Genomic DNA, 114115 nt, shown 5'->3' on the forward strand with positions numbered 1-114115 from the left:
GGCGGGCGGGGTCGGCGGCGCGGCGGGTGCCGCGGGCGCCGGCGGCGGCGCGGGCTGGGGTGGCGGCGGTGCGGGCGGCGCGGCGATTTCGGGGGTCGGCGCTTCCTCGGGCGCCTCGGCGCCACGCGGCGCCTGGTCGGCGCCTCCCTGGAACACGACGGCAAAGGAAGGCGGCGGAAGTTCTTGCTGCGGCTTGCTGCGCGGGTCGATCTCGAGAAGGACCGCCAAAAAGAAAGCCAAATGCAGCAGCGCCGAGACCAGCGCCGACCAGCGCATCGTCCGCCGCGCACGGCGCCGCGTCGCCAGGGGGCCTGGCGGCTCAGGCACCGAAAGCGCGGCGGGCGCTGGCGGCGGCTGGCGGTCTCGGGGGGACAGACGCATCGGGGGGTGAGGCAACCCTTGGCAGATTGGACGGCGGAGACGCCGAATCGAGAATTCGACCGGGTTGCCGCGCTCGGATGCTCTGCTACACCAAGCGTGCGCGCCGGGTTAGCACAGCGGTAGTGCAGCGGTTTTGTAAACCGAAGGTCGGGGGTTCGAATCCCTCACCCGGCATGGCTTTCGGCTCCTCACCGCATTTCATGCAGTTCTGCGGACCCCTAGCGGACCCTTCGGAAATTTTAGCTGCCGATCCAAGTCTGCTGACAAGGCCGCGCGGTGATCCGCCGCATCGGGCGCTTCTATGCATTCGGGCGATGCCATCTCCGGACTGTTGCGGGCCATCCGCCGGCTGATCGGTTGGGAGCTGATGCTGGTGCGCGCGCAGCCAGTGCGCCAGGTTCGCCCCTGTGGCGCACATTGTGGAGAGGTTACTCAACCGATTATCCTTCACGCAATCGCGAGAGGGAACCCCCATGCTGCGCTTCGTGGCCCCGCTTGTTCTTTTGCTTACCAGCGGCTGTGCTTGGACGGTCGACAGCGTCGATATCCGGCGCCCCTCGACACCTGTTGTGGCCGTGCCTGGCGCCGATCGGATCATGGTCACGGTGACCACTTCCGATGCCAGGCAGGAGCGCGAGATCAGCCACAAGAAGAACGGCTACGGCATGCGTGGCGCCGATATCATCGCGTCGAACGATGTCGTCGCGGAGGTCCGCGAAGGGATCGTTGAGATCCTGCGGGAGCAAGGGTTCAGAGATGGTCCTGGCGGGGCCACGATCCGAGTGGAGTTGTCGCGGTTCTACAGCACGTTCGACACGGGGTTTTGGTCAGCTACCGCCAATGCCCAGGTCACGGCCAGTGTGACCGTCGTCGCGGCAGACGGGCGCAATCTCTATGCGCGGGTGTTCAACGGCAATTACCAGCTACCAAACGTGCAGATCATGAACGGCAGCAACGCTGCGAACGCCCTTCGTCCCGCTTTGGGCGGGCTACTTCGCCAGATCGCGGATGATCCGCAATTGACCCGCGCACTGCTTCAGGCAGTGCCAGATGTTGAGCCCCCGTCGCGACGCAACCTTCGAAGCTAGGCGGATCCCCCTGTCCTTCTGGTGCGGCTGTGATCGGGACGCCCTCTGATCGCGTCGGCGCGGGACGGTGATCGCCCCTCCCGCGGCTCGCGGCAGTGGCCCGCCAGTTTCCCGCCTGTTCACGGTCGCTGCCCATGGTGCCGGCATGCGACAGACCCTTCTCCGACTCGCCGCCCGTGCTTTGATCGGCTGCGGGGAGACCGACCCGGCCCACGGTTCGGCGCGCCCGTAGGCTCGGGTGCTTACCCCGCCGCGGGCAGCGTCAGCAGGAAGGCGGTGCCGCGTTCGGCCGGCGCCAGGGACAGTCGCCCGCCCACCGCCTCGGCGAGGCTGCGCGCAATGGCGAGGCCAAGCCCCGTGCCACCCGCCCCCCGCGCCGTGGTGAAGAAGCGATCGAAGATGCGCGCTGCATTCGCCGCCGAGATGCCGTGCCCGTCGTCGCGCACCGCCACCCGCGCCACGCCGTCTGCCACCGACCAGGCCACCGTGCAGCGCGCACCCGGCCCTGCGTGCTGCCGCACATTCTCGAACAACATGCCGAGGATGCTGCGCAGTGCGTCCGGTGCGATCGCCGCCGTGACGCCCTGCGCCCCCGACAGCGAGACCAGGTCGCCATAAGTCGCGGCGGCCTCAACCGCCACCGTCGCCACATCGGCACGTTCCGGCGCATGGGCGCGCGGCGCCTCGGCACGGGCGAGTTCCAACAGCCGCCGCGTCAGTCGATCAAGCCGCGTCACATCCGCCATCGCCTGGTCCAGGAACGCGGCACGTTCCGCCGCGCTCATCGTCGCGCCATGGTCCTGCAGCAGTTCCAGTGCCCCGCGCAGCGCGGCGAGCGGCGTCTTGAACTCGTGGCTCACTGCCGTCGCGAACTCACCGATGTAGTCCGCGCGCCGTTCCAGCGTCTGAGCGATGCTGGCGATCGCGGCCGCAAGCTCATCCGCCTCGCGCACCGCGCTGCGGCGCAGGCGCCGAGGCTCCACGCGCGCCCCCGACGCCACCGCCCGCGCCTGATCCGCCACTGCCCGGATCGGCCGGCTGACCGTAAAGGCGGTGAATCCCGCCAGCGCCGCCGCCACCGCCAGCAGCCCCAACGCCAGCGCCGCCAGTTCCCACCGCTTGCCATACAGCGCCTGCCGGATGGAGGACGGCGTGCGCGACAGCAGAACCGCCCCGATCACGTGATCCCCCGCCCGCACCGGCAGCGCGACGAACACCCGGAACGCCGCCGCCCGGCTGATGGAACCCGAACTCGCGACGTCCGCGACCTCGCGCCGCGCCCGGACCCGCGCGGCGGCCTCGCCGCTCAGCGCCGCCGCAACCTCCTCCAGCGCCAGCAGGGACAGCCCGCCCTCGCCGCCTGTGCTCGCCACCACCACGCCCGCCTCATCCGTCACGCGCATGGCCGCGAGGGTCACGCGCTGCGCCTCCGCCAGGACGGGCGTCAGCGCCGCCCCGGCGGCACGGGCGACGGCACTCGCCGGATCGGGAGGCGTCGCGGCATCGGGCGGCGGCGGGAGCATGGGGTCGCGCGCCAGGTCGAGCGTCGCATAGCGCGGCGCCCAGCCCTCCGGCTGCGGCCGCACCGGCAGGCTGGCGAGCAGGGATGGCGCCTCCGCTCCCGCCTCCTCCAGCCAGGCGACGCGATAGGCGGCGCCGATCACCGCCGCCTGGGCAACGAGCTCGGTTTCCGTCTGGCGGACGAGCGCGCTCTCATACAGGCGCAGCATCCACAACCCACCCAGCGGCAAGGCGAGCAGGACCAGATTCACCAACAGCAGGACGGTGCGGATGCGCGGCTTGGTCATCGGTGGGCACTGGCGATTGGAGAGGGGCTCCGCCCCTCTCCAAACCTCTCCCCGCCAAAGGTCACAAGGCCTTTGGAAACCATCACTTGGCGCCGGGCGCGTCGGGGCGGCGCCATGGGAGAGCGAGCATTGGCGCGCGCCGCGCGGCGCGTCCGTCGCTGGCATGGTGCGGCCGCTCTCCCCAGTGCCGGATGGAGGTTCGCAGAAGCCCTTCTGATGACCCGGTTGCTTTCGCCGAGATACGAATCAGAGCGGCTCTGCCCCGCCGAACCACCGCGCCATCGGGGTCCCATGGACGGCGCTTCGCAACGCCGCAGGATGCCTGTGGATGCGGGACATCCTGGACCGCAATCACTTCGCACCGGATCTGACGGACAAGCCTCGCCCGCCAGGCGCGCTTCGTGCGCAAATGCGGACTTCGGCGCCATTCCGACAGGAGCGCACGGCGCCAGGTCGAGGTTTCCAAAGGCCTTTCGGCCTTTGGTGGGGTGAGGTTCGGAGAGGGGCAAAGCCCCTCTCCGTCGCCCGACGCGCACAGAACATCCACCTCGCGGAAGTGCCGCCAGCGGACCCCCGCTCATCGCCTCAGTCGCCACGTCGAAAGCGATAGCCCAGCCCGTGCACCGTCTCGATCGGCGTCGCCTCCACCGCGGCCAGCTTCGCCCGCAGGTGCCGCACATGGCTGTCGACCGTGCGGTCGCTGACGATACGCGCATCGGCATGTGCGGCGGCCATCAGCACGTCGCGCGTGAAGACGCGCCCGGGATGCGCGGCCATGGCGTGCAGCAGGCGGAACTCGGTGACGGTCAGCGGGATGGACTGGTCGCCCCAGCGCGCCTCGAAGCGTTCGAGGTCGAGGCTCAGAGCCCCGCGACGCAGCGGTGCGGCGGCCGGCGGCACAGCGCGGCCGTCGCGGCGACGCAGCACCGCTCGCACGCGGGCGACCAGCTCGCGTGGGCTGAAGGGCTTGGTCATGTAGTCGTCGCCGCCGAGCTCGAGCCCCAGCACGCGATCGAGTTCCTCGTCGCGCGAGGAGAGGAAGATGATCGGCACGTCGCTGTCGCGGCGCAGGCGGCGACACAGCTCCGTCCCGTCCATCTCCGGCATCATGACGTCGAGCACGAGCAGGTCCGGCTTTTCTCGTGCCACCAGGTCGAGCGCCGCGGCGCCGTCGGCGGCTTCCAGCACCGTCAGCCCATCACGCGCCAGGGCGAAGCGGATGACGTTGCGGATATGCGGATCGTCATCGGCGATCAGGATGGTCGGCATAGGGGTGCGGTCGCCGTGGTCTGCACCGTATTTGCACCAAACATCCTGCGCGGCTGCAAGGGCGCGACACAGCCGCTGCATGCGGCGGCGGCAGGGTGATCGGGCAACCCGGAGACAGGGAACCCGACCGCATGTCCGACACCATGGACCTGGCTGACACGCCGCAAGCCGCGCCCGACAAGCCCCTCATCGGCCCAGCGGGGCTGAAGATCGCGATGATCTGCGCCATCATGGCGGGGCTGCTGATCCCGCAATTCCTCGTCTCGAACCTGGTCGCCGAACGTGAACAGCGACAGGAGGACGCGCGGCAGGAGATCAGCCTGGCCTGGGGCCGCGCGCAGACGGTGCTGGGGCCGCTGCTCGCCGTCCCCTATCGCAGCCCCAGTCTGCGTAGCCCGGATGGCTGGGAACGCGGCACCCTCGCCATCCCGGCAAGCGACCTCGCCATGACTGCGACGCTCGCCCCCGAACGCCGCCGGCGCGGCCTGTTCGAGGCTGCCGTCTACACCGCGCGCATCGAGATCTCCGGCCGCTTCGGCGATATCGCGGAGGCCCTGCCGTCCGAGGCGGAACTCGACTGGCGCGGTGCCTTCCTCGTCACGGCGGCGAGCGATCAGCGGCCTTCGACGGAGGCGCCAAGCCTGCGCTGGGGCGACCGAACCCTGACCGCGCGCGGCGACGGCGCCGCACAGTGCCGCGGGATGGATGAGCTGCGCTGGCCGCTCGACCTGGACGGTCCGCCGGTCCCCGGCAGCAGCTTCAGCGGTACGATGGAACTGCGCGGCACCGGCTCCCTGGAATTCGTCCCCGTCGCACAGCGCGCGCGCTTCACCGCGCAGAGCGATTGGAACACGCCGAGCTATGTCGGTGCCGGCCTGCCGCTGCGCGCCACGTCGGACGAGACCGGCTTCCGCGCCGAATGGGCCGGCGGCCGGGCCGAACGTGCCATGCGCCTGCCCGCGACCTTCTGCGCCGGCACGATCGGCCTGCCCGCCGCCATGGGCGTCGCGCTGCTGGAACCCGTGCAGACCTACCGCATGATCCAGCGCAGCGCGAAATACGCGGCACTCTTCGTGCTGCTCGCCATGATGGTTTATTGGCTGTTCGAGCTGACGGCAGGGCTGCACATCCATCTGGTGCAGTATGGGCTGCTCGGCCTGTCGATGGTGCTGTTCCCGCTGCTGCTGCTTGCCATCGCCGAACCGGCGGGCTTCGGCTTGGCCTATGCGATCAGCACGGCAATGGTGATGGGCCAGGCGAGCCTCTACACAGCCGCGGTGACCGGCCGGGCGCGGCTGGCGGTGATCTTCGCCGGCGTGCTCGCGGCGCTGTTCGGCTTTCTCTATGTGGTGCTGCGGCTGGAAAGCCTTGCGCTCCTCGCCGGCGCGCTGGTGCTGTTTGCCATGCTGTCGGCGGTAATGGTCGGGACCCGGCGACTGGGGTGAGGGGCAGCAGCCTACGCCGGTACCGGCACGCGGGCTGCGATCGGGTCCAGCAATTGCTCGATCGCGACCGGTTCATCCCATTCCAGCCGCACCGTCACCACGGTCACGCGGTTGCGGAAGGCGGGCGGGATGCGCACGAAATCCTTGCGCGTCGTCACCGGGGTGGCGCGCAGGCTTTCCGCTTCGGCCAGCAGGTCGCGCAGGTCGCCTTCGTCGAAGGGATAGTGGTCGGCATAGGCCTGGCGACCGGCGAGGAAGGCCCCGGTCTCCTGCAGCGTCGCGAAGAACTTGCGCGGATTGGCGATGCCGCAGAACGCGAACACCGGCTGGCCGGCGAGCAGCTCGCCCTCCGGTCCCGGGACCAGCTTCGCCCGCAGCACCGGCAGGCCGGGCGGAAGCTGCGCCAGCGCATCGGTTTCATCCGTGCCGATCAGCACGGCGGCGCGGGCGCGGGCGGCGGCGGCGGCCACGGGTTCGCGCAGCGGTCCGGCCGGAATCACGCGGCCATTGCCGAAACCGTAGGACCCGTCGACGACCAGCAGCGACAGATCCTTCTCGAGCGTCGGGTTCTGCAGCCCATCATCCATGACGATGGCCTGCGCCCCGGCAGCGACCGCGGCACGCGCACCGGCGCCGCGATCCGCGGCGACCCAGGTCGGGCGTTCGGCGGCGAGCAGCAGAGCCTCGTCACCCACCGCGGTGCTGTCGTGCACCGCCGGATCGACCCGCGTGGGCGCCTTGATCCGCCCACCATAGCCGCGCATCAGGAAATGCGCGTTGATCCCGCGATTGCCGAGCCGCCGTCCGATATCGAGCGCGACCGTGGTCTTCCCGGCGCCACCGGCCGTGGCATTGCCGCAGCAGATGACCGGCACCGGCGCCTGCCAGCCGGTGCGGGTCATCCTCCGCGCCGTCGCGGCAGCATAGAGGGCAGAGAAGGGCGAGAGCAGGATCGGCGCGAGCCCCCCATTCCCGCCGCTCCAGAACTCGGGAGCGCGCATCTGGTCCTGTCGTCCTAAATCCCCGACTCCGGCGCACCGGATTGTTCCGGCAACGCCATCGCCCCACCTGCCGGCCCGGCGGCCGGCGCTTCCCGCAGGGACAGCAGCGGCAGCAGCGCCGCGGCGATCCGTTCGGGCAATCCGGCCTCCTCGGCCGCCATCCCGGCGGCGGCCTCGGCCTGAGACCGCCCCCGGTCCGGTACCGTTAGCATGGCGTTCACCGCTTCGGCCAGTGCGGCCGCGGGGTCTGTTCCGGCATCGATCCAGGTCACTCCCCCGACCCTGTCGAGCCGGTCATAGACCTCGACGAAATTCCCGATATGCGGCCCGACCAGGACAGGGCAGCCAAGCCGCGCCGGTTCCAGCGGATTCTGCCCGCCATGCGGCACCAGGGACCCGCCCACGAAGGCCGTCGCCGCGAGGCGATAGAACAGCCCGAGCTCCCCCAGCGTGTCGGCCACCAGGATGGCGGTTTCCGGCCCCGGGTCCTGGCCGGCAGCCCGTCGCGCCACGGGCAGGTCCGCGGCGAGCGCGGCAATCTCGGCGCCCCGTTCGGGGTGGCGCGGCACGATGATGGTGAGGAGGTCCGGCCATCGTTCGGCCAGGTGGCGATGGGCGGCGACGGCCATCGTCTCCTCGCCCGGATGGGTGCTGGCCGCGAGCCAGACCGGACGATCGCCCAGCAGGCCGCGCATCCGGGCAAGCTCCGCCCCATCCACCGGCAGCGGCGGCGCCGCGTATTTCAGGTTGCCCCAGCTTTGCGCCGAGGCGCCCAGGGCCCGGAACCGCGCGGCGTCGGCCTCGGTCTGCGCCAGCACCATCCGGAACGATTGCAGGACGCCGCGCGCGAAACCCGGCGCGCGGCCCCACCAGCGCGCCGAGATCTCGGACATCCGCCCGTTGACCAGCGCCAATGGCACGCCGCGCGCCTGCGCCGCCGCGATCAGGTTCGGCCACAGTTCGGATTCGACGAAAACCGCGGCGTTGGGCCGCCATCCGTCGAGGAAGCGCCCCACCCAGCGCGGCACATCGAGCGGCACGAAGCGATGGATCATGCGCGGCGCCAGCGCCGGCGGCACCCGGCGGCCCAGCAGCGTCGCCGAAGTCACCGTCCCGGTGGTGACGAGGAAGGAAAGCGTCGGCGCGGCCCCACCCAGGGCTTCCAGCAGAGGCAGCAGGGACAGCATTTCCCCAACGCTCGCGGCATGGAGCCAGAGCAATGGTCCCGGCGGCCGCGCGGCCTCGGCGCCGAAGCGTTCCGGGAGCCGATCGAGCAGCTCCTTGCCGCGCCGGACACGACGGCGGAGATAGGTTGGCACCAGGGGCGAGGCCGCGATGGCGAGCCAGTGCCAGGCGCAGGCGACTGGGCTCATCGGGCGCGCCCTTGGAGGGGCCCTACCCCTCCAAACCACCCCGCCAGAGGTCCACGGCCTTTGGAAGCCGTGACCTGGCGCCGGGCTCCGTGGGCAAGCCCGGCGACCGGACCCGCACTGCGGCACGGAACGCGTTGCGGGAACGCGAAATGTCCGCCCCGCGCGGCGCCCAAGAGGAATCTTCCAGGGCCCTTCTGACGGCCTCGATGCTGCTGCCGGAGGACATTGGAGGGGCTCGCCCCCCCCAAACCACCCCGCCACGGGCTTCCCATCGACGTTGCTTTGCAGCGCCAATGGGTGCCCCTGGTGCTTGGAGCCCTTGCAGCGCGGGAACCTGGCGCCGGGCAGAAAGCGCCGGCCGTTCGCCTCGAAGCGCGCTCTGCGCGCAAACGCGAGTCTCGGTGCTTCTCCCGCCAGGACCGCACAGCGCCAAGTATCGGTTTCCAAAGGCCCTGTGGCCTTTGGTGGGGTGAGGTCCGGAGAGGGGCAAAGCCCCTCACCGCTGCGCGCGCCCCATTCATGCCCCGGCCATCGCATCGACCTGGTCGCAGGCCTCGGTCAGCGCGGCCTCGATCGCCGCCAGCGCGGCCTCCGCGTTTTCACGCGTCACCTCGACCGGCTCCCCGACCATCGCGAAGCCCCGCGCAAAGGGCAGGGGAAACCGCATCCGGTCCCAGGACCGGGCGAGGCGCATGCGGGTCGAGGCCACGGCACAGGGCAGCACCGTCACGCCTGACAGCGCGGCGAGCTGCGCCACGCCCGGGGCCGCCACCCGCGCCGGCCCGCGCGGCCCGTCCGGTGTGATCACCGCGACGCCGCCGCCGGACAGGATACGCGCCAGCCCGCGCAGGCCGGAGGCGCCGCCCTTGGAGGAGGAGGCATGCACCACGTCGATGCCGAAGGGCTTCACCGCCGCTGCGATCAGCCGCCCGTCCCGGTGGCGGGAGATGAGCACCTGTGCCCGCCGTCCGCCCTGCTGCGGCACGCGCTGCGCCAGCAGCTTCCAGCCGAGTGCCGCGAGCGGCAGGCGTTCGTGCCAGAAGGCCAGGATCATCGGCCGGTCGGCGAAAGGGCGGGCGTGCTCCTCGCCAATCAGCGTCCAGCGCGTGGTGGCCCAGACCAGGCGCAGATACAGCGCCACCAGTTGCGCCAGCAGCCCCTGCATCAGGGGGTGGCGGATCAGGCGCTTGGCCATCGGGCGGGACGTGTCGACTCGGTCACGGCTGCGGCCGTAGCACGCCGCGGCGAGGGGACGAAATCCGGCGGGTGTTCCGCACCCCCCGCAGGCGTGCGAGTATGGAACGAACGCGCTGCCGTCACGGGGCGTGATCCGACGGATAGGATGGTCTGCATGACGGGTGTGGCTGTGGGGCGCATGCGCGGCAAGGGTGGGCTGCTGGCTGCCCTGGGCATCGTCGGGGCACTGGGCCTGCCGCTGGTGGCCTGCGAGAAGTCCGATGCTCCACCGCAGCAGGCTGCCGTACCGCCGGCCGTCTTCGTCATGCCGGTGGCGCGCCAGTCGATCTCCCCGACCGTAGAGTTCATCGGGCGGGTCGAGGCGATCGACAAGGTGGATGTGCGCGCGCGCGTCACCGCCTTTCTCGTCACCCGCCACTTCACTGAAGGCGACATGGTGAAGGCGGGCGAGGTGCTGTTCACGCTGGAACAGCCGCCCTTCGCCGCCGAGGTCGCCCTGCGCCAGGCACAGGTCGAACGCGCCGAGGCGGAATACCGCAACGCCACACTTCAGGTGCAGCGCGGGCGGGATCTGGTGCGGACGAACAATATTCCGCAATCGACACTGGATGAGCGGATCGCCGCCGAGGGCGAGGCGAAAGGTAATCTCGACGCCGCTCGCGCGCAGCTCGAACAGGCGCAGATCCAGTATGGCTATACCGAGATCCGCGTGCCCTTCGACGGGCGCGCGGGGCGGTCGCCGCTCAGCCCCGGCAATCTCGTCGGACCCGATTCGGGCGTGCTGGTGACCGTTGTGCGGGAGGATCCGATCCGCCTGACCTTCCCGGTGACGCAGCGGGAACTGCTGCAGGTCCGTCGCGACGGGCCGGAAGCGGTGCGCCGTGAAGTAAAGGTGCGCGCCCGCCTGCCGGATGGAACGCTGATGCCCGAGGCCGGGCGCATCGAGTTCATCGACGTCGCGGCGAACCGGTCCACCGATTCGGTGCTGGTCCAGGCGGTGGTGCCCAATCCGCAGAGGTTGTTGACGGACGGCCAGGCGATCGCCGTGGTGATCGAATCCTCGAACCCGACCGAGGCCATCGTCATCCCGCAATCGGCCCTCCAGATCGACCAGCAGGGTCCCTTCGTGCTGGTGGTCGGCGCCGACAACAGGGTCGAGGTGAAGCGCATCAAGACAGCGCAGGGCCCCGCCGGCCAGGTGGTGGTGACCGAGGGGCTTGAGGTCGGGCAACTCATCATCACCGAAGGGTCGCAGCGCGCCCGGCCAGGCCAGCCGGTCTCCCCGCGGCCGCAGGAAGCCCCGCCCAGCGGGGCGGTGCCGGCCAACGCCGCGCGCGGCGGCTGAACCGATGATCAGCAAGGTCTTCGTCGATCGGCCGCGCCTCGCGGTCGTCATCGCCATCGTCATGACCATCGCCGGCATCGTCGCGCTGCGCTCGATCCCGGTGGCGCAGTTCCCCGACATCGTCCCGCCGCAGGTGACGGTGACGGCGACCTATCCGGGCGCTTCGGCCGAGGTGGTCGAGGCGACGGTCGCCCAGCCGATCGAAAGCCAGGTCAACGGCGTGGACAACATGATCTACATGCGGTCCACCAGCGGCAATGACGGGTCCTACTCGCTGTCCGTCAGCTTCGCGGTCGGCACCGATCCGGACCAGAATACGACCAACGTGAACAACCGCGTGCAGCTCGCCCTGGCGCAGTTGCCGGAGGAAGTGCAGCGCCAGGGCATCTCGGTGCGGAAGAAGTCCTCGGCGCTGCTGCAGGTCATCACGCTGCGGTCCGCCAACGGGGCGCAGGACAACCTGTTCATCTCGAACTACGTGACGATCAACATCATGGACGTGCTGAAGCGCGTCCCTGGCGTGGGCGATGCGATCATGTTCGGGCAGCGCGACTACGCCATGCGCATCTGGTTCCAGACCGACCGGCTGACCGCGCTGAACCTGACGCCGGCGGACATCGTCAACGCCATCCGGGCGCAGAACCAGGTCGCGCCGCTCGGGCGCGTCGGCGCGCAGCCGGCGAGCACCGATACCTCCTACCAGCTCAACATCCGCACCACCGGACGGCTGGTGACCGCGGACGAGTTCGGCAACATCGTGGTCCGCGCCAACCCGGACGGGTCCGTGCTGCGGGTCCGTGACCTGGCCCGCATCGAGCTCGGCGCCTGGAACGAGGATGTCGGCGCGCGGCTGAACGGGCAGGATGCGATCGGCATCCAGATCTTCCTCGCCCCCGGCGCGAACGCGGTCGGCACGGCGGACGGCGTCGCGCGGGCGATGCAGGGGCTGGCGGCGCGCTTCCCCGCCGGGCTGGAATACGCGGTCAACTACGACACCACCACCTTCGTGAAGCTGACCATCGACGAGGTCATCAAGACCCTGATCGAGGCCTTCGTGCTGGTCGTGCTGGTGGTCTTCCTGTTCCTGGGGTCCATCCGCGCGACGATCATCCCGCTGATCGCGGTGCCGGTCAGCCTGATCGCGACCTTCGTCGTGCTGAACGCGATGGGGTATTCGGCGAACACGGTCTCGCTGCTCGCCATGGTGCTGGCCATCGGCATCGTGGTGGATGACGCCATCGTGGTGGTCGAGGCGGTCGAAGCGACCATGGAGGCGGACCACTCGCTGTCCGTGAAGGATGCGACGAAGAAGGCGATGGAGACCATCACCGCGCCGATCGTCGCCATCACGCTGGTGCTGCTGTCGGTCTTCGTGCCCCTCGCCTTCATCCCGGGCATCTCGGGCGAGCTGTTCCGGCAATTCGCCGTCACCGTCTCGGTCGGCATGTTCTTCTCCGCGGTCAATGCGCTGACGCTGTCGCCCGCCCTGTGCGGCGTGCTGCTCCAGGCACATCACGGGCCGAAGAAGGGGATCATGGGCCGCATCTCCCGCGGCATCGACTGGGTGCGGGACGGCTATGCCGGCATCGTCGCGCGGCTGGTGCGGGTCGCGATCGTGTCCATCGCCCTGCTCGCTTTGTTCATGGGCGGCATCATCGGGGTGGGCAGCCGTACGCCGACCGGCTTCCTGCCGCAGGAAGACCAGGGCGCCTTCTTCGTCGAGGTTCGCCTGCCCGAGGGCGCCTCGTTGAACCGCACGCTGGATGTGGCGAAGCAGGTCGAGACGATGGCGCGGGGCATGGACGGCGTGGCGGACGTCATCACCATCACCGGCTATTCCATGCTGAACGGGCTGGCGCAGTCGAACACGGCCTTCCTGATCCTGACGCTGAAGCCCTTCGAGGAACGCGGCACGCCCGCGCTCGGCGTGAACGGTCTGATCGCGACGCTCGCCCGCCAGACCTCGGTCGTGCCGGCGCAGGTCATTCCCTTCAACCTGCCGCCGATCATCGGCCTCGGCACCTCCGGCGGCTTCGAGTTCCAGCTCCAGAACCTCGAAGGCCGGCCGGTCAGCGAGATGGCGGCGGTGATGCGCGCCGTAGTGCTCGCCGCCAACCAGGACCCGGCGCTGACGCGCGTCTTCTCAACCTTCGCGGCGAATACGCCGTCGGTCTTCCTCGACATCGACCGCGACCGGGCGCAGGTGCTGGGGCTGTCCCTGTCGGACATCTTCTCCGCCCTGTCCTCGGCCATGGGCGGGGCCTATGTGAACGACTTCAACGTCTACGGTCGCACCTGGAAGGTCAGCCTGCAGGCCGAGATGTCGGACCGCGCCGGGGTGCCCGACATCTATCGCGTCCATGTGCGCAACCGGGACGGCGAGATGATCCCGCTGCGGGCGCTGGCCGAGGCGCGTATCGAATTCGGCCCGCAATCCGTCATCCGCTACAACAACGTCCGCAGCCTGACGATCAATGGCGAGCCGGCACCGGGGCGGTCCTCGGGTGATGGCCTGGCCGCCATGGAGCGGGTGGCGAATGCCACCCTGCCGCCGGGCTATTCCTTCGAATGGACGGGCACGGCCTTCCAGGAGAAGGCGGCGTCGGGCCAGACCGGGACGATCCTGGCGCTGGCGGTGCTCTTCGCCTTCCTGTTCCTGGTGGGGCTGTATGAATCCTGGACCATTCCGGTTCCGGTTCTGCTGTCCGTCTCGGTCGGCGTGCTGGGGGCGATGATCGCGATCGGGCCGGCGGGCCTGTCGCTGGACCTCTATGCCCAGGTCGGCATCGTGGTGCTCATCGCGCTCGCCGCGAAGAACGGCATCCTCATCATCGAATTCGCCAAGGAACAGCGAGAACACCACGGGTTGCCGATCACCGAAGCCGCCACGATGGGCGCGAAGCTGCGCTTCCGCGCGGTGATGATGACGTCCTTCGCCTTCATCCTCGGGCTCTACCCGCTGGTGGTGGCGCATGGCGCGTCCGAGATCAGCCGCCGCGCCGTCGGCACCCCGGTCTTCTGGGGCATGCTGGCGGCCTCCTCGGTCGGCATCTTCATGATCCCGATGCTCTACGTCGTGTTCCAGACGGTGCGGGAGCGAATCAAATCCCGCCTGTTCGGACGCAATGCCGAGAGCGCCGCACCGCATGCTTGACCATGTGACAGGGAGGCACGATCTCTGTCACAACTTGGGCGGCCTTCCGGCCGCCCTCCCCATGATGGAGACCCCCCCGATGGGTGACCTGACCAAGCCCGTCTCGGACGACACCTTCAAGCAGGATGTCCTCGAGGCGCCGGGCCCGGTGCTCGTGGACTTCTGGGCCGAGTGGTGCGGCCCGTGCCGGATGGTGGCGCCGATCCTCGACGAGATCGCGACCGAATACGCCGGCAAGCTGACCATCGCGAAGGTGAACATCGACGACAATCCGATGACGCCCAACGAATACGCGGTGCGCGGCATCCCGACGATGATCCTGTTCAAGGACGGCAAGCCACTCGACACCAAGGTCGGCGCCATGCCGAAGGGCGCGCTGAAGTCCTGGATCTCGGGCGCGATCGGCGATTGAAGTGCGTTGCCGGAGGGGCGTTGCCCTCTCCGGCAAAGCGCCCACCCTGTCCGGGCACCGGGCGGAGTCACAATCAACACAGTCCGTGGCGCCCCCGGCCCGAGGCGCCTCTCGAGGGCGCAGACGCTTCCGCCTCGCCGGAGATCGGTGGCGCCCAGTCCCTCCAGGCGCCTTTCATGCGCAAGGGCGGGTTCCCACGTGCTGCTGGCCGTGGAGCGCGGCGGCAACGGAGTGCGGTCCAGGGGAGGGGATCCAATCTCCCCTGGCGGGGTGGTTCGGCTCCGATCTTCGCCCGCGGAAGCAAGCGGGTCATCTCAGGAAGGCCTCTTGGCCCCGGGTTTGGAGGGGCAAGGCCCCCTCTAGGTTCCGCAGCGGACGCCATCAGGTCGCCCCGAGGCGCGCGGCGCCTATTACCGCTCGCAGCGGATGAACACGGTCGAGGGATGCACCTGCTCTCCCACCTCCGCGGCGCTGCGTTCCCCGCCGGGACTTTCGCGCATGGTCGGCGTCACGCCGCTGCGGCGCAGGAAGTCCAGCGCTTCGGACCCCTTCACCGCGAAGTTCACGTTCTGCGGGATATCGCCGGTCCGCTGCGCGACGCGCGCCGCGTTCAGCTTGGATACGATCACGCCGACGACATTGCCCTGCCGATCGAGCAGCGGCCCGCCAGAATTGCCCTGTTGAACCGGCGCGCTGATCTGGAACTGCGTCTGGTTGTCACCGAGCCCGGACAGTGCACTGACCTCCCCCGTTGTCAGGGTGGGCCCGGACGACAGCAATCCGGCGAGCGGGAAGCCGTAGGTCACCACACTCTCGCCGCGGCGAACCGGATTGGCGCGGAAGGACAGCACCGGCCCCGGATTGCCCGGCACGCGCAGCAGCGCGAGGTCGCGCCGCGGGTCGCTGACGGGCCGCTCAGGCACTGGCAGGACGCGGCCATCCGCGCTGCGGACGAAGATCCGGGAACAGGCCTCGATGACATGATGGTTCGTCATCACCCGGCCCTCCGCGACGACGAACCCCGTCCCCGAGGAGGCCCGAGCCTGCGCATTGGGCCGCGCGCCGGGCGGGGTCGCCGGGCCGGCCGGCCCAGGTGGGGTGTTGCCCTCGGCGGGCGGCTTGGTGTCGGGCAGGGCGCCCGGCACAACGCGGGGCGCGAGACCCAGCGGCAGGCTCATCGCGACCGTGCGCTCGGTGCAGATATTGGCGTCGCGGCGCACCACCTCCTGCCCATCGGCCAGCACCATGCGGATGTCGAACTGGCAGCCCGCGCCATCGGCCGGGCGCAGGGAGAATTGGGCGCCGGATCGCAACGGCCCTCGGTTCAACAGGTTCCCGCCCCAATCCCGCCGCCCGCTGCGCACGGCGTGCAGCGCAGTCGCGGGCACCGGCGTCTGGTTGACGATGCGGAATGGCTCGGACTGCGCCAGCGCCGGGGGGGTTGCCAGACCCAGCGCGGCGGCGGCGAGGAAGAGTGTGACGGGCGGCTTCATGCGGTGCCTAGATGAGGGTGGCGCAGCCCCCGCCGTCAATCACGCCCGGCAGGCGGCGCGACCGAGATGGATCGTTCAGCGCAGACATCGGCGTCGCGCCGGACCGCCTCCTGCCCGTCCTGCAGCACCAGGCGGAAATCGAAATGGCACCCCGCGGCTTCGGGTGGCCGCAGGGAGAACGCCCGGCCCGGCGGCAGTGGGCCACGGCCGAGGAGGTTCGGGCCCCAATCCGCCTGTCCGCTCCGCACCACATGCAACGCCGTGGCAGGCTGCGCAGAACCGTTCACGACCCGGAATGGCTCATTCTGCGCGAGGGCCGGCCGGAGGAGAAGAAGCAGGCCGACAAGGGCCGCGGACAGGGGGCGGATCATGCGATCCGCCATGTCGGCGAAGATGCGCGCGAATTCAATCCTCGCCCCTTGACCTTCCCATAATGGTAATCCTCATCTGTGGTGCCGAGAGGTTCCGATGCCCGAAGCACCCCTGACACAGACCCGCTCCTTCCTTCCGGTCGAGGGCATGACGTGTGCCGCTTGCGCCGGCCGGGTCCGGCGCGCCCTGCTGGCCCTGCCCGGCGTGACGGCGGCGGAGGTGAACCCCGCGACCGGCCAAGCCGAGGTGATGGGCGACGCCGCGCCGACCGATCTCGCGGCCGCCGTGGCGAAGGCGGGCTATCACGTGCCGGAGGTGGTGTTCGACCTTGGCATCGGCGGCATGACTTGTGCCTCCTGCGTCAAGCGGGTGGAACGCGCCCTGTCACGCGTGCCGGGCGTGCTGGAGGTCTCGGTGAACCTCGCGACGGAACGCGCCCATCTGCGCGCCGTGGCAGGGACCGAGGAAGTCGCGCTCGCCGCAGCCGTCGCGAAGGCCGGCTACAGGCTGCTGCACACCGAAGCGACCGAATCGGCCGATCCCGGCGCGGACCGGGAGAGGCGCGACCTGATCATCGCCGCGGTCCTCTGCGCGCCCTTCCTGGCCGGCATGCTCGGCCTGGTCTTCGGCCAGGACTGGATGCCGGGGGCCTGGTGGCAGCTGGCACTGGCCACCCCGGTCGCCTTCGGTCTCGGCGCGCGGTTCTGGTGGGCTGGCTGGTCGGCGGCGCGGGAAGGCGCGGGCAACATGGACCAGCTCGTCGCGCTGGGCACCGGCGCGGCCTGGGCGCTGTCCACCTACCTGCTGCTGCGCCACGGCGCAGGCCATGCACACGGCCTGTATTTCGAGGCTGCCGCCGTCGTCATCCTGTTCATCCTGCTCGGCAAATGGCTGGAGGCGCGGGCCAAGCGCGCGACCGGTGCGGCGATCCGCGCGCTGCTCGGCCTCGCCCCCCGCACGGCCCGGCGCATCGAGGACGGCGCCGAGGTCGAGGTGCCCACCGCCGCGCTGGCCGTGGGCGACCGCGTGGTCGTGCGCCCTGGGGAGCGCATCCCCGCCGATGGCACCGTCGAGGAAGGCCGCTCCGGCGTCGACGAAAGCGCCCTGACCGGCGAAAGCCGCGCGGTCGAGAAGGATCCCGGCGCGACCGTCGCCACCGGCACCGTCGCCCTGGATGGGCGGCTGGTGATCGCGGTGACGGCGGTGGGCGGGGAGACGGTACTGGCCCGCGTCGCGGCGCTGGTCGCGGCGGCCCAGGCTTCGCGCGCCCCGGTGCAAAAGCTGGTGGACCGCGTCAGCGCGATCTTCGTCCCGGTCGTGATGGGCATCGCGGTGGTGACCCTGATCGGCTGGCTGCTGGCCGGCGCGACGGTCGAGACGGCCGTGATCACCGCCGTCTCGGTGCTGGTCATCGCCTGCCCTTGCGCGTTGGGCCTCGCCACGCCGGCCGCGATCATGGCGGGGACGGGGGCGGCGGCGCGCGCCGGTATCCTGCTGCGCGACGTCGCGGCCATCGAGCGCGCGCGGGACGTGACGCTGGTCGCCTTCGACAAGACCGGCACGCTCACCGAAGGCAAGCCTCGCCTTGCCGCGACCCATGCCGCGACGGGTATCTCCGAGGCCGAGGCCCTCGCCCTGGCCGCCGCGTTGCAGGCCGGCAGCGAGCATCCTCTCGCCCGCGCCGTGCTGGCGGCGCATGGCCCCGCGACGCCCGCCACCGAGTTCCGCGCCCTGCCGGGCCGTGGCGTCGAGGGCATGGTGGGCGGACGACAGGTTGCCCAGGGCAGCCCCCGGCTGCTCGCCGAACGGGGCGCCGACCCCGGCGCGCTGGCCGAAGCCGCGACCGCCGAGGCGGCGCAGGGCCGCAGCCTCGCCTGGCTGATCGACGGCGACCGCGCCCTGGCGCTTCTCGCCTTCGAGGATGCCGAGAAGCCCGGTGCCATCGCCGCCATCGCGGGCCTGCGCGCCATGGGCCTGCGCAGCGCCATGCTCAGCGGTGACATCCCCGAGGCCGCGCAGGCCGTCGCCGCGCGGCTCGGCATCGACGAGGTCGCCGCCGGCATCCTGCCCGAAGGCAAGTCCGAGCGCGTCGCGCAATGGCAGCAGCAGGGCATCAGCGTCGCTATGGTCGGCGACGGCGTGAACGACGCGCCGGCGCTGGCCCAGGCCGATCTCGGCATCGCCATGGGCACCGGCACCGATGTTGCCATCGAGGCCGCCGGCATCACCCTGCTGCGCGGCGACCCGGCCCTCGTGCCCGCCGCGCTCGACATTGCGCGGCGCACGCGGGCTCGGATCCGCCACAACCTGATCTGGGCCTTCGGCTACAATGTGATCGGGCTTCCGCTGGCAGCCCTCGGCATGCTCTCTCCCGTGGTGGCGGGGGCGGCCATGGCGGCCTCCTCGGTCAGCGTGCTGACCGCGGCGCTGCTGCTGGCGCGCTGGCATCCGCGGCAGGAGGTGGCGTGAACATCGGCGAGGCATCGGCGCGGTCAGGCGTCACGGCGAAGATGATCCGGCACTATGAGGCGATCGGCCTGCTCGCCGCCGCCCGCAGCGCCAATGGCTATCGCGTCTATGACGATCGCGACGTCGCGGTGCTGCGCTTCATCCGCCATGCGCGCGACCTCGGCTTTCCGTTGGAAGACGTGCGCAAGCTGCTCGCCCTGTGGCGCGACCGCGGCCGCGCCAGCGCCGAGGTGAAGCGCCTGGCGCTGTCGCATGTCGATGCGCTGGAGACCAAGGCGGATTCGCTGCGCAGCATGGCCGCGAGCCTGCGCCACCTCGCCGCCCACTGCCACGGCGACGACCGCCCCGACTGCCCCATCCTCGAAGACCTGGCACGGAAGGAATAGGACCATGACGACGTCCCAGACGCCCACTATCACCCTCACGGTCGAAGGCATGAGCTGCGGCCATTGCGTGAAGGCCGTGACCGCGGCCATCCAGTCGAAGGACCCCAATGCGAAGGTCGTGGTGGACCTCGCGGACGGGACGGTGAAGACCGAAACCATCCTGCCGCGCCATGTCGTGACCATGGCGGTGGAGGAAGAAGGCTACGCCGTGAAGGCGTGACCTTGCCATTCGTTGCGCGCCGGAAAGGCCATTGATCTGAATCAACCCCTTACGGCGCGCCGGCTGCGATCATGACGGTATGCGGAAACCTCCGATATCCCGGCCATGCGTCCCGTCCCCGGCGACAAGCTGAACGGCCCGCTGCTGAGCGCAGCGAACCCCGAGACCCGCGCGGCGCTGCTGGCCCGTGCGGGGACACTCGTGCTGCCGCGCGGCGCGACGGTCGTCGCCCAGAACAGTGAGGCGGATCGCCTCTTCATCCTGCTGCAGGGCTCGGTCGGGCTCAGCACCGCCGAGGAGGGCGGCGCGGCCACGCTGGTCGAGATCCTCGGCCCTGGCGAGGCCTTCTCGATCCCCGCCGTGATGCTGCAGGTGCCGCATCCCATCTCCGTCATGGCCCTGGCGCCGTGCCGGTTGCTGACCCTGCCGGCCGAGGTGCTGCGCGAGGCTGTCGCCGTCGACGCGGGGCTGATGCGCGCCGTGATGGAACAGATGGCGCAGCAATGGCGGCTGCTGGTCGACCAGGTGGTGGACCTCAAGACCCGCGATGCGACGCAACGCGCGGCGCGCTTCCTGCTGCACCGCCTGCCCGCCCAGCGCGGCGCGGTGGACATGCCGGAACCGCGCGGGGCGATCGCGGCGCGGCTCGGCATGACGCCGGAAAGCCTGTCCCGCGCTTTGCATGGCCTGGAAGCCGCGGGGCTGCTGCGCTTGCAGGGACGGCGCGTGGACGTGCCTGACCGCGCGGCGCTGCAACGCATCTCGCTGCCGCGCGGCGGGGCTTCGCACGGCGCGCGGCGCGTGTAGCCTTCCGGTGGAAACTCCCGGAAGGAAGCAGCATGGCCCGCGTGCCGGATATGACCGTCGATCAGTTGGCGGAGGCGGATCGCGACCTCCTCAAGCGCAACATCGCGCTGCATCGCGCGCTGACCAACAGCCCGAATGCGGCACGGGCCTTCTCGGGCCTCGGGCAGTTCATCCGCTATGGGTCGCGCCTCGATCCGCGGTTGCGTGAGCTCGCGATCCTCCAGGTCGGATGGCTTGCACGCTCGGCCTATGAATGGTCGCACCATGTGAAGATCGGCTACGATTTCGGCGTCACCGACGACGACATCGGCGCGCTGATCGCCGAAAGCGCGGGGCAGGAAACCCTGCTCGATCCGCTCGCGAAATTGGTGTTGCGCGCGGCGCGGGAGGCCTATGCCGGGCCGGGCGTCAGCGCGGCGACCTATGACGCGCTGGCGGCGCATTTCGACCATGAGCGCATGGTCGACCTGGTCCTGGTGATCGCCTTCTACTGCGCGGTGGTGCGCGTCCTGGCGTCGCTCGATATCCGGGTGGAGCCGGAATACCAGGCCTATCTGGACCGGTATCCGCTACCGGCGTGAGGCGCAGGCGGTGCGCGAGGTCGTTCGAAACCTCCCGCACCCTCGGCCTGAACCTGACCCCCCGGCGATCTCGCGCTACACTGCCCGCCCACGGTGCCGAAGCAGAGCGGAGAATCCCACACTGGCGGTTTCGCGTGACATCAGCCGGGGCGTGACACGACGGGCGCTGCTGCCGGCCCTGGCGCTATCCGCCTGCGCCCCGGCGCGCATCCCCATGGGTCCTGCCGTCGCGGTGCCCATGCTCACCCCCGAGGCGCTGGTCATGTCCGACGGCGCGCGACTGCCGGTCTATGCCTGGCTGCCGCCCAGCCCGCCGCGGGCCATCGTGATCGGCCTGCACGGCATGAACGAGCATGCCCGCGCCTTTGCCGAGGACGCCGCGGGCTGGTTCACGCAGGGGGGTGTCGGCCTCTACGCCTATGACCAGCGCGGCTTCGGCGGTACGGCCCATCGCGGCATCTGGGCCGGGCACGAGACCATGGCCGCCGACGCCACCCAGGCCGCGCGGCTGATCCGCGCCCGCCACCCGGGCGTGCCGGTCATCATGATGGGCGAGAGCATGGGCGGCGCGGTGCTGCTGGTGGCCGGGGCCTCGGCGAATCCGCCGCCGGTGGATGGCTATGCGCTACTCGCGCCGGCGGTGGTGTCGCGGGCCAGCATCGGCTGGTTCGCCCGCGGGCTGCTCGACGTCATGGTCACGCTGGTGCCGATGATGGGCTTCCAGAATTCGGCGCCGGGCTTCCAGCCGACCGACAACATCGCCGCCTGGCAGCGCTGGTCGCGCGACCCGCTGCTGATCCGCCACACCCGCGTCGATGCCCTGGCGGGGCTGGTGGACCTGATGGACGCCGCCGTCGCCGCCGCACCGCATTTCCAGGCCCCGGCGCTGCTGCTCTATGGCGGTCGGGACCGGCTGGTACCACCGGAACCGACGCGGGCATTGCTTGCCGCCCTGCCCGATCCGGGGCGCCAGCGCGTCGGCTACTATCCGCAGGGCTATCACATGCTGCTGCGGGACATGCAGGGGGAGACCGTGGCGCTCGACATCACGAGCTGGGCGAAGGAACCGCGCGTCCCCCTGCCCTCCGGGGCCGAGGAGGCCGCGCGGCTCTGGCTGTCGGCGTGAGCGTGCGGGACGAGCCCATCATCGGCCGCGACGGCGCGATCACGCTGGCCGCATCCCTTGTGGCGGCGATGCTGACGGCCGGGATTGCGCCGGCGCTTGCGACCTTTGCCGTGGTGCGCCGGGCTTGGGGGACACCGCTGGAACCGCCCCGCCCGCCCGAGCGTATCCTGGTGCTGGGGCATCGGTTGGAGGCCGGCGCACCATCCGCCGATTTCGTGCAGCGCCTGTCGCGCGGACTGGCCCTGGCCCGCCGGCATCCGGCGTCCCGGCTGGTGCTGCTGGGCGGACGCGGCGCGACCGAGCGGATCTCCGAAGCCGAGGCTGGCCGCGACTGGCTCGTCGCGCACGGCCTGGACCCGGCCCGCATCACGCTGGAGACCGAATCACGCCATACCCTGGAGAACCTGCACAACCACCGCAGCCTGCACGGCATCAATGGCGTGGAGGCCCTGGTAACCAGCCGCTTCCACCTGCATCGCGCGGTGCTGATGGCTGAAGGGCTCGGCCTGTCGCCAATGCCGGTGGCGGCCGAGGACCGGCCGCGGATCGAACCGCTGCGGCTGCTCGGGGAGGGCTTCCGCGTGCATTGGTACGTGACCGGGCGCCTGCTGTCCCAGGCATTGCGCCGGCGGGCCTGGCTGGCGCGGATCTCGTAGGGCGCGGCCATCCGGTCGTGGCGGAACCGGCGAGGGGCTTTGCCCCCCTCCGGACCTCACCCCACCAAAGGCCGAAAGGCCTTTGGAAAGCTCGACTTGGTGTTGGGCAAGGCTGTCAGCGGCAAACGCCGAGCGCCCACCCTGTTCGAAGGCGGGGAAGCCATGCGGGCGTTGGGCACGAGAGCCGGCACTCCCGGTTCGGGACGACCGTGATACTCGGCGCCAGGTTCAGGTTTCCAAAGCCCCCTTCGACCTTTCGCGGGAGGGGCCTGGGAAGGGCAGAGCGCGCCCCAATCGCTGTGTGGGACAGGAGCGGATCTCACCCCTCACCGAGTTGCTGTTCCACGAGCCGCGCGAAGCAGCTCGCCCCGATTGGCAGCAGCGCGTCGTTGAAGTCGTAGCGGCCGTTGTGCACCGGCACGTTTCCATGCTCCGGCGCCACCTGGCCCAGCAGCATGAAAGCCCCGGGCGCTTTCTCCAGGTAGTAGGCGAAATCCTCCCCGGCGGTGCGGGAGGGCAGGTCGGTCCTGATCAGCTCCTCGCCGACCACATCGCGCGCCGCGGCCTCGAAGGCCGAGGCCTCCTCGGCGGTGTTGATGGTCGGCGGATAGGACCGCTTGTAGTCCAGCGACACCTCGACACCATGCGCCGCGGCGATGCCCTGCACGGTCTGGTGGAACAGCTCGTCCATCTGCTTGCGCACGGAGGGCAGCAGGGTGCGGATGGTGCCGCGCATCTCCACCGTCTCGGGCAGCACGATCTGCGAGGTCCCCGCATTGAACATGCCGATGGACAGCACGACGGTATCGTGCGGATTCATCCGCCGGCTCACTAGGTTCTGCAGCGCGATGTAGAGCTGCACCGCACAGGGCAAAGGGTCGATGCCGAGATGCGGCGACGCCGCATGGCTGCTGCGGCCCTTCAGGGTGATGGTGAAGTAGTCCACCGCCGCGAGCACGGTGCCGGGCCGGATCGCCGCCGTGCCCAGCGGCAGGTCGGGCGCGTTGTGGATGCCGAAGACCTTCTCGCAGGGGTATTTCTCGAACAGCCCGTCGCGCAGCATTTCGGCCGCGCCAGTCAGGCCTTCCTCCGCCGGCTGGAAGATCAGGTGGACGGTGCCGGAGAAGTTCCGCGTCTCGGCGAGATACTTCGCGGCGCCCAGCAGCATGGTGGTGTGCCCGTCATGCCCGCAGGCATGCATGCGGTTCTCATAGGTGCTGCGATGGGGGAAGTCGTTCAGCTCCGGCATCGGCAGCGCGTCCATGTCGGCGCGCAGACCGATGCTCCGGTTGCCGGGCCGCCCGCGGATGACGCCGACGACGCCGGTCTTGCCCAGGCCCTGTTCGACCTCGATGCCCCAGGACCGCAGCTTCTCGGCGACGATGCCGCTGGTGCGCACCTCCTCGAATCCGATCTCGGGATGGGCGTGGAAGTCGCGGCGCCATTCCGTCATCTCGTCATGGAATTCGGCGATGCGTTCGATCACGGCCATCAGGCTTGCTCTCCGATCAGGGCTTGAGGATCGCGGAGCATCCTGGGCGGATGGGGATGCGCCGGCAAGCCGGCCGTCAGAGGCTGTTTGGAACAGCGTCTCTCGGCGCGCTTCCAAGTCCCGCACCGGCCCGCATCCCAACCCGGCCACCCAACGACAGTGCGCAGAATTGGGTGGCCGGGTTGGGATGCGGGCCAGGGCGAGGCTGTCCGGACGGACGGCTCAGCCCATCGCGGCGCCTTCGCGCCTCTTCACCAGGCCCTCCGGCCGCAGCCGGTAGCCAAAGCGATGCGCCAGGGACAGCCACAGATACGCGGCCTTGAAGGCCAGCACTGGCAATTGCCGGTTGGCATTCGCATGAACGTCGCCCGCCAGCAGGCTGACCAGCCCTTCCCGCATGCGAAATCGATTGGACGGGTTCATGAACATGTCCCGCAGGACTGGCTTGTTGATGCGGTAGATCAGCCAGGACAGCGACCCGATGGCCCGCTTCACCTTGCGTTCAAAGGCACGGGCCATCGGCGTGGCCCGGGCCGGGTCGTCGAGCCAGGTATCCGCCACCTCGGCCCCCATCTCCGCACTCGCCATGGCGAGCAGCACACCCGAGGAGAAGACCGGGTCGATGAAGGCGTAGGAATCGCCTGCCATCAGCCAGCCATCCCCCTGCATGACCTTCGACGCGTAGGAGTAATTGCCCGTGGTGGTGACCTCCCCGATCAGCTCGGCACCACCGATGCGCCGCGCGACGGAGGGCACGGCGCGCAGTGTCTCGAGGAAGAAGTCCCGCGGGCTGCCCTGCCGGCGCTTGAAAAAGTCGGGGTTGGAGACGACGCCGATGCTCATCACCCCGTCCGGCAGCGGGATCATCCAGAACCATCCATGGTCGAACAGATGGATGGTGATATTGCCGTCCTCGGCCTCACCGAACGGCGCGACGCCGCGGAAATGGCCATAGAGCGCGGCCGTGGTGTTGTGCGGGTTGCGCGCCTTGCTGCCCATGGCGGTCGCGAGCACCGTGTCGCGCCCCGACGCGTCGATGACGAAGCGCGGCCGGAAGGCATGCATCGCCCCCTCCGCATCGCGCGCCGCCACGCGATGACCGCCGCGCGCATCGAGCGTCACGTCCAGCACGCGCATCCCTTCGCGCGCATCGGCGCCGGCCGCCTGTGCGCGGCGGAACAGCACCGTATCGAAGTCGCTGCGCCGGACCTGGTAGGCATAGGTGTAGTCCTGGTTCAGCCCCGCCGCGAAGGAGAAGGCGGTATGCGCCCCGTGCTCGTCCGAGACGAAGCGTGCCCCCGGCTTGTGAACCCCGATCGCCGCCATCTGCTCCGCCACGCCCAACCGCTCGAAGATGCGCAGGTTCAGCGGCAGCAGGCTCTCGCCGATGTGGAAGCGCGGATGGCTGTCCTTCTCGAGCATGACCACCTGCCGGCCCTTCTCGGCCAGCAGGGTCGCCGCGGTGGCCCCAGCCGGGCCGCCGCCGATGATCAGCACGTCGCAGGCGGTCTCCCCCTGCAGGGTAGTCGAGGTATCGAGCGGCATGGGCCTGGGTTCCGCGGCGTTTCGAAGGTAGATAGATAGCCCAATTCCAGCCGGTTTCCCGTGACGGACGCAACTGCTCCCCTGATTGCCGTGATTCCCGCCTATCAGGAGTCAGCGACGATCGCCGAGGTCGTCACGCGCCTGCAGGCCGCCATGCCCGGAACACCGATTCTGGTGGTGGATGACGGTTCGACGGACAGCACGGCGGAGCTGGCCCGGGCCGCCGGCGCCGAGGTGCTGGATGGTGCCGCCAACCAGGGCAAGGGTGCCGCGCTGCGCCGGGGCATGCGCGCGGCGCTGGCGCGCGGGGCTGGCTTTGTCGCGACGCTGGACGGCGATGGGCAGCACCGTCCGGAAGATCTGCCGCGCCTTGCCGCGCTGATGGCCCCGGATCTGATCGTCATCGGGTCCCGCCGTGGTGCCTCCGGCCAGCCGGCGGCGCGGCGGCGGGCGAACCGGGTGGCGGATTTCTGGGTCTCCTGGGCCGCGCGGCACCCGATCGCCGACAGCCAGTCCGGCTTCCGCATCTATCCCGCCGCGGCGCTGACGGATCTCGATCGCTATGAGGGCCGCGCGCGCCGCTTCTCCTTCGAAAGCGAGATCCTGATCGATGCCGCGCGGCGGGGCATCACCACCGTCGCGGCCGATATCCCCGCCCTCTATGGCGCTGCCTTGCGCCGACCGAGTCATTTCAGACCCGTTGCGGATATCGCGCGGATCGTCATCATGGTGGCCGGGAAGCTGCTCTCCCGCGGGATGGACCCGGTGGGGCTGATGCGCAGCCTCGCCCCGCCTCGGGGAAAGAAGGAGGGTCGGGATGCTTCTGCGTCGTAGCGTGCTGCCGGTGCTGATCGCGACGGGGGCCAGCGTCGGCCTCGGTGCCTGCCGGGAGGCACCGGTCTATGAGAGCACCGGCGGCCAGTTCCCCGGCCGCGGCGACATGGCGGATCGCGAAGCGCTGATCCGCCGCGCCGCCGCCGCCCAGGGCGGCTGGACCATCGTGCCCGTGCGCTACGGCCTGCTGCGCGGCACGAATGCCTGGCGCAGTCATCAGATGACCGTGGACATCGCCTTCGACGTGCGGACCTTCTCCATCCGCTACGTCAGCAGCGTGAACCTCGACTACAACGGGGCGCAGATCCACAGCGCCTACAATGACAAGGTGCGCGCGCTGGAAGCGGCGATCCTGCGGGGCGGCTGACGGTTCGGGTAAGGGCGCTGCCCTCCGCTCGGCCTGTCACGGCAGGTTCAGCGTCACCCGATGCGCCGCCCCGGGCGTCCCCTGCGGCAGGCGCGGCCGCAGCCGGGCCGAAAGCAGATGCACCCCCGGATGTCCCTTTGCTTCGGGCAACTCGGCCGTGGCTTCGGCCAATGGTCCGTCCTCTCCGCAGAACCCCTGGAGCCAGGCATTCAGCGCCCGCGCAGCCGGCACCGCGCCGTGGCCGCGATGCAGCTCCCGTGCGGCGCGCAGGGACAGGGCGTGCAGGTACCGGCCCATCCCCAGCACCCAGGGCAGGCGCGCGGCCAGCGCCGCGTCGTTCGTCGCCGTCGGCGCGTGGAAGCGTGGCGGCTTGTGCAGCGTCGGCGCGAGCACCATCGCCGCGCCATCCGCCCCGCGCGGGATCAGCAGCGTCAGGCCGAGCGTGGCGAGCGTCACCTCCTGCCCCGCGGCCGGATCGCATTCCGTCGCGCCGCCGCCGAGCACGTGCAGGCCGGTCTCGGTGCCGTCCTCGCGGCCCTCGATCGCGGCGGCCCAGCCGTCACGGCGGAAGGCGGCGGCGATGCGTGCGGCCATGACCCAGCCGCCGCCGACCCAGCGCGGTGCGCCCTCGCCGGTCGCGGCCAGCACGCGCGGCCCCGCCAAAGCGAGGAAGCGCGCCTCCTCGCTGTCTCGCAGGCCGCGCCAGGCGATGTGGCGCGGGCCCTCATGGACGCGGGCGAGGTCGCGCTTGCCCGGCAGCGCGGGCCAGTCCGGCAGGTCCAGCAGATCGGGCGCGGCATGCGCCACCACCGGGACGAAAGCACCCGCGCCGGCAGCGGCGAGGCCGCGCAGCGCCAGGATGTCGTCCGGCCCCGCGCCGAACGCCTGGTCCATCAGCAGCAGGCCGAAGGGCTCCTCGGCGCCGAGCCCTTCATCCCACAGCAGCGCGGCGATCTCGCTGTCCGCCGGGTCCTGCACGCTGCGCACATCGCGCACCAGTTCGCGCGGCGTCAGCGGCATCAGCTTCACGACCACCGGCGCTTCGGTTTGCGCCTCGACCAGGCGATGCAGCGCGCGCCAGGACGCCTCGAGCGCGACGAAGCGCGGGTGGTTGCGGATCGCCGCGGTCATCAGCGCGATCATCGCCTCGACCTTGGCGAAGGCGCGCTCATCGGACCCGCCGGCGAGCGTCATGCTCGGGCGCGCGGCCTCGGTCGCGGCCAGCACCAGGGCGAGCGGATCCTCGCTTCCATCGACCGTGTCGGGCATCGGGACCTCCGCTCGCGTTTCAGGGCAGGGTAGCGTGAGGCGCGTAGCCTGTCCCGCCATGGCTTGACGTGCGGCGGCGCACAACGCTGCATGCGGTGACGTGCGCGCTGACCTCACCCTCCTCCCCCTCCTCGCCCTCGCGGGCTTCGCCGCCGGCGGCGGCATGCGGCTGCTCGACCCGCTGCTGCCGCTGCTCGCCGCCGACCTCGGCGTCGGCGTCGCCGCGCTGGCGCCGGTGGTGGCCGGCTTCACCCTGGCCTATGGCGCGGGGCAGCTCGTCACCGGGCCGCTCGGCGACCGCTACGGCAAGGTGCACGTCGCCTCCTTCGCGCTGGTGCTCTACGGGCTCGGCCTCGCGGTATCGGCCTTTGCGTGGGACCTGTCCTCGATGGTCGTGCTGCGCACGGCGACGGGGCTCGTCGCCGGCGCGGTGATCCCGCTCGCCATCGCCTGGATCGGCGACGCCGTGCCTTACGAGGAACGACAGGCGACGATCGGGCGTTTCCTGACCGGCATGGTCATGGCGCAGCTCCTGATCGGGCCGATCTCGGGCATGGTCGCGGAGTTCGCTGGCTGGCGCGCCTCCTTCCTGATGCTCGCCGCGCTGGCGCTGGTGGTGGGCGCGCTGCTGCTGCGCCGGACGCTGCGCATGCCGCCGGAACGGAGCGAGGCGCGCGGCCTTGGCCTCGGCCAATATGCGCGGCTGCTAGGCGCGCCGGCGGGACGGCGGCTGATGGCCGCGGCGGCGGTGGATGGTCTGGCGCTGTTCGGCGGCGCCTTCCCCTTCACCGGCGCCTATCTGATCGAAATCTTCGGCCTCAACGCCGGCGAGGCCGGCCTCGTCGTCGCGGTCTTCGGCCTCGGCTCCTTCCTCTACACGCGGCTCGCCAGGCGCATGGTCGGGCTGCTGGGCGAGACGGGCCTGATCGCGGTTGGCGGTGCGACGCTGGCGATCGCACTGGCTGGCATCGCCGTGGCGCCGGGCTGGTGGCTGGTCGCGGTGCTCCAGCTTCCGATGGGCATGGCCTTCTACATGTTCCATGGCGTTCTACAGGCCCGCGCCACCGAGGCCCTGCCCGAGGCCCGCGCGACCGCAGTGTCGGCCTTCGCCATGGCACTGTTCCTCGGCCAGAGCGTGGGTGCGCTGGCCTTCGGCGCCGTGCTGCACGCGGCGGGATATGGCGCTGTCTTCGCCGGGGCTGCGGCGGTGGTCGCAGCACTGGCGGCCTGGGTGGCGATGACGCCGGCCCGATAGGACTGGTGCCGCACTTCAGAAATTGCCGTCCGGCGACTTCCGGGACCGGCCTTCAGTCGGCGGCGTCTTCGTCCTCGCCTTCAACCATCGCCGCCTTCAGCTGCTCGGTGCTGATCAGCAGGATCTTGCGCGCATCGAGGATCTGCGGCGCCTGATGCTGCAATTCCTCCCAGCGTTCCTCGACCGCATCGAGGGCGGCATCGAGATCGGCAAAGGTCTCGATCTCGGGCGCGGCGCCGGCGGCGCGCCAGCGCAGATGGACGGGGCCTTGGGTGGTCATGGCTCGGCTGCCTGCGGTGCTTGTGAAGGGGGGCCTGGATAGGGGCTTCCGCCGCCGACGTCCATCAGGCGATGCCTTCCAGCACCACCTTGCCGATCATCGTCCCGCTCTCGACCAGCGCGTGCGCCTGACGCAGGCGCGCCGCGGTCATGGGGCCGAGGTTGCGCGTCATGGTGCTGCGCAGCCGGCCATGGTCCACCAGATCGGCCACCGCATCCAGCAGGTGGTGCTGTTCGATCATGTCGGGCGTGCCGAACATCGGGCGGGTGAACATCAGCTCCCAATGCAGGGAGACCGATTTCGGCATGAGCTGCCGCGCGTCGATCGGCGCCTGGCTTTCGATCAGCACCACCGCGCCCTGCGGCGCCACCGAGGCAACGATCTGGTCCCAGTTCCGCGCCGTCGTGTTGGTGGAGAAGACATAGCGCGGCTTCACGCCGAGGGCCTTGAGCTGAGCGGGAATATCCTCCCGATGGTCGACGATGTGGTGCGCGCCCAGATCGCGGCACCAGGCCGCGGTTTCGGGGCGGGAGGCGGTGGCGATCACCGTCAGCGCGGTGCGCTGCCGCGCGATCTGGATGACCATGGACCCGACGCCGCCGGCACCACCCACCACGAGCAGCGCCTGGCCCTCCCCATCGCCTTCGCGCAGACCGAGCCGGTCATGCAGCCCCTCCCACGCGGTGATGGCAGTGAGCGGCATGGCCGCGGCCTCGGCGAAAGACAGGCTGTGCGGCTTGCGCCCGACAATGCGTTCGTCAACGAGCTGGAACTCGGCATTGCTGCCGGGGCGGGTCACGACGCCGGCGTAGAAGATCTCGTCGCCGGCCTGGAACAGGGTGCATAGCGGACCCACCGCACGCACCACCCCCGCCGCATCGAAGCCGAGGATGCGCGGGCCGTCTTTCGGCTCCTCGCTGCGCCGTCGCTTGGTATCGACGGGATTCACCGAGACGGCATGGATCTCGACGAGCATGTCGTGCCCCTCGGGGGCGAGCGGCGCGGGAATGTCGAGGTCGAGCAAGGCCTCTGCGTCGTCCACCGGAAGGCACTTCGTAAAACCGATGGCTTTCATGGCATCCTCCGCCGCTTGGTTGCGATGGGTATAGCCGGGGTTGGGCCGCGGTTGGAGGGGCTAGCCCCTCAACCGCCCCCCGAGCGGACCTCGCCATTCGGTACGTTGGACGACAACCACGCATTCGGCGCGGGGGCGGGCGGCGGCGCTGAATCCGCCAACGGTGCGGGGGGGACCCGCCCGCGATCACCCCACGCGCAGAAGCGCCGGGCCGTTGTCCCGCAGCCAGTCCTGTGCGGCTTCGCGGTTCGGCGTCAGGCTTTCCACATGCGCCCAGAAGCGTGGCGAGTGGTTCAGCTCGCGCAGATGCGCGACCTCATGCGCCACGACGTAGTCGAGCACCCAGTCCGGCGTCATCACCAGGCGCCAGGAAAAGGCGAGCGTCCCGTCCGGCGCGCAGGATCCCCAACGGCTGCGGGTGTCCTTCATCCGGAAGGCGCGGATCTTGACGCCGAGCGTCGCGGCATGGCCTTCGGCGAGCACGATGATGCGCCGCTTCGCCTCGGCGCGCATGAAGTCCTTCACGCGGCGGGCGAGGAATTCCGGCTGGCCGGAGACGACGATCGACGCGCCGTCCATGAAAGCGCCACCGCGCGCAGAGGTGTCGTGGCGGATGACATGCGGCGTACCGCCGAGCATCACCTCGGCGCCGGGAATGAACTCGACGGGCGGCGCGAGCGCGGCCAGGCGTTGCATCACCCAGGCGGCATGCGTCGTCAGCAGGGCCATGCCCGCGCGGCGCGGTTCGCGCATCGGCAGCGTCACCACCACCTCGCCGGCGCGCGGGTCGATGCGAATGCTGACGCGGCGCGCGCGGGTGGACCGGCACCAGCGCACCGGGCAATCCACCGGCGTACCGAGGATGCTCGGACGCAGCACGACGGTTTCCGAATCGGGGGAAATCATACTGCCGAACATGGCGCAGTGACGTGCCCGGGTTCAACTGCTTGACAGGCTTCTTCGCACATCGCCGAGTGCATGCATGACCGACGCCTTGCGCATGCTGCCGCCGCTTGTCCTGCTCGGCTCGTTGTGGGGTGTGACGCCGGTGTTCGTGAAGCACCTGGGCAGCATCGGCTGGCCACCGCTGATGATCGCGGTGTTCGGCGCCCTCGGTAGCTCCGTGATCCTGGTCGCGCTGTGCCGCCTGCGCGGGCTGCGCGTGCCGCTGGATGGACGGCATCTGCGCTACTATGCGGTGTCGGGGCTGTTCGGCATGGCGCTCGCGAACCTCGTCGGCTTCACAAGCCTGCAGCACATCCCAGCCGGCTTCTTCGCCATGCTGGTGCCGCTGTCGCCCATGATCACCGTGATGGTCGCCGCGCTGATCGGTGCCGAGCGCGCAACGCCACGACGCCTCCTGGGCACGGCGATCGGACTCGCGGGCGTGCTGCTGGCGATGAGCCCGGGCGCCGCATTGCCGGATCGGTCCGTGCTGGGCTGGGCGCTGCTCGCGGCGCTGACGCCGGTCTGCTACGCGATCGCGAACCTGTTCGCGGCGCGGCTGGCGCCACCGGGCACGCCGGCGCCGGCACTCGCCACCGGCACGCTGGCGACGGCAGGCTTGCAGGTCGCGATCTTCGCGATGCTGCTCGGGCAATTCCGGTTGCCGCCAGCGGAAGGGCTGCCCGTATCGCTGTTGCAGATCCTGGTCATGGCCGGCGCCTTCCTGCTGTGGTTCCGCTGCCTGTCCACACTGGGCGGCGTGGTCACGTCGCAGAGCGGCTACGTCATCACCCTGACCGGCATGGCCTGGGGCTGGCTGCTGTTCGGCGAGAGACCGGGCGCGCTGACCATCCCGGCGGCGATGATGGTGCTGGCGGGACTGGCGCTGGTGACGGTGCCGGGGCGCGCGCGGCTGTAGGGGCGGTAGGAACCGGAAAGGGCTTTGGGCCTCTCCCCACCAAAGGCCCGAGGCCTTTGGAAACCATCACCTGGCGCTGCGCGGAAAGACGCTCTGCAACGACGCAAGAATGCGCTGTGCCCGGCGCCCGGATCCCTGATCGGGCATGCGTGCCCGCATCATACCGGTGCGCCCGTCATGTCCCGCGCCAGGTGCCGGCGGTCCAGGCCGCACTGCGGCCTGGCGGGGTGAGGTTCGGAGAGGGGCGGCGCCCCTCTCCAATCGCCCTCACCCGATCAGATGCTTGATCTCGGTCTCGACAAAGGCGAAGGGCGTCTCGCCGTCATTGACCACGTTGTGCTCGATCCCGGCGAGGCGAGCATAGGCCACGCCGTCCTTGATTTCCGCCCGCATGGTCTTGCCTTCCGGCAGTTCAATCAGCATCGACCCGTCTGTGACCGGCACGACGACATAGGCCATGCCATGGCGATGCCACCCGGTCTCGGACCCGGGCGGGAAGTCCCACCGCGTCACGCGGACATTGTCGTCATCCACCTGCACGGTGGCGATGGCGGGGGCGCGGCAGCGAAGCGGTTCGTTCATCACTCGGCCGCCTTCGCCTGGGAGAGACCGGGCAGCGGAATAGCGCCCGCTGCGTCCCACGCCGCCCACACCTTGTCCGCCTGTTCCTGCGTCAGCGGCAGGTGCGGCGGACGGATCACGCGCCAGCCGGCATCGCCGGTGCTGCGCGCGATGATCTCGCGCAGGCCGGGGATCAGCGGAACGGAGGTCGCGGCCCGGCGCGTCGCGGTCAGCGTCGCCTGCGCGGCATCCGCCTCGGGGCCCGTGCGCTTCGCATAGACGATGCCACCCCAATGGGAGTTCGCATTCGACGCGGCGGTGATGCAGCCCGCGCCGCCCTCGGCGAGGATCTGCTGGAGGAATTCGTCGCTGCCCGAATAGACCTCGAAGCCATCCGCGGCGAAGGCCTTCACCATGGCGAGCATGTTCGCGTAGTCGCCGGAAGAATCCTTCACGCCCTTGATGGTTCCCGGGAAGGCCTTGATCAGCCGGCCCAGAAGATCCAGCGAGAAGGGCACCGCCGATTGCTGCGGAAAGTGGTATAGATAGATCTTCACCCCGCCGCCGACGCGCTGCACGACTTCGCTGAAATAGGCGAACAGCCCGTCATCGTTCGGCCCCTTGTAGTAGAAGGGCGGCAGCATCAGCACGCCAGGGCAGCCGGCGTCGCGCGCATGCTTCGTCAGTTCCACGGAGTCGGTCAGCGAGGCACAGCCGGTGCCGGGCATCATCTTCGCCGCCGGGATGCCGCGGGCGATCAGGCCCTCGAGGATCGACTTGCGCTCATGCAGGCCGAAGGAATTGGCCTCGCCGGTCGTGCCGAGCACGCCGAGCCCGTTGCAGCCATTCGCGAGCAGCCACTTCGCGTGCGCCGCCATGCGGTCGAGGTCGGGCGTCAGGTCCGGGCCCATCGCCGTCAGCACCGCGGCGTTCACGCCGCCATAGATCGCGTCCTTCATCCCGGTCTCCTCCGGCTCTTCGCCCCGGCAGGCCAACGGCCCGGCCAGGCGACGACATGGTCCTCGAAATCGCCTGCCTCGCGTTCCGGGACCGTGCGGCCCCGGACCGAGACGCCCGCTTCATGCACGGTTTCCGGGCTGCCGGAAACCAGGGGATGCCACCAGGGCAGGTCGCGGCCCTCGGCCAAGAGGCGATAGGCGCAGGTCGGCGGCAGCCAATCGATCGCGGCCACGCGCTTCGGTGTCAGCTTTACGCAGTCCGGCACGCGCTTCTTGCGGTTCTCATAGTCCTTGCACTGGCAGGACTGACCATCCAGCAGCCGGCAGCCGACGTTCGTGAAGGCGAGGCGGTCGGTATCCTCGTCGCGCAGTTTGTGCAGGCAGCAGCGGCCGCAGCCGTCGCACAGGCTCTCCCATTCCGCCCTCGACATGGCGTCGAGCGGCTTGGTGCGCCAGAAGGAAGGGGTATCGGTCACCGCGCCAGTCTAGAGCATCTTTCGACCGAACGGCACCGGCCCGGCGTGCCTGAAAATGCGCTCCGGACCGGCGCGGCGCTCCAGGGCGGCGTCAGCCGATCAGGAACCACTCGGCGGAAACCGTCGCGACATCGACGCCGATCAGCAATACGGCAATGTCGTTCGCCGACATCAGAGTCTGTGTCGCATCGCCCGTCGCGGAGACGATCAGCGCATCCCGGATCGCGGCCGAACTCACGACAAGGTCGTCGCCATCACCCGACACGTCGCCGCTGAAGTCGAGGATGATGTCGAAATGCCCGGCCTCGGGCGTGAGATAGAAGGCGTCGGGCCCCGCCCCGCCGAACAGGAGGTCGTCGCCCGGCCCGCCATCGATCGCGTCGCCGCCATCGCCGCCGATCAGCACATCGTTGCCGGCATTGCCCTGCAGGATGTCCGCCCCGGCCCCGCCGTCGATCGTGTCGTTATCCGTGCCGCCGAGGATGCTGTCGGTGCCGTCCTCACCCAGCAATAGGTCGTTGCCGGCCTGGCCCAGAAGGGTGTCGGCGTCGATCCCGCCCAACACCGTGTCGTCCCCCCAGCCGGCCTGGGCCAGGTCGCGCCCGTTGCCGAGCAGGACGAGGTTGGCTCCGGCGCTGCCATAGGCGAGATCGTCGCCGGCGCCCGCGTCGATCACGTCGGCCGCGGTGTCCGCGCCCGCGTTGAGCAGGTCGTTTCCCTCACCGCCGATGAGCAGGTCGGCCCCGGTGCCACCCCAGAGGGAGTCGGCACCGGCATCGCCCTGCAGGATGTCGTCGCCATCCGCGCCCAGGAGGGAATCATTGCCTGCCCCTCCCGTGAGCGTATCCGCGCCCGCGCCGCCATTCATGGAATCCCTGCCGGTGCCGCCGATACCGAAATCGTTGCCCGGCCCGCCCAGGATCAGGTCGCCAGAATTGCCCGCCACCAGCACGTCATTGCCATCGAGGCCATTGAGCGTGTCGGCATGGCCGGTGTCGTTAAACAGCGTGTCGTCGCCGGTGGTGCTGCCAGGGATTGCCACGGTCGTACCTCTGCCATCGCTGCGTCCGACAGCCGCACTGCAGGATCGCAAGCCCGGCATGGCATCAGAGGCGGCTGATAAAGGATGCGTCTTCCATCACAGATTGCATAGGAGCGTAACATTTTCCATCCGTTCCGGATGCTGCTTCGCCTGAAGGCTGGCCGTCCGACCGCGCCCGCCCTATAGCGCGGCATGGCCCGCGGCCCCTCGCTTCGCATCCTGCTGAACCTCGCCCTCGACAGCCTGCTGGCGCTGGCTGCGCTACCGGCGGCGATCTGGGCGGCCGCGCCCGGCGCCTGGCCGCCGGCGGGCTGGTGGGGCTGGGCGCTGCCCGGCGCGGCGCTGACCCTCGCGGCCGCCGGCGCGCCACTGCGCCTGGCGCAGCAATACTGGCGCTTCGCCGGCCCGCGCGACCTCATGGCCGTGGCCGGCGCGGCGTTGGGCGCGGCGCTGATCTTCTCGGTTGCGCTGCGGCTCGCCGGCGCCTGGTCGCCGCCCAACGAGGCATTTCCGCTGATCCATGCCGCCGCCCTGGGCCTGCTGCTGTCGGGCGCGCGGGTGGCGAGCCTGCTCCAGGCCTCCCGCCGGTCCGGCGAATCCTCGCCGGATGCCCAGAATGTGATGCTGGTCGGCTCCCCGGAGGGCACGGACCTGTTCTTGCGGGCCCTGTCGCGCGACCGGCATGCGCATTACCGCGTCACCGGCATCCTCTCGCTGCGTGCTCGGCAGGCCGGGCGGCGCGTCCAGGGCCATCCGATCCTCGGCACGGTCGAGGAGATCGAAGGCGTGCTCGACACCCTGCGTGCCGAGGGCCGGCTGCCGGGGGCGATCGTGCTGGCTTCCGGCCTGCCTGGCCCGGCGCTGGAGGCGCTGCTCGACGCCGCCGACCGTCAGGGCGTCCCGGTGCGCCGGGCTCCGGCGCCGACGACCCTCGCCCCGGCGGGGGATGCCGTCGGCCGACGGATGGAACTTCGCCCGGTCTCGATCGAGGATCTGCTCGACCGCCCGCAGGTGCCGCTCGACCGGGAGGGCATGGCCCGGCTGGTGCAGGGCCGCCGGGTGCTGGTCACCGGCGCGGGCGGGACGATCGGCGGGGAACTGGCGCGGCAGGTCGCGGCGCTGGGCCCGGCCACGCTCACGTTGCTCGATCACGGCGAGTATGTGCTCTACGAGATTGACCTCGAATTGCGGGAGAAGCACCCGGAGGTGTCGCGCCGCGCCGTGCTCGCCGATGTGCGCGACGAGCCGCGCATCCGCCGGCTCTTCGAGGAAATCCGCCCCGAGCTGGTCTTTCATGCCGCCGCGCTGAAGCACGTCCCGATGGTCGAGAACGACCCGCTCGAAGGCCTGCTCACCAATGCGCTCGGCACCCGCATCGTCGCCGATGCGGCACGGGCGGTGGGCACCACGGCGATGGTGTTCATCTCGACCGACAAGGCGGTGAACCCGACCTCGGTAATGGGGGCATCGAAGCGCCTCGCCGAGATGTACTGCCAGGCCTTCGACCGCGAAGCGCGCGTCGCGCATGCGGGCATGCGCTGCATCACCGTGCGCTTCGGCAATGTGCTGGGGTCAACCGGATCGGTCGTGCCGCTGTTCCGCCGCCAGCTCGAACGCGGCGGGCCGCTGACCGTGACCCATCCCGACATGCGCCGCTACTTCATGACGGTGCGGGAGGCGGTGGGGCTGGTGCTCCAGGCCAGCGTCGTCGGCACCACGGACCCCGAGAACATGCCGCCGGAACTCGCCGATGGCGGCATCTTCGTCCTCGACATGGGCGAGCCGGTGAAGATCGTCGATCTCGCCCGGCGCATGATCCGCCTGGCTGGCCTGCGCCCGGACGAGGATGTCGAGATCCGCTTCACCGGCCTGCGGCCCGGCGAGAAGCTGTTCGAGGAACTGTTCCACGGCAAGGAAGCGCCGCGCCCGACCGAGTATCCGGGCCTGCTGGTGGCGACGCCGCGCACCGCGGATGCGGCGCTGGTCGGCCGCGCCATCGACGAGATCGCCGGCGCCGCCCGCGGCGGCAATCCCCGCGCGGCCCTGGCGCAGCTCGGCCGGCTGGTGCCGGAATTCGAGCACGCGCCGGACGGGACCGTCGCGACGCGTTAGAGCGTGATGACCTTAGGTGCGCATGCACCGAAGGTCTGAATCACGCGATCAAACAAAAGGTTTGAGTGTGATTGGTGAACGGATGTGAACCGATCAGGCTCTAACGGCGCCTGCGTTCAGCGCGGCCCCATCGGCCGCCCGCCAGGCGGCAGCCATAAATTCACCGGCGGCGGGTTCGACGGCGTCTGCGTGATCGTGGGGTCGGGCGGGCACATCGGTCGCATCACCCCGCAATCCCAGGCGAAACGGTCGGGCCGGCCGGTCAACTGGCCACCGCGTTCGAACCGGCACTCGCACAGCTTGCCGGCCATGCAGGCGGTCTGGCCCTCGATCTCGGCCGTGCAGGACGGCGGTGCCTGGGCCAGGACGGGCAGGGGCAACAGAACGAGCAGGGCAAGGATCCGGCGCATGGCCGCAGCCTGCGCCCGGGAGCCTTGCGAAAGCCTTGCCGCCCGGTGGCGTGCTATTCCGGCCGTGTGCCGATAACGACGGGGCGGCTCGGGTCGCCGGCCTCGAACATTACCCAGACGGATTCGCCCACCGAGGGCGGCGCCGCGGCCGGCATGCCCAAGGCCCGACAGGGCTGCGCCCAGGCGCCCTCCCCGTCGGCCGACATCGCCGGCACCACCACCTGCAGGCGCCCCAGCGCCTGGGGGTCGAGGTTGTTGATGCAGATGCCGCGGAAGATGCCGAAATAGTGCATGGAAATGCCTCCAGCCTGCGCCCTGCCGCAGCATGGCACGGCTACCGCCGGCGCGCACCGCGACCCGGGACGCTTGACGCGCCGCGGCACAGACTGTCTATCTCGTCCTTGACTGGTATCAATGACCTGGCCTGCCGACACGGCGCCCGCCGGGTCCGTCAGCCGGGCCCTGGGGTGTCCTGCCCCCGCATCGCGGCATTCCCGCCTTGCCGGAGGACCCGGGCCACACCGACCAGACCTGACCCGCACGGCGGGGCACCGCGCCGACTCCGGCCGGCCGCCCCGCATGGCGGGCCATTCCGTAGCTATCCGCCCCGCGCGGTGCGCGCGCGTGCGGACCAACGCATGCGAGGCCTGCCCATGCCGCTCGGAGATTCCGTCCCGGATCCGGACAGTACCGACTTCGTGCGGCTGGTGGGCCATGCGGCCTGGTCCAGCCGCATCGACACGCTGAATCGCCGGGCCCAGTCCGGCCCCATGTCCGGCCGCGCCGCGCAGCAGCGCCACGCGCTGGAATTCGCCCTGGCCCGCGCCGCCGACCCCAATGCCGGCGGCAGGATCGGGCCGGCCGAGCGCCGGATCCTCGCCTTGGCCCAGGATGCGGTGCGCCTGGCCGACAGCCTGCCCCCCGGCCCGCGCGCCCGGCTGCGCGCGCGGCTCGAGGAAGGGTTGACCGGCGAGGCCACGCTCGTGCCGCTGTGGCACCTGCTGCGCTGCGCCGCGCTGTATCGCGCCCGCGGCTTTACCGTGGACTTCGCCGGCCTGGCCGAGGACGCCCCCTTCGACCTGCGCATCACCGCCCGTGACGGCACCGTGGCCGAGATCGTCTGCGAGACCGTCTCGGCCGAGGAAGGCCGCCCGGTGCATCGCGGCGACTGGTATGCCCTGGTCGACCGCGTGCATCCCGGGCTCCAGACCTGGCTTGCCGCGCATCCGGGGCGCTACCTGCTGAAGGTGACGCTGCCCGAGGGCCTGTCCGGCCCTGACCAGGCGGCCGGGCTGCAATCGCGCATCATGGCGCTGCTCGCCGCGCAGAAGCGGCAGGACAGCAGCGCCGACGCGGTGCTGAAGCTCGATCCGCTGGTGCTGGCAGGCGCCCAGGCCGGCGGCGCCCTGCCGCAGCATCTGCGCGCGCAATTCGGGCCCGAGGCGCACCTCGCCGTCACCGGGGCGCCGGATGGCGGGTCGGTCTTCGTCATGGCCGCCCGCGCGGGGCGGGAGAACGCCGTGGCCGACGCCGTCACCGCGCGGATGCGCCTGGCCGCCGAGGCGCGGCTCACCGGCAGGGCGCCCGGGATCGTCTCGGTCTTCCTGGACGATCTGGACCGCGGCGAATGGCGTTCCCTGCGCGAGACATTGAAGTTGGAAGGCGCGGTGCGGCGCTTCCTGACCGAGTCGGTCGCGCGGCGGATGGTCGCGGCGGCGTGCGCCTCGCGGATGGAACTCTACGGCATGGCCCCGCCCGACGCGGCGCCGGATGGGGAACTGCGGTATCGCAACCCGGGCCATCCGGCCGGGAAGCTGGCGGCGCTGGCGGCGGCAGTGACGTCGGCCGATTGACGGCGCGTCCCTCCGCGATCCCCGCCACGCGGCCAGGTCGCGGAGTCTGGACGATGCCAGGGGGCCCGATGGGCGGCCAGTGAGGCAGGAAGATTGGAGGGGCCCCGCCCCTCCAAGCCACCCCGCCAGGATGCTGGGCATCCTGGACCGCAGTCTACTGGTGCAGAGCGGAACGGACATGCCACGCGCGCCTGGTGCGCGGAGGCGCGTCCCGGCATTCTTCCTGCCTGGGATGCCCGACTCCACGTTGAGGTCTCGAAATGGCGCTGGGGCGTTGGGCGGCACGTGAACCACCGCTTCGCGCCGAAAGGGCAGGGCACCTCTCGATTACCCCCCGCAGCCGGCGGCAATATGCGGGCCCGGCGTCACCCGTCCTATGCGGCCTCGGCCTGCAGGATCGCGCTCTCGATGTTGCGGCGGGCCCGCTTCTCGCGTTCGAGAAAGAAGCGATCGGTGAGGTAGATACGGTCCTTCCAGAGCAGCATCCGCAGCGCCGCACAGCGCGCGCTGTGATAGCGATCCGCCGGCAGATGGACGAATTCCTCGCGAAGGGCCGCTTCATGCGCCGCGAAGCGCCGCGCATCGCTGCCCAGGACCGCGTGATCAAAATCGAGAAGCAAGGCCGTGTCGCCGCGCAGGGAAGCGTCGTCGGTCTCGGGAATCTCGCCGCACGCGACCGCCTGGATCAGCGCCTCGGCCCGATCCAATACGGCGGCAGGCATGTCTGCACGGACGAATTCACGCATCAGTGCGGCGCTGCGGGCCGGCGCATCGACGGTTCGCGGATCATGCACCGCCTTGTGGAAGAGGATGGCGAGAATGAAGGCCGATCGACCCGCGATGCCGTTCACGACCTCTTCAGCCATCTGGAGCAATTCGCCGACCCGCTCCCAGGTGTGGACCGTCCGATGCGGTTCCGCATATCGCCGCTCGAGGTCCGCGAGTGCAGCGGTCGTCAGCACGGGAGCCTCCCGGTCAGCGGCGCTCGGCCATCGTCCCGTCTCTCCTCGAACGGACGGATCTGTTGGGTCATGATCATCACGCAGGTGTAGTCCCTGCGGAACGGAATTGTCATCGACGCTGCGGCCTGCGCGGGCCGGCACATTTCGCCTGACGCAAGCCGGCGCTGTCGCCGACAACCGGTTCTCACCGGAGCCCCACCCCGGCACGGCCGCCTCCTCGTCACGCTGACGGCGCCCTGTCGGGGGGCCGCGCCTGCTCCTTGGCCGACGGGCGCGCGGCGACTTGATCGGACTTCAGTCGAGATGCACGTTCGCGCTGCGGATGATCTGTTCCCAGCGCGTGCTCTGGTCCGCCAGGAAACTGCCGAGTTCCGGCCCCGAGATCGGCATAGGCCGGGCCGAGACGGCTTCGAGCCGCGCCGCGAACGCCGGGTCGTTCACCGAGGCGACGCAGGCCTCCCGCAGGCGGTCGGCGATCGGCGCCGGGATCTTGCCCGCGGCGACCATGATGAACCAGGACGGCACGTCGAAATCGGTGATGCCGAAGCTGCGGAAGGTCGGCACGCCCGGCAGCAGCGGCGTCGGTTCCGGCAGGCCGACAGCAAGCGCGCGGAGTTGCCCGTCGCGCACCAGGGCCAGGCTGTTCGGCACCAGATCGACCATGAGCTGCACCTCCCCCTGCACGAGGGCGGTGACGGCCGGCGCGGCGCCGCGATAGGGCACATGCACCATGTCGCCGCCGGCGCGCTCGGCAAAGAGATGCGTCGCGAGATGCATCCCGCCCCCGGTGCCGGAGGAGCCGTAGTTGATCTTGCCCGGATTGGCGCGCGCATAAGCGATGAGCTCGTTCACGTCGCGCACCGGCAGCCGCGGCGTGACGACCAGCACATAGGCGACGGCCGCGACGGTGGTCAGCGGCGTGAAGTCGCGATCGGGGTCGTAGCCGGGATTGGCGTAGAGATACTTGTTGAAGATCTGCGTCGGCTGGGTGCCGAGCATCAGCGTGTAGCCGTCACCCGGCTGCTTCGCGACGTATTCCGCGGCGACCTTGCCGCCGGCGCCGCCGCGATTCTCCACCACGACAGGCTGGCCGAGCCGCGTGGTGAGCTGTTCGGCCATCAGGCGCCCGAGCAAGTCCGACGCACCGCCCGGGGGGAAAGGCACGACCAGGCGCAGCGGTCGGTCGGGCCAGGTTCCCTGCGCGGCGGCGAGGCCCGGCACGGCCAGCGGCGCCGCCAATGCGGTGCGGATCAGACTGCGTCGCGTTGCCACCATGCTCGGGGTCTCCTGGATCGGTGCGGGAAGGGGTCAGGCCGCGCGCGGCTGCTCGCCGCGGAGGGCGGCGAGGCGCGGCATCACATGCTGCGCGAAGCGGCGCATCTCGGGCTCGAAGGGCTGGAACTGGGTCAGCAGCGTGTCGATGCCGGCGGCGTGGAACTGCGCGATGCGCTCGGCCACCTGGTCATAGCTGCCCACCGTGCCGCCCGAGGTGCCGCCATTAGTCCCGACGCTCTCGTAACGCGCCTGGGTCTTGCGCATCTGCACCGACGGGTCGGTGTTGGCGCGCACATAGGCCTTGATGTCCGCATCCTCCTTCGCGAGCGCGAGCAGGCGGCGGTATTCCTCCTGCGCCTCGGCTTCCGTCTCGCGCGCGATGACGAAGGTGGACAGGCCGAAGCGCACCGGCGGGCCCTGGCGCGGGCGGGCGCGGACATCGGCGATCAGCGCCTGCACGTTTTCGAGCGGCTGGCCGTTGATGAACCAGACATCAGCGAGCGCCGCGGCCAGGTCGCGCGCCGGCGGGGATTCGCCACCCAGGTAGATGCGCGGCCGCGGCCGATGCAGCCCGGTGGGGCTCAGCACGTAGTCCTTCACGGTGAAGTAGCGGCCTTCGTGGTTCACCGTCTCGCCGTGCATCAGGCGTTCGACGATGGACAGCCATTCGGTGCCGTAGGCGTAGCGTTCGTCATGCTCGCGGAACACCATGCCCGCATCCTCGATTTCCTTGCGGTTCCAGGCGTTGACGAGGTTGATGGCGAAGCGGCCGTTGCTGATCTCCTCGATCTGCGTGGCCATCTTGGCTAGCACGACCGGGTGGTAAAGCATGGGCTTGATGGCGGCGATGATCTCGATCCGCCGGGTTTCGGCGGCCAGCGCGGCGGACGCCGTCCAGGCTTCGAGCTGCCCGAGATCCGGGCGGTGCGGGTTCATGGTGTGCTGCGCAACCAGCACGCAGTCATAGCCGAGGGATTCCGCCTCGACGATCAGGTTCCGGTTGCGCCGCCAGGACGCGTCATAGGGCTCCAGCGGATCGCGCAGCGCGGCGCGATTGCCATGCACCAGGGCCCAGATGCCGATGCGCAGGGGATGCGTCATTGGGGGTTCTCCGTTCTTGATCGTGTGGCTGACCGACGGCGTTGCGTGCCGAATCAGGGATCTTTGTCCCCGGCGGCCCGGAATTCGTCCTTATCCGAGCATGGGCGTGGGGAATTGCCAGCCCTATCCTGTCCACGGTCCGGACTTCTGCGTTGCCGTTTTGGCAACGCTGCGGCCCGCCATGGAGACAATGCATGCCGAGCACACCGCGCCGGCCCCTGTCCGAGACGCAGCGCTTCTCGCTCGCCAGCCGCGTCGCCGGGCTCGATCAGCGGCGATTGCTCTACCTGCATCAGGCGGTGGCCGCGGGCTCCGTGCGCGGCGGAGCGGAACGGCTCGGCGTCAGCGCCTCCGCGCTCAGCCGGCAGATCGCGCGCATGGAGGGGGAGCTCGGCATGGCGCTGCTCGAACGCCATGGGCGCGGCGTGCGGCCGACCGAGGCGGGCGCGCTGCTCGACGAGTATTTCGCCGAGCAGCGCGCGCGGCTCGACGGCGTCATCGCGCAGCTCCAGGAGATCACGGGCGCGCGGCGCGGCCAGGTCTCGGTCGGCCTGGGCGAGGGCTTCCTCTGGCATGTGATGGGCGAACCGCTGCGCAGCTTCGTGGATGCGCATCCGCAGCTCCATGTGAATCTCCAGGTGGGCAGCACGGATCAGCTCGTCGCGCAGCTTCTCGACGACACCATCCAGATGGCGCTGATGTTCAACCCGCCGCCGGATGCGCAACTGCAATCCCACGCCGCGCGGCGACATCCGATGCGTATCTTCGTACGGCCGGGCCATCCGCTGGCACAGCTCGGCCGGCGGGTGAACCTGGCGGATCTCAAGAAGCACCGGCTCGGGCTGCTGCCGGGCAGCTATGGGGTGCGCCAGGTGCTGCTCTCGGCCGAGCATGGCGATCGCGTGCGACTGGTGCCGCAGCTCCTGACCAATTCGGCGCGCGCGCTGCTGCATTTCGTCGAGCACTGGAACGGCGTGATCATCACCGCCGCCTTCGCCGCCGCGCGGGAGGTCGAGGAAGGCAAGGTCCTGGCGCTGGAGGCCGAGCCGCCGCTGCTCGAGGGCGGCGAGGCGCACCTCGTCACCCGGCGGGGCCGCCGCCTGTCGCCTGCCGCGCAGCAATTGCTGCGGCACCTGCGCAGCAAGGTCGCGATCGTGCGGCGGGCGTGACGCTCAGAGGTCGGGCATCGCGTCCGCGGCCTTCGCCAGATTCAGCACGCCGTAGCCGGTCCGTTCCTGCCAGCCCGCGGGGCCCTCGGGCTGCCCGGCCGTGTGCCAAAGCGTCTCCTTCAGCATCGTGGGATCGACCACCGCGCTCGGCCAACGGGTCCGCAACTGGGCCACGGCGCCGGCGGCCAGCCCGCAGGCCGCCGAGGTTCCAGTGTTCGGCGTGAAGCCTTCGCCATCCTCGAACTGGCTCGGCGCGGACAGGTCGGGCTTGTCATGCGCCAGCCCTGCTATCCCCGGCCCTGGCCCCGAATAGCCGAGCCAGATCCCGTCCGTGCGCACGGCGCCCACCGTCAGGACTTCGGGAGAGGCGTTCGCGCCGTTGATGCTCCGACCCGGTCCCGTATAGGCGGGGTTGCAGCGGGAATTCGGACAGAACGGCCCGCAATTCCCGGCCGCGAAGACGATATCGGCGCTGAGGGCGGCCAGATCCCGCAGGACCGCCGCCACCGGATGATCCGGATTGTCCGCGTAGCCGAGCCCAGGCAGTTCCGGCTCGGGGTCGAAGACGCCCCAGGCATTGCAGATGACCCAGCTCGTCCGCGGCAGCAGTCTCGCTTCCTCCTTCTTCTGCCATTCCGCGATCGTCCCGCATATCTGATGAAAGGCGGCGACGACGGAAGCCAGGAACACCGGCAATTGCGTGATCCCGTCGGGAATGGCAGGGCAGTCGAGTAGCCGCACCCCGGGCGCGATGGCGCGCGCATTCCGCGCGACCATGGCGCCATGCCCGATGATCGGCATGCCGGGCTGACGCAGCGGACCCTGCGGATGCGCCGGATCCTCGAGCACCGGCCAGCCCTTCAGGCCAGCCGGCGGCAGCATCGCGACCGGCAGGCCGGTATCCACCATGACGAGGTGCACCGCTTCCATGCCCGGCAGCCCCAGCACTGGCATGCTGTCCGGTGCCGCGTGCATCGCCCGCAATGCGGCGGCCCGGTCGCCGAACAGGCCATCGGGTGATTCGCTCGGACACCAGTGCGACCGGGACTCATCGGACGCGTCGACGACCAGGTCGACCCCGATGCTCGCCCCCCGCCCGAAGGCCGGCACCAGGCTCTGCCTGAGCTGCTCGGCCGCGACCCGTGCCGCCTCGCCCTCGCCGGTCATCTGCAGGCTGCACACCAGGCGGCTGCGCAGCGCGTCACGGTCGATGTCGATCCCCTCCGGTGGCGGGACGTTCGAAGGCAGGGCCACGACCCGGAACGCCGTGGCATGCGGCAGCAGCAGATTCTCGCGTTCGAGGCCCTGGCGGATCTGGGCTTTGAGCTGCGTTTCCACCGCGCCGAAATCCCAGCTTTCGTAGCTGCGCAGCAGCGTGTCCCAGGGCGGCACCACCAAGATCAGCCGGGGCATGTCCTGGTCCGCCATCGTCGCCTCCGCCATAACGGATCGCCATCGCAATCAAATATGTAGCATCGCCGCGATGGCGACGCCATGATCCTGTCGCGCGGCGTATCCCCGTCGTGCATTCTCGCGGCCATCGGCGCGTGTTGCTGCCATGATGCAGGATACGGCATTGGTTCGGAGCAGAAGCGACGCCACCGAGGGCCGGCGGCGTGGTGCCGCGATCGCCTTCGCGGATGTGGTCGGATACTCGACGCTGATGGCAGCGGACGAGGCCGGTACCTATCGCCGCTGGATGACCGTGCTGCACGATTTGATCGAACCGGAGACCGCCCGGCATGGCGGGCGCATCGTCGATCTCGCCGGCGATGGCGTGCTCGCGGAATTTCCCCGCGCGCCCGATGCCCTGTCCTGGGCGCGGCAGGTCCAGCGCGGCGTGCGCGCCAGGCTCGAAGGCGACGATGGCGGCGATGCCGTGCCGATCGCGCTGCGCATCGGCCTGCATGAAGGCGAGGTCTATGAGAGCGGCGCGAACATCTTCGGCGATGCGGTGAATTTCGCCGCGCGGCTCCAGGCCCATGCCGCCCCCGGCGGCATCGTGGTGTCGGAGAGAATGCGCGCGGCGCTGGGCGATGCGACACCGGATCTCGAACTGCGCGACCTCGGCTATGTCGATCTCAAGGGATTCGAGCGGCGCGCGCATCTCTTCACCATCGAGACCGACCTGGTGCCGGTGACGACGCCGCTGCACCCGCCGGGCGGATTGCCCTCCATCGCCGTGCTGCCGCTGTTCGAACAGGGCGGCGATCCCGATCGCGCCTATTTCGCCGACGGCGTCGTCGAGGACATCGCGCTCTCCCTCGCCGGGCTGCATGAGCTCTTCGTCGTCTCCACCGCCTCCTCCGCCATGTTCCGCGGCCGCCTGGCCGACCCGCGCGAGGCGGGGCGGGCGCTCGGCGTCGGCTATGTGCTGTTCGGCCGGATCACCCGGATGCCGGACGGTGGCTACGGCATCGCGATGCAGCTCTGCGACACGCGCAGCGGCGCGACGCTGTGGGGCGAACGCCTGCGCGCCCCGCGCAGCGACATCTTCGAGGTGCAGGATGAGATCGTGCGCCAGGTCGTCGCCGGCCTCGCCCCGCAGGTGCGCACGGCGGAACTGCAACGGGCGATGCGCAAGCGACCGGAGAGCCAAACGGCCTATGACCGCATGCTCCGCGCGCTGCATGTCATCGCCAGCGCCGACCGCGACACCTTCGACGGCGCGCGCCGCCACCTTGCCGAGGCGATGGAGGAGGAGCCGGGCTTCGCATCGCCCTTCGCCTGGGCGGCGCGCTGGCACAGCGTGCGCATCGGCCGCGGCTGGTCGAGCGATGTGGCGACGGATTCGGCGCAGGCGCTTGACCTCGCCACGCGCGCGGCGGCGCTCGACCGATCGAACGCGCTGGCCCTGGCGACGCTCGGGCATCTCAAGGCCTTCCTGCTGCATGATTGCGACGCGGCGATGGAGTGCTTCGAGGAAGCCCTGGCAGCCTGTCCGAACCATGCGCTGGCCTGGACGCTGTCGAGCGGCACGCTGAGCTATCTCGGTCGCGGCCCCCAGGCGGTGCGGCATGCCGAGCGGGGGCTTCGCCTGTCGCCGCGCGATCCGATGCGCTACGCGCAACTCATGTTCCTCGCCATCGCGCAATATGCGAGCGGCGACCATGTCGAGGCCGTGCGCTCGATCCGGCGTTCAGCATCGGAAAACCCGATGCATGGGGCGACGCTGATGGTGCTGGCGGCGTCGCTCGCCGCCACCGGCAGGATCGAGGAAGCCCGGCAGGTCGGCGCGCGCTTCCGCGCGCTGCAGCCGGACTTCTCGCTTGCGCTCTACGTCAGCAGGCGCATGCCGTTCCGCGACCCCGCCCTGCGCGAGGGCTTCCTTGCCCATCTGCGCGCCGCCGGGCTGCCGGAGTGACGCGTCGCCGCCAGCCGGCGGCGAGCTGTTCGGGAGGAGTTGTGGCATGGCTCAGGCAATGGCCTTCGGCCCGATGGATGGCGTTGACGGAGTCGACGGCGTGGATGGAGTGGAAGGGCTCGACACGCTCGGCGGCGGTCCGCGACAGGCGGTGTTCCGCCCCTTGGGACTCGCACCCGAATTCGTGCGGCGCGCGAACGAGGTGGACTATCGCTCGCATCGCTGGCCGCCGCGGCCGCCGAATGTGCCCTGGCCGCCGCCGATCGGATCGCTACCGGGTGCCTGGCCCACCGCCCCGGGCGGCATAGCCCGGCGGCTGGCGGATTTCACGCCGGACAATTCCTCACTGCTGGTGCTGGCGGAATTCGTCCAGCTGAAGGACGCCCAGAACCGCGACGCATGGGCGCGGCTGATGGCGTCGAACGACATGGCGAACGACATCGCCGCGCATGGCGGCGTGCCGGCCGAGCTGGATGAGCTGCGCCGCCTCGCGCAGTATCGCGGCGGGGTGATGGCGGAGGCGCTCGCGCAGCGCAACGGCATCATCGGCTATTTCCGTGGGCTTCTGCAGTTCAACCTCGCGACGCATCCCTATACCTACCACCTCGCCGCGGCGGCACTGCGCGTCGGGCAGTTCCTCTGCATGCACTACAAGGGGCAGTTCAACCGGCCGCGTCCGAACCGGCTCGATCCGAGCGTGATGTCGCCGATCGATCCGCCGGGGCATTCCTCCTATCCCAGCGGTCATTCGCTGCAATCCTTCCTGATCGCGCGCTGCCTGGAACAGGTGGTGCCGACCGCGGTGGGGACCGGTCTCGCCACGAGCCCCTACATGCTGTTGGCGGAGCGGATCGCGAAGCTGCGCGAGGTGCTCGGCGTCCACTACCCGAGCGACACCACGGCCGGGCGCCGTGTCGCGGGGACTGCATTTCCACTGCTGATGCGCTGTCCGCTCATTCGCGGCACGCCGGTCCTGGACACCCAGAACGTCCCGAACAACGAGGTCGGGCAGGTCGCCGGGCATCCGATCTACCACAATGGATGGTTCGGGCGGGCCCGGGAGGAATGGGAGCCACGATAGGATACGGCCCGCTCTGCGGCATTGAAGCACCAGGCGGCGCGGCGCATGATTGCGCCTCCGTGCCGAGGTGCCGCAGATGCAGGGCGAACGCGATCCCCCGGTCGCCACACCGAAGGCTTCCACGCCCGGGGATGGTCCTGGAGCGTCACGGCTCGAACGCCTCCGGCGCATGCCCATCCTGCGCGATGCGGCGCCAGACGCCCTGGAGCGGGCTGCGGCCGCTGCGATGTGGCGGAGCTATGGCCCTGGCGGAATGATCCTGAATCTCGACGATGCCTCGCGCGACGTCTGGTTCGTCGTGGAAGGCGTGGTGCGCATCCAGGTGCGCACGCCCGCCGGCCGCGAACTGATCCTGAGCGACATCAACGCGGGCGGGGTGTTCGGGGAGATCGCGGCCATTGATGGCGCGCCGCGCTCCGCCGGCGCGACGGCGCTGGTCCGCTCGCAGCTCTGCGCATTGCCCGCCGCGGCCTTCCTCGATTGTGCGTGCAGCACACCGGCCGCCAGCCTCGCGCTGCTGCGCACCGTCACGGCGATCCTGCGGCGTCAATCGAAGCGCCTGCTGGAACGCGAGACCCTGCCGGTCCGATTGCGGGTCCATGCGGAGCTGCTGCGCCTGTCCCGCCCACGCCTTGCGCGGTCCGCCGATGCGGGGCCGTCGGAGGAGCGCGTGGTAAGCCCGCCACCCCGCCAGCATGTCCTGGCCGCGCGGATCGGTGCGCGGCGGGAGGCAGTGTCGCGCGAACTCGCCGACCTCGTGCGGCAAGGCACGATCGCGAAGGAGCGCGGCGCCATCGTCATCCGGCAGCCGGAGATCCTGCGCCGCGCCCTTGAGGCGGAGCTGGAAGCGGAGGCGGGTCTCTGACGTGCCCGGCCGGGTTGCCGGCCGGGCACGGCATGCTGGTTGCCGCTGATCAAGGCCAGGTCACCGCAATCACCGGCCCCCGGCGATCGGGGTCTCGGTGTAGACCACCTCGGCGCTTTCGCCCGAGCCGACGAAGGTCGCCGTGCGGGTCGTGCGGACCTGCGGCGTCAGGGCGAAGGCGCTCTGCGGCAGGTCGAATCGGGAGGAGGTCTGCTCCATGTACATGACCTCGCTGCCCTCCCCCTGGCCGATCCAGGTCGCGACGAGCGGCGCCTTGTCCTGCGCGATGAGGCCGGCCGCGCTGCGCGCACGCGGATCGTTGGGGGAGACATAGGTGACCTCTGCGCCTTCGCCGCTGCCGGTGACAATGGCGACGCGATCCTGCGCGAGGACCGGACCACCGATGAGCGCACTCACGAGAGCCACGGAATGCACCACATGCTTCATGTTCGTCATGGGAGTTCTCCTGTCCCGCCCGGCGACCATTCGCCGAAGCGACAGGAGGAGGATGCGTGCGCGGGCCGGCAGAATCGGTGCCAATCCGCACAGAAATGCGCCGGGCCGCCGACGCCACGTCGCCACTGTGCGGAACGCCACAATTTCCGGGGAGGTCCGCCTCGTCGCGCTTCCGGCCCGGCTCAGCGCGCGGTCATCGCCGCAAGGATCAGCAGCGCGACGGCGAGGATGAAGCTGACGGCCTGCCAGAACCGCACGGGGTTGCGCTCCAGCAGCGGGCGCGGCCGCCTGTCGAAGGCGGGATTCGGATGTCGCAGATCGTGCAGGAACTCTGACAGCACGTCGTGCCGCTGCTCCGGGTCGATCTGCATGGCCTTCGCGATGGCGCCGTCCACCCAGGCCGGCAGGTCGTCGCGCAGCAGGCGCGCCGGCACGGGGCGCAGCCGGGCCTGCGCGGCGGCGCTGCGGGCGCGCGGGATCTCCGCCGCATAGGGCAGTCGCCCCGTCAGCATCTGATAGGTGATGACGCCGAGCGAGAAGAGGTCGGACCGCTCCGTTCCCGGCTCGCCCAGGAAGTACTCCGGCGCGGCGTATTGCATCTCGCCCGGCACGACCTCCCCGCCCACCTCATCGAGCCCCGCGACCTGCGCGGCGCCGAAGTCGATGATGATGGCGGTGCCGTTCCCGTCCAGCAGGATGTTCTCGGGGCGCAGGTCACGGTGAAGGATTTCCCGCCTGTGCAGAGCCTGCAGGCCGCGACCGATCTGCGTGACGATGTCGCGCACGGCCTCGAGCGGCGGCCGCGGGTTGTCGCGCATCCATTGTGCCAGGGACTGGCCCGCGACGTAGGCGGTCGCGGCATAGAGCGCTGTCCGCGCATGCTGCGCGCCGGGCGGGCGCAGGACATGCGGGCTGTCCACGCGTCGCGCGATCCATTCCTCCAGCATCAGCCGGCGCGGGCCGGCGGGGTCGCCGCGTCCTTCCGTCGACGGCACCTTCACCGCAACCCGTTCACCAGTCACCTGATCCTCTGCCAGGTGAACATGGGACCGGCTGCTCTCATGCAGCGACCGCAGGATGCGGTAGCCGTCCAGGACGGTGCCGGGCGGCAGGGGCGGTGGCAGCGGCACATCGTCCGACCGCGTGATGGCGGCCGCGGCGTCGCCGGCCGGAGCCCGATCCACACGCAGGATCTGCGCCGTCAGATTGTCCGGGCTGCCCTGGGCCAGTGCGGCCTCCACCAACCGGCGCGCCGTGCCGTCCAGATCGTCGCCCGCCTCGGCCAGGATCGCGGCCATGGCGCTTGGCGCCACATGCTCATGCACCCCATCGGTCGTGAGCAGGAACAGGTCGCCGGGGGCGATCGCCAGGGTGCGGTAGTCGATCTCCACCGCCCGCGACACACCGAGCGCACGGCCAAGATAGACGCTGCGGGCCGACACGGCGACGCGGTGATCCTCGGTCAGCGGTTCGAGGGCCGCGCCGGACAGGCGCGCAATGCGCGTGTCGCCGACATGGAAGATGTGGGCGGTCGCGGCCTTCAGCACCAGCACGCTCAGCGTGCAGACATAGCCGCACTCGGCATCGCCCCCGTGATCGCGCCCGCGCGTCTGCGCGTGCAGCCAGGCATTCGTCGCGGCGATCACCCGCCGCGCCGACGTCTTCACGCCCCAGCTTTCCGGCGTGCTGTAGTAATCGCTGAGAAAGGCCGCGACCGCGGATTCGCTCGCGATGTGGGAAACGCTGCTCGAGCTGATGCCGTCGGCGATCGCCGCGGCAATGCCCTTGGTGTGCAACAGCGGCGCCTCCGGAACCAGGACACCGTGGAAATCCTGATTCACGGGCTTGCGTCCGGCCGAGGAGAAGCCGCCGAGCGATACGCGCAGTCCGTCCTCGCCGCCGGTTGCGGCGAGGGGTGTCCGGTCTGTGGTGCGGCTCACTCCGCTGGCACGGTCACGCCGGGCACGCGGCGCTTCGGCGCGGTGCGAGCATGGGTGGAATAGAGCGTCAGGCCGACGAAGGTCAGGCCGCCCACGACATTGCCGACGATGGTCGGAATCTCGTTCCACAGCATGTAGTCGACGAAGGTGAAATGCCCGCCGAGCATCAGCCCCGAGGGGAAGAGGAACATGTTCACGATGGAATGCTCGAAGCCCATGTAGAAGAACACCATGATCGGCATCCACATGGCGACCACCTTGCCGGTGACCGAGGTCGACATCATCGCCGCGACCACGCCGGTCGAGACCATCCAGTTGCACAGCACGCCGCGGATGAACAGGGTCAGCATGCCCGCCGCGCCATGAGCGGCATAGCCGACGGTGCGGCTCTCGCCGATCGCGCCAAGGCGTTCGCCGACGGCGTTGGGCGCCTCGGTCCAGGCATAGGTGAAGATGATCGCCATCATCACCGCAGTGGTCAGTGCACCGGCGAAATTGCCGATGAAGACCAGGCCCCAGTTGCGCAGCATGCCGCCGAAGGTCACGCCCGGGCGCTTGTCGAGCAGCGCCAGCGGCACCAGGGTGAAGACGCCGGTCAGCAGGTCGAAGCCCATCAGATACAGCAGGCAGAAGCCCACCGGGAACAGCATGGCGCCGACCAGCGGCTGGCCGGTCTGCACGGTGACGGTGACCGCGAAGGCCGCGGCGAGCGCGAGGATCGCGCCGGCCATATAGGCGCGGATCAGCGTGTCGCGGGTGGACATGAAGACCTTGGATTCACCCGCCTCGATCATCTTCGAGACGAATTCCTGGGGAGCCACATACGCCATTCGGGAACTCCTTTCTGCTGTCGGGGATGCGTGCTGGGTGTCGGTTCCGTCGCGGCATCAGGCCGCGACGGCAAAGGCAGATGCGGCCTGCGTGGCCGCCATGGCGGCGACCTCGCCGATCAGCACCATGGTGGGGCCATCGCCGCTTTCGGCAGCGACGCGGGCGGCGATGTCGGCAAGGGTCCCGGGGATGCGGCGTTCCTCCGGCAGGGTTGCGGATTGCACCGCGATCGCCGGCGTGCGCGGGCACATGCCGGCGGCCAGCAGCCGCGCCGACAGGGCAGGCAGGGTCCGCGCGCCCATGTAGATGGCGAGCGTGCCGCTGCGGGCGAGCGCGGCCCAATCATGGTCGGGCAGGGTCTCGTCCCGCGTATGGGCGGTCAGCAGATGCAGGCTGCGCGCGACGCCGCGATGGGTCAGCGGCACCTGGAGCTGCGCGCCGACGGCGAGTGCCGTGGTGATGCCGGGCACCACCTCGACCGGCACACCGGCTTCGCGCAGGCTTTCCAGCTCCTCCCCGCCACGGCCGAAGACAAAGGGATCGCCGCCCTTGAGACGCACCACCATCCGCCCGGCACGGGCATGGGTGCAGATCAGCCGGTTGATCGCCGCCTGATGCATCGAATGCCGCCCGCAGCGCTTGCCGACATCCAGCATGCGCGCGCCGGGACGGGCGAGGGCGAGGATCCCGGGCCCCACCAGCTTGTCGTAGAGCACGACATCGGCAGCGGCGATCAGCCGCGCGGCCTTGAGCGTCAGCAGCTCGACATCGCCGGGGCCGGCGCCCACCAGGTAAGCGCGGCCGGTCACGACACCACCCCCAGCAGGATGCGGTCGCCATCGAGGTGCACCGGGGTGCGCTTCACGCAGCCGATATCGGGCGCCTGCGCCTCGCCGGAAGCGAGGTCGATGACCCAGTTGTGCAGCGGGCATGTCACGGCATGGCCATGCACGATGCCCTGCGAGAGCGGACCGCCCTTGTGCGGGCAGCGGTCGTCGAGGGCGAAGACGCTGTCATCCGCGGTGCGGAAGATGGCGACATCGCCGCGCTCGGTCCTGACCACGCGGCTGCCCAGGCGCGGAACATCCGCGAGCCGCGCGACGAAGGTCCAGGAGAGGGTGCCTTCCATGGTGGTCACTCCACCGGCTCGAGGGTCTTGAAGGCGGCGTTGGAGGCTTCCTTCGCCCAGGGATCGACCTGCGCGAAGGTCTGCGAGAAGAGGAAGCGTTCGTGCAGGGCGCGGCGGTTATCCGTATCCTCGACCACGCGGGACTTCACGTACGCGACGCCGACGCGCTCCACCCAGGGAGCGGTGCGTTCGAGGTAGTGAGCTTCCTCCCGATACAGCTGCAGGAAGGCGCCGCAATATTCGAGGACCTCCTCTTCGGTCGTCACTTTGCACAGCAGGTCGGTGGCGCGGACATGGATGCCGCCATTGCCGCCGATATGCAGTTCCCAGCCGCTGTCGACCGCGACCACGCCGAAATCCTTGATGGTCGCCTCGGCGCAGTTGCGCGGGCAGCCGGAGACGGCGAGCTTGACCTTGTGCGGGTGCCAGGAGCCCCAGGTCATGCGCTCCAGCTTCACGCCCATGCCGGTGCTGTCCTGGGTGCCGAAGCGGCACCAGGTGGAACCGACACAGGTCTTCACCGTGCGCAGGCCCTTGGCATAGGCGTGGCCGGAGACCATGCCGGCGGCGTTGAGGTCGGCCCAGACCGCGGGCAGGTCCTCCCGCTTCACGCCGAACAGGTCGATGCGCTGGCCGCCGGTGACCTTCACCTCGCGGACCTGGAACTTGTCGGCGACATCGGCGATGGCGCGCAATTCACCCGGCGTGGTCAGGCCACCCCACATGCGCGGCACGACGGAGTAGGTGCCGTCCTTCTGGATGTTGGCATGGTTGCGCTCATTGACGAAGCGCGACTGCGCGTCGTCCACGTATTCGCCAGGCCAGGCGCAGAGCAGGTAGTAGTTCAGCGCCGGACGGCAGGAGGCGCAGCCATCGGGCTTCGACCAGCCGAGGCGGTTCATCACCTCGGGGATGGTCTTGAGGCCGTCCGTGACGATCGCCTTGCGCACGAAGTCATGGCCGTGGGTGGTGCATTTGCACATCGGCTTGGGGCCGGTCGCGGCCGCGACGCCGGCGGTCAGCGCGAGCAGTCCCTCGACCTGCGGGGTGCAGGATCCGCAGGAAGCGCTGGCCTTGGTGTGGGCGCGGACGCCATCCAGGGTGGTCAGGCCCTTCTCGCGGATGGTGTCGACGATCTTCCCCTTGCAGACGCCATTGCAGCCGCAGATCTCCGCGCTGTCGGGCAGGGCGGCGAGTGCCGCCTTGGGGTCGACCTTGGCACCGCCACCGGCGGCCATTGCCTCGCCCATGATCAGGCGGTCGCGCATGGCGCCGATATCCGCACCCTCGCGGATCAGGCGGAAATACCAGGCGCCGTCGGAGACCTCGCCATACATCACGGCGCCGATCAGGCGGTCGTCGCGCAGCACCAGCTTGCGATAGGTGCCGCGCTTGCGGTCCTGCAGCACCACCTCCTCGTCTTCCTCCGCCGCCGCGGCGAGCACGCCGGCGGAGAAGACGTCGATGCCGGTGATCTTGAGACGCGTGGACAGCGCGGGGGTGACATAGGTCGCGGTCTCGTCGCCGGCGAGCGTCGCGGCGCAGGTCCTGGCCTGTTCCCAGATCGGCGCGACCAGGCCGAAGACCTGGCCGCGATGCTCGATGCATTCGCCGACCGAGAAGACGTCCTTGTCGGTCAGGGTCGAGAGATCGTCATCGACCATGATGCCGCGGTTCACCTCGAGGCCCGCGTCGCGCGCCAGATCGATGTTCGGGCGGATGCCGATGGCGACGACGACGATGTCGCCCGGCACCTCGCGGCCATCGGCCAGGCGCACGCCCTCGACGCGGTCGGTGCCGAGGATCTGCTCGGTCTGGCCGTTCGTGAAGAAATTGATCCCGCGCTCGTCCAGATCACGCTGCAGCATCTGGCCGGCGGTGGCGTCGAGCTGGCGCTCCATCAGCGTCGGCATCAGGTGGACGACCGCCACCTCCATGCCGCGGCGCTTCAGGCCCCAGGCGGCTTCCAGGCCGAGCAGCCCGCCGCCGATCACCACGGCGCGGCGCTGGGTCTGGCTCGCCGCCATCATCTGGTTGACGTCGGCGATGTCGCGGAAGGTGCAGACGCCGGGCAGCTTCAGTCCCGGCAGGGGCGGCACCAGCGGCTTCGATCCGGTCGACAGCAGCAGCTTGTCGTAACTCACCACCGCGCCCGAGGCGCTGGTCACGGTACGCGCCGCGCGGTCGATCGCCACCACCGGATCGCCGGCGATCAGGCGAATGCCGTTCTCGGCGTACCAGCCGAGCGGGTTGATGACGATCTGCTCGAGCGTCTTCTCGCCGGCCAGCACCGAGGACAGCGCGATGCGGTCGTAGTTCGGATGCGGCTCGGCGCCGAAGACGGTGATGTCGTAGCGGTGCGGCGCACGGGCGAGCAATTCGCTGATCGTGCGCATGCCGGCCATGCCGTTGCCCACGACGACGAGCCGACGGCGCGGCGCGGAGATCATGTTCATGGCAGGGGCCTCAGCGCCGGGAGGACCGGTGGTGCGGGCCAGCGAGGCTGACCGGCATGCGCCATGCGCAGCAGGAGAGATTGGTAGCGATCATGGGGTCACAGCCATCGGGCGCCGGACGGCAGCAGGGCCGGGATTCATCCCGGATGCAGGGCGAACGCGACGCGAGTGCAAGCCGCCATTGGCTTGCCGGTTGCGACTGGTGCCGGCCTGGCGGGAGACGTCGTTGCCTCCGGCCCGGTATCGATCCTCACTCGGCGAGAAGCGACAGCCCGATCCTTAGGCAAAGGCATGATGCGGCGCAAGATATTTTGTCTGAATTGCTCGACTGATACGCGATTGGGTAATTTATAAGCAAATGCTGGCGAAGTGTGCGCGCCCTGGCGCGGGATTTGGCGGCGGCGGCGCCAGATCGGCCTTCTTCGCCATCGGCATCCATCTCCGAACTTGCCATGGCGCGGTCCGGTTCCGACAAATCGGGACATGAGCAACAGCGATGCCGACGCCGAAGGTCCCGAGCATCCCTTCGCCCCCTATCTGCGCACCCTCGGCCGCGGCCCCGGCCGATCGCGCGCCCTGACGCGGGAGGAAGCGGGGGACGCGCTCCGCATGGTCCTGACCGGGGCAGCGGATCCGCACCAGATCGGCGCCTTCCTGTTGCTGCTGCGCTACCGCGGCGAGGACATTCACGAGATCGCCGGCCTGGTGGATGCCGCGCGCGAGGTCGCGGGTTGCGGCCCCGGCCCGCGCGTCGACCTGGACTGGCCAAGTTACGGCGCCGGCCGCACGCGCGGCGAGCCCTGGTTCCTGCTGGCGGCCCTGGCTCTGGCGCGCGCCGGCTTCCGGGTGGCGATGCACGGTTCGAACGCGTTCACCGCGGGTGTGCCGGTGGCCCATGCGCTGCCCCAGCTTGGCCTGCGCGCGGCGCGGGACCGCGACGACGCCGCGGCGCTGATCGCGACGACGGGGTTCGCCTATCTGCCCCTGGCCGCGATGGATGCTGGCCTCGACCGACTGCTGATGCTGCGGGCCCTGCTGGGTCTGCGATCGCCGATCAATACCGTGGCAAGGCTGCTGAATCCCTTCGATGCGCCGGCCTCGGTGGATGGCGTCTTCCATCCGCCCTACATCGCCGTGCATCTCGGCGCCTCGGAACTGCTGGGACGGCATCGGCTGCTGGTCGTGAAGGGCGGCGGCGGCGAGGCCGAGCGCAACCCGTCCAAGCCGATGATGGCGCATCTCCTATCCGCCGCAGGCCGGTCGGAGCTTGAGCTGCCCGCGCTGCTTCCCGGCGCGGGCCGGCCGGCCGAGGCGTTGCAGGCCGTCTGGACCGGCGAGGCGGAGGGCTCCGCGCAGGCCGCGGTGCTGGCGACAATCGCCCTGGGATTGCTGGCGATCGGCGCCGTCCCGCCCGATCGCGCCGACGCCGAGGCGCTGGCCATATGGCGCAACCGCGGCGTGCGGGCCCTGCCGCGGGTTCAGCGCGCCGCGACGGCCTGACGACGACCCCGAAGCCCTACCCGCATGCGGCACAAGTCATCAGGCCGCGGGCTTCCCGCACCGGTTCGATCGCATAGCCGCACCGCATGCAGTTCGCGCCGTTGTCATTGTCATCGAAGGGATCCGCGACGTGCCGGGTCGGCTTGGGCGCCTTCGGGCCGCCCGCACCACGCGGGCGTTTCGCCCCGGCCGTAACGGTCTCGACGGCGGGGGGCGGGGCTGTCGCGACAGCCTCGGCCGGCATCGGCTCCCACATCGGCATCACGTGCATCGCCGGCTTCGCCGCCTCGACCGGCGCGGCCTCGACGGGCGTGGGCAGGGGCAAAGGAGCGGCCGACTTGGCCGGGAAGCCGTCATCCCAGGACGCGGCGCGGACCTGCAGATCGACACGACGCGGCCGGTCCTTTCCGGCGGGCGCGGCGCTTGGTCGCAGATGCACCACTTCCACGACCCGGCTGCCGGGCGCGCCGGCTCGGCGCGGGATCGTCAGCGTCTCGCGCCGTTCCGGTGATGCGGGCTTGTTCTCCTGGAAGCGGGCGAATACGCGATCTTTGTCGTCCATGGACTACCGAGCGTGTTGAAAGGCTTGTGGCACTGGGGCGTGAAACGCGCGGCGCTCATCGTTCTGCGCCGAGTGAGGAAGGTGTCGCCAGCCTCCCTGGATCACATGTAGGCGGGGATGGGCCATTGCAATGCAAGGAATGGCAGGGACCTACCCCGCGCCGACGGAATCCTCAACCTGCACGACATGGCCCGGTGAAACTTCCCGGTAGCGGCGAGGCGGCGGCGTGAAGTCCGGGGCCCGCACGGGGCTGCGGATCTCGTCGCTGGACAGGCCGCGGCGGATGGCCCGCCGTGCCGGGTCCGGCACCGGCACCGCCGCCATCAGACGCTTCGTGTAGGAATGCTGGGGGGATTCGAAGATCGCGGCGCGCGGACCGATCTCGACGATCTCGCCCATATACATCACGGCAATGCGATGGCTGACGCGCTCCACCACCGCAATGTCGTGCGAGATGAAGAGATAAGCCAGGCCGAGCTCCGCCTGTAGGTCCAGCATCAGGTTCAGCACCTGTGCCTTGATCGAGACATCGAGCGCCGAGACCGCCTCATCCGCCACGATCAGCCGCGGTTCGAGAGCGAGCGCCCGCGCGATGCACAGACGCTGGCGCTGCCCGCCGGAAAATTCGTGCGGGTAGCGCGACGCCATCTCCGGCTGAAGCCCGACCTTGCGCAGCAAGCTCGCGACGCGCTCCTGCGCCTCGGCCTTGCCCGCCATACCATGCACGATGATGGGTTCCGCCAGCGCCGCGCCGACGGTCCGGCGAGGATTCAGACTGGCGAAGGGGTCCTGGAAGACCATCTGCATCCGCCGCCGCATCGCCCGCAGCGCCGCCTTGTCCAGCGAGGCAACGTCCGTGCCTTCGAACAGGATATGACCGGCGCTTGGCGGCACCAGACGTAGGATGGACCGCCCTGTCGTCGACTTGCCGCAGCCGGATTCCCCGACCAGCGCGAGGGTCTCGCCCGATTGCAGGGTGAAGGACACATCCTCCACCGCATGCACGCGGCCCGTCACGCGCGACAGCACGCCACTGCGGATGTCGAAGCGCGTGACGAGGTTCGCGACCTCGAGCAGGGGGCGTTCGGCGGCGGCGACCGTGTCCGGTACCTCCGCCGGCTCATCGCTGCCGCCCGTCATGATGTCCACTGTGGGGAAGCGCATCGGCCGCGCATGGCCGGTCATCGAACCGAGCTGCGGCACGGCGGCAAGCAACGCGCGGGTATAGGGGGCGCGCGGAGCGTGGAAGATCTTCTCTGTCGCGCCCTGTTCCACGGCCTGGCCCTTGAACATGACCAGGGTGCGATCCGCGATCTCCGCCACCACGCCCATGTCGTGCGTGATGAAGAGGACGGACATGCCCTCTTCCTCCTGCAGCATCTTCACCAGTTCGAGGATCTGCGCCTGGATGGTGACGTCGAGGGCGGTGGTCGGTTCGTCCGCGATCAGCAGCTTGGGTCGGCAGGCCAGCGCCATCGCGATCATCACGCGCTGGCGCATGCCGCCCGAGAAGCGATGCGGATATTCGTGGAAGCGGGATGCGGCCGCCGGGATGCGCACGCGCTCGAACAGGCGCAGGGCCTCGGCTTCGGCCGCGCGGCGATCCAGGCCGCGGTGATAGACCAGCGCCTCGGCGACCTGGAAGCCGACGGTGAGCACCGGATTCAGGCTCGTCATCGGCTCCTGGAAGATCATCGCGATGTCGTTACCGCGGACCTCCCGCATCCGCGCTTCGGGTAGGGCGAGAAGATCGCGGCCTTCCAGCGTGATGCGACCCTCCACGCGCGCATTCACCGCCGGCAGCAGGCGCATGATGGACAGGGCGGTGACGCTCTTGCCCGATCCGGATTCGCCGACGATGGCGAGCGTCTCACGCGGGCCGATGTCGAAGGACAGGTCCTCCACCACGCGCCGCCAGGTGCCCTCCGAGCGGAAGGCGACGTTCAACCCCTGGACCGACAGGACGGGCGGGATCATTGCTCGCCCTTCAGCTTGGGATCGACGGCGTCGCGCAGCCCGTCGCCCAGCAGGTTCAGCGCGAAGACCACGACAAGGATCGCGACGCCAGGCGAAAGCGCGAGCCAATAGCTGTCGAGGATGTTCTCGAATCCTTCCCGGATCATCCCGCCCCAGGTTGGCGTCGGTGGCTTCAGCCCGAGGCCGATGAAGGCGAGCGAGGCTTCCGTCCGGATCGCGCTGGCGAGCCAGAGCGAGGACATCACCAGGATCTCGGCGAATATGTTCGGCAGGATGTGCACGAACATGATGCGCGTGTCGGAATACCCCAGCGACCGGCAGGCCTCGATGTATTCGCGCTCCTTCACCGAAATCGTCGGCGCCCGGGCGATACGTGCGAAAGCGGGAATGGAGGTGAAGGCGATGGCGATGACGATGTTGGTCAGCGTAGGCCCCAGCACGGCGACGATGATCAGCCCCAGGATCAACGCCGGGAAGGCCAGCATGACGTCCATTGCCTGCATGACGATGATGTCGAAACGCCCGCCATGCCAGCCGGCCAGGATGCCGATCGTCGACCCGATCAGCATCGCGGCCAGCGTCGAAGCGATGCCGATGACGAGCGAATACCGGGCCCCGTAGAGCAGCCGCGAGAGGATGTCGCGCCCGAAATAGTCCGTGCCGAGCGGATGCAGGGCGGAGGGCGGTTCGAGCTTGGCGAAGATGTCCTGCTCGATCGGGTCGTGCGGTGCGATCCAGGGGGCGAGGATCGCCAGCGCCACCACCAGCAGAAAGACGCCAAGGCCGAACCAGGAGGTCTTGTTCGCGTTGAACGCACGGATCGTCGCGCCCAGGGCCGTGGTCGCGCTCATTTCAGCTTCACCCGCGGATCGGCCGCGCCATAGGCCAAGTCGGTGAGCAGGTTCACCACGATCACCACCAGCGTATAGATCACCATCATGCCCTGCAGCATGGTGTAGTCGCGCTGGTTCAGCGCGCCCACGATCAGCTTGCCGAGACCGGGACGGTTGAAGACGATCTCCGTCAGCACCGAATTGCCGATCAGCACGCCGAGATAGAGCCCGACAATGGTGATGACCGGGATCAGCGCGTTGCGCAGCGCGTGCCGCCAGACCACCGCGCGCCAGGGCACGCCCTTCGCGCGGGCGGTTCGCACGAAATCCTCGGACAGCACCTCCAGCATGGCGGATCGCGCCACGCGGGTGATGTAGGCCGCCATGATCAGGCCTAGATTGAAGGCTGGCAGGGCCAGCGATCGCAGCCACGCCCAGACGCTGTCCGACTGCGCAGAGATCACCGGGAACCATCGCAACTGAATGGAAAAGACGATCAGCAACAGGATGCCCGACACGAAGGCTGGGAAGGAAAGCCCCAGCAGGGAGGCCAGACGGGTCACGTAGTCCGGGATCCGGTTGCGATTCACTGCCGCCCAGACGCCGAGCGGAATGCCGATCACCGCGCCGATCAGCAGCGCGGCGAGGGTCAGCTCGATGGTCCAGGGCAGGACCTCGGTCACTTCCAGCAGCACGGGCCGGCCCGTGACCAGGGAGGTGCCCCAATCCCCGCGCAGCGCGCCCCATAGGAACTCGAAATACTGCACGGCGAGCGGCCGATCGAGCCCGAGCCGCACCCGCATCGCCGCGATCGCATCGGCCGTCGCCTGGTCCCCCAGCACCACCTGGGCCGGATCGCCCGGCACGACCCTTACGATGAAGAAGACCAGCGTCAGCACGGCCCAGAGCGTGATGACCGCGAAGCCGAGCCGCCTGACGACGAAGGCGGTCATGCCGTCGCGGTCACCGCGTGAAGCGCGTCGTCTCGAGCAGCGGCGGCGCCAGGTTCAGCGACGCCTTCAGCTCGTAGCCGAGGTCGAGATTGGTCCGATAGGCCCAGAGCTGCATCTGCTCGTAGACCGGCACGGCGCAGACCTCCCGCACGATCTTGTCCTGGGCAGTGCGCCACAGGGCGATGGCGCGGTCGCGGTCGGTCTCGCCGCGTGCCGCGTCGATCTCGGCATCCGCGACACGGCAATGAGAAAAGTTGGTCACCGCCGTCGGCGTGCCGACGATCGAGCGCGAATGGAAGAACTGCGTCAGATAAACATCCGCCACCGGGAACCGTGCCGCCTGGAAATGCACCACCTGGCTGAGATTCTGCCGGATCTGCTGATGGAAGGTGGCGTGCTCGACCGGCGTGATCTCGAGCGTGATGCCCGCGCGGCGGAGCTGCGCCTGGATGCCTTCCATCACGCTCATCATCCCCGGCAGGGTGGTGTGGATGGCACGGATGGTGATGCCGTTGGGGTGGCCGGCCTCGGCCAGCAGGGCGCGGGCGCGCGCGATATCGGGCGGCAGCAGCGGCGCGTTGGGATTATGCCCCAGATAGCCGCGCGGCACGACGGACAGCGCGGTGACCGAGGTGTTCGGGCCGCGGAGCTGCACGATCTGATCGCGGTTGATGGCGTGGGCGATGGCCTGCCGCACCCGGATGTCATCCAGCGGCGGCATGGTCATGTTCAGATGGATGACCGACATCTCCGCCGGTTGCATGGCGATGACGCGCACATTCGGAAGCTGCTGCGTCCGCGTGAACCAGGTCTGGTCCTGGCGGCCATAGATCATGTCAAGCTCGCCGGCCTGGAAGGCGAGGTCGCGCGCCGCATCCGAGGGTATGAAGCGGTACATTACCTCCCGGATCTGCGGCTTGCCGCGGAAATACTGGTCGTTTGCGACCAGGCGTCCATATTGCTGCGGCACGTATTCGGCGAAGGCGAAGGGGCCGGTGCCGATCGGGCGCCGGCGGAAGCCCTCATTGCCCAACTGCTCGACCGCCGCCTTGCAGACCTGGAACCCGCCCGCGTAGTTCATCACGGCGCCGAGCAGGCTCGGGATGTTCTCCTTCAGTGTGATGCGGACGGTATAGCGGTCCACAGCCTCCACGCGGTCGAAGGCAACGTAGTCCGAGGAGAAGGAAGAGGTGTCGCGCGTTGCCGCGCGGTTCAGCGAGAAGACCGCATCCTCGGCGGTGAATTCGCCGAACCCGCCATGGCACTGCACGCCCTGGCGCAGATGGAACGTCCAGGTTTTCCCGTCAGCGGAACTCTCCCAGCGTTCCGCGAGATCCGCTTCCATGAACTCGGGCGAAAGCTCGCCCGGCTTGATGCGGACCAGGCCGTTGAAGATCCATTGCAGGAAGCCACGACCGGGCGTCGATGAGTTCAGGTGCGGGTCGAGCACCCCGGCATCAGCCGATGCGATGCCGACGCGCAAGGTCGTCTGCTGCGCCTGCGCAGGCGCCATCGCGCCAAAGGTCACGGCCGCGCCAAGCGCGGCGAGGGCTGCGATCCGCCTCATCATATTGCCTCTCCTGTTCTTGGCGCGGAGTGTTTCACGGCGCGCCCGAGAGGTGCAAGCATGTGCCGCTGTCCAAACGGAATCCCCATGCCCAGTCTGATCCTCTCCCACGCATTGCTGCCTGAAGGCTGGGCGCAGGACGTGCTTCTCGTCACCGATGCGGAGGGCCGCATCCTCGAACTGCGCCCCGACACGCGCGATGCGGCGTTGCCGCGAGAGACGGGCATCGCCGTGCCCGGCCTGCCGAACCTGCATTCCCACGCCTTCCAGCGCGGCATGGCGGGCCTGTCGGAACACGCCGGCGCCGCCGAGGATTCCTTCTGGACCTGGCGCGAGGTGATGTATCGCTTCCTCGCCCGCCTGACCCCCGACGACGTCGAGGCGATCGCTACCCTTGCCTATGCCGAGATGCTGGAATCCGGCTTCACCCGCGTCGGCGAGTTCCACTACCTGCACCACGACCCGGATGGTCGCCCCTATGCCGACATGGCCGAGATGGCGATGCGCATCGCCGCGGCAGCGACGGCGACCGGCATCAACCTCACGCTGCTGCCCTGCTTCTACGCGCATGGCGAGGTGGGTGGCGGGGCTCCCCTACCGGGGCAGCGGCGCTTCCTGTCCGATCGCGACGGCTATGCGGCGCTGATCGGCGGGAGCCGCCGCGCCATTGCCGGCCTGCCGGGATCGGTGCTCGGCATCGCGCCGCATTCTCTGCGGGCGGCGACCTATGACGAGATCCGCGACGTGATGACCCTCGCCGCGCCGGACGAACCCCTGCACATCCACGTCTCCGAACAGGTGAAGGAGGTCGAGGCGAGCCGTGCCATCCTTGGCATGCCCCCCATCGCGGCCCTGGCGGAGGCGGTCGGCCTGTCCCCGCGCTGGTGCCTGATCCACGCGACCCATGGCACCGACGAGGAATTGCAGACGGTTGCCGCATCCGGCGCCGTGGTTGGGCTGTGTCCGGTGACCGAGAGCAATCTCGGCGACGGCATCTTCCCCGCTCTGCGGTTCCGCGACTCTGGCGGCCGCTTCGGCGTGGGCACGGATTCGAACATCCTGATCTCCGCGCCCGAGGAGCTGCGCGTGCTGGAATACGTGCAGCGCCTGATCGAGCGCCGGCGCAACGTGCTGGCGCCGCGCGGCGCCAGCACGGCGCGGACGCTGTGGCAGGCGGCGCTGGCCGGCGGCAGCCAGGCCCTCGGGGGCGGGCCGGGGGGGCTGGTGCCCGGCGCCTGGGCGGATCTCGTGCTGCTCGACCCCGCGCATCCGGCGCTCGCCGCGCGGGCGGAGGATCGCTGGCTCGACGCGACGGTCTTCGCCGCCGGGTGCTCGCCAATCCGCACGGTGTTGGTGCGCGGGCGGCGTGTGGTGGTGGACGGCGCCCACCCGCTGCGCGCGGCCGCCGAGGCGCGCGTCGCCACGATTCTCGCGCGGATTCTGCACGATTGACGGTATGAACCGCGCCGCCGGCGCGCTTATCCTGTCGAAATGGTGAGCGCAGACCCGACCTCGATCGCCGGCAAGACCTTCCCGCTGCGCGGGCGGTTCGACCATCTGGTGATCGGGGCGGGAGAGGCGGGCATCGCCGCCGCCCGCGCCGCCGCCGCATCCGGCGCGAAGACGCTGCTGGTGGACGAGCATCCGCTCGATCCGGGGCTGTTCGGCCTCGATATCCCCTACCTGTTCGGCGCGCGTTTCGACGCCGCCATCGGCAATGCCGCGCGGATGGAGGAGCGCGTCGTCGCCGCGCGTCCCGACCTGATCGCGGCGATGGAGGACGGCGTCGAGGTCGCGCTCGGCACCGCGGCCTGGGGCGGCTTCGTCAAGGCCGCGGCGAGCCATGTCTTTCCGACGCCCGTCATCGGTCTCGCGGATCGGGAGGCGGCCTGGCTTGTCGCCTGTGACCGCGTGACGCTGGCGATCGGCGCGCGCGACGTGGTGCTGCCATTCCCCGGCTGGACGCTGCCGGGCGTCATGGGCGCGCGGGGCTTCGATGCGCTGCTGCGGCTTTATGGCGCCTTCTCCGGGCGGCGCATCGCCGTGCTGGGTAGCGACGCGCTGGCCGAAGGCGTCGTCACGTCGGCACGCGCGGCGGGGCTGGAGGTTGTGCTGCGCCTCGCCGCGCCGACACCCCTGTGCATCGCAGGACGCGAGGAGGTGACCGGCCTGGCCTGGCAGGACGGCGCGACCTGGCGCGACATCGCCTGCGATACGGTGGTGATGGCGGTGGACACCGTGCCGATGGTGGATCTGCCGGAACTGCTCGGCTGCGCCATCGCCTGGGATACGGCGCGGGGCAGCTTCGTTCCTGCCGGGCAGGGGCCTGTCACGGTCGTCGGTGATGCCGCCGGCACAGCGCCGGCTGCCCGCGACGCCTGGTTGCGCCTGGCCCTGGCCGAGGACCATGCGTTGGTCTGCGCCTGTGAGGAGGTCACCGCCGGCGACCTGCGTGCGCTGCGCCCGCCACGCTACCTCGAAGCAGCGGGGCCGGAGGCGGGACTGGCGGCGCTCGGCACGCTGAACCAGGACCAGGTGAAGCGCCTGACGCGTGCCGGTATGGGACCCTGCCAGGGCCGCCGCTGCCGGGAGAGCGTGCATGCGCTGCTGTCGCGCGATCGTCCTGCGCCGCTCGCCTCCTATCGCGCGCCGTTGCGGCCGTTGCCGCTGTCGGTGCTCGCCGCGTTGGAAGAGGACCCCGCGCTGCGCGCCAACTGGACCGGCTGGTTCGGCATCGCCGCGCAATGGCTGCCGCATTGGGAGCCGGTGCCCGAGAATCCCGAATTCATCGGCGGCCGGCTCAGCGGAGAGGATGTGGTGAAGTGATCGTCATCGTCGGCGGCGGCGTCACCGGCCTGTCCACCGCCTTCTGGCTGGCGCGTGAGGGCCATCCCGTCACGGTGGTCGAGAAAGGCATCGTCGGCTGGGAGGCGAGCGGGCGCAACGGCGGCGGCTGCACCCATCCCTATTCCCCGCTGTTCCGCGAGGAGCAGCGGCTCTGGCCGATGATGGACGAGTTGCTCGGCCACCCGACGGAATGGCGCGGCCATCGGCTGAAGGTCGCGTTGGATGAGGGCCAGCTCGACCGGATGTGGAAGTCGACAACGCTCGCGACCGACCAGGGATTCGAGGCCGTGGCGCTCGATCGCGCGGAATTGCGAGAACTGGTGCCCTGGGTCGGTGACAACGCGATCGGCGGCATCCATTGGAAATATGGGGGCCACGCGAACCCGCAGCGTACCAGCCAGGCCTATGCCTGGGCGGTGGAACGCCATGGCGGGCGCATCCTGCAGCACACGGCGGTGCGCGGCATCCGCGTGCAGGGTGGCCGTGCCGTCGCGGTCGAGACCAGCGCCGGGGAGATCGGCTGCGACGCGGTGGTGATCGCTGCGGGGCCGCATACGGCGGCGCTGGCGGAACCGCTCGGCCATCGCGTGCCGATGGCGCCTGCGCGGGTCGAGATGATCGTCACCGAACCGCTGCCGCCCATCGCGTTTGGCGGCGTGGATGGCAACGGGCTGTACGGGCGGCAGACGCTGCGCGGAAACCTCGCCTATGGCGGCGGGCCGCATGAATGGATCGACCTGGATGGCGAGGCAACGCCGCGCCCAGTGAATACCCCCATCATCGCCGGCCTGGCGCGGCGGCTGAACGAGATGTTCCCGCGCCTGGGGCATGTGCGCGTCATCCGATCCTGGGGCGGCATCGTCGAGAACACGCCGGATGGGCGGCCGATCCTCGACCGCCTGGAAGACCCAGGCAATGTCGTGGTGGCGAGCATGTCCTCGGTCGGCTTCGGCCTGTCGCCGGCGACCGGGCGTGCGCTGGCGCAGCTTGTGCTGCAGGGCTTCTGCGACTTTGCCGATCTGTCGCAGCTGAAGCTGTCGCGCTTCGGCAATCTGCCGATGGACTGGCGCAGCCGGCAGGGCTGGGACGCCCTGCCGGCGTAGCGCGGCTTGATCGCGTGATTTAGATCTTTGGCGCCTGCATGCCTGCGGCCATCATGCCCAGGCCCAGTCGTAGACGTTCCAGGTGATGTCCGTGACGTACTGGTTCGGCGTCGGGCCCTGGAGCTGCTTCCGCTTCATATGCCCCTGCACCGAACCGCCCTGCGCGGCGAAGGGCACTTCCTCATGCAGGATGGCCTGGATCTGCTTGTAGGTGGCGATGCGATCCGCCTGTTCGGTCTGCGTCACGCCGAGTTCCAGCAGGCGGTCCACCTCGGCATTCTCGTACTGGACGTAGTTCGATCCCTGGCGGTGCTTCACCGGGATCATCTTGGAATGGCAGCGCGCAGTGTAGTCCGGATCGAGACCCACCGTCGGATCCCAGGCGACCAGCAATGTGTCGAAGCGCGACTGCGTGGTGTATTCACCCCACACCACGGAAGCTGGCATGTTGCGGATTTCCATCTCCACGCCGATCGCCTTCCAATTCTGCTGGAACAGTGCCTGGCAGCCCTGGCGCGCGACATTGCCCGCCGTCGTGGACATTGTGAATTTGAGCTGCACGCCATCCTTCGCGCGGATGCCGTCCGGGCCCTTCCGCCAGCCGGCCTCATCCAGCAGCTTCTCGGCGCCGGCGGGGTCGTTCGTGTAGTCGCGCAGGTCGCTGTTGTAAGCCCAGTGCGTGGGCTGCAGGTAGGACAGAGTGCGTGGCCAGGTGCCGAAATAGATGTCGTCGATCGACTTCTGCATCTGCGTCGCCATGGTCAGCGCCTTCCGCACGCGCGGATCGCTGAATTGCGGCTTGCCGCAGTTGAAGTAGATGAACTGCACATTGGGCGACGGGTAGCGCAGGAAGTCGCGATCGGGGAAGGCGCGCGCCTCGGTCCAACGGTCATTGGGCACGCCAGCCAGGGCGAAGTAGTCCACCTCGCCCGTGCGTGCCTGGCCGTAGGCCGCCATCTGGTCCGGCACGAATTTGTGGATGAACTGGCGCACCTTGGCCGGGCCGCGGTGGTAGTTCGGGTTGCGCTCATAGACCATGTGGCTGCCGGCGGTGCGGCTGCGCAGGGTGAAGGGCCCGGTGCCGATCGGCTGGCTATTGAAGGCCGCCGTCTGGATGTTCTGCTCACGCCCCAGAATGTGCTGCGGGACGATGTGCATGTTCTGCCACGCCCAGAGGAAGGGCACGAAGGGGCGCGAGAGCTCCATCTCGATCGTATGGTCGTCCTTCACGCGGAAGACCTTGATCAGATCGAAGCCCGAACGCGACCGCACCGCGACCGCCGGATTCATGATGGTCTGGTAGGTGAACTCGACATCCTTCGCGGTGAAGGGCTGGCCGTCGGACCATTTCACATCGCGCTTGAGGTTGACCGTCCAGGTCAACCCATCGGCCGAGATGCCGCCATTCTGGCGCGACGGCACCTGGACCGCGAGGTTGGGGATGAAGTCGCCCTTGTCGTTTACGTCCCACAGCGCGTCGAACAGGCAGGCCTCGGGCACGTTCTCGGTGCCGGCGTTGACGTAGAGCAGCGGGTTGAACTGCACCGGTTCCTGCGTCATCGCCAGGATGATGCGGTCCCGGTTGATGGATTGCGCCCGGACGGTGGGCGCGGCGAGCAGCGTCGCGGAACCGGCAAGAATACCGCGGCGCGAAATCCGGATGGTCATGTTGCGAGCCTCCTTTTTCTTGTGAATCACGGATCCATGCGCAGGCGTGGGTCGAGCGCATCGCGCAGCCCGTCGCCCAGGAAGTTGAAGCCCATCACCGTAAGCGTGATCGCCGCCCCCGGCAGGATGGCGAGCCAGGGCACCGTATCGAAATAGCCCTGGGCATTGGTGAGCATGTTGCCCCAGGAGGCCAGCGGCGGCTGCACGCCATAGCCGAGATAGGAGATGTAGCTCTCCATCAGCACGGCCGAGGCGACTTTCAACGTCGCCGCCACCAGGATCGGCGCGGCGGCATTGGGCAGCAGCTCGCGGAACATGATGCGCCGTCGCGAGGCCCCGAGCGCGCGCGCGGCGGCGACGAAATCCTGTTCCTTCAGATGCAGGATCTCGGCGCGCACGATGCGGCTCACTTCCATCCACGACGACAGCCCGATGATCAGCGAAATGGACAGCAACGTCGGCGGCACGAAGGCAGCGACCACCAGCAGGAGGAAGACCTGCGGAAAGCACAGCATCGTATCGACGAAGCGCATCAGCAGCATGTCGATCCAGCCGCCGAGGAACCCCGCCGTGATGCCGATCAGCGCGCCCGTCGCGACGGTGGTGACCATCGCCACCAGCCCCACCGTCAGTGACACCCGTCCGCCATAGAGCAGCCGCGACAGCGTATCCCGCCCCAGTTCATCCGTGCCGAGCGGATGCGCCCACTCCGCGAAGGGCGGGCGGAAGCGCAGGGCCGTGTCGAGCAGCGTCGGGTCCTGCGGTGCGAAGGCCGGCGCGAAGAGGGCGGAGGCCATCAGCAGCGCGACCACGAAGGCACCGGCCAGGGCCAGGCGATGCCGCCTGAAGCGCGCCCAGACGCGCCCGGCCTGGCTCTCCGGCGGGGCGGCGGTCGCGCTCATCGCAGCCTCACCCGCGGATCGATGGCGGCGATGGCGATGTCGGCAAGCAGATTGCCGAGCACGACGAAGATCGCCGTGAACATCATCATGCCCATCAGAACCGGATATTCCTTCATGTTCAGCGCGTCGACGAAAAGCCGGCCCATGCCCGGCCAGCCGAAGATCGTCTCCGTCACCAGCGCACCGGAGAACAGGAAGGGCAGTTCCACCCCGAGCAGGGCGATCAGCGGCTTGGCGGCATTGGGGAAGGCATGACGCAGCAGCCGCGCGGCCGGCGGCACGCCCTTCGCGCGCGCGGTGCGCATGAAATCCTGCTGCATCACCTCAAGGAAGGCGGAGCGCGAATAGCGGCTCCAGGTCGCGGTGATGACCAGCGCCAACACCAGGGTCGGCAGCACCAGGTGTTCCAGCAGGGCGAGGATGTTGCCCTCATCCCCCAGCTCCCACATCCCGCCCGAGGGCAGCCAGCGCAACTGGATGGCGAAGACGAAAATCGCCATCAGGCCGAACCAGAAGGTCGGGAAGGACAGCGCGAACAGCGCCCCTGTCGTCGCCAGCACGTCGAAGACCGAATAGCGCTTCACCGCACCCAACACGCCGATCGACAGGCCGAGGACAATGGCCACCGACAGCGCCGATCCCATCAGCAGCAGTGTCGCCGGCACGCGTTCGAGGATCACGTCCAGCACCGGCCGCCCTCCGAAGAAGGTGTAGCCCCAATTGCCGGAGAAGAGGCCGGAGGCCCATTTGACGTATTGGACGTAGATGGGCTGATCGAGGCCGAAGATGACCTTGATGCGTTCGATGTCCTGCACCTGGATCGTCGGGTTCAGCGTATAGACGGCGAGCGGCCCGCCAGGTGCGAGATGCATCAGCCCGAAGCCAATCAGCGAGACGCCGATCAGCAGCGGGATGGCCTGCAGCAGCCGCCAGGCGACGAAGCCGATCATGCGCTCACCATATGGCAGGCGACAGCGTGGTTCGGCGCGATGATGCGCGAGCGGGGCGTCTCCTCCGCGCAGCGCGGCTGGGCGATGGGGCAGCGCGGATGGAAATGGCAGCCGCTGGGTGGTTTCGCGGGGCTCGGCACGTCGCCCTGCAACACCTGGCGCGAGCGGCTGCGACCGGGAACCGGTTCCGGCACGGCCGACAGCAGCGCCTGGGTATAGGGATGCCGGGCGTGGAAGAAGAGCTGCTCGCGCGGCGCCGTCTCCACCACGCGGCCGAGATACATCACCGCCACCCGGTCCGCGACATGACTGACCACGGCGAGGTTGTGCGAGATCATGATGTAGGCGAGGCCACGTTCGGCCTGCAGGCGCTTCATCAGGTTGATCACCTGCGCCTGGATCGACACGTCCAGCGCGGAGACAGGTTCATCCCCAATGATGAGCTCCGGTTCCAGCGCGAGCGCGCGCGCGATGCCGATGCGCTGGCGCTGCCCGCCACTGAATTCATGCGGATACCGGCGCGCCGCATCGGCCGGCAGCCCGACCGTGCGCAGAAGCGCGCTGATGCGCTCGGCGCGGTCGCCCGCATGCCCGATGCGATGGATGTCGAAGGGCGCGGCGAGGATGCCACCCACCGTCATGCGCGGGTTGAGGCTCGCATAGGGATCCTGGAAGACGATCTGCATGCGGCGCCGGAACGGCGCAAGCGCTGAGGTACCGTGATGCGCGATCTCCTCCCCCCCGAAGCGGATGGAACCAGCGGTCGAGTCGATCAGCCGCAGGATCGCCTTGCCCGTGGTGGTCTTGCCGCAGCCGCTCTCGCCCACCAGGGCCAGTGTTTCCCCGCGTGCCACTTCCAGATCCACGCCATCCACCGCGCGCACCGTGCCGACGCGCCGGCGCAGGAAGGCCGATCGGATGGGGAAGTGGACCTCGAGGCCCGAGACCTTGAGCAGGGGCTCAGCCATCGGCCGGGTTCCAGCAGGCGGCGCGATGGCCGGGCTCGATCTCGGCGAGTGGCGGGGGTTCCGCGGCGCAGCCCGAAATGGCGCGGCTGCAGCGCGGCATGAAGGCGCAGCCGCGGGGGCGATTGGCCGCACCGGGCACCATGCCGGGAATCTCGGGCAGGGTCGGCGCGGGCACGCGTTCGATCTTCGGGATCGAGGCCAGCAGCCCGCGCGTATAGGGATGCCGCGGCGCGGCGAACAGCGCGGCGACCGGCGCTTCCTCGACGATGCGCCCGGCATACATCACCGCGACGCGATGCGCCGTCTCCGCAATCACGGCGAGGTCATGGGTGATCAGCAGGATCGCGCTGCCCATCTCCCGCTGCAATTCGCCGAGCAGTTCCAGGATCTGTGCCTGCACCGTGACGTCGAGCGCGGTGGTCGGTTCATCCGCCACCAGCACCTCCGGCCGGCAGGCCAGCGCGATGGCGATCATCGCCCGCTGCCGCATCCCGCCCGAGAGCAGATGCGGATAAGCCCGCGCCACGCGCTTCGGATCGGGGATGTGAACCAGGCGCAGCATCTCCTCCGCCCGCGAAGCTGCCTCGCGCGAGGACAGGCCGAGATGCCGCATCAGCGGCTCCGCGATCTGCCGCCCCACCGTCATCACCGGGTTCAGCGAGGTCATCGGCTCCTGGAACACCATCGAGATGGCACGGCCGCGCAGCTTCGACATGCGCGCCTCGTCCAGCATCATCAGGTCGAGGCCGTTCAGCATCACCCGCCCCTGCGGCAGGGCGGCGAGCGGCGGTTCCAGCAGGCGCATCAGCATGAGTGCCGTCAGCGTCTTGCCGCTGCCGCTCTCCCCCACCAGGCCGAGGGTTTCGCCCCGGTGCAGGCTGAAGGACACGCCATCCACCGCGCGCAGCACATGCGGCGGCACCGGGATATGCAGGGTCAGGTCACGAACGGCGAGCAGCGGGGTTCCGGCGGCGGCCGTTCCGGTACGCTCCGGAAGGGTCGCCGCGGCCGTCATGCGATGTCTACACCCAGTGGCGCGGTCGCTTCGATCAACCAATGGAGGAAGGGCTCCGCCAGGGTCGAGAAGACAGTCAGTTCGAAGCTCGGCGTAGCGTCGGTCTGATGCAGCAGGCAGCCGATCTGCGCGATGGGCGTGCTCGCTGCGCGACCGGGGCCGAAGGCGCGCGGATGCAGGTCCAGCCGGCAGCCGCGCGACAGCGCCTCCCGCGCTGCCGCGCCGGACAGGAGGATGGTCGTGCGGCCATGGCTCTGGTCCGCAACGGCGGCGAAACCGGTGAAGGCCGCGGTCGCGCGCGCGGCGAGAGCGCCCTCCACGCCACGCGGCGCGGTCAGCAGCCATTGGCCGGGTTGGATCCAGATCGCGGTCGCATCCTGCCCGGTCGCGGTGTGGCCCGGCGCCGGCGGCTCCATGCCGAAGGCGCCGCGCATCGCCTCCGCGAAGGCGGCATCCTGCCCGCGCCGCAGCATCACCTGCACGATGTCGCGCGCCGGGAAGGACACACGCAAGGGCGCGGCCGGCGCCGCGCCAAGGCTGCCGCGCGGGGCGAAGGCCAATGCATGGATGGGCTCAGGTGCGGACACGCAGGTTCTCCGCGTCATAGCCATGGGGACTCGTCACCGTCACGGGGACCTCTTCGCCCATCAGCGGATTGGCGGCGATGATGCGGCTGCCGATCCGAGCTTCACCATCGCGCAACAGGCCTAGCCCGATCCAGCCCGGATCGACGACCGATTGCGTCGCACTGCTGATCCAGCCGCAATCCTGGCCGTCGACCAGCAGGTGGCTGCCGGCGCGGATCTGCCGCGCCGGATCGACGCTGCGCAGGCCGACCAGATGCGGGCGCGATTGATCGGTCAGGCCCGGCCGCTGCGCGAGGACGCGGCCGATGAACTCGCCCTTCTTCTTCAGCATGCGCCCCAGGCCGAGATCCAGCGCCGTGGTCTGCCCATTGATTTCGGACCCCGCGACATGGCCCTTCTCGATGCGCAGCAGGCCGAGCGCCTCGACGCCATAGGGTTCGATGCCATACGGCACGCCGGCTTCCATCACCGCCTGCCAGACATGCGTCGCGTAGCCGGCCGGCGTTGCGATCTCATAGGCGAGCTCGCCCGAGAAGGAGATGCGGAACAGCCGCGCCGGCACGCCGGCGACCTTGCAATCCGCCACCGCCATGAAGGGGAAGGCCTCGCTCGAGACATCAAGGCCATGCACCACCGCAGCGACGACATCACGCGCCTTCGGTCCGGCGATCGACATGGCCGCCCATTGGTCGGTGACGCTCGCCAGGCTGACATCGAGATCCGGCCAGGCGCTGGCGAGGTGAAACTCCAGATGCTGCATCACCGGCCCGGCCTGGGCCGTGGTGGTGGTGACGAAGAAGCGGTCGGGGCCGAGGCGCGTTGTCGTGCCGTCATCGAAAACGATGCCATCCTCGCGCAGCATCAGCCCGTAGCGCGCCCGGCCGACCGCCAGGGTCGAGAAGGTGTTGGCATAGACGCGGTCGAGGAAGGTTGCCGCATCCGGCCCCTCCACCACGATCTTGCCCAGCGTCGAGACATCGCACACCCCGACACGCTCGCGCACCGCGCGGGCCTCGCGCTTCACGCTGGCCCAGCCATCGGTGTCGCCGGCCTTCGGGTAGTAGGCCGGACGCTTCCAGATGCCGGCATCCATCCACACCGCGCCGAGCTCGTCATGAACGCCATGCAGAGCCGTGCGGCGCACCGGCTGGAAATGCCGGCCCACCTCGCCGCCCGCCATCGCGCCCCAGGCGATGGGCGCGGTGTAGGGACGGAAGCGCGGCAGGCCAACGCTCGCGACGGGCTCGCCGCGCGCCTCCGCCAGCACGGCCGCGCCCACCAGACCGCCGACCTTGCCCTGGTCGGTGCCCATGGCATGGGTGGTGTAGCGCTTGGCGTGCTCGATATGGCTGAAGCCCTCGCGATGAGCGAGGCGGATGTCGTCGGCCGTGACGTCGTCCTGGATGTCGACGAAGGCCTTGCCGCCGCCCTTCACCTCCCACAGGGCATAGGGGCGATGATCCGCGGACGGCGCATCAGGCAGCGGAATGTCCGCCGCGTCGAAGCCCGCCGCGACGGCCGCCGCGCGGCCCGCTGCCGCGCCATCCGCCGCCGCCGCGCCGAAGCCATGCACGCCGCGGCAGGCGCCGGCGCTGCGCTGCCAGGCACTCTCCTCCCTCTCCTCCGGCACGAAAGCGAGCAGCGCATCGTCCCAGCGCAGCGCCGCGCCCGACATGCTGGCGAGATGCACCGCCGGATTCCATCCGCCCGAGATCATCAGCAGATCCGCCGGCACCGCGTCGCCACGCGATGCGCTGCCGACCGTGCCGATCTCCACGCCGCGCAGCGCCTTGCCGCCCACCGTCCCGTTGACGACGCTGCCTGCGCGCACCGCGAGGCCGGCCTCCCGCGCGCGCTGCATTGCGGCGCTGTCCGTGCGAGGGTCGATGATGGCGGCGATGCGCGTGCCGGCTTCGGCAAGCGCGAAGGCCGCGTCATAGGCGGCGTCATGCGTGGCGAACAGCGCCGCGGTCTCGCCCGCCCGGACGCCATAGCGTCGCGCGTAGGTCCGTGCCGCGCCTGCCAGCATCACACCCGGCCGGTCATTGCCGGGGAAAGCGATCAGCCGCTCATGGGCACCGGTGGCCAGCACAACCGCCGTCGCACGGATCGTCCAATAGCGCTGGCGCGGCGTATGCGGCGGCGGCTCCGGCAGATGATCCGCGACGCGCTCGATCGCGCCGAGAACGCCCTGGTCGTAAGCGCCGAACACCATAGTGCGCGGCATCACCGTGACCTCGGGCATCGCCTCCAGCGCGGCGATCGTCTCGCTGCGCCAGGCGTCATGCTCTGCTTCGTTCAGCAGGTCGCCGCCGAGCAGGAAGTCCTGCTCCGCCAGGATCACTCGCGCGCCGGCCGCACCGGCGGCGCGCGCCGCCGCCAACCCCGCCGCGCCGGCGCCCACCACCAGCACGTCGCAATGCGCATGCGCCGCCTCGTAGTGATCCGGATCGGGCAGGCCCGATGCACGGCCGAGCCCCGCCGCCTTGCGGATCATCGGCTCATAGACCCGTTCCCAGAAGGCGGCGGGCCACATGAAGGTCTTGTAGTAGAAGCCCGCCCCGATGAAGGGCGCGAGCAGCCCGTTCACCGCCATCCAGTCAAAGCCGAGCGAGCCGCGATGATTCTGGCTGGTCGCGCTCAGCCCGTCGAACAGCTCCGCCACGGTCGCGCGCGTATTCGGCTCGCGCCGCGCCCCGTCGCGCAACTCGACCAGCGCATTGGGCTCCTCGATTCCGGCCGAGAAGATTCCGCGCGGCCGGTGATACTTGAAGGACCGCCCGACCAGCCGAACGCCATTCGCCAGCAGCGCGGAGGCCAGCGTATCGCCGGCATGCCCCTCATAGCGGCGCCCATCGAAGCTGAAGCCCAGCCGCTGCGACCGATCGACATGGCCGCCGGAGGGAAGCCTGAAGCGCTGGCTCATGCCTCGGGCACCTCCAGCGTCTCGGTCGCGGTGGCGACGCCGCGCACCTCATGCGTCACCGTGTGGCGCAGCACCTTCAGGAAGGCGCGGCAGCCGCCATTGTGCTGCCACCACTCCACCTGCCAGCCGCGCGGATTGCGCCGCAGATAGAGATAGTCGTGGAAGGCATCGACGCCCGCATCGGGGGCGGGGCGCGTGACGGTCGCATCGCCGCGGTAGGTGAACTCCACCTCGTCGCGCGCGCCGCAATGGGGGCAGGGGATCCGCAGCATCGCTACTGCGCCCAGAAGAAGGGGCCGTTGCCCCGCTCGTCGAGCATGCGGCCCTCGCGGAAACGGTCCAGCGTATGTGCGGCATTGAGCCGGTGCGGCTCATCCTTCGCGATGGTCCAGGCGTGGCACCAGCCGGATCCCGGCGTGGCCTTGAAGCCGCCATAGCACCAGCCCGCGGTCATATAGAGGCCGCGCACCGGGGTCTTGCAGATATAGGGCGAGCCATCCGGTGTCATGTCCATCACGCCCGCCCAGTTGCGCAGCCCGCGCAGCCGCCCGAGCGCGGGGATCATGCTGATGCCCGCGGCATAGACGTGCTCGGCGGTCGGCAAGGTGCCACGCTGGCCGTAGCTCGGATAACCGTCCAGCCCGCCGCCGAAGACCAGCCCGCCCTTGTCCGACTGGCTGACGTAGAAATGCCCCGCGCCGAAGGTGACCACGCAATCGATCAGCGGCTTCAGCCCTTCGCTGACGAAGGCCTGCAGAAGGTGCGTCTCGATCGGCACATCGAAGCCGGCCATGGCTGTCAGCGTGCTGGTGGACCCCGCCACCGCCAGGCCGACCTTCGGCGCGCGGATCTCGCCCCGCGTGGTGCGCACGCCCTGGATGGCGCCGCCTTCCACGATCATGCCGGTCACTTCGCAATGCTCGATGATGTCCACGCCGCGCGCATCGGCGGCATGCGCGAAGCCCCAGGCCACCGCATCGTGCCGCGCCGTGCCGCCACGCCGTTGCAGCAGCCCGCCCATCACCGGATAGCGTCCATTGTCGAGATCGACGATCGGGCACAGCGCCTTCACCCCGTCGCGGTCGACGATCTCGGCATCGATGCCGTTCAGCCGCATCGAATTGCCGCGGCGCAGCGCCGCGTTCCGCTGCGCGTCGTTGTGGAAGAGGTTGATGACGCCACGCTGGCTCATCATCACGTTGTAGTTCAGGGACTGCTCCAGCCCTTCCCAGAGCTTCAGCGAGTGCTCGTAGAAATTGTTGTTCTCCGGCAGCAGGTAGTTCGACCGGACGATGGTCGTGTTCCGTCCGGTATTGCCCTGGCCGACCAGCCCGCGCTCAACCACCGCGACATTCGTGATGCCATGCATGGAGGCGAGGTAGAAGGCCGTCGCCAGCCCATGTCCACCGCCGCCGACGACGATGACGTCATAGGTCGGCTTGGGTGCCGCCTTGCGCCAGGCTGGTGTCCAGCCGCTGTTGCCGCGAAGCCCCTCCGCGAGGATGCGGAAGCCCGAATAGCCTGCCATCGGGGTCCTTACTCTCGTGACCGTGTGAGGTTAGGGACGGGAAATCCGCCCTGGCAAGCCGGCAATGGGATGACGACCGCCGCCTTTCCGGCAAGGATGCCCTCCAGACAAGCAGATGCGTGCCGCCATGCAGGCAGGTGCGCCGGGAGGACGGACATGACAGCACTTCGCAGGGGCATCCTGTGCGCGGCGACGCTCGCGCTCGCACCGCTGGCGGCGCACGCCCAGACCTATCCGGACCGCGCCATCACCATCGTCGCCGGCGCGGCCGCGGGCGGACCGACCGACGTCATCTCCCGCATCGTGGCGGAGGCCATGGGCAAGCACCTGCCCCAGCCCGTGGTGGTGGAGAACACGCCGCCCGCCAATGTCGGCGCCCAGCGCGTCGCTCAGGCGCGGCCGGATGGCTACACGCTGTTGATGTCGAATGTCGGCCTCGCTGCCGGCGCGACGCTGTTCCGCCGTCTGTCCTTCGATACTGCCACGGCCTTCGCGCCGCTGGGCTTGGTGTCGGACGCTGCCATGACCATCATCGCCCGTCCCGGCTTCCCCGCAGAGGACATGCCCACCCTGGTCCGCGAGATCCACCAGCGCGGCGAGGCACTGAACATGGGCACGGCGGGCCTCGCCTCGGCGGCCAATCTCTGCGGACTGCTGATGCAGCAGCAGGCGCAGAATCGCGTGACCATTGTCGCCTTCCGCGGCACCGCGCCAGCCATCACCGAGCTTCTGGCCGGCCGGATCGACCTGCTTTGCGACCAGGCGACCAATACCGCGCCCTTCATCCGGGATGGCCGGCTGCGCGCCTATGCCGTGACCAGCCCGGCGCGACTGCCCGGCATGCCGGACGTGCCGACCACCACCGAAACCGGCGCGACCGGCATCGTGATGAGCACCTGGCATGGCCTGTTTGCCCCAGCGGGAACACCGGAACCGATTCAGCAACGACTCAATGCGGCGCTGGTCGCGGCGATGCAGGATGAACGTCTGCGCGCGCGCTTCGCGGATCTGCAGACCGATCCGGCGACGCCGGAACGTGCCAGCCTGGCCTTCCATCGTCGCTATCATGTCGAGGAAATCGAACGCTGGCGGCCCGTCATCCAGGCGGCAGGCGCCTACGCGGATTGAGGGTGATTGGAGAGGGCCCGCGTCCTTCTCCGCCTCTCATCCGCCTTCCACGAAGAGGGGTGGGGCGTGATCGCGGCGGTCGAAGTTGGAGGCGCTTCGCGTCTCCAAACCACCCAAGCAAAGGCCGGAAGGCCTTTGCAACCCTCAGCCCGACACCGTGCGCCGCTGTCGGATTGGGCGCCGAAGCCCGCACCTGCGCGGAAAGAGCACTAGGCGCATCCGGCATGTCTGGTTGACCGGTGCCAACAGATTGCCGCCCAGGGTGCCCAGCATCCAGGGGCACCCATTGGCGCTGCGAGGCAAACTCAATGGGTGCCCGATAACGGGGTGGTTCGGAGGGGCAAAGCCCCTCCGAATGCCACCTCCAGGTCATCAGGCAGGCCGGAGGCTTCGGCTCCGATCAACCCGCTTCGTCAAGCCGCGCCGTCACCCGCGGCGGCGACATCGGCAAGTCGAAGAACCGCACGCCGAGCGCGTCGTTCACCGCATTCGCGATCGCCGCGAGCGGCGGCACGATCGGTGCCTCGCCCACGCCGCGCACGCCCTGCGGGTGCTTGGAGTTCGGGATCTCGATGACCAGCGCCTCGATCATCGGCACGTCGGAGCAGACCGGCATGCGATAGTCGAGGAATCCCGCGTTATCGACGCGCCCGTTCTTGTCGTAGAGGTATTCCTCGGACAGCGCCCAGCCGATGCCCTGCACCACGCCGCCCTGGATCTGCCCTTCGACGTAGCTGGGGTGCAGCGCGCGGCCGACATCCTGAGCGGCCGTGTAGCGCAGCACGCGGACGATGCCGAGATCGACATCCACCTCAACATCCACGCAATGCGTGGCGAAGCCGGGATCGGCGCCGGTCGTGTTGAGCTGCACCTGGGTGCCGATCGGCCCGCCCATCTCATTCGCCTTGGCGGCGAGTTCCTTGAGCGAGAGCGGGGGGAACTTGCCGGCATTGTCGCCGGCCGGCAGGGCCATGCCGTCCTCCCACTTGATCGCCTCGGCGTCGATGTTCCAGATCTTCGCCGCGCGGTCCTTGAGCTGGCCGACCACCTTCTCGACCGACGCCGTCGCCACCATGGCGGAGGCAAAGGTCACGCGGCTGCCGCCGGTGAGGTTCGAGAAGCCGATCGTCTGCGTGTCGCCGATGATGACGGAGACGCGCGAATGGTCGATGCCGAGGAGCTCCGCCACCACATTGGCGATGGAGGCGCGGCTGCCGCCGACATCCGGGTGCCCGGTGGTGACGACGACATTGCCGTCCTCAGTGATGTTCACCTGGACCGAGGATTCACCGCCCGCATTGTACCAGAAGCCGGAGGCCACGCCGCGGCCGCGCTTCACGCCCGGACGCGGGTTGCGGTCGAGCGGTGCCGTGTAGTGCGGGTGCTTGCGGATGGCATCGACCGTCTCGACAAAGGTCACGTCGCCGAAGACCGGGCCATAGATCGCCTTGTCGCCCGGCTTGACGCTGTTCTTGATGCGCATCTCCAGCGGATCGAGCCCGAGCTTGTGCGCGATCTCGTCCAGCACGCTCTCGGTCGCGAAGGCGCCATGCGGCGCGCCGGGCGCGCGATAGGCCGCGACCTTCGATCGGTTCGACACCACGTCATAGCCGGTCGACAGGATGTTCGGGATGGCATAGGCCGCGAAGGAGCAGCCCACCGGCCCGCGCAGCGGCGACCCCGGAAGACCGCCGGCCTGGAGATAGAACTCGCCCTTGGCCGCGACCAGCGTGCCGTCCTTCTTCGCGCCGATCTTGACGGTCATCAGCGACCCCGGCGCGGGGCCGGTGGCGCGCATGACCTCGTCACGCGTCATCACCATCTTCACCGGGCGGCCGGACTTCTTCGACAGCAGCACCGCGACGGGTTCGAGGTAGATGATCGTCTTGCCGCCGAAGCCGCCGCCGATTTCGGCCGGGATCGCACGGATGTTGCTCTGCGGGATGCCCGTCAGCAGGGAGGTCATCGCCCGGACCATGAACTGCCCCTGGGAGGACGACCAGATCGTCACCCTGCCGTCGGCCGCGTAGCTCACCGTGCAGGCATGCGGCTCGATATAGCCCTGGTGGACGGGGCGCGAGGTGAAGGTGTGCTCGACGACGACGTCCGCTTCCGCGAAGCCCTTCTCCACATCGCCCGTCTTCAGCACCATGGTGCCGGCGATGTTGGACGGCTTGCCCTCATGCTTGAGGAAGTCATGCAGGATCGGGGCGTCGGGCTTGATCGCGTCCTCGATCTCGATGGCGTGGGGCAGGACCTCGTAGTCCACCGCGATCAGCTTGCAGGCCTCAGCGGCCACTTCCTCGCTGATCGCGGCGACCGCGGCGATCGGGTGGCCGTGAAACAGCGCCTTTTCATGGGCTAGGATGTTGCGTGCCATCCAGCGCATGTCCTGGATGCCCAGCGCCACCGGCTTGTCCACCGGGAATGGCACGAAGTCCTTCGCCGTGACGACCGCCTTCACGCCGGGCAGGGCCTCGGCCTTGGAGGTGTCGATGGACTTGATCACCGCATGCGCGTGCGGGCTGCGCAGCACCTTGCCCCAGATCATGCCGGGCATGGCGAAATCCGCGCTGTACTGGGCGCGGCCGGTCACCTTGTCGGCGCCGTCGGGCCGGATCGTGCGCGCGCCGATCCACTTGTTCGACATGTCGTTCATCGCACGGTCTCCCGCATGTCAGCGGCCGTCTCCATGACGGCGCGCACGATCTTGTCGTAGCCGGTGCAGCGGCAGAGGTTGCCGGCGAGCCAGAAGCGCACCTCCTCCTCCGTCGGGTCCGGGTTGCGTTCCAGCAGCGCCTTGGAGGCCATCAGCACGCCGGGCGTGCAGATGCCGCATTGCAGCGCGGCCATTTCGAGGAACTTCTGCTGCAGCGGATGCAGCACGCCATGTTCGGCCATGCCCTCGATGGTGCCGATCGCCTTGCCTTCGGCCTCGGCGGCCAGCATCAGGCAGGCGCAGACCAGGCGGCCATCGACGGTGATGGAACAGGCCCCGCAATCGCCCGACCCGCAGCCTTCCTTGGTGCCGGTCAGGCCGAGCGGCCCGCGCAGGATGTCGAGCATCGAGGCCGAGGCATCGCAGAGATACTCGACCGGCTCCCCGTTGATGGTCGTCGTCACATGCAGTTTGGACATGGTCTCAATTCCCCCCGGCGCGCTGCGCGGCGATCGCCGCGACGCGCTTCAGCAGCACGCCCGCCACCTTGGTGCGGTAGGCGATGGTGCCGCGCTTGTCGTTGATGGGCTTGCAGGCGGCGCGGCAGGCCTCCGCGGCCTTCTCCAGCGCCGCATCCTCCAACCGCGAGCCGATCAGCGCCTTCGCGGCGTCCTCGACCAGCAGCACGGTCGGCGCGACGGCACCGAGGCCGACCCGGGCCTCCTTCACCACACCGCCTTCCATGACGAGGTTCACGCCGAGCCCGACCACCGCGATGTCCATCTCGGTGCGCGGGATCATGCGCAGATAGGCGTCGCCCGACCCCTTCGGCCGCTTGGGGAAGGTGAAGGAGACGACGATCTCCCCCGGCGTCAGGGTGGTGCGCCCAGGCCCGGCCGGAATGGCTTCGACCGGCACCTCCCGCCGCCCATTGGGACCCTGGATCGTCACGACGGCACCCGCGGCCACCATCGCGGGCACGCTGTCCCCGGCAGGCGAGGCATTGCACAGATTGCCGCCCGGCGAGGCGCGCCCCTGCACCTGCTTCGACCCGATCAGGTTGATCGCTTCCAGCACGCCGGGCCAGGCCTTGCCGAAGGTCGGGTGCTCGGCGAGCGTCGCGCCCGACACGGCGGCCCCGATCCGGAAGGCGCCGCCGCCCAGATCCTCGATCGCGGTCATATCCGCGATCTTCTTGATGTCGATGATGGTGCCCGGCTGCCGGACCCCTGCGCGCATCTGCACCAGCAGATCGGTGCCGCCCGCCAGGATGCTCGCTGCGCCGGATGCGGCCGCGAAGGCTTTCACCGCTTCGTCGAGCGTGCTTGGCGCCAGGTATCGGATCTCTGTCATTCCTGCTTCCATCCCTCGCAGCCCGTCTTGCGGGCATGCCCTGCCGTCCGCGCCAGAGCGGGCCGGGAAAGGGAAGGCTAAGCCCGTCGCGGCGCGGGCGGAACCCCCCTGTTGACAATGTCCCGTGTGCGGGGCGACGCCTTGTGCCCGACACAGGAGGAAATCATGGCCCGTCACCTGAAGCACAGCCGCGACGCCGAGGCGCGGGCCGAGGATGATGCGAAGGTCCGCGCGACGGTCGAGGGCATCCTCGCCGACATCGCCGCGCGCGGGGACGATGCGGTGCGCGAGCTGTCGATCCGCTTCGACAAGTGGGACCGCGCCGATTTCCGTCTGACCGATGCCGAGATCCGCAATTGCCTGTCCCAGCTCTCGGCGCGCGACCTCGACGACATCCGCTTCGCGCAGGAGCAGGTGCGGAACTTCGCCCAGCACCAGAAGGACGCGCTGCGCGACATCGAGGTCGAGACCCTGCCCGGCGTGGTGCTCGGCCACAAGAACATCCCGGTGAATGCAGTCGGCTGTTACGTCCCCGGCGGCAAGTATCCGCTGCTCGCCTCGGCGCATATGTCGGTGGTGACCGCGAAGGTGGCGGGTTGCCAGCGCATCATCACCTGCGCCCCGCCCTTCGAGGGCAAGCCCGCCCCCGCCATCGTCGCAGCGCAGCATCTCGCGGGGGCGGATGTCATCTACTGCCTCGGCGGCATCCAGGCGGTGGGCGCGATGGCACTGGGCACCGCGACGATCGACCCGGTGGACATGCTGGTCGGGCCTGGCAACGCCTTCGTCGCCGAGGCCAAGCGGCAGCTCTATGGCCGTGTCGGCATCGACCTGTTTGCCGGCCCGACCGAGACGCTGGTCATCGCCGATGAGACGGTCGACGGAGAACTCTGCGCGACCGACCTGCTGGGCCAGGCCGAACACGGCCCCAACTCCCCAGCCATCCTGCTGACCAACTCGGAGAAGCTCGCGCGCGAGACCATGGCCGAAATCGAGCGCCTGCTGACCATCCTGCCGACCGCCGCCGTCGCCCGGAAGGCCTGGGAGGACTACGGCGAGGTCATCGTCTGCGACAGCGAGGAGGAGATGGTCCGTGAGGCCGACCGCATTGCCTCGGAGCATGTGCAGGTGATGACGCGCGATCCGGACTACTTCCTCGCGAACATGACCAACTACGGCGCGCTGTTCCTTGGCCCGCGGACCAATGTGTCCTTCGGCGACAAGGTGATCGGCACCAACCACACCCTGCCGACGAAGAAGGCCGCGCGCTACACGGGCGGGCTGTGGGTGGGCAAGTTCCTCAAGACCGTCACCTATCAGCGCGTGCTGACGGATGAAGCGTCGGCGATGATCGGGGAATACTGCTCGCGCCTGTGCATGCTGGAAGGCTTCGCCGGCCACGCCGAGCAAGCGAATATCCGCGTGCGCCGCTATGGCGGGCGCAACATTCCCTACGCGACCGCGGCGGATTGAGGCCATGCGTCTTCCGAAGACACCCAGCTTTCGCCTTGATGGCCGTCGCGCCCTGGTGACGGGCGCGGGGCGCGGCATCGGCCTGGCCGCCGCCGCCGCGCTGGCCGAGGCAGGCGCGTCGGTGACGCTCGCCGCGCGCACCGCGACGGAGGTGGAGGCCGCCGCCGATGCGATCCGCGACGCCGGCGGTGTCGCGGATGCGCTGGTGGTGGACCTGACGGACGTCGCGACGACCGAGCGCGCCATCGCCGGGGCCGAAGCCTTTGACGTGCTGGTGAACAATGCCGGCACCAACCGCCCCAAGCCCTTCATGGACGTCACCCATGACGACTACGATGCGGTGATGAACCTCAATCTGCGCTCGGCCTTCTTCGTCGCCCAGGTGGTGACGAAGGGGCTGATCGCGGCCGGCAGGCCGGGCTCGATCATCAACATCTCCTCCCAGATGGGCCATGTCGGCGGGGCCAACCGCACCATCTACTGCGCGTCCAAATGGGGCATGGAGGGGATGACCAAGGCGATGGCAGTGGACCTTGCCGCGCATGGCATCCGGGTCAACACCATTTGCCCGACCTTCATTGAGACGCCGCTGACCCGCCCCTTTTTCGAGGATGCCGCCTTCAAGGCCAGCGTGTTGGCGAAGATCAAGCTGGGCCGGCTCGGCCAGGTCGAGGATCTGATGGGCGCGATCGTCTTCCTTGCCGGGGATGCCTCGGCGCTAATGACAGGATCGTCGATCGTCGTCGATGGCGGCTGGACCGCGGATTAGGGAGAGACACCATGAAATACTGCACCGTGCAGGATGAAGGCCGCCTGCGCATCGTCACGCTGAACCGGCCCGAGGTGATGAACGCCCTGCACAGCGAGGCGCACCACGAACTGGAACAGGTCTGGGACGACTTCGCGGCCAACCCCGAACTCTGGGTCGCCATCGTGACCGGGGCCGGGGACCGCGCCTTTTCGGCGGGCAATGACCTCAAGATCCAGGCGGCGGGCAAGCGCGGGCCCTCGGCGAAGACCGGATTTGCCGGGCTGACGCTGCGCTTCGACCTCGACAAGCCGGTCATCGCCGCGGTGAACGGTGTCGCGATGGGTGGCGGGTTCGAGATCGCGCTCGCCTGCGATATCGTCGTCGCGTCCGACAACGCCGTCTTCGCCCTGCCGGAGCCGCGTGTCGGCCTGATCGCCGGCGCCGGCGGCGTGCATCGCCTGCCGCGCATGATCGGGCAGAAGCAGGCGCTCGGCATGATCCTGACCGGCCGTCGCGTCGGCGCGGCCGAAGGCAAGGAACTGGGCTTCGTCAACGAGGTCGTGCCCCAGGGCCAGGTGCTGGAGGCGGCGAAGCGCTGGGCGGCGCTGATCCTCGAATGCTCACCGCTCGCCGTGCGCGCGTCGAAGCAGGCCGTCTATGCCGGCATGGACAAGCCAATCCTGCGTGAGGCGATCACCACCATCTACCCCGCCCAGCAGCGCAACCTGGAGAGCGAGGACTACATCGAAGGCCCCAAGGCCTTCGCCGAGAAGCGCAAGCCGGCCTGGAAGAACCGCTAATCCTTCGGCCCGCCATAGGGGTAGTAGTCGGTGATGCGCAGGTGCTCGTAGGGCAGCGCTTCGAGCCGGACGGTGCCGAGGAAGGGCTCGTCCGGCTCCACCAGCAGGATGGTCGGCGCGAAGCCGCTGTCGTCGAAGCCGCGGCGGAAATGCACGCGCGACTTGATGGCGATGACATCGTAGTCGGCCGGTGACAGGCCGAGGCCCCACAGCTCCTGCGGCTCGATGATCTGCACGAGGAAAGGGCTGAGCACGACGACATTGCCATCCCCGAAGCGGATGGCGATCCAGTCCTGGCCCTTGCCCTTGGCGCGCGCTGTGGTGGCATCCGCGATCAGCAGCACCTCGCCGGCGATGCGCACGGCCTCGCCGGCCGAGGGATCGACGCGGCCGCCGATCTCGACTTCCACGGCATCGCCCGGCTTGGCGCCGGCCAGCGCGGCGATCGCCTCGGGTGCCGCGATGGTCGCGATCAGCGTGCGCGACAGACCCTGGGCCATGATCTCCCGCAGCAGCCAGGTGGCGTAGCCGGACCGGTCGCTGTGATCGGCCAGCACCACCGGCGAACGGCCCTCGGCCACGGCCTGCTTCGCCAGCGTCACACCGGCGCCGATCCGGTGCACCGTGGCACTCGCCACCAGTTCGGCGCGGCGGCGCCAGGCCCAGCGGGCCATGTCCTCGGCGACGCGCTCGGCCAGCTCCAGCTTGTCGTTGGCGATCACCTGGAAGGTCATGCCGGCATCCGGCACGTCGCTCCAGGGGAAGCCGAAATAGACGTTCACGAAGAGGTCCGGCTCCCGCGCCTCCCACACCAGCGCGCGCTGGATCAGGTCGGACCAGGGCGGGGCGCCGGTCCATTGCAGGACGGTCGGCGTCAGGATCGGCAGCTTGCGCGTCACGCGCGTAGGGCGATAGTCGCCACGGATGGCGCGCACCAGCATGCGCGCCGCCCGCTGCCCCTGCAGATGCATGTCGTAATGCGGGAAGTACTTCACCGCGAAGGCGAAGTCGGCATGGCGGAGGAATGCCTCATCCTCATTGCCATGCGGGTCGAAGGTCCCGGCGATGGGCACCCGCGGACCCACAACGGCCCGTACGCGCTTCGCGATCTCCGCTTCCGGCCGCGGCACACCGCGCACGCCCATCGCCCCGTGCAGGGCCAGATAGACGCCGTCGAACGGCCCCTGCGCCTTCAGTTCCTCGATCTGGCGCCCGACGAAACGCTCGAAGGCCTCGTTGGTGATCCAGCCGGACCCCGTCCCGGTCTTCGGCCAGAGCGGGGATTCGATCCCGACCAACTCGACGCCGTCGAATTCGCGCGCCACCTGCACGAAGCCGCCCATATACCCCTTCGGGTCGGTCGCCAGCAGCGCCTCCCCGGATGCCGGCGAGCCGGGATAGCGGAAGTCGTCCTCCGTCGTGTCGAAGGGCAGGAAGGTGACGGTCTCGTGCGCGAATTGCAGGACGGCGATGCGCATCTCAGAACCGGTCGGCGCGGTAGGGCGTCGGATCGATGAAGGGCGTCTCGCCATCCATCATCTCGGCGAGCAAGCGCCCCGTGGTCGGTCCCAGCGTGAAGCCCTGATGCGCATGGCCGAAGGCACACCAGATGCCCTCCTGCTTCGGCAGCTTCCCGATGATCGGCAGCATGTCCGGCGTGCAGGGCCGCACGCCCATCCAGGGCTCGCGCTCCACCGCATCGCCCAGCGGCAGCAGGGTGCGCGCGACGGGTTCGGCGCGGGCGAGCTGCACCGGCGTCGGCGCCTCGTCGATGCCGGCGAATTCCGCGCCCGTGGTCAGCCGCACGCCGGCACGCATCGGCGCCAGCAGGAAGGCGCTCTCGGTGTCAAGGATCGGCCGGTTCAGCACCGCATTGCCCTGCAGCGCGAAATGCTTGTGGTAGCCGCGCTTGCCGAAGGTCGGCGGATCGTATCCCAGCGGCTTCGTCACCTTGTTCGCGAAGGCGCCAAGCGCGACGACGACCTGCTCGGCCTCGGCCGGCCCGTCGCTAGTCTGCACCTGCCAGCCCTTGCCCGAGCGCGTCAGGGAGGCCGCGTCGCCGATCACGAAGCGCCCGCCGGCTTCCTCGAAGCGCCGCGCATAGGACATCACCAGCCCATGCGGGTCACTGACCGACACCGGATCGGTCCAATGGATGGCGCCATAGCGCGTCTTCAGCAGTGACGGCTCCGCCGCTGCGAGCGCCGCACCGTCCATCGTCGCGAAGTTCACGCCATGCAGGCGCTTGCCTTCCTCGGCCTGCGCCAATGCCGTGTTGAAGCTCGCCTCGTCAGAGAACATCCGGATCCAGCCGATCGGCCGCAGCAGCGGCATCGCGTCCGTGCCGCGCGCGATGGCGTAGTGCTCGTCGAGGCAGGTCTCGATCAGCTTCGCATAAGCCTCGGCGATGGCCGCATAGCGCTTCGGCTCGGAATTCCACCAGTAGCGCAACAGCGGCGTCGCCAGCCCCGGCAGCGCGCCCCAATGGTAATAGGCGTCGATCGACTTGTTGCGCGCGATGCGCAGGATCTCCGCCATGTCGCGCGGGAAGGGGTGCGGGTGCACCGCCTCCCGCTGGATCAGCCCGCCATTGCCGAAGGATGCGCCGAGGCCGGGTTCCTGCCGGTCCACCAGCAGCACGTCATGGCCGCGCCGGCGCAGATGCAGCGCCACCGAGACCCCGACCATGCCTGCACCCAGAACAATTACCGAAGAAGGCATGTCGCCAGGATCCCCATGTAAGACGACGCGCATTCTAGTCGCACGGCGTAGCATGGCGAGAGGGTGGTGCGGGTTGATGCACGCTTTCCGCAAGGGATTGCCTATGCGGTGGGCAGGTGCTGACGGTCACCATCGCTGTCGGAGGGGCGTTGCCGATCCAAGCCACCTCGGCAAAGGCCGGAGGGCCTTTGCAGGCCTCCGCTTGGCACTGTGCGCGACGGACAGAATGGTGCCGAAGCGCGCTCCTACGCCGGAGACGCGCTTGGCCGGGAAGGCACGCCTGCCATGTCCGAATACCGAAAAAATTGCGGTCCAGGGGCTCCTAGCCCCTGGCGGGGTGCTTCGGAGGGGCGGAGCCCCTCCGATCGCCATCCGCACCGAACCGCGTCCGTCCTCACAAAGACCGTTGGTCCAAAGGCATCCCGTGACGGACCGCGGTCTGGGAAAGGAAAACGCCTCGCCGCTCGCCTCAACCGCCCTTCATCTTCGCGACGGTCGCTTCCAGCGCCTTGTCCAGCACCTCGATCAGCGTGTCGCATTCCGACCTGGTGATCACCAACGGCGGCGACAGCACGATGGTGTTGGAATGCCGCACCCCGCCGCCCGACCGCCCGACGATTACGCCGTTGGCCTTGCAGAAATCCACCACACCCTGCACCAGCGCGCCGTCGAGCTGCACCTTGCTCTCCCGGTCTGTCACCAGCTCGATCCCGATCAGCAGCCCCTTGCCGCGGACGTCGCCGGTGATGCCGTGGCGGAACAGCCGGTCCTTGAAGCCGTCCATCAGGTAGGCACCCATGGTCGCGGCGCGCTCCGGCAGCCTCTCCTCCAGCATGATCTCGATGTTGCGCACCGCGACGGCGGCCGCCACCGGATGCCCGCCATAGGTGTTCACCTGCATCACCTGGCGCGCTTCCGCGACCTCGCCGAGGAAGCTCTCGAACACCCTGTCCTTCACCACGGTCGCGGCGATGGGCAGGTACGCGGACACGATGCCCTTGGCGATCGCCATGATGTCCGGGCTGATGCCGTAATGCTGGTGGGCGAACATCTTGCCGGTGCGGCCGAAGCCGTTGATCACCTCATCGACATGCAGCAGCACGTCGTATTTGCGGCACAGGCTCTCGACATAGGGCAGGTACTCGTCGGGCGGCACCGCGACGCCGACCGCGGACATGATCGGCTCGACCACGATCTCGGCGATAGTCTGCGGCCCTTCGGCGAGGATCGTCGTCTCGATCAGCTTCGCGCAGGCCATGCCGCAACTGCCGGATTCGAGGCCGAGCGGGCAGCGGTAGCAGGTCGGCGCCGGCACATGGATGAAGGACCCGTCATAGGGTTCGAACTTCGTCTTGCGCTCGCCCATCCCGCCCGCGGCGAGCGTCGCGAGCGACGTGCCGTGATAGGCGTATTGGCGCGAGATCGACTTGAAGCGGAAATCCTTGGGGAATTCCTGCTTCGCGTATTGGCGCGCAACCTTGAAGCCCGCCTCGTTCGCCTCGGTGCCGGAATTCACGAAATAGGTGTGGTAGCCGCCGCCCATCAAGGCGCCAATCTGCTCGCCGAGCCGCGCCGCCGGCAGGTTCATCGCCGTATGCGGGTAGTAGGACATCTGCTGCATCTGCTCGGCCGCAATCTCGGCGAGCTCGGTGCGGCCATAGCCGATGTTCACGCACCACAGCCCCGCCATGGCGTCGAGGTAGGTGGTGCCATCCGCATCCACGATGGTCGAACCCTGCGCGCCGGTGACGACCATCTGCGACTTCTCGAGCGCGCGGTGCTGCACGATCGGGTGCATGACGTTCGCCAGATCCTGCGCGACGACGCGCTTGCGCTCCTCGGGATCGGGCTGGTTGGTCAGGGACATGGCGGGCACCTCGCGGCTGCTGGGAGACAATGGGGAGCGGACGTTTCCCGCCAATCGTCGCGCGGGACGGCCGCGGAGGAAAGGGCCAAGGCACAGATGCGATTCCTTCGCAACTTCCTGCGCCGGACCCCATTCCCCCACCGCCGATGCCAGTCTAGGCTCCGCCCCGACGCGCCGCCGGCAGTGAACGATCGGACGGGCGCATCGGGACAGCCTTCGTCACGGCCCATCGCAGAGGAGACCCGACTCGATGAGCCTTTACGCGACCCGTCGCGGCCTGCTGGGCGCCGGTCTGGTGCTGGCCACAGCCCGTGCCGCGCATGCGCAGGCCTTCCCCACCCGACCCATCCGGCTCGTCGTGCCCTTCGCGCCGGGCGGTGGAGTCGATGCGGTGGCGCGCATCCTGGCCGAACCGCTCGGCGCCCTGCTCGGCCAGCCCGTGGTGGTCGAGAACCGCGCCGGCGCCGGCGGGGCGATCGGGGTGGATGCCGTCGCGAAGTCGCCACCCGATGGCTATGCGCTGTCCATGGTCAGCCCGGGCAACATGACGGCCGGACCGGTCGTGCGGCCGACACCCTATGACCCGCTCGCGCTCGGCTTCGTGTCGATGGTCACGCGCAGCCCGCTGCTGCTGGTCTGCCGCAACGGCATCGCGGCGCAGAACCTCGCGGAATTCGTCGCCCTGGTGAAGCGCGAGCCGGACGCGATCCGCTTCGCCTCCGGCGGCGTGGGCACTGGCACGCATCTCGCCGGCGAGTTGATGAATCTCCGCCTCGGCACGCGCATGGTGCATGTGCCCTATCGCGGCACGGGGCCGGCGCTGACCGACCTCGTCGCCGGCAATGTCGACATCTTCTTCTCCGACGCCTCGGCCTGGCCGATGGTGCAGCAGGGCCAGCTCCGGCTGCTCGCCGTCAGCTCCGCCGCGCGCTGGGCGACCTCGCCCGACACGCCGTCGGTCGGCAGCCAGGTGCCCGATTTCGACATCTCCAACTGGTACGGCATCATCGCCCCGCCCGGCACGCCGGATCCCATCCGCGCGAAGCTGGCCGAGGAGATCGCGAAGGTGCTCGCCCGGCCCGAGATCGTCACCGTGCTGAACCGCATCGGCTTCGACGCGGCGCCCATGCCGCCCGCCGCCTTCGCGGCCTTCGTGCGGACCGAACTCGAAACCTGGCGGGCTGTTGTCCAGGCCGCCAACATCCGCGCCGACTGAAACAGGAATCCATGACCAAGACTGCGCGCCTGGCCGTCGATATCGGCGGCACATTCACCGACCTCGTGCTCGCCTTGCCTGACAGGTCGTTCTCCACCAAGGTCCTGACCACGCCCGACGCGCCGGAACGCGCGGTGCTGGAAGGCACCGCGACGATCCTGGCCCAGGCCGGCATCGCCGCATCGGACCTGGCCCTGGTGATCCACGGCACCACACTCGCCACCAATGCGCTGATCGAGCGCAAGGGTGCGAAGACCGCGTTGGTGACCACCGAGGGCTTCCGCGATTCCCTCGAAATCGCCTACGAGCACCGCTTCGAGCAATACGACCTCTACATGGAGCGGCCCGAGCCGCTGGTCTCCCGCCCCTGGCGCTTCGAGGTGCCGGAGCGCGTCGCCTCCGATGGCGAAGTGCTGCTGCCGATGGATGAGGCCGCGCTGGAATCGATTGCTGCGCAGGTGAAGGCGGAAGGCATCGAGGCGCTGGCCATCTGCTTCCTCCACGCCTACCAGAACGGCGCGCATGAGGAACGTGCGCGCGAGATCCTCTCCCGCGCGCTGCCCAGGGAGGTCATCGCGATCTCCTCCGAGGTCTGCCCCGAGATCCGCGAGTACGAGCGCACCTCGACCACCGTCGCCAACGCCTATGTCCTGCCGCTGATGGAGAGCTATCTGCGGCGGCTGGAGGATGGCCTGAAGGCGCTGGGGTCCACCTGCCCGCTGCTGCTCATCATGTCCTCGGGCGGCATCACGACCGTTGAGACGGCGCGCCGCTTCCCCATCCGCCTGGTGGAATCCGGCCCGGCAGGCGGTGCGATCCTTGCGCAGATCCTCGCCGCCGAGAACGGCATCGACCGGGCGCTCGCCTTCGACATGGGCGGCACCACGGCGAAGATCACGCTGATCGACGACATGAAGCCGCAGCAGGCCCGGCATTTCGAGATCGCCCGCGCCGCCCGCTTCGTGAAGGGCAGCGGCATCCCCGTGCGCATCCCGGTCATCGACATGGTCGAGATCGGTGCCGGCGGCGGGTCCATCGCGCGCGTGGACGGTCTCGGCCGCATCACGGTGGGGCCGGACAGCGCGGGATCCATGCCCGGCCCGGCCTGCTATGGCCGTGGCGGGACGATGCCGACCGTGACCGACGCCGACCTGACGATGTCCTGGATCGACCCGGCGCTGTTTGCCGGCGGTTACATCAAGCTGACGCCGGAAGCCGCGGTCACCGCCTGCACCGATGTCGTCGCGACGCCGCTCGGCATGACGCCGGAGAAGGCCGCGCTCGGCATTACCGAGATCGTCACCGAGACCATGGCTTCCGCCGCCCGGGTCCATGCCGTCGAGAACGGCAAGGAGACCGGCGGCCGCACCATGATCGCCTTCGGCGGCGCCGCGCCGCTGCATGCCGCGCGCATGGCGCAGAAGCTCGGCATGGACCGCGTGCTGGTGCCGGTGGGCGCCGGCGTGGGGTCCGCCCATGGCTTCCTCGGCGCGCCGATCGGCTATGAGGTCGTGCGCACGCGCCTGATCAGCCTTGCCGTCTTCGACGCACCGCTGGTTAACAGCCTCTACGACGCCATGCGAACCGAGGCCGAAGCCGTGGTACGCCTCGGCGCGCCCGACGCGACGCTGCAGGAGGTCCGCACCGGCTTTATGCGTTATCGCGGCCAAGGTCACGAGGTCGCGGTCACGCTGCCCGATGGCCCCTACACCGCCGCCAGCGCCGAGGCCTTCAAGGCGGCCTTCGAGGCCACCTACGACGCGCTCTATGGCCGCATCATCCCGAAGCTCGAGATCGAGATCCTGACCTGGACACTCTCGCTCGCCGAGGCCAAGCCGCTGCCCGCGCGCATCCCCGACCCGCCCCCCGCCGCAGCCCCCGCGCCCGCCGGCACGCGCCGCATCGTCGATCCCGGCATCGGCGACTTCGTCGAGGCCAGCATCTATGACCGCGCCAGCCTCAAGCCCGGCGCCCGCATCGCCGGCCCGGCGGTGATCGTCGAGGCCGAGACCTCCACCCTCGTCCCCGAAGGCTTCCGCGCCGGCCCCAACGCGGCCGGCCACCTGCTGATCGAAAGGATCGCCCGATGAGCAACACGCTCGGCGAGATCGAGATCCAGATCCTCTGGAACCGCCTGCTCTCGGTGGTCGAGGAACAGGCCCAGACCCTGGTGCGCACCGCCTTCTCCACCGCGGCGCGCGAGGCCGGCGACATCTCCGCCGGCGTCTTCGACATGAAGGGCCGGATGCTGGCGCAGGCCGTCACCGGCACGCCCGGGCACATCAATTCGATGGCGCGCTCGGTGGTGCATTTCCTCGATGCCTTCCCGGCCGACACGCTGAAGGATGGCGACATCCTGATGACGAACGACCCATGGAAGGGCACGGGGCACCTGTTCGACCTGACCGTCGTCACGCCGATCTTCCTCGACGGCAAGGCGGTCGCCCTCTTCGCCAGCACCACGCATGTGGTCGATATCGGCGGCCTCGGCGTCAGCGCGGAAGGCCGGCAGATTTATCACGAGGGTCTCTACATCCCGATGATGTACCTGGCGCGCCAGGGCATGATGAATGAGGACCTGCTCGGCATGGTCCGCGCCAATGTGCGCGAGCCGGTGCAGGTGGTCGGCGATATCTACGCGCTGGTCGCCTGCAACGAGACCGGCGGCAAGCGCCTGGTCGAGATGATGCGGGAATTCCACCTGCCCGATCTCGACTATCTCGGCGAGGAGATCATCGGCCGCAGCCGCCGCGCCATGGCCGACGTCATCGCGAAGCTGCCGCAGGGGTCCTGGTCGGCCAGCATGACGATCGACGGCTTCGAGGCGCCGGTCACCCTCGTTGCGACGCTGACCATCGCGGGCGACCATGTGGCGGTGGACTATACCGGCACCACTGGCCTGTCGCGCTACGCCATCAACTGCCCGATCTGCTACACGGAGGCCTATACCTCCTTCGGCGTGAAGGCGGCGCTCGCGCCGTGGATTCCGAACAACACCGGCACGCTGGATGCCGTGGTCGTCACGGCGCCGGAGAACACCATCGTCAACGCCCCGCATCCGGCCGCGGTCTATGCCCGTTCGGTCATCGGCCACATGCTGCCGGACGTGGTCTATGGCTGCCTTGACCAGGCGATGCCCGACACCGTGCCGGCCGAAGGCACGTCCAGCCTGTGGAACCTGACCCTGCTGGCGGGCCATGGCCTGACCGGCGGGGAGGGCAGCGCGACCCGCGCCTTCACCGTCACCACCTTCCATTCGGGTGGCGCGGGCGCGCGGCCGAAGCAGGACGGGTTGTCCGCGACGCCCTTCCCCTCGGGCGTACGCAACGTGCCGGTGGAGATCACCGAGGCGATCACGCCGCTGGTGATCTGGCGCAAGGAATACCGCAAGGGGTCCGGGGGTCCGGGCCGCCAGCGCGGCGGCCTCGGCCAGCGCATGGAAATCGCCAATCGCGACGCCGCAGCCTTCGGCATCCAGGCGCGCTTCGAACGCGGCGAGTACCCGGCCCGCGGCCGGTCCGGCGGTGCGCCGGGCGGGCTCGGGCGGCTCTCGCTCGAATCCGGCGCGGCGCTGAAGGTGAAGGGTCTGCAGGTCATCCCGGCCGGCGAGCGGCTGGTCGTCGAAATGCCCGGCGGCGGTGGCTACGGCGATCCGTTCTCACGCGACCCCGCACAGGTCGCGCGCGACGTGCGCTACGGCCTCATCGACCCCGACCAGGCGCTGTCCGACTACGGCGTCGTCCTGACCGCGAGCGGGGAACCGGACGCCGCCGCGACCTCCGCGCGACGCGCGGCGCGGTGACGCGCATGCGGAGAGGGGCGTCGCCCCTCTCCGTACCGCATCCCACCGAAGGACCGAGGCCTTTGAAAGCCGTCAACGGGTGCCGGGTGGGGATGCAACCCTGGCGAAGACGAAGGGGGGCACGTGCCTCCTCCGGGTCCGCTTACCGCTTCGCTTCGATCGCGTCCCAGATCGCCTTTTCAAGATGCACGCCGTCGAAGCGCGCGATCTCCTGAAGCCCGGTCGGCGAGGTCACGTTGATCTCGGTGAGGAACCCGCCGATCACGTCGATGCCGACGAAGATCATGCCGCGCTTCTTCAGCTCGGGCCCGATGGCCTCGCAGATTTCCTTCTCGCGATCGGTGAGCGTGGTCGGCTCCGGGCGGCCGCCGACATGCATGTTCGACCGAGCCTCGCCGGCGGCAGGGACGCGGTTGATCGCGCCCATGGCGACACCGTCCACGAGGATGATGCGCTTGTCGCCCAGGCGCACGGCGGGGACGTATTTCTGCACCACCAGGGGCTCGCGGGACCGTTCGGTGAACATCTCGATCAGCGAGTTCATATTCGGGTCGTCGGCGCGCAGATGGAAGACGCCCGCGCCGCCATTGCCGAACAGCGGCTTGATGATGATCTCGCCGTGTTCCTCGCGGAACGCCGCGATGCGGCGGCGATCGGCGGTGACCATCGTAATCGGCATCAGGTCGGGGAAGTGGGTGACGAACAACTTCTCGGGCGCGTTGCGCACCTCGGCGGGGTCGTTCACCACCAGGGTCTTCGGGTGGATATGCTCCAGGATGTGGGTGGCCGTGATGTAGGCCATGTCGAAGGGCGGATCCTGCCGCATCAACACCACATCCGTGTCCTTGCCGAGATCGAGTTCCACCTCGGCCCCGAAGGTGAAGTGGTGGCCCTTCTCGCGGCGGACCTCGACCGGCTTCGCCCAGGCGGTGACGCGGCCGCCGCGCAACGCCAGGTCGCGCACATGGTAGTGCCACAGCGCATGGCCACGCGCCTGGGCTTCCAGCATCAGGGCGAAGGTGGAATCAGCGTCGATGTTGATGGATTCGATCGGGTCCATCTGGACCGCGACGCGTAGGCTGCGGGTCATGAGGCGCATTCCTGAACCTGGTCCGGGGCGGACCGCTTGGACGCTGTCGTGCCACCCCCGAGCGGAATGCGCCAGAGGCCCTTGGCTGCCGCCATTTGAACAACCATGGGTTGTTTTAAGTTAAGATCGCACGATTGTGGGTTAAGATCTGCCCTGGCAGCGGATATATGTTGACGCATGGTTAAGGACCGCCGCTGGCGGACCTGAGACGCGGCAGGAGGCCGCAGCCCCTTTCCGAGGTGCCGTGCCGTGCCGATCCTCCTGCCGTATTCGACCGATATCCCGCCGATCTGGTTCGACGAACCGCCGAAAGTGGTGCCGGAGGACGTGCTCGTCCCCGGCATCGCCCCGCCGCCCGGCGACCCCGCGCCCCTCATGATACCGATCGCGCCGACCACGCCCGATCGCCCTTCGGCAGCGCCCGCCCAGGAGGTCACGCCCGTCGTGCTGACCGTCGCCGTGGCGGAGCCCGAACCTGTCGAACCGGCAGGCGAGCCTTTGGCCGTTCCGGCACAGACGCCCATCGTGATCGCGGCGGGATCGGTCGCGGCCGAGGCAGCATCGCCGCCCACCGCCGCCTCCGCGCCGATGGAAGTGGCGTCCTCCCTTGCGCCGGCCTTCGACGTGCCGCCCGAAGATGCGTTCCCGACGCTCGCCGATCTCGACGCGATCCTTGCCGCCAATGCCGGCGCGCCCCCGGAACCCACCGCGGAGGAGCGCGCCGAGGTGATCGACCTGCTCGGTCTCGACCCCGCGATCGCGAATGACCCGCTGCGCTATGCCGAGGCCCTCGCTAACCTGCCTGAACCCGATGCGGACCAGGCGCTGGAGCAGTGGATGCGGGACTACGATGTCGGCGCCCTGCCGTCGGAAGTGCCCGATCCGGCCGGGGACTGGCAGATCGGCTGATCCGCGGGGCTATGCCGTGGCGGCCTGCGTCGGTCGCCGAAGCATGTGCAGCACCAGCATCGTCACCAGCATGAGGGCAAGCACGCCCAGCGTGGCCCCGGCGAGCCGCCCGGCCACCGGCCCCAGGGCGGCCGGCGGCGCCGGACCCGAGACCAACGTGATGATGACCGCGAGCCCGCCTTGGGTGCCGACATAGGCCGACGGCCCGCCGCCCAGATGCAGCGTGGAGAAGAGAAACAGCCCGATCCCCAGCGCACCGAGCCACAGCACGATGTTGCCGCCGGTGACCCACATCGCGGCCAGGCCGAAAGCCCCGCCCAGCGCGCAGCCGAGGATGCGCTGCCGGCCGCGATGCTCGAGCATGCTGGGATCGCGGTCCAGCACCACCATGGCCGAGATCGCCATCTGCATGGGTTGCGGCAGGTCGAAGGCCGCCCAGCCCAGCATCACGACGACCAACACCAGCCCACCGATCAGCGTCACCGCCCGCAGCTCGGCGCGCGTCAGCACCGCGGGGGCCGCGGCCGCCGGGCCCTGCCCCTTTGGCATAATGAACAGCGCGACCAGCGCGGCGACGATCACGCCGGTGATGATCTCGGCCGTGCGGTTCGCCGCGAAGTCGAACAACCCCGCCGGCGTCGCGGCTGACTGCACCAGCACCATCGTCGCCGTCACCGCGCCGAGCAGCCAGGCATAGGGGTAGCCGGCGACATAGCGCGCCCGCGACCCGACCGCGCCGACACAGAACAGCCCCAGCAGCAGCAGCGCCGGCTGGTCGGTCGACAGCGCCGCGAGCACAAGCCCGACCACCAGGCCCAGCGCCGTGCCGCAGACCCGCTGCGCCGCCTTGGTCAGGATGGCGTGCCGGTCAGGCCCCGCCACCACCCAGGCCGAGATCGCCGACCACCAGGGATCCTCGAGCCCCAGCAGCAGCGCGACCAGCACCGCTGCCACGACCCCGACCGCCGCAGTCAGACCATGCCGGACGGTCCAATGGCCCACGGCGTCAGAACCAGATCACCACGCGCGCCGTGGCGCCATGGAACAGGCGCACATCGGGCGGCAGGTCGGGCAGGGTGATCTCCACCGGGAAATGCTGCGGCAGGCGGATCCAGTCGGTCTCCGGCGGGACGATCGGCACCACCGCCTCGGTCGCCGTGACCGGCGCGCTGAGCACCGCCGGCGCGACGCTGCGCACCCGCCCGCGATGCAGCCGCCAGGGATCGCTGCCCAGCAGCACCCAGGCGGTCTGGCCGGGTCGCAGCCGCTTCAGGTGCCGTTCGCCGACATTGGCGACCAGGCGCCAATCCGCATCGGTCACGAGCACCAGAACCGGCTGCCGCGCGGCGATATTGTCGCCCGGCCGGGCCTCGAACGGCGCCAGCCGACCGGCCATGGGCGCCGCGATCTGCGTGCGCGACAGGTTGTAGGCCGCGCTGTCGAGCACCTCCTGCGCGGCGTCCAGTTCGGCCTTGCGGACATCCACCAGGCGCCGCGCCACCGCGGCGGCGGCCTGGGCGCGCAGCAGCTCGCCCTGTGCGACGATCTGGTCGCGCTGGGCATCCTGCTCGCGCTCGACCGGTGCGTAGCCGCTGCGGGCGAGGGCCTGCTCGCGCGTGAGCTCTTGCTGCGCATCGGTGAGCCGCGCCTGGGCCTGGGAGATCGCGGCATCGGCCTCGGCGACCGCGGCCTGGGCCAAATCATGCTGGCGCTGCGCCACGTCGCGCGCGGCCGAGGCCGTAGCAACGGCGATGGCGAAGGGGCGCGGCTCGATCGTCAGCAGCGCCTGGCCAGCGGCGACGGCCTCATCCGGGCGCACGGGGAGGGCGGATATGGGACCGGAAATCTCGGGGGCGACCGTGACCAGCGCGGCCACGACGCGCACATCGCCGGCATAGGCGAAGACCAGGGCGGTCAGCTCATACAGCAGCCACAGAAGCAGGGCCGCCCCGAGGACGGCGCGTACGACATGGTCCTCGATCCACTTCAGCATGGGGCGGCGGGCTCTCCGGGGCAGGGGCAGTGTATCGTGGCGGGCGAAAGAGTGGAGGGGCTTCGCCCTTCACCAGGAGCCGGGCCCGAACGCCTAGCGGCGCTCGAAGTGATAGGGCGCCGCGCTTTCCTCCGACGGATCGAGCGCCAGCCGATGCTCCAGCGGCGGGAAGGCGCGGCTGCGGCAATCGGAGCGGTCGCAGAGCCGGCAGGACAGGCCGATCCCGACCGCCGCCGCGTCGAGATCGAGGCCATCCGCATAGACCAGCTCCGGCGCGCGGGCGATGTCGCACCCCATGGCGACGACATGCACCGGGGGCGGCTCGCCCCAATGCGCGGCGCGGCCCTGCACGGTCTGCGCGACGGTCAGGAAGGTCGCGCCATCCGTCAGCCGCGCGACCTGCACGCGGATGCGGCCAGGCGTCGCGAAGGCCTCATGCACCACCCAGCGCGGGCAGGACCCGCCAAAGCGCGCGAAGGGGAAGCCCGCGGCGGAGAAGCGCTTGCCGACATTGCCCGCCGGATCGAGGCGCAGGAAGAAGAAGGGCACGCCCCGCGCGCCATCGCGTTGCAGGGTGGACAGGCGCTGTGCAGCCTGCTCGAAGGACACGCCGAAGCGCGCGGCCAGTGCTTCGATGTCGTGGCGCATCTCGCGTGCCGCGGCGAGATAGGGCGCGTAGGGCATCAGCAGCGCGGCGGCCGCGTAGTTCAGCAGGCCGATGCGGATGAGTTGCGATGCCTCCGGCGTCGAGGGCTCTACGCCGGCAAGCGCGGCATCGAGAGCGTCGCGCGCTTCCAGCAGCATGAGGGTGAAGGCCATCTGGAAGCCGCGGGATTCGCGCGGGAGTGCCTCCGAAAGATGGAGCACGCGCGAGGCGGCGTCATAGCGGCGCAATGAGCCATCCATCGGCCCCACGATCACTGCCAGCCCGTGCACGCGACGCAACCGTTCGGCGATGCCGTGGTTCATCTCGGAGGGGCGCGTGCCGATCTCGCGGCCGATCTGCTCGGCGGCCGCTTCCAGCGCCGGGAAGTGGTTGGCGCGATCGTGGAAGAAGTCGCGTGCTTCCTCGGTCGGCAACAGGATGCGCGTGCCGGTCGGCAAGGCGAGACCGGAGGAATCCTCCCGCGCCACGCGCCAGGCGCGATAGAGCGCGAGCATCGCGCGCGCCGCATTGGGCGCGGAGGCAGCAAGCGTCGTCACCTCCTGCTCCGGCACGTCCTCGAGGCCGAGCATGGGATCGGACAGCACCTCGCGCACGCCGGATTCGAGCTGACGTTCGGCACTGCCCGACAGCGCGGCGAGTTCGACGCCGAGCGTCTCGGTCAGCTTGATCAGCAGCGATGCGGTGACGGCGCGCTGGTCGTGCTCGATCAGGTTCAGATAGCTCGCCGAGATGCCGAGCCGCGTGGCCAGCACCTGCTGTGTCAGCCCGCGTTCGCTGCGCAGGCGGCGGACGGTACGGCCGATCAGGGGGCGCGCCATGAATTTACATCCTTTACAGAATCGCTGTGAAGTTTGTGAAAATCTGCACGTTCTTGCGGCGATGCACCCAAGATCGCTGGTGATTCTCGGCGGTGCAATGTGAATTATTCACGGGCGCCGGATGCACCGGCCAAGACCGACCGATTTCGAGGAACTCTCCATGCGCCCGACCACCACGCCCTGCTTCGCCCCTGATGGTTCCGGCGGCTCCCTGCCGCCGCAGGATCCCAACCGCTTCGCCGGCATCCGCCGCGACTACACGGAAGCCGATGTCGCCCGCATCGCCGGCTCCTTCCGCGTCCGCCACACCCTGGCGGAGAACGGCGCCCGCCGCCTGTGGGACCTGCTGCGCAACGAGCCCTTCGTGAACACGCTCGGCGCGCTGACCGGCATGCAGGCGCTGCAGCAGGTGAAGGCGGGGCTGAAGGCGATCTACCTGTCGGGCTGGCAGGTGGCCGCCGATGCGAACTCGGCCGGGCAGATGTACCCGGACCAGTCGCTCTACCCGGTGGATTCCGTGCCGAAGGTGATCAGCCGCATCAACGGCTCCCTGCGCCGCGCCGACCAGATCGCGACGATGGAACGGCTCGACGGCAAGGCCGATGACCGGACGCACTACATGGCGCCGATCATCGCCGATGCCGAGGCCGGCTTCGGCGGCGCCCTCAACGCCTATGAGCTGATGCGCGCCATGATCGAGGCCGGTGCCGCCGGCGTGCATTTCGAGGACCAGCTCGCCTCCGAGAAGAAGTGCGGCCATCTCGGCGGTAAGGTGCTGGTGCCGATCAGCCAGCACATCCGCACGCTGAACGCCGCGCGCCTCGCGGCCGATGTGGAAGGCGTGCCGACCGTCCTGCTGTGCCGCACGGATGCTGAATCCGCGCAGCTCCTGACGGCCGATGTCGATGAGCGCGACCGCCCCTTCATCAGCGGCGACCGCACGCCGGAAGGCTTCTTCCGCATCAAGCCGGGTGTGGGCAAGCAATACGCCATCGCGCGCAGCCTGGCCTACGCGCCCTATGCCGACCTGCTGTGGTGGGAGACCTCGGACCCGGACCTGAACGACGCGCGTGAATTCGCCGAGGCGATCCACCGCGAATTCCCGGGCAAGATGCTCGCCTACAACTGCTCGCCCTCCTTCAACTGGCAGCGGAAGATGGGTGTCGAGGCCGCGGCGAAGTTCCAGCGCGAGATCGGCGCGATGGGCTACAAGTTCCAGTTCGTCACCCTCGCCGGCTTCCACAGCCTGAACCTGTCCATGTTCAAGCTGGCCCGCGGCTATGCCGAGCGCGGCATGGGTGCCTACTCGGAACTGCAGCAGGCCGAGTTCGCGGCGGAGGCCGAGGGCTTCACCGCGGTGCGGCACCAGCGCGAGGTCGGCGTCGGCTACTTCGACGCGGTGGCGATGGCGGCCTCGGGCGGCCAGTCCTCCACCACGGCGATGGCGCACTCCACCGAGACCGCGCAGTTCCATGACGCCAAGACGCCCGAAGCGGCGCACTGAGATACGCAAGGGAGATGAGAGTGATGAGCAACAACGATCGTCACGACGACGGCCTGGTGCATGCCCATAACTGGGCTACCGAACCGCCCCGCGCGGCCCAGACTCTGCGGCCCCGCATGACCCCGGCGCCCACCGAGGATCATGACGACGGCCTGGTTCACAGCCATGGCTGGGCCTGCGGCGAACGCGGCCGCCCCGCCCACTGACGCGCAGCGCGGCCCGACAGGCGGCGGTCCCCGAAAGGGGGCCGCCGTCTTGCGTTGCATCAGGGACATGGTCGCGTAACAGGGACATGCGTATGGAAGCCCCGCAAGGAGATCCCACCGCATGCCCGTCAATCGTTACACCATCCCCAGCATCGTGCTGCACTGGACGATGGCTCTCGCCATCCTGCTCGCCTGGGGCGGCATGCAGATCGCCGAGGATCTGAGCCGCGGCCCGACCAAGGCGCTCGTCGAAGGCGGCCATGCGCTGTTTGGCCTCGGCGTTCTGGCGCTCCTGCTGCCGCGCATCCTCGCCCGGCTGCTCGGCCGCCGCGTTACCGCGCCCGAGGGTACGCCGGAATGGGAAGTGCGGCTCGCGGCTGCGACGCATCTGCTGCTCTACGCGCTGATGCTGGCGCTGCCGGTCACCGGCCTGCTCACGGCGATGAGCGGGCGCGGGCCGTTCGACCTGGCGGGCCTCGGCGCCATTCCCAACCTGCTGACGTCCTACGGGCTGCGCGGCACGCTGAAGGGCGCGCATGAGCTACTCGCCAACGGGCTGATCGCTGTGGTGGCGCTGCATGTCGCGGCGACGCTGTTTCACACCTTCATCCGTCGCGACGATGTCGCGGCGCGGATGATCCCGGGTCTCGCCCGGCGTGACGCGGCGCCTACGGCGTAAGGTCGGCGTAGTCCTCGCTCGGTCCCGGCGCGCCACGGGCGGCGCGCCGGAGTGTGGCCTCGATGCGTTCCGCGATGGCGTCGCGGTAGTGCATCGGGTCCCAGTAGTGGGTGGGCTCCCGCGTGATCGGGCTGGCACGCCAATAGTCCAGCACCACCGTATTCGGCCGCGTGCGCGCCATGGCGACGACCTGGCGCTTGCAGGCCTCGGCCCGCGCGACGCTGTCGCTGCCGGGCGCACCCTGCGCGCCGAGCCAGAGCGGCATGAAGACCAGCACGAGGCGCGTCGGTTCCGGCGTGGCGGACACCATCGTGTGCAGCAGGGCCAGCGGCGGGAAGGTCACATCCGCCGGCGGGGTCGGCTTGGTCCAATCGGCATCCTGCGGCACCGGCGGCAGATGCGCGGCAGCGCGGGCGGCGTCGTAGCGGTCCTCGGGCGGCAGGAAGCGGGTGTAGCCGTCGCGGCCGTAGCGCTGGCGCATCAGCCCGGTCAGCACGGCGAATTGCCGCACGGCCTCCTGCACCGCGTAGAAGGACAGCATCTCGCGATAGGCGGGCCAGGGGCTCGCTTCGTAGAAGGCCTCGGGGAAGGCGCGCGGCGTGTACCGCTGCAGGGGCGCCGGGTCGCACCAGACATGGTCGAGGCCGATGACGATTGCGCGCGGCTGCGGATGGGCGCGCAGGAAGACTTCGAAGAGGCGCGACTGCTCATAGGCCGTCGCGGCGTTCATCGCGAGGTTCGCGAAATGCGCGTCGAAGGCCTGGTTCAGTTCCGCCGGGCGCAACATGCGCATGGTCGAGGTGCCGAAGATCGCCGCATTGAAGCGGTCCGACCGGGCAAGACCCGGAAATGCATAGCGGGCATTGGTCGAGATCGGCGGGCGCTCGGCCGGGATGTGAAAGGGCAGCACGCCCCAGGGGTCGACCAGCGCGACGAAGGCGTAGGTCGCCGCAACGCCGATCGCGGCCGTCGCCACCGCACGGGTGAAGAAGCGCTTCCACGCTCCGGTGTCAGAACTGGAAGTAGATGAACTCACTGGGCGTCCTGGAGCCGGATTGCAGGAGGAGAAGCAGCAGCACGATGCCGATTGGCACGGCGAGCCAATGGATCGGCCGCAGCTTCAGCAGCGCGACCTGCTGGCTGGTCGGCCCGACCAGCGCGACGGCCGCGCCGATGGCGAAGGCGACCGCATGATCGACCTTCACATGCCCGATGCCGTCCAGCCCCGTCATCCCGCGCAGCACGGTCCAGGCGGTCGGGAAATCCGGCGCGCGGAACAGCACCCAGCCCGCCATGACGAACAGCAGCGTCAGCGCCCAGCCGAGCAGCGCCGGCATGCGCAGTCCGGTCCGCGCCCAGGCGCCGTTGATGGCCAGCGCGATGCCGTGCAATCCGCCCCACACCACGAAGGTCCAGTTCGCCCCGTGCCACAGCCCGGCGAGCAGCATGGTCACGATGGCATTGCGCGCCTGCCTGGCCCCACCGCCGCGATTGCCGCCCATCGGGATGTAGAGATAGTCGCGCAGGAAGCGCGACAGCGTCATGTGCCAGCGCCGCCAGAAGTCACGGATCGACGTCGCCCGATACGGCGCGTCGAAATTGTAGGGCATGCGTAGCCCGAACATCAGCGCGAGCCCGATCGCCATGTCGGAATAGCCGGAGAAGTCGAAGTAGATCTGCAAGGTGAAGGCGGCGGCCGCGATCCAACCTTCCGCGAGCGACGATCCACCGGTCGCCGAGGCCGCGGTGAACAGCCGGTCCGCGACTTCCGACACATAATCCGCGATGCCGAGCTTCTTCGCCGCGCCGATGGCGAACAGCACCATCCCGCGCGACAGGTTCTCCCATACCTCTGCCCGCCGCGGATCGGCCGCGAACTGGTCGATGATCTCGTTGTGGCGAACGATCGGCCCGGCGATGAGCTGCGGGAAGAATGTGACGAACATGAAGAAGTCGAGCAGCGGATAGGCATGCGCCTGCCCCCGCCGCAAGTCGATCAGATAGGAGATCTTCTGGAAGACGAAGAAGCTGATGCCGAGCGGCAGGATGATGTCCCAGGGCGTGTATTCCATCCCCAGTAGCGCGGCGAAGGATCCGGCGAAGAAATTGGTGAACTTGCACACGCCCAGCACGGCGAGGTTCGCCACGACGCCGATGATCGGCCAGTCGCGTTTCGGGTCGGCCTCATGCAGCCAGCCGATCAGCCAGTTCAGCAGCGTCAGCCCCACCAGCAGCGGAACGAAGCGCACATCCCAGGCGGCATAGAAGATGAGCGAGGCCGTCACCACGACGATCTGCCGCAGGGTCCGGCTGCCGGCCGCCGCGTAGTAGAGGGCGAGCGTCACCGGCAGGAACAGCAGGATGAAGATCTGGCTCTGGAACAGCACGCCGCCGGCCTAGCACAGGGGCGGGGAGGCTCCTAGGTCGGGTAGCCCCGTCGCCCCCGGGGTCAGCGCCCCCTCTCTTTTCGCCACGCCTCGAACAGCGGCCTGTTCGCCGGATCGGTCATCGGATAGAGCCCGCGGATCGTGTGGCCTGCGGCGACGCGTTCCTGCACGAAATCCTCGAAGACCGTCTGTTCGAAGGCTTCCTCGGCGACCTCGTCGGCGATGTGGGCGGGGATGCAGACCACGCCTTCCCCGTCGCCGACCATGATGTCGCCGGGATGCACGCCAACGCCCGCGCAGGCGACCGGCACATTCAGGTCCACGCAATGATGATGGATCAGGTTGGTCGGCGCCGAGGGGGTGGCGTGGTAGGCGGGCCAGCCCATCTGCGCGATCTCCGGACTGTCGCGGAAGCCGCCATCGGTGACCGCGCCCGCCACGCCGCGCATCTTCAGCCGCGTGATGAGGATGCCGCCCGCGCTGGCCGCCCGCGCATCCGCGCGGCTGTCGATGACGAAGACGGCGCCGGGCGGGCATTCCTCCACGCCCTTGCGCTGCGGATGCGTGGGGTCCTTGAAGACGTCGAGGGTATCGAGGTCCTCGCGCGCCGGGATGGTGCGCAGGGTGTAGGCCGGCCCGACCATACGCGGCGCCTCCACGCTGAGCGGCGCGAGCGAGAGGAACACATTGCGAAACCCGCGCTTGAACAGCACTGTGGTCAATGTGGCGGTCGAAACCTCGGCGAGCTTCGCCCGCGTCGAATCCTTCATGGCGTGAGCCTCACTGTGCGGCCTTGGAAATGTTCCAGTACACGGGAACGGGGGAATCGAGGATGCCCTGGAGCCGCGCCGAATAGCCTCGCACCAGGGAGAACTGGCCGAGCGGGACGTAGGGCACGGTTTCCGTGGCGCGGCGGTGATAGGCCTCGGCGGCCTCGGCGCGCTGAGAGTCGCTGCTCGCGGCGATGAAGGCGTCGCGCAGGCGTTCCATCTCGGCATCGCAGGGCCAGCCGGGCAGCGCCGTGCGCTCGCAGGCGGACCGCATGGCGTTGTGGCCGGAGGGGTCCATGCCATCGAGGCCCGTCGGTGCCGAGACGAACAGCGCCCAGCCGCCCTGGTTCACCGGGTTGCGTGACAGGCGGCGCTGGATCAGCGTCGCCCAATCCATGGCCTGGACATCGACGGTCAGGCCGACCTGGCGCAGCAGGTCCGCTGAGACCAACGCGAAGGTGTGGCTGATGGTGGAATCCTGCGCGTCGAGAATGACGATGGGGGTCCCGTCATAGCCGCTTTCCGCCACCGCGCGCCGCGCGGCGTCGAGGTTCGGGCCCACCCAGCCAGCCTCGGTCCGATAGGGCGAGGTACAGGTGTAGAAGGACCGGCAATCGCGCCACAGGCTGGGATCGGTCATGTAGGCCGGCATGGCGAAGGCCGGGTCCACCATCAGCCGCATCGCCTGGCGCAGGCGCGGATTGTCGAAGGGCGGGGTCGCCTGGTTCATGCGGAAGATGGCCTGCACACCGACACTGTCCTGCGGGCCGATGCGCAGGTTGCGGTTCTGCCGCACCACGGGGAACAGGTCGGGCGGCAATTCCTCGAAGATGTCGAGTTCGCCGGTCGTGAGCGCATTCAGCGCCGTCTGCGCATCCGGCAGATAGACCCATTCGACACGTTCGATGCCCGCGCGCTTGCCGCCGGCGAGGCCATCCGGCTGCTCATTCCGCGGCACGTAGGCGGCGTTGCGGCGATAGGTGACACGGTCGCCGACGCGCCAATCCTCCCGCCGCAGGCTGAAGGGACCAGAGCCGATGGGGTCGGTGATCGGCGTCGTCGCCGGCGTCGCGGCGATGCGCGCGGGCATGATGAAGGGTGGCTGGCCGGATGGCTTGGACAGTGCCTGGAGCATCAGCCCGAACGGCTCGCGCAGCACGATGCGGAAGGTCCGCGCATCCACCGGCTCGATCGCCGTCGCCAGCGCGACGAGCTGCTGCCCGAGCCCGTCCCGCACCGCCCAGCGGCGCAGGGAGGCGATCACATCCTCGGTGGTGACCGGCGCGCCGTCATGGAAGGCCAGACCCTCCCGCAGGGTGAAGGTCCAGGTCCTGCCGTCGTCGCTGGTGGTGAAGCGCTCGACCATCTGCGGCCGCACGCGAAGCTGGGAATCCAGCGCGAAGAGCGTGTCGTAAACCATGTAGCCATGGTTGCGGGCCATGTATTCGGGACTGATGAAGGGGTCGACCGAGCGCAGGTCGCCGAAGGTCTTGATGCGCAGCGCATTGGGATCACCGCGCCCCTGGGCCACGGCCGCAGGCGCAACGAGCAGCAGGGCGGCGCCGAGCGCCGCGGCCAAACGCTTCATGGATGCTTCCTTCCCTCTGGCCGTTCGGTGCTCCGCCAGCCTTGGGGTTACGATGGGGCCGTGGCCGGCCAGGCGGCAAGCCGGAATCGGACCGAGACCGAAGCGAGACAGACATGCCCGACAATGGCGCCCAGAAGCGCTCCCGCTCCTACCTCCTTGCCATCGAAGACCAGGAGTTCCTGCTGCGGGACGAAATGCGTCCCTTCCGCTTCGGCATGGAGTTCGCCAAGGCGGAATATGCGCTGCGCGACTGGGGCGTGCGATCGACGGTGGTGGTGTTCGGATCAGCGCGCATCCCCAGCCCCGAACAGGCCGCGGCACTGACCGCGAGCGCCAGGACGCCGACCGAGAAGCGCGCCGCGAAGCACGCGGCGGACCGATCCCGGCTGTATGAAGATGCCCGCGCCTTCGCCCGCATCGTCTCGCTGCGCGGCGGTGCGCTCGCGGTAACGGGCGCGCCACGGGACAACGTCATCGCGACCGGCGGCGGGCCAGGGATCATGGAGGCGGCGAACCGCGGCGCGGCGGAAGCCGGGGCGCCGTCCATCGGCTTCAACATCACCCTGCCGCATGAGCAATACCCGAATGCATGGTCGACGCCGGCACTGACCTTCCGCTTCCATTATTTCGCGATGCGCAAGATGCACCTGGCCATGCGTGCCAATGCGCTCGCGGTGTTTCCCGGCGGGTTCGGCACTTTCGACGAGTTGTTCGAGTTGCTGACCCTGGTGCAGACCGGCAAGGCGACGCCGCGGCCGATCGTGCTGGTCGGCCGGGCCTTCTGGGAAGGCGCGGTGAACCTGCCCCTGCTGGCCGAAGAAGGGATGATCGACGAGAAGGACCTCGCCCTGTTCGACATCGTCGACACGCCGGAGGAGGCCTGGGCAAGCCTCGTGCGGCGCGGGCTCGAAGCCCGGGCCCTGCCCTCGGCACCCGCGGTGCCGCTGGCGCCGCCGCCCCGTCGGCGCAAACCGGAGGCGGAGCGGATGCCCGCCCCCCCTGGTCAGAGGCGGTGACAGGAGGGGCCTTGCCCATGAGCGCGAAAATCATAGTTCGCGGGGCCACGGGATGGGTCAAAGCCCCTCCCTGTCAGTGCTCCGTCTTCGTGTGCTTGGGGCGGAGCCCCGCCGGCACTTACTTCGCCGGCAGGAACCCGACGATGTCGCGCGTCTTGGCGACGATCGGCTCGGCGATCGCCGAGGCCTGATCCGCCCCCGTCCGCAGCGCCGCATCCAGCGCGCCGGGATCCTCGAGCAGCCGCTTCAGCTCCGCCTGGATCGGTGCGAGGTGGGCGATCAGCGCGTCGGCCAGCACGGTCTTGAAGGCGCCGAAGCCCTGGCCGCCATGCTCGCGCAGCACGTTCTCCGGCAGGGTATCGGTGATGGCGGCGAGGATCCCGACCAGGTTGCGCGCCTCGGGCCGGCCTTCGAAGCCGGCCATGTGCTCCGGCAGCGGCTCGGGGTCGGTCTTCGCCCGCTTGATCTTCTGCGCGATGGTGTCCGGGTCGTCGTTGAGGTTGATGCGCGACTGGTCCGAGGGATCGGACTTCGACATCTTCTTGGTGCCGTCGCGCAGCGACATCACCCGCGCGGCCACGCCCTGGATCAGCGGGTCGATGTTGGGGAAGAAGTCCACGCCGTAGTCGTGGTTGAACTTCTGCGCGATGTCGTTGGCGAGTTCGAGATGCTGCTTCTGGTCCTCGCCCACCGGCACCTTCGTGGCGTGGTAGGCGTGGATGTCGGCCGCCATCAGGTTCGGATAGACATACAGGCCCGAGGAGACAGCCTCCTGGTTCTTGCCGGCCTTGTCCTTGAACTGCGTCATGCGGTTGAGCCAGCCGAGACGGGCCACGCAGTTGAAGATCCAGGCGAGTTCGGCATGCGCGCGCACATGCGACTGCACGAACAGCACGCAGCGCTTGGGGTCGAGGCCGCAGGCAATCAGCGTCGCGGCCATCTCGCGCGTCTGGCGGCGCAGATCGGCGGGGTCCTGCCACTGGGTGATCGCATGCAGGTCGACGACGCAATAGATCGCCTCATGCGTGTCCTGCAGCGGCACCCAGTTGCGGATGGCGCCGAGGTAGTTGCCGAGGGTGGGCACGCCCGAGGGCTGGATGCCGGAGAAGACGCGGGTCATGGAAGGCCTTGGCTGTGCGGGACCGAGCCGTGCATCCCGCTTGCGCGCGCCCGCGTCAAGATCGGGCGGGACCGTCAGGCCGGCGCGGGGCGGTGGCCGAAGATCGCGGTGCCGACCCGGACATGGGTGGCGCCCTCGGCGATCGCGGCCTCGAAATCCCCGCTCATGCCCATCGAGAGCACGGACAGGCCATGCCGGGCGGCCAATTCCCTGAGATAGGCGAAATGCGGGCGGGGGTCGCCTTCGACAGGGGGAATGCACATCAGGCCGGTGACGGGCAGGCCGTATTCCCCATGGGCGGCGCGGATGAAGGCATCGGCCTCGGCACGGGGAATGCCGGATTTCTGGGCCTCGTCGCCGGTGTTCACCTGGATGAGGCAATCCGGGCGCCGGCCGGTCTTCGCCATGGCATCGGCGATGGCCGCGGCGAGCTTGGGCCGGTCGATGCTCTCGATTACGTCGGCTACGGCCACGGCATCGCGCGCCTTGTTGGTCTGGAGGCCGCCGATGATGTGCAGGCGCATGGACGGGTGTCCGGCGCGCAGGCCTGGGAATTTGGCCTGGGCCTCCTGCACACGGTTCTCGCCGAAGATGGTCTGGCCCGCGGCCAGCGCGGCGATCACGGCCTCCTGGGGATGGGTCTTGGACACGGCGACCAGTGTGACCGCGCCCGGATCCCGGTTGGCGCGGATGCAGGCCTCGGCGATCCTGGCGCGGATGGCGGCCAGGTTGGCGGCGATATCGGTATCGGTGGTCATGGGGCAGGCAGGTTAGGACAGATCGGCGTGGACCGGAATCCATCCTCACCATGAATAGTGTAGCGGCACGGGCCCGGCAGATCGTCCCGGCACGGCGACGCGGGCGTAAGCTGCCCGTGCTGTGGCTCGTCTCCGATCCTGTGCGTCTGCCCGATCCGCGCCCGGCGGCGGCCACGCTACCGCGCGGGTCCGGCGTGCTGGCGCGCGGCCTGTCGGCGCCGGTGCTGGCCGGGCTGGTGCGGCTCGCCCGTCGGCGGGGCCTCGTTCTGCTGGTGGCCGGGGACGGCCGGGCCGCGTTGCGAAGCGGCTCGGGACTGCATCTGCCCGAACGCCGCGTGAGCCTCGGCCTGCTTCCCTTCCTGCGTGCCCGCCAGGCGGGGGCGCCAGGGGCATTGCTGACCCTTGCCGCCCATGGCGGTCGGACAGCCGCGGCACGGGTCCGGCGGCTGCGGCCCGATTTCGTTTTCCTGTCGCCGCTTTTTGCGACACGGTCGCACCCCGGGGCACCGGCCCTGGGGCCCTTGCGCTGGGGGGTGGCAGCACGCCGCCTCGGCATACCCGCAATGGCGCTCGGGGGGGTCGCGGCCGCAACGGCCGGGCGCGTTCCGCGGCGTGCCGCGGGCTTGGCGGCGATCGACGGGCTCGCGCCACAGGCTGTGGCGCACCCGCCACACTGTCTCAGGTAAGTCGCGGCGTGGGCGTCTCGGCGGTTGCCGCCCGGCGCTGGGCCAGGACATAGTCGGCCCAGGCCACGACGCCGCCCTTCCGCCCGTATTGGGAGGAATGCGGCGGCGGACCCTGTCCGGGGGGGCAGGGCGGCCGTCGGAACTGCCGGCTCGCCGGCGATGAGGAGGACTTGAATGCGCAAGATTCTGCTGGGGACGACCGCTGTTGTCGGCGCCGCCCTGCTCGCGCCGGGGGCTTTCGCCCAGACGACGCAGGGTGGTGGTGGTCGTGTTGGCCAGGGCGTGACCGTTCCCACCGCTCCGGGGACTGTTGGCGTCGCGCCGACGCCGCTGAACGTTGGCCCGTCTGCCCCGAACACCCAGGTCGTGCAGGCGCCGACGCCGGCGATGGCCGGCGCTGGTGGTCTCACCATCCGCCTCGGTGGCTACTTCGCCTTCACGGGTGCGATGGTCCAGGACGACTGGGACTACGGCCGCAGCCGCAACTTCGCGAACCAGAACACCTCGGTGGGCGCCTACACGGGCAACTTGACGACCGGTGCTGCCACGACGGGCCGCCCGGGCACATCGGTGCCTTCCAACGCTGGAACGACGTTCGGGCAGCCGGTTAACAACGCGCGCTCTCGTTCGCGCTATGACTTCCGCAACGACGCCGAACTGAACATCTTCGTTGACGGCCGCACCTCGAACGGCATCACCTACGGTGCCGTCTTCGAAATGCAGATGGACAACGTGGTCGCCACTGCGGGTGACGGCACCACAGTGTCCTTCGACGAACTGTACGGGTACATCGGCTTCGATGGACTCGGCACCTTCCGCTTCGGTCAGGAAGATAGCGCTGCCTCGCTGTTGCAGGTTCGCGCTCCGGCCTCCCAGGCCCTCGGTGGTGACGCCGAATGGGACGAGTTCATCGTCCAGACTGGCCTGACTGACAGCTCGCCTTATATCATGTCGGGCATCAACGACGGTAACGACGCGACGAAGGTCATCTACCTGTCGCCGCAGTTCGCCGGCTTTGATTTCGGCGTGTCTTACGCTGCCAACTCTGGCGAAGGTGAGCGCACCAACAACGAGGGCTCGACGACTGCGGCGCAGCGCGACCGCCTCGGCATCGAGAACGAGATGTCGGCCGCCGTCCGCTACCGCGGAACCTTCGGCCCGGTGGGCGTCATCGCCGGTCTTGGCGGTATGTGGGCGTCGCCCCCGTCGCTGAATGGCGCCGGTCAGGCGCTTGGCGCGGTCGGGAACCCGCGTGCGCAAAACGTCTATGCCTACACCGCAGGCCTCGTGCTGACCGGCTACGGCTTCTCCTTCGGTGGTGAATACACCTGGGGTGCGTATCGCGGCGCCTCGGTTGGCCGGACCGCCGTTGCCGCTGGTGTTGATAACTCTCAGCACTACCTGCTTGGTCTGACCTACACCATGGGTCCGCTCGTGTTCGGTGCCGTGTGGGGCCAGGGCTGGCAGGGCAACGGCGTGTCCGCCGTCCGCACCTCGGCCACCACCGTCGCCTACACGGACCTCGACGACCGTCGTCAGGACCTGTGGGGCCTCGGCGTGGCCTACAACCTCGCTCCGGGCCTGGTGCTCTTCGGTCTGTACAACAACATCACCGACGAGAACGTGCCGATGGGCGGTCAGCCGTCCAACGCGCGCTACCTG

Annotated in this window: 100 protein-coding genes and 1 tRNA gene (1 of these 101 cut by a window edge); 41 read left to right on the forward strand and 60 right to left on the reverse strand. The window is 69.5% G+C overall.

Annotation, left to right across the window (positions count from 1 at the left end; genetic code table 11):
• A partial coding sequence (locus KPL78_RS14630) for a hypothetical protein (RefSeq protein ID WP_219763723.1) occupies positions 1-276 on the reverse strand: 276 nt, incomplete at its 3' end.
• Positions 277-483: 207 nt separating this feature from the next.
• Between KPL78_RS14630 and KPL78_RS14635 the strand changes: the two genes are divergently transcribed.
• Together KPL78_RS14635 and KPL78_RS14640 are read left to right on the forward strand one after the other, a co-directional pair.
• Positions 484-555: transfer RNA gene (locus KPL78_RS14635), tRNA-Thr, on the forward strand.
• A 299-nt stretch (positions 556-854) separates the two neighbouring features.
• Positions 855-1469 (forward strand): YajG family lipoprotein, encoded by a 615-nt coding sequence (locus KPL78_RS14640; RefSeq protein WP_219763724.1) that lies wholly within the window; start codon positions 855-857, stop codon positions 1467-1469.
• 242 nt (positions 1470-1711) lie between these two features.
• Here KPL78_RS14640 and KPL78_RS14645 read toward each other — a convergent pair whose 3' ends face one another.
• Both KPL78_RS14645 and KPL78_RS14650 read right to left on the reverse strand, forming a co-directional pair.
• Positions 1712-3277 carry a sensor histidine kinase gene (locus tag KPL78_RS14645; RefSeq protein WP_219763725.1) on the reverse strand — a complete coding sequence of 522 codons (1566 nt, stop codon included), beginning with the start codon at positions 3275-3277 and terminating at the stop codon, positions 1712-1714.
• A 585-nt stretch (positions 3278-3862) separates the two neighbouring features.
• Positions 3863-4546 carry a response regulator transcription factor gene (locus KPL78_RS14650; RefSeq protein WP_219763726.1) on the reverse strand — a complete coding sequence of 228 codons (684 nt, stop codon included), beginning with the start codon at positions 4544-4546 and terminating at the stop codon, positions 3863-3865.
• A 131-nt stretch (positions 4547-4677) separates the two neighbouring features.
• Here KPL78_RS14650 and creD point away from each other — a divergent pair, with 131 nt between their 5' ends.
• The gene (gene creD, locus KPL78_RS14655; RefSeq protein ID WP_219763727.1) at positions 4678-5991 is read left to right on the forward strand and encodes a cell envelope integrity protein CreD; all 1314 of its coding nucleotides are present in this window, start codon (positions 4678-4680) and stop codon (positions 5989-5991) included.
• 11 nt (positions 5992-6002) lie between these two features.
• Here the strand turns inward: creD and lpxK are convergent, their stop codons facing one another.
• The 3 genes from lpxK to KPL78_RS14670 form a co-directional block, all read right to left on the reverse strand.
• Positions 6003-6992 carry a tetraacyldisaccharide 4'-kinase gene (lpxK, locus tag KPL78_RS14660; RefSeq protein WP_219763728.1) on the reverse strand — a complete coding sequence of 330 codons (990 nt, stop codon included), beginning with the start codon at positions 6990-6992 and terminating at the stop codon, positions 6003-6005.
• Positions 6993-7006: 14 nt separating this feature from the next.
• Entirely contained in the window at positions 7007-8365 is a 1359-nt protein-coding gene (locus KPL78_RS14665; protein WP_219763729.1) for a 3-deoxy-D-manno-octulosonic acid transferase, read from the reverse strand.
• Positions 8366-8882: 517 nt separating this feature from the next.
• Complete coding sequence (locus tag KPL78_RS14670) at positions 8883-9560, reverse strand: lysophospholipid acyltransferase family protein (protein ID WP_219763730.1); 678 nt, start codon at positions 9558-9560, stop codon at positions 8883-8885.
• A 156-nt stretch (positions 9561-9716) separates the two neighbouring features.
• Between KPL78_RS14670 and KPL78_RS14675 the strand changes: the two genes are divergently transcribed.
• From KPL78_RS14675 to trxA, 3 genes are all read left to right on the forward strand, one after another.
• Positions 9717-10907, forward strand: coding sequence for an efflux RND transporter periplasmic adaptor subunit (locus KPL78_RS14675; protein ID WP_219763731.1), 1191 nt, complete (start codon positions 9717-9719; stop codon positions 10905-10907).
• A gap of 4 nt (positions 10908-10911) precedes the next feature.
• Positions 10912-14061, forward strand: coding sequence for an efflux RND transporter permease subunit (locus KPL78_RS14680; RefSeq protein ID WP_219763732.1), 3150 nt, complete (start codon positions 10912-10914; stop codon positions 14059-14061).
• Positions 14062-14140: 79 nt separating this feature from the next.
• Complete coding sequence (trxA, locus tag KPL78_RS14685; RefSeq protein WP_219763733.1) at positions 14141-14473, forward strand: thioredoxin TrxA; 333 nt, start codon at positions 14141-14143, stop codon at positions 14471-14473.
• Between the two features lie 410 nt (positions 14474-14883).
• On the opposite strand, the gene KPL78_RS14690 is transcribed toward trxA, so the two are convergent.
• A complete protein-coding gene (locus KPL78_RS14690) occupies positions 14884-15966 on the reverse strand; it encodes a S1C family serine protease (RefSeq protein ID WP_219763734.1) in 1083 nt (360 codons plus the stop codon).
• Positions 15967-16001: 35 nt separating this feature from the next.
• Positions 16002-16337, reverse strand: coding sequence for a hypothetical protein (locus tag KPL78_RS14695; protein WP_219763735.1), 336 nt, complete (start codon positions 16335-16337; stop codon positions 16002-16004).
• A 97-nt stretch (positions 16338-16434) separates the two neighbouring features.
• On the opposite strand from KPL78_RS14695, the gene KPL78_RS14700 reads away from it, so the two are divergent.
• The 7 genes from KPL78_RS14700 (at position 16435) to KPL78_RS14730 (ending at position 22583) form a co-directional block, all read left to right on the forward strand.
• Positions 16435-18807: a heavy metal translocating P-type ATPase gene (locus KPL78_RS14700; RefSeq protein ID WP_219763736.1), complete on the forward strand. Its 2373-nt coding sequence runs from the start codon at positions 16435-16437 to the stop codon at positions 18805-18807.
• The gene (cueR, locus tag KPL78_RS14705) at positions 18804-19193 is read left to right on the forward strand and encodes a Cu(I)-responsive transcriptional regulator (RefSeq protein ID WP_219763737.1); all 390 of its coding nucleotides are present in this window, start codon (positions 18804-18806) and stop codon (positions 19191-19193) included. The genes KPL78_RS14700 and cueR overlap by 4 nt, the downstream gene beginning before the upstream one ends.
• Positions 19194-19197: 4 nt before the next feature.
• A complete protein-coding gene (locus KPL78_RS14710; RefSeq protein ID WP_219763738.1) occupies positions 19198-19413 on the forward strand; it encodes a cation transporter in 216 nt (71 codons plus the stop codon).
• A 105-nt stretch (positions 19414-19518) separates the two neighbouring features.
• Positions 19519-20220, forward strand: coding sequence for a Crp/Fnr family transcriptional regulator (locus KPL78_RS14715; RefSeq protein WP_219763739.1), 702 nt, complete (start codon positions 19519-19521; stop codon positions 20218-20220).
• Between the two features lie 32 nt (positions 20221-20252).
• Complete coding sequence (locus KPL78_RS14720) at positions 20253-20801, forward strand: carboxymuconolactone decarboxylase family protein (protein WP_219763740.1); 549 nt, start codon at positions 20253-20255, stop codon at positions 20799-20801.
• Positions 20802-20952: 151 nt separating this feature from the next.
• Positions 20953-21927 (forward strand): alpha/beta hydrolase, encoded by a 975-nt coding sequence (locus tag KPL78_RS14725; RefSeq protein ID WP_219763741.1) that lies wholly within the window; start codon positions 20953-20955, stop codon positions 21925-21927.
• On the forward strand, positions 21924-22583 hold the full coding sequence (locus KPL78_RS14730; RefSeq protein WP_219763742.1) for a YdcF family protein: 660 nt from the start codon (positions 21924-21926) through the stop codon (positions 22581-22583). Before KPL78_RS14725 ends, KPL78_RS14730 begins: the two co-directional genes overlap by 4 nt.
• A 319-nt stretch (positions 22584-22902) precedes the next feature.
• Here KPL78_RS14730 and KPL78_RS14735 read toward each other — a convergent pair whose 3' ends face one another.
• The gene (locus KPL78_RS14735) at positions 22903-24075 is read right to left on the reverse strand and encodes a M20 aminoacylase family protein (RefSeq protein ID WP_219763743.1); all 1173 of its coding nucleotides are present in this window, start codon (positions 24073-24075) and stop codon (positions 22903-22905) included.
• Positions 24076-24297: 222 nt separating this feature from the next.
• A complete protein-coding gene (locus tag KPL78_RS14740) occupies positions 24298-25620 on the reverse strand; it encodes an NAD(P)/FAD-dependent oxidoreductase (protein WP_219763744.1) in 1323 nt (440 codons plus the stop codon).
• A gap of 60 nt (positions 25621-25680) precedes the next feature.
• Between KPL78_RS14740 and KPL78_RS14745 the strand changes: the two genes are divergently transcribed.
• Positions 25681-26454 carry a glycosyltransferase family 2 protein gene (locus KPL78_RS14745; protein WP_219763745.1) on the forward strand — a complete coding sequence of 258 codons (774 nt, stop codon included), beginning with the start codon at positions 25681-25683 and terminating at the stop codon, positions 26452-26454.
• Positions 26438-26821: a hypothetical protein gene (locus KPL78_RS14750; RefSeq protein WP_219763746.1), complete on the forward strand. Its 384-nt coding sequence runs from the start codon at positions 26438-26440 to the stop codon at positions 26819-26821. Before KPL78_RS14745 ends, KPL78_RS14750 begins: the two co-directional genes overlap by 17 nt.
• Before the next feature lie 36 nt (positions 26822-26857).
• On the opposite strand, the gene KPL78_RS14755 is transcribed toward KPL78_RS14750, so the two are convergent.
• A complete protein-coding gene (locus KPL78_RS14755; protein ID WP_219763747.1) occupies positions 26858-28090 on the reverse strand; it encodes a type VI secretion system contractile sheath domain-containing protein in 1233 nt (410 codons plus the stop codon).
• 100 nt (positions 28091-28190) lie between these two features.
• Between KPL78_RS14755 and KPL78_RS14760 the strand changes: the two genes are divergently transcribed.
• Complete coding sequence (locus tag KPL78_RS14760) at positions 28191-29345, forward strand: MFS transporter (protein ID WP_219763748.1); 1155 nt, start codon at positions 28191-28193, stop codon at positions 29343-29345.
• 52 nt (positions 29346-29397) lie between these two features.
• Here the strand turns inward: KPL78_RS14760 and KPL78_RS14765 are convergent, their stop codons facing one another.
• From KPL78_RS14765 to KPL78_RS14775, 3 genes are all read right to left on the reverse strand, one after another.
• Entirely contained in the window at positions 29398-29625 is a 228-nt protein-coding gene (locus KPL78_RS14765; RefSeq protein ID WP_219763749.1) for a hypothetical protein, read from the reverse strand.
• Between the two features lie 64 nt (positions 29626-29689).
• Positions 29690-30700 (reverse strand): zinc-binding alcohol dehydrogenase family protein, encoded by a 1011-nt coding sequence (locus tag KPL78_RS14770; protein WP_219763750.1) that lies wholly within the window; start codon positions 30698-30700, stop codon positions 29690-29692.
• A 186-nt stretch (positions 30701-30886) separates the two neighbouring features.
• The gene (locus KPL78_RS14775) at positions 30887-31579 is read right to left on the reverse strand and encodes a M48 family metallopeptidase (protein ID WP_369412758.1); all 693 of its coding nucleotides are present in this window, start codon (positions 31577-31579) and stop codon (positions 30887-30889) included.
• 103 nt (positions 31580-31682) lie between these two features.
• Between KPL78_RS14775 and KPL78_RS14780 the strand changes: the two genes are divergently transcribed.
• Positions 31683-32564 carry a DMT family transporter gene (locus KPL78_RS14780; RefSeq protein WP_219763752.1) on the forward strand — a complete coding sequence of 294 codons (882 nt, stop codon included), beginning with the start codon at positions 31683-31685 and terminating at the stop codon, positions 32562-32564.
• A 267-nt stretch (positions 32565-32831) separates the two neighbouring features.
• Here KPL78_RS14780 and KPL78_RS14785 read toward each other — a convergent pair whose 3' ends face one another.
• From KPL78_RS14785 to KPL78_RS14800, 4 genes are all read right to left on the reverse strand, one after another.
• Complete coding sequence (locus KPL78_RS14785; protein ID WP_219763753.1) at positions 32832-33146, reverse strand: cupin domain-containing protein; 315 nt, start codon at positions 33144-33146, stop codon at positions 32832-32834.
• Entirely contained in the window at positions 33146-34084 is a 939-nt protein-coding gene (locus KPL78_RS14790; protein ID WP_219763754.1) for a dihydrodipicolinate synthase family protein, read from the reverse strand. Before KPL78_RS14790 ends, KPL78_RS14785 begins: the two co-directional genes overlap by 1 nt.
• A complete protein-coding gene (locus KPL78_RS14795) occupies positions 34081-34560 on the reverse strand; it encodes a YcgN family cysteine cluster protein (RefSeq protein ID WP_219763755.1) in 480 nt (159 codons plus the stop codon). The genes KPL78_RS14790 and KPL78_RS14795 overlap by 4 nt, the downstream gene beginning before the upstream one ends.
• A 91-nt stretch (positions 34561-34651) precedes the next feature.
• Positions 34652-35602: a calcium-binding protein gene (locus KPL78_RS14800; protein ID WP_219763756.1), complete on the reverse strand. Its 951-nt coding sequence runs from the start codon at positions 35600-35602 to the stop codon at positions 34652-34654.
• Positions 35603-35794: 192 nt separating this feature from the next.
• Here KPL78_RS14800 and KPL78_RS14805 point away from each other — a divergent pair, with 192 nt between their 5' ends.
• On the forward strand, positions 35795-37714 hold the full coding sequence (locus tag KPL78_RS14805; protein ID WP_219763757.1) for a polysaccharide biosynthesis protein: 1920 nt from the start codon (positions 35795-35797) through the stop codon (positions 37712-37714).
• 116 nt (positions 37715-37830) lie between these two features.
• Here KPL78_RS14805 and KPL78_RS14810 read toward each other — a convergent pair whose 3' ends face one another.
• Together KPL78_RS14810 and KPL78_RS14815 are read right to left on the reverse strand one after the other, a co-directional pair.
• A complete protein-coding gene (locus KPL78_RS14810) occupies positions 37831-38124 on the reverse strand; it encodes a hypothetical protein (protein ID WP_219763758.1) in 294 nt (97 codons plus the stop codon).
• A 53-nt stretch (positions 38125-38177) separates the two neighbouring features.
• Entirely contained in the window at positions 38178-38417 is a 240-nt protein-coding gene (locus tag KPL78_RS14815) for a phage baseplate assembly protein V (protein WP_219763759.1), read from the reverse strand.
• 345 nt (positions 38418-38762) lie between these two features.
• Here KPL78_RS14815 and KPL78_RS14820 point away from each other — a divergent pair, with 345 nt between their 5' ends.
• Positions 38763-39977 carry a hypothetical protein gene (locus tag KPL78_RS14820; protein ID WP_219763760.1) on the forward strand — a complete coding sequence of 405 codons (1215 nt, stop codon included), beginning with the start codon at positions 38763-38765 and terminating at the stop codon, positions 39975-39977.
• 374 nt (positions 39978-40351) lie between these two features.
• On the opposite strand, the gene KPL78_RS14825 is transcribed toward KPL78_RS14820, so the two are convergent.
• From KPL78_RS14825 to KPL78_RS14835, 3 genes are all read right to left on the reverse strand, one after another.
• Positions 40352-41080, reverse strand: a complete 729-nt coding sequence (locus KPL78_RS14825; protein WP_219763761.1) for an HD domain-containing protein — start codon at positions 41078-41080, stop codon at positions 40352-40354.
• 153 nt (positions 41081-41233) lie between these two features.
• Positions 41234-42214, reverse strand: a complete 981-nt coding sequence (locus tag KPL78_RS14830) for a Bug family tripartite tricarboxylate transporter substrate binding protein (protein ID WP_219763762.1) — start codon at positions 42212-42214, stop codon at positions 41234-41236.
• A gap of 33 nt (positions 42215-42247) precedes the next feature.
• Positions 42248-43315 (reverse strand): LLM class flavin-dependent oxidoreductase, encoded by a 1068-nt coding sequence (locus tag KPL78_RS14835; RefSeq protein WP_219763763.1) that lies wholly within the window; start codon positions 43313-43315, stop codon positions 42248-42250.
• A gap of 194 nt (positions 43316-43509) precedes the next feature.
• Between KPL78_RS14835 and KPL78_RS14840 the strand changes: the two genes are divergently transcribed.
• A complete protein-coding gene (locus KPL78_RS14840) occupies positions 43510-44484 on the forward strand; it encodes a LysR family transcriptional regulator (RefSeq protein WP_219763764.1) in 975 nt (324 codons plus the stop codon).
• Between the two features lie 3 nt (positions 44485-44487).
• Here KPL78_RS14840 and KPL78_RS14845 read toward each other — a convergent pair whose 3' ends face one another.
• Complete coding sequence (locus KPL78_RS14845; RefSeq protein WP_219763765.1) at positions 44488-45897, reverse strand: S8 family serine peptidase; 1410 nt, start codon at positions 45895-45897, stop codon at positions 44488-44490.
• Between the two features lie 163 nt (positions 45898-46060).
• On the opposite strand from KPL78_RS14845, the gene KPL78_RS14850 reads away from it, so the two are divergent.
• The 3 genes from KPL78_RS14850 to KPL78_RS14860 all read left to right on the forward strand — a co-directional run bounded on the left by KPL78_RS14850 (position 46061) and on the right by KPL78_RS14860 (position 49794).
• Positions 46061-47848, forward strand: coding sequence for an adenylate/guanylate cyclase domain-containing protein (locus KPL78_RS14850; RefSeq protein ID WP_219763766.1), 1788 nt, complete (start codon positions 46061-46063; stop codon positions 47846-47848).
• Positions 47849-47894: 46 nt separating this feature from the next.
• Complete coding sequence (locus tag KPL78_RS14855) at positions 47895-48929, forward strand: phosphatase PAP2 family protein (RefSeq protein WP_219763767.1); 1035 nt, start codon at positions 47895-47897, stop codon at positions 48927-48929.
• Between the two features lie 169 nt (positions 48930-49098).
• A complete protein-coding gene (locus tag KPL78_RS14860; protein ID WP_255569029.1) occupies positions 49099-49794 on the forward strand; it encodes a Crp/Fnr family transcriptional regulator in 696 nt (231 codons plus the stop codon).
• Positions 49795-49863: 69 nt separating this feature from the next.
• On the opposite strand, the gene KPL78_RS14865 is transcribed toward KPL78_RS14860, so the two are convergent.
• The 6 genes from KPL78_RS14865 to nirB all read right to left on the reverse strand — a co-directional run bounded on the left by KPL78_RS14865 (position 49864) and on the right by nirB (position 56606).
• Positions 49864-50250 (reverse strand): hypothetical protein, encoded by a 387-nt coding sequence (locus tag KPL78_RS14865; protein ID WP_219763768.1) that lies wholly within the window; start codon positions 50248-50250, stop codon positions 49864-49866.
• 182 nt (positions 50251-50432) lie between these two features.
• A complete protein-coding gene (locus tag KPL78_RS14870; RefSeq protein WP_369412759.1) occupies positions 50433-52190 on the reverse strand; it encodes a bifunctional protein-serine/threonine kinase/phosphatase in 1758 nt (585 codons plus the stop codon).
• Positions 52187-53020 (reverse strand): formate/nitrite transporter family protein, encoded by an 834-nt coding sequence (locus KPL78_RS14875; protein WP_219763769.1) that lies wholly within the window; start codon positions 53018-53020, stop codon positions 52187-52189. Before KPL78_RS14875 ends, KPL78_RS14870 begins: the two co-directional genes overlap by 4 nt.
• 57 nt (positions 53021-53077) lie before the next feature.
• Positions 53078-53830 carry a uroporphyrinogen-III C-methyltransferase gene (gene cobA, locus KPL78_RS14880; protein WP_219763770.1) on the reverse strand — a complete coding sequence of 251 codons (753 nt, stop codon included), beginning with the start codon at positions 53828-53830 and terminating at the stop codon, positions 53078-53080.
• Positions 53827-54150 carry a nitrite reductase small subunit NirD gene (gene nirD, locus KPL78_RS14885; RefSeq protein ID WP_219763771.1) on the reverse strand — a complete coding sequence of 108 codons (324 nt, stop codon included), beginning with the start codon at positions 54148-54150 and terminating at the stop codon, positions 53827-53829. Before nirD ends, cobA begins: the two co-directional genes overlap by 4 nt.
• A gap of 5 nt (positions 54151-54155) precedes the next feature.
• Positions 54156-56606 (reverse strand): nitrite reductase large subunit NirB, encoded by a 2451-nt coding sequence (gene nirB, locus KPL78_RS14890; protein WP_432761282.1) that lies wholly within the window; start codon positions 56604-56606, stop codon positions 54156-54158.
• Positions 56607-57089: 483 nt separating this feature from the next.
• Between nirB and KPL78_RS14895 the strand changes: the two genes are divergently transcribed.
• On the forward strand, positions 57090-58106 hold the full coding sequence (locus KPL78_RS14895) for a glycosyl transferase family protein (RefSeq protein WP_219763772.1): 1017 nt from the start codon (positions 57090-57092) through the stop codon (positions 58104-58106).
• Between the two features lie 16 nt (positions 58107-58122).
• On the opposite strand, the gene KPL78_RS14900 is transcribed toward KPL78_RS14895, so the two are convergent.
• From KPL78_RS14900 to KPL78_RS14920, 5 genes are all read right to left on the reverse strand, one after another.
• Positions 58123-58668 carry a hypothetical protein gene (locus tag KPL78_RS14900; RefSeq protein ID WP_219763773.1) on the reverse strand — a complete coding sequence of 182 codons (546 nt, stop codon included), beginning with the start codon at positions 58666-58668 and terminating at the stop codon, positions 58123-58125.
• A 150-nt stretch (positions 58669-58818) separates the two neighbouring features.
• Entirely contained in the window at positions 58819-60645 is a 1827-nt protein-coding gene (locus tag KPL78_RS14905; RefSeq protein ID WP_219763774.1) for an ABC transporter ATP-binding protein, read from the reverse strand.
• Positions 60642-61496 (reverse strand): ABC transporter permease, encoded by an 855-nt coding sequence (locus tag KPL78_RS14910; protein WP_219763775.1) that lies wholly within the window; start codon positions 61494-61496, stop codon positions 60642-60644. The genes KPL78_RS14905 and KPL78_RS14910 overlap by 4 nt, the downstream gene beginning before the upstream one ends.
• The gene (locus tag KPL78_RS14915) at positions 61493-62431 is read right to left on the reverse strand and encodes an ABC transporter permease (protein ID WP_219763776.1); all 939 of its coding nucleotides are present in this window, start codon (positions 62429-62431) and stop codon (positions 61493-61495) included. Before KPL78_RS14915 ends, KPL78_RS14910 begins: the two co-directional genes overlap by 4 nt.
• Before the next feature lie 10 nt (positions 62432-62441).
• Positions 62442-64001, reverse strand: a complete 1560-nt coding sequence (locus KPL78_RS14920; RefSeq protein WP_255569031.1) for an ABC transporter substrate-binding protein — start codon at positions 63999-64001, stop codon at positions 62442-62444.
• Between the two features lie 84 nt (positions 64002-64085).
• Between KPL78_RS14920 and KPL78_RS14925 the strand changes: the two genes are divergently transcribed.
• The 3 genes from KPL78_RS14925 to KPL78_RS14935 are packed head-to-tail and all read left to right on the forward strand — an operon-like array spanning position 64086 to position 67948.
• Entirely contained in the window at positions 64086-65450 is a 1365-nt protein-coding gene (locus tag KPL78_RS14925; RefSeq protein ID WP_219763777.1) for a formimidoylglutamate deiminase, read from the forward strand.
• 39 nt (positions 65451-65489) lie between these two features.
• Positions 65490-66824 (forward strand): (2Fe-2S)-binding protein, encoded by a 1335-nt coding sequence (locus KPL78_RS14930; RefSeq protein WP_219763778.1) that lies wholly within the window; start codon positions 65490-65492, stop codon positions 66822-66824.
• Positions 66821-67948, forward strand: a complete 1128-nt coding sequence (locus KPL78_RS14935) for an NAD(P)/FAD-dependent oxidoreductase (RefSeq protein WP_369412760.1) — start codon at positions 66821-66823, stop codon at positions 67946-67948. The genes KPL78_RS14930 and KPL78_RS14935 overlap by 4 nt, the downstream gene beginning before the upstream one ends.
• A gap of 51 nt (positions 67949-67999) precedes the next feature.
• Here the strand turns inward: KPL78_RS14935 and KPL78_RS14940 are convergent, their stop codons facing one another.
• The 9 genes from KPL78_RS14940 to KPL78_RS14980 are packed head-to-tail and all read right to left on the reverse strand — an operon-like array spanning position 68000 to position 78492.
• Positions 68000-69616 (reverse strand): peptide ABC transporter substrate-binding protein, encoded by a 1617-nt coding sequence (locus KPL78_RS14940; RefSeq protein WP_219763780.1) that lies wholly within the window; start codon positions 69614-69616, stop codon positions 68000-68002.
• 26 nt (positions 69617-69642) lie between these two features.
• A complete protein-coding gene (locus KPL78_RS14945; RefSeq protein ID WP_219763781.1) occupies positions 69643-70518 on the reverse strand; it encodes an ABC transporter permease in 876 nt (291 codons plus the stop codon).
• Positions 70515-71468: an ABC transporter permease gene (locus KPL78_RS14950; RefSeq protein WP_219763782.1), complete on the reverse strand. Its 954-nt coding sequence runs from the start codon at positions 71466-71468 to the stop codon at positions 70515-70517. Before KPL78_RS14950 ends, KPL78_RS14945 begins: the two co-directional genes overlap by 4 nt.
• On the reverse strand, positions 71465-72436 hold the full coding sequence (locus KPL78_RS14955; RefSeq protein WP_219763783.1) for an ABC transporter ATP-binding protein: 972 nt from the start codon (positions 72434-72436) through the stop codon (positions 71465-71467). Before KPL78_RS14955 ends, KPL78_RS14950 begins: the two co-directional genes overlap by 4 nt.
• Positions 72429-73451, reverse strand: coding sequence for an ABC transporter ATP-binding protein (locus KPL78_RS14960; RefSeq protein WP_219763784.1), 1023 nt, complete (start codon positions 73449-73451; stop codon positions 72429-72431). Before KPL78_RS14960 ends, KPL78_RS14955 begins: the two co-directional genes overlap by 8 nt.
• Positions 73448-74038 (reverse strand): sarcosine oxidase subunit gamma, encoded by a 591-nt coding sequence (locus KPL78_RS14965; RefSeq protein WP_219763785.1) that lies wholly within the window; start codon positions 74036-74038, stop codon positions 73448-73450. Before KPL78_RS14965 ends, KPL78_RS14960 begins: the two co-directional genes overlap by 4 nt.
• Positions 74025-76964, reverse strand: a complete 2940-nt coding sequence (locus KPL78_RS14970; protein ID WP_219763786.1) for a sarcosine oxidase subunit alpha family protein — start codon at positions 76962-76964, stop codon at positions 74025-74027. Before KPL78_RS14970 ends, KPL78_RS14965 begins: the two co-directional genes overlap by 14 nt.
• Positions 76961-77236 (reverse strand): sarcosine oxidase subunit delta, encoded by a 276-nt coding sequence (locus tag KPL78_RS14975; protein ID WP_219763787.1) that lies wholly within the window; start codon positions 77234-77236, stop codon positions 76961-76963. Before KPL78_RS14975 ends, KPL78_RS14970 begins: the two co-directional genes overlap by 4 nt.
• 2 nt (positions 77237-77238) lie before the next feature.
• Positions 77239-78492, reverse strand: coding sequence for a sarcosine oxidase subunit beta family protein (locus KPL78_RS14980; protein ID WP_219763788.1), 1254 nt, complete (start codon positions 78490-78492; stop codon positions 77239-77241).
• A gap of 156 nt (positions 78493-78648) precedes the next feature.
• Between KPL78_RS14980 and KPL78_RS14985 the strand changes: the two genes are divergently transcribed.
• Entirely contained in the window at positions 78649-79620 is a 972-nt protein-coding gene (locus KPL78_RS14985; protein ID WP_219763789.1) for a tripartite tricarboxylate transporter substrate-binding protein, read from the forward strand.
• Positions 79621-80020: 400 nt separating this feature from the next.
• Here KPL78_RS14985 and KPL78_RS14990 read toward each other — a convergent pair whose 3' ends face one another.
• From KPL78_RS14990 to KPL78_RS15000, 3 genes are read right to left on the reverse strand one after another with little or no spacing between them, the layout of a single operon-like run.
• Positions 80021-82279, reverse strand: a complete 2259-nt coding sequence (locus KPL78_RS14990) for a xanthine dehydrogenase family protein molybdopterin-binding subunit (protein WP_219763790.1) — start codon at positions 82277-82279, stop codon at positions 80021-80023.
• Positions 82276-82758 carry a (2Fe-2S)-binding protein gene (locus KPL78_RS14995; RefSeq protein WP_219763791.1) on the reverse strand — a complete coding sequence of 161 codons (483 nt, stop codon included), beginning with the start codon at positions 82756-82758 and terminating at the stop codon, positions 82276-82278. Before KPL78_RS14995 ends, KPL78_RS14990 begins: the two co-directional genes overlap by 4 nt.
• Positions 82759-82762: 4 nt before the next feature.
• Entirely contained in the window at positions 82763-83632 is an 870-nt protein-coding gene (locus tag KPL78_RS15000) for an FAD binding domain-containing protein (protein WP_219763792.1), read from the reverse strand.
• A 165-nt stretch (positions 83633-83797) separates the two neighbouring features.
• Between KPL78_RS15000 and hisD the strand changes: the two genes are divergently transcribed.
• From hisD to KPL78_RS15015, 3 genes are read left to right on the forward strand one after another with little or no spacing between them, the layout of a single operon-like run.
• Positions 83798-85105: a histidinol dehydrogenase gene (gene hisD / locus KPL78_RS15005; protein ID WP_219763793.1), complete on the forward strand. Its 1308-nt coding sequence runs from the start codon at positions 83798-83800 to the stop codon at positions 85103-85105.
• Positions 85106-85109: 4 nt separating this feature from the next.
• Positions 85110-85874, forward strand: a complete 765-nt coding sequence (locus KPL78_RS15010; protein WP_255569033.1) for an SDR family NAD(P)-dependent oxidoreductase — start codon at positions 85110-85112, stop codon at positions 85872-85874.
• Positions 85875-85885: 11 nt separating this feature from the next.
• Complete coding sequence (locus KPL78_RS15015; protein WP_219763795.1) at positions 85886-86656, forward strand: enoyl-CoA hydratase-related protein; 771 nt, start codon at positions 85886-85888, stop codon at positions 86654-86656.
• Here KPL78_RS15015 and KPL78_RS15020 read toward each other — a convergent pair.
• The 3 genes from KPL78_RS15020 to KPL78_RS15030 form a co-directional block, all read right to left on the reverse strand.
• Positions 86653-88134, reverse strand: coding sequence for a M81 family metallopeptidase (locus KPL78_RS15020; protein WP_219763796.1), 1482 nt, complete (start codon positions 88132-88134; stop codon positions 86653-86655). The two genes, KPL78_RS15015 and KPL78_RS15020, sit on opposite strands and share 4 nt — an antisense overlap.
• Before the next feature lies 1 nt (position 88135).
• Positions 88136-89377, reverse strand: coding sequence for an NAD(P)/FAD-dependent oxidoreductase (locus tag KPL78_RS15025; RefSeq protein ID WP_219763797.1), 1242 nt, complete (start codon positions 89375-89377; stop codon positions 88136-88138).
• Between the two features lie 469 nt (positions 89378-89846).
• Positions 89847-91244, reverse strand: coding sequence for an aminotransferase (locus KPL78_RS15030; RefSeq protein WP_219763798.1), 1398 nt, complete (start codon positions 91242-91244; stop codon positions 89847-89849).
• A gap of 250 nt (positions 91245-91494) precedes the next feature.
• Here KPL78_RS15030 and KPL78_RS15035 point away from each other — a divergent pair, with 250 nt between their 5' ends.
• The 3 genes from KPL78_RS15035 to KPL78_RS15045 are packed head-to-tail and all read left to right on the forward strand — an operon-like array spanning position 91495 to position 96262.
• Complete coding sequence (locus KPL78_RS15035) at positions 91495-92460, forward strand: Bug family tripartite tricarboxylate transporter substrate binding protein (protein ID WP_219763799.1); 966 nt, start codon at positions 91495-91497, stop codon at positions 92458-92460.
• Positions 92461-92471: 11 nt separating this feature from the next.
• Positions 92472-94550, forward strand: a complete 2079-nt coding sequence (locus KPL78_RS15040) for a hydantoinase/oxoprolinase family protein (RefSeq protein WP_219763800.1) — start codon at positions 92472-92474, stop codon at positions 94548-94550.
• Positions 94547-96262 carry a hydantoinase B/oxoprolinase family protein gene (locus KPL78_RS15045; protein ID WP_219763801.1) on the forward strand — a complete coding sequence of 572 codons (1716 nt, stop codon included), beginning with the start codon at positions 94547-94549 and terminating at the stop codon, positions 96260-96262. Before KPL78_RS15040 ends, KPL78_RS15045 begins: the two co-directional genes overlap by 4 nt.
• Positions 96263-96404: 142 nt before the next feature.
• Here KPL78_RS15045 and gshB read toward each other — a convergent pair whose 3' ends face one another.
• Complete coding sequence (gene gshB / locus KPL78_RS15050; protein WP_219763802.1) at positions 96405-97352, reverse strand: glutathione synthase; 948 nt, start codon at positions 97350-97352, stop codon at positions 96405-96407.
• A gap of 249 nt (positions 97353-97601) precedes the next feature.
• Between gshB and KPL78_RS15055 the strand changes: the two genes are divergently transcribed.
• Entirely contained in the window at positions 97602-98261 is a 660-nt protein-coding gene (locus KPL78_RS15055) for a hypothetical protein (RefSeq protein ID WP_219763803.1), read from the forward strand.
• A gap of 9 nt (positions 98262-98270) precedes the next feature.
• On the opposite strand, the gene KPL78_RS15060 is transcribed toward KPL78_RS15055, so the two are convergent.
• The 3 genes from KPL78_RS15060 to KPL78_RS15070 form a co-directional block, all read right to left on the reverse strand.
• Positions 98271-99263 (reverse strand): FUSC family protein, encoded by a 993-nt coding sequence (locus tag KPL78_RS15060; protein ID WP_219763804.1) that lies wholly within the window; start codon positions 99261-99263, stop codon positions 98271-98273.
• A 4-nt stretch (positions 99264-99267) separates the two neighbouring features.
• Positions 99268-100254, reverse strand: a complete 987-nt coding sequence (locus KPL78_RS15065; RefSeq protein ID WP_219763805.1) for an HlyD family secretion protein — start codon at positions 100252-100254, stop codon at positions 99268-99270.
• A 93-nt stretch (positions 100255-100347) separates the two neighbouring features.
• Entirely contained in the window at positions 100348-101739 is a 1392-nt protein-coding gene (locus KPL78_RS15070; protein WP_219763806.1) for a helix-turn-helix domain-containing protein, read from the reverse strand.
• Between the two features lie 160 nt (positions 101740-101899).
• On the opposite strand from KPL78_RS15070, the gene aceA reads away from it, so the two are divergent.
• The 3 genes from aceA (at position 101900) to KPL78_RS15085 (ending at position 104128) form a co-directional block, all read left to right on the forward strand.
• Positions 101900-103243, forward strand: a complete 1344-nt coding sequence (gene aceA / locus KPL78_RS15075) for an isocitrate lyase (protein WP_219763807.1) — start codon at positions 101900-101902, stop codon at positions 103241-103243.
• Between the two features lie 23 nt (positions 103244-103266).
• Positions 103267-103449 (forward strand): hypothetical protein, encoded by a 183-nt coding sequence (locus KPL78_RS15080; protein ID WP_219763808.1) that lies wholly within the window; start codon positions 103267-103269, stop codon positions 103447-103449.
• A gap of 121 nt (positions 103450-103570) precedes the next feature.
• A complete protein-coding gene (locus tag KPL78_RS15085) occupies positions 103571-104128 on the forward strand; it encodes a cytochrome b (RefSeq protein ID WP_219763809.1) in 558 nt (185 codons plus the stop codon).
• On the opposite strand, the gene KPL78_RS15090 is transcribed toward KPL78_RS15085, so the two are convergent.
• The 4 genes from KPL78_RS15090 to KPL78_RS15105 all read right to left on the reverse strand — a co-directional run bounded on the left by KPL78_RS15090 (position 104118) and on the right by KPL78_RS15105 (position 108873).
• Positions 104118-105164, reverse strand: a complete 1047-nt coding sequence (locus tag KPL78_RS15090; RefSeq protein WP_219763810.1) for a hypothetical protein — start codon at positions 105162-105164, stop codon at positions 104118-104120. The genes KPL78_RS15085 and KPL78_RS15090 overlap by 11 nt on opposite strands.
• The gene (locus KPL78_RS15095) at positions 105139-106515 is read right to left on the reverse strand and encodes an MBOAT family O-acyltransferase (RefSeq protein WP_219763811.1); all 1377 of its coding nucleotides are present in this window, start codon (positions 106513-106515) and stop codon (positions 105139-105141) included. The genes KPL78_RS15090 and KPL78_RS15095 overlap by 26 nt, the downstream gene beginning before the upstream one ends.
• A 62-nt stretch (positions 106516-106577) precedes the next feature.
• Positions 106578-107285 carry a ribonuclease activity regulator RraA gene (locus KPL78_RS15100; RefSeq protein WP_219763812.1) on the reverse strand — a complete coding sequence of 236 codons (708 nt, stop codon included), beginning with the start codon at positions 107283-107285 and terminating at the stop codon, positions 106578-106580.
• Positions 107286-107295: 10 nt separating this feature from the next.
• Positions 107296-108873, reverse strand: a complete 1578-nt coding sequence (locus KPL78_RS15105) for an ABC transporter substrate-binding protein (RefSeq protein ID WP_219763813.1) — start codon at positions 108871-108873, stop codon at positions 107296-107298.
• A 113-nt stretch (positions 108874-108986) separates the two neighbouring features.
• Between KPL78_RS15105 and KPL78_RS15110 the strand changes: the two genes are divergently transcribed.
• Positions 108987-109889: an LOG family protein gene (locus tag KPL78_RS15110; RefSeq protein WP_219763814.1), complete on the forward strand. Its 903-nt coding sequence runs from the start codon at positions 108987-108989 to the stop codon at positions 109887-109889.
• A gap of 118 nt (positions 109890-110007) precedes the next feature.
• Here the strand turns inward: KPL78_RS15110 and trpS are convergent, their stop codons facing one another.
• Complete coding sequence (gene trpS / locus KPL78_RS15115) at positions 110008-111009, reverse strand: tryptophan--tRNA ligase (RefSeq protein WP_219763815.1); 1002 nt, start codon at positions 111007-111009, stop codon at positions 110008-110010.
• A gap of 74 nt (positions 111010-111083) precedes the next feature.
• On the reverse strand, positions 111084-111767 hold the full coding sequence (locus KPL78_RS15120; RefSeq protein WP_219763816.1) for a YggS family pyridoxal phosphate-dependent enzyme: 684 nt from the start codon (positions 111765-111767) through the stop codon (positions 111084-111086).
• A gap of 50 nt (positions 111768-111817) precedes the next feature.
• On the opposite strand from KPL78_RS15120, the gene KPL78_RS15125 reads away from it, so the two are divergent.
• Together KPL78_RS15125 and KPL78_RS15130 are read left to right on the forward strand one after the other, a co-directional pair.
• Entirely contained in the window at positions 111818-112453 is a 636-nt protein-coding gene (locus tag KPL78_RS15125; protein WP_219763817.1) for a thiamine phosphate synthase, read from the forward strand.
• A 174-nt stretch (positions 112454-112627) separates the two neighbouring features.
• Positions 112628-114115 carry the 5' portion of a porin gene (locus KPL78_RS15130; protein WP_219763818.1) on the forward strand. Its footprint extends 111 nt past the window's final position, so only the first 1488 of its 1599 coding nucleotides appear in the window; it begins with the start codon at positions 112628-112630; the stop codon falls past the right edge of the window.

This window comes from Roseomonas alba (assembly GCF_019430885.1).
GTDB classification, from domain to species: domain Bacteria; phylum Pseudomonadota; class Alphaproteobacteria; order Acetobacterales; family Acetobacteraceae; genus Neoroseomonas; species Neoroseomonas alba.

Excerpts from the sequence above, each read along its gene's own strand:
- KPL78_RS14640 (WP_219763724.1), top strand. The coding sequence starts at position 855 with ATGCTGCGCTTCGTGGCCCCGCTTGTTCTTTTGCTTACCAGCGGCTGT.
- KPL78_RS14645 (WP_219763725.1), bottom strand. The coding sequence starts at position 3,277 with ATGACCAAGCCGCGCATCCGCACCGTCCTGCTGTTGGTGAATCTGGTC.
- KPL78_RS14650 (WP_219763726.1), bottom strand. The coding sequence starts at position 4,546 with ATGCCGACCATCCTGATCGCCGATGACGATCCGCATATCCGCAACGTC.
- creD (WP_219763727.1), top strand. The coding sequence starts at position 4,678 with ATGTCCGACACCATGGACCTGGCTGACACGCCGCAAGCCGCGCCCGAC.
- lpxK (WP_219763728.1), bottom strand. The coding sequence starts at position 6,992 with ATGCGCGCTCCCGAGTTCTGGAGCGGCGGGAATGGGGGGCTCGCGCCG.
- KPL78_RS14665 (WP_219763729.1), bottom strand. The coding sequence starts at position 8,365 with ATGAGCCCAGTCGCCTGCGCCTGGCACTGGCTCGCCATCGCGGCCTCG.
- KPL78_RS14670 (WP_219763730.1), bottom strand. The coding sequence starts at position 9,560 with ATGGCCAAGCGCCTGATCCGCCACCCCCTGATGCAGGGGCTGCTGGCG.
- KPL78_RS14675 (WP_219763731.1), top strand. The coding sequence starts at position 9,717 with ATGACGGGTGTGGCTGTGGGGCGCATGCGCGGCAAGGGTGGGCTGCTG.
- KPL78_RS14680 (WP_219763732.1), top strand. The coding sequence starts at position 10,912 with ATGATCAGCAAGGTCTTCGTCGATCGGCCGCGCCTCGCGGTCGTCATC.
- trxA (WP_219763733.1), top strand. The coding sequence starts at position 14,141 with ATGGGTGACCTGACCAAGCCCGTCTCGGACGACACCTTCAAGCAGGAT.
- KPL78_RS14690 (WP_219763734.1), bottom strand. The coding sequence starts at position 15,966 with ATGAAGCCGCCCGTCACACTCTTCCTCGCCGCCGCCGCGCTGGGTCTG.
- KPL78_RS14695 (WP_219763735.1), bottom strand. The coding sequence starts at position 16,337 with ATGATCCGCCCCCTGTCCGCGGCCCTTGTCGGCCTGCTTCTTCTCCTC.
- KPL78_RS14700 (WP_219763736.1), top strand. The coding sequence starts at position 16,435 with ATGCCCGAAGCACCCCTGACACAGACCCGCTCCTTCCTTCCGGTCGAG.
- KPL78_RS14710 (WP_219763738.1), top strand. The coding sequence starts at position 19,198 with ATGACGACGTCCCAGACGCCCACTATCACCCTCACGGTCGAAGGCATG.
- KPL78_RS14715 (WP_219763739.1), top strand. The coding sequence starts at position 19,519 with ATGCGTCCCGTCCCCGGCGACAAGCTGAACGGCCCGCTGCTGAGCGCA.
- KPL78_RS14720 (WP_219763740.1), top strand. The coding sequence starts at position 20,253 with ATGGCCCGCGTGCCGGATATGACCGTCGATCAGTTGGCGGAGGCGGAT.
- KPL78_RS14735 (WP_219763743.1), bottom strand. The coding sequence starts at position 24,075 with ATGGCCGTGATCGAACGCATCGCCGAATTCCATGACGAGATGACGGAA.
- KPL78_RS14740 (WP_219763744.1), bottom strand. The coding sequence starts at position 25,620 with ATGCCGCTCGATACCTCGACTACCCTGCAGGGGGAGACCGCCTGCGAC.
- KPL78_RS14750 (WP_219763746.1), top strand. The coding sequence starts at position 26,438 with ATGCTTCTGCGTCGTAGCGTGCTGCCGGTGCTGATCGCGACGGGGGCC.
- KPL78_RS14755 (WP_219763747.1), bottom strand. The coding sequence starts at position 28,090 with ATGCCCGACACGGTCGATGGAAGCGAGGATCCGCTCGCCCTGGTGCTG.
- KPL78_RS14765 (WP_219763749.1), bottom strand. The coding sequence starts at position 29,625 with ATGACCACCCAAGGCCCCGTCCATCTGCGCTGGCGCGCCGCCGGCGCC.
- KPL78_RS14770 (WP_219763750.1), bottom strand. The coding sequence starts at position 30,700 with ATGAAAGCCATCGGTTTTACGAAGTGCCTTCCGGTGGACGACGCAGAG.
- KPL78_RS14780 (WP_219763752.1), top strand. The coding sequence starts at position 31,683 with ATGACCGACGCCTTGCGCATGCTGCCGCCGCTTGTCCTGCTCGGCTCG.
- KPL78_RS14785 (WP_219763753.1), bottom strand. The coding sequence starts at position 33,146 with ATGAACGAACCGCTTCGCTGCCGCGCCCCCGCCATCGCCACCGTGCAG.
- KPL78_RS14790 (WP_219763754.1), bottom strand. The coding sequence starts at position 34,084 with ATGAAGGACGCGATCTATGGCGGCGTGAACGCCGCGGTGCTGACGGCG.
- KPL78_RS14805 (WP_219763757.1), top strand. The coding sequence starts at position 35,795 with ATGGCCCGCGGCCCCTCGCTTCGCATCCTGCTGAACCTCGCCCTCGAC.
- KPL78_RS14810 (WP_219763758.1), bottom strand. The coding sequence starts at position 38,124 with ATGCGCCGGATCCTTGCCCTGCTCGTTCTGTTGCCCCTGCCCGTCCTG.
- KPL78_RS14815 (WP_219763759.1), bottom strand. The coding sequence starts at position 38,417 with ATGCACTATTTCGGCATCTTCCGCGGCATCTGCATCAACAACCTCGAC.
- KPL78_RS14820 (WP_219763760.1), top strand. The coding sequence starts at position 38,763 with ATGCGAGGCCTGCCCATGCCGCTCGGAGATTCCGTCCCGGATCCGGAC.
- KPL78_RS14830 (WP_219763762.1), bottom strand. The coding sequence starts at position 42,214 with ATGGTGGCAACGCGACGCAGTCTGATCCGCACCGCATTGGCGGCGCCG.
- KPL78_RS14835 (WP_219763763.1), bottom strand. The coding sequence starts at position 43,315 with ATGACGCATCCCCTGCGCATCGGCATCTGGGCCCTGGTGCATGGCAAT.
- KPL78_RS14840 (WP_219763764.1), top strand. The coding sequence starts at position 43,510 with ATGCCGAGCACACCGCGCCGGCCCCTGTCCGAGACGCAGCGCTTCTCG.
- KPL78_RS14845 (WP_219763765.1), bottom strand. The coding sequence starts at position 45,897 with ATGCCCCGGCTGATCTTGGTGGTGCCGCCCTGGGACACGCTGCTGCGC.
- KPL78_RS14855 (WP_219763767.1), top strand. The coding sequence starts at position 47,895 with ATGGCTCAGGCAATGGCCTTCGGCCCGATGGATGGCGTTGACGGAGTC.
- KPL78_RS14860 (WP_255569029.1), top strand. The coding sequence starts at position 49,099 with ATGCCCATCCTGCGCGATGCGGCGCCAGACGCCCTGGAGCGGGCTGCG.
- KPL78_RS14865 (WP_219763768.1), bottom strand. The coding sequence starts at position 50,250 with ATGACGAACATGAAGCATGTGGTGCATTCCGTGGCTCTCGTGAGTGCG.
- KPL78_RS14875 (WP_219763769.1), bottom strand. The coding sequence starts at position 53,020 with ATGGCGTATGTGGCTCCCCAGGAATTCGTCTCGAAGATGATCGAGGCG.
- nirD (WP_219763771.1), bottom strand. The coding sequence starts at position 54,150 with ATGGAAGGCACCCTCTCCTGGACCTTCGTCGCGCGGCTCGCGGATGTT.
- nirB (WP_432761282.1), bottom strand. The coding sequence starts at position 56,606 with ATGAACATGATCTCCGCGCCGCGCCGTCGGCTCGTCGTCGTGGGCAAC.
- KPL78_RS14895 (WP_219763772.1), top strand. The coding sequence starts at position 57,090 with ATGAGCAACAGCGATGCCGACGCCGAAGGTCCCGAGCATCCCTTCGCC.
- KPL78_RS14900 (WP_219763773.1), bottom strand. The coding sequence starts at position 58,668 with ATGGACGACAAAGATCGCGTATTCGCCCGCTTCCAGGAGAACAAGCCC.
- KPL78_RS14905 (WP_219763774.1), bottom strand. The coding sequence starts at position 60,645 with ATGATCCCGCCCGTCCTGTCGGTCCAGGGGTTGAACGTCGCCTTCCGC.
- KPL78_RS14910 (WP_219763775.1), bottom strand. The coding sequence starts at position 61,496 with ATGAGCGCGACCACGGCCCTGGGCGCGACGATCCGTGCGTTCAACGCG.
- KPL78_RS14915 (WP_219763776.1), bottom strand. The coding sequence starts at position 62,431 with ATGACCGCCTTCGTCGTCAGGCGGCTCGGCTTCGCGGTCATCACGCTC.
- KPL78_RS14920 (WP_255569031.1), bottom strand. The coding sequence starts at position 64,001 with ATGATGAGGCGGATCGCAGCCCTCGCCGCGCTTGGCGCGGCCGTGACC.
- KPL78_RS14925 (WP_219763777.1), top strand. The coding sequence starts at position 64,086 with ATGCCCAGTCTGATCCTCTCCCACGCATTGCTGCCTGAAGGCTGGGCG.
- KPL78_RS14930 (WP_219763778.1), top strand. The coding sequence starts at position 65,490 with ATGGTGAGCGCAGACCCGACCTCGATCGCCGGCAAGACCTTCCCGCTG.
- KPL78_RS14940 (WP_219763780.1), bottom strand. The coding sequence starts at position 69,616 with ATGACCATCCGGATTTCGCGCCGCGGTATTCTTGCCGGTTCCGCGACG.
- KPL78_RS14945 (WP_219763781.1), bottom strand. The coding sequence starts at position 70,518 with ATGAGCGCGACCGCCGCCCCGCCGGAGAGCCAGGCCGGGCGCGTCTGG.
- KPL78_RS14950 (WP_219763782.1), bottom strand. The coding sequence starts at position 71,468 with ATGATCGGCTTCGTCGCCTGGCGGCTGCTGCAGGCCATCCCGCTGCTG.
- KPL78_RS14955 (WP_219763783.1), bottom strand. The coding sequence starts at position 72,436 with ATGGCTGAGCCCCTGCTCAAGGTCTCGGGCCTCGAGGTCCACTTCCCC.
- KPL78_RS14960 (WP_219763784.1), bottom strand. The coding sequence starts at position 73,451 with ATGACGGCCGCGGCGACCCTTCCGGAGCGTACCGGAACGGCCGCCGCC.
- KPL78_RS14970 (WP_219763786.1), bottom strand. The coding sequence starts at position 76,964 with ATGAGCCAGCGCTTCAGGCTTCCCTCCGGCGGCCATGTCGATCGGTCG.
- KPL78_RS14975 (WP_219763787.1), bottom strand. The coding sequence starts at position 77,236 with ATGCTGCGGATCCCCTGCCCCCATTGCGGCGCGCGCGACGAGGTGGAG.
- KPL78_RS14980 (WP_219763788.1), bottom strand. The coding sequence starts at position 78,492 with ATGGCAGGCTATTCGGGCTTCCGCATCCTCGCGGAGGGGCTTCGCGGC.
- KPL78_RS14985 (WP_219763789.1), top strand. The coding sequence starts at position 78,649 with ATGACAGCACTTCGCAGGGGCATCCTGTGCGCGGCGACGCTCGCGCTC.
- KPL78_RS14990 (WP_219763790.1), bottom strand. The coding sequence starts at position 82,279 with ATGAACGACATGTCGAACAAGTGGATCGGCGCGCGCACGATCCGGCCC.
- KPL78_RS14995 (WP_219763791.1), bottom strand. The coding sequence starts at position 82,758 with ATGTCCAAACTGCATGTGACGACGACCATCAACGGGGAGCCGGTCGAG.
- KPL78_RS15000 (WP_219763792.1), bottom strand. The coding sequence starts at position 83,632 with ATGACAGAGATCCGATACCTGGCGCCAAGCACGCTCGACGAAGCGGTG.
- hisD (WP_219763793.1), top strand. The coding sequence starts at position 83,798 with ATGGCCCGTCACCTGAAGCACAGCCGCGACGCCGAGGCGCGGGCCGAG.
- KPL78_RS15010 (WP_255569033.1), top strand. The coding sequence starts at position 85,110 with ATGCGTCTTCCGAAGACACCCAGCTTTCGCCTTGATGGCCGTCGCGCC.
- KPL78_RS15015 (WP_219763795.1), top strand. The coding sequence starts at position 85,886 with ATGAAATACTGCACCGTGCAGGATGAAGGCCGCCTGCGCATCGTCACG.
- KPL78_RS15020 (WP_219763796.1), bottom strand. The coding sequence starts at position 88,134 with ATGCGCATCGCCGTCCTGCAATTCGCGCACGAGACCGTCACCTTCCTG.
- KPL78_RS15025 (WP_219763797.1), bottom strand. The coding sequence starts at position 89,377 with ATGCCTTCTTCGGTAATTGTTCTGGGTGCAGGCATGGTCGGGGTCTCG.
- KPL78_RS15030 (WP_219763798.1), bottom strand. The coding sequence starts at position 91,244 with ATGTCCCTGACCAACCAGCCCGATCCCGAGGAGCGCAAGCGCGTCGTC.
- KPL78_RS15035 (WP_219763799.1), top strand. The coding sequence starts at position 91,495 with ATGAGCCTTTACGCGACCCGTCGCGGCCTGCTGGGCGCCGGTCTGGTG.
- KPL78_RS15040 (WP_219763800.1), top strand. The coding sequence starts at position 92,472 with ATGACCAAGACTGCGCGCCTGGCCGTCGATATCGGCGGCACATTCACC.
- KPL78_RS15045 (WP_219763801.1), top strand. The coding sequence starts at position 94,547 with ATGAGCAACACGCTCGGCGAGATCGAGATCCAGATCCTCTGGAACCGC.
- gshB (WP_219763802.1), bottom strand. The coding sequence starts at position 97,352 with ATGACCCGCAGCCTACGCGTCGCGGTCCAGATGGACCCGATCGAATCC.
- KPL78_RS15065 (WP_219763805.1), bottom strand. The coding sequence starts at position 100,254 with ATGCTGAAGTGGATCGAGGACCATGTCGTACGCGCCGTCCTCGGGGCG.
- KPL78_RS15070 (WP_219763806.1), bottom strand. The coding sequence starts at position 101,739 with ATGGCGCGCCCCCTGATCGGCCGTACCGTCCGCCGCCTGCGCAGCGAA.
- aceA (WP_219763807.1), top strand. The coding sequence starts at position 101,900 with ATGCGCCCGACCACCACGCCCTGCTTCGCCCCTGATGGTTCCGGCGGC.
- KPL78_RS15080 (WP_219763808.1), top strand. The coding sequence starts at position 103,267 with ATGAGCAACAACGATCGTCACGACGACGGCCTGGTGCATGCCCATAAC.
- KPL78_RS15085 (WP_219763809.1), top strand. The coding sequence starts at position 103,571 with ATGCCCGTCAATCGTTACACCATCCCCAGCATCGTGCTGCACTGGACG.
- KPL78_RS15100 (WP_219763812.1), bottom strand. The coding sequence starts at position 107,285 with ATGAAGGATTCGACGCGGGCGAAGCTCGCCGAGGTTTCGACCGCCACA.
- KPL78_RS15105 (WP_219763813.1), bottom strand. The coding sequence starts at position 108,873 with ATGAAGCGTTTGGCCGCGGCGCTCGGCGCCGCCCTGCTGCTCGTTGCG.
- KPL78_RS15110 (WP_219763814.1), top strand. The coding sequence starts at position 108,987 with ATGCCCGACAATGGCGCCCAGAAGCGCTCCCGCTCCTACCTCCTTGCC.
- trpS (WP_219763815.1), bottom strand. The coding sequence starts at position 111,009 with ATGACCCGCGTCTTCTCCGGCATCCAGCCCTCGGGCGTGCCCACCCTC.
- KPL78_RS15120 (WP_219763816.1), bottom strand. The coding sequence starts at position 111,767 with ATGACCACCGATACCGATATCGCCGCCAACCTGGCCGCCATCCGCGCC.
- KPL78_RS15125 (WP_219763817.1), top strand. The coding sequence starts at position 111,818 with ATGAATAGTGTAGCGGCACGGGCCCGGCAGATCGTCCCGGCACGGCGA.